This window comes from Pseudomonas sp. P1.31, assembly GCF_001269815.1.
Classification (GTDB): Bacteria; Pseudomonadota; Gammaproteobacteria; order Pseudomonadales; family Pseudomonadaceae; genus Aquipseudomonas; species Aquipseudomonas rustica.
In genome coordinates this window covers 1-115,343 of sequence record NZ_LHVN01000027.1, presented here as the reverse complement: position 1 = coordinate 115,343, position 115,343 = coordinate 1, and the positions used below count along the sequence as shown (strand labels likewise).

Here is a 115,343-nt window from a genome sequence, read left to right as displayed (position 1 = left end):
TCCACATTGCGTGACGCTGCTTGGCGACAAGTCGGCGTTGCCGAGTAACGAACAGATGCGTGAGTCGCCACTGAATGAAGGCCTGACCCAGATCGCCTACGCCATGCCGACCGGCGTTGGCGACCCGTGTACGGCGGGCGTCAATCTGCAATGGGCGGCACGTGATTCCGAGCAGCGCATCGTCGCGCGCGTCTTCGAACGTGGCGAAGGGCCGACGGCGTCATCAGGCACCAGCGCCAGTGCGGTGGCGTGTGCGGCATGGCGGGTGGGTTGGGTTGAAGCGGGTGAAGTGCAGGTGGTCATGCCCGGCGGCACGGCACCCATTTTGCTGGAAGCAATCGACGGCGAGCAGGTGCGCGTCAGGTTGTTTGGTACGGCGCGGTTGATCGGCTGAACTCGAAACCGCCATCGCTGGCAAGCCAGGCTTCCACAGGGTTTTGTGCTGAACACAAACACAATGTCCACCGACATAACCCCTGTAGGAGTGAGCCTGCTCGCGATAGCGGACTACCCTTCAAATCATATGTTGCCTGACACACCGCAATCGCGAGCAGGCTCACTCCTACAGTGGCTCAGATGTGAACACAAACACCAGTCCAAATACATAACCCTGTGGGAGCGAGCTTGCTCGCGAAAGCGGTATGTCAGTCACGTTGATGTTGAATGTGCGGGCCTCTTCGCGAGCAAGCTCGCTCCCACATTGGATTTAGGTGCATACAAATAATGTGTTCACCCCAAAACCCTGTGGGAGTTTGGTTTGGTCACCCTTCAGTGGGCCTTGAACAACGTCACCGACACCACCTGCTCACCCTGCACCTCCAACCGCAGCAATGCGCGGGGCGACGGCTCATCCTCGAAACACTCAACAATCACCGCATGCGCCGAACTGGCCTGCAATGCCAGCTGCCGCGCATGTTTCAACAGGCGTTTCACCGCTGCACTGACCGGCATCGGCGCGTGCCCGCCGCGCACTTGCTCACAGAATTCCAACGCGATTTCACGGGGTGTCGGTGCCGGCGGTGATGCCAACCCAGACTCGTCGAACAGCCGATTGAGTTGTTCCGCCGCACTCACCGCCCGCGGAAACCCCGCGAATGCCGAGGCCTGCAACAGCACCTCAGTCATTTCACCGGGGGCCAAACCCGAGGCCAGCCCTGTCTTGAGGTGCACACTCAATGGCGGGCCGACCATGCCCGACGCCACAATGGCTGCAAACGACACCGCTTCCCGCAGGCGCGGATCGAGGCCCGGGCGGGCGTGCAAATGCCCGTAGACCACGCCAACTGCCAATTCACCCAGCGCGGGCACGGTGTGAAACAGCGCATCGAGCCGAGCGCCGCCGTCGGGTACAAGTTCGGTAAACGTCTGTCGGCCTTCGTGGTACAGCGAGGCCATGGGTGAGGGTGTGTGGTTCATTGGGAAATCCTCAAGAAAATGAGGATGGCGGCTGATCAACTACGCACGAACTTCAGCATGAAGGAGCATCCATCGCAGGGGTTGCCGGCGTCATTGCGACGCCGGTTTCTTCACCTTAGACGAACTCCACCACCGGCATCTGCCGTTTCATCAGCACTTTGCCGGCGCGAATCGAATACAGCGGCAAACCCTGACTGCGGATCACTTCATAATCACTGTCCGCCGACAGAATCAGCAGGTTCGCCGGGCGCCCCTGTTCCAGCCCATAACGCTCGCCCAGATGCATCGCTTTGGCGCTATTGTCGGTGACCAGATCCAGCGCACTTTGCAGGTTGCGATAACCGAGCATGTGGCAAATGTGCAGCCCCGCCTCAAGCACCCGCAGGATGTTGCCGTTGCCCAGCGGATACCACGGATCGACGATGGAGTCCTGACCGAAACACACATTCATCCCGGCTTCGAGCAACTCGTTCACCCGGGTGACGCCACGGCGTTTCGGGAAGTTGTCGAAGCGCCCTTGCAGGTGGATGCTTTCGGTTGGGCAGGAGACAAAACTGATCCCGGAATGCCCGAGCAGACGGAACAGTTTCGCGCAGTAAGCGTTGTCGTAAGAACCCATCGCCGTGGTGTGGCTGGCGGTGACGAGGGCGCCCATGTCGCGGCTGCGTGCTTCTTCGGCGAGGACTTCGAGGAAGCGTGAGTGAGGGTCGTCGGTCTCGTCGCAATGCACGTCGACCAGGCAACCGGTGCGCTCGGCCAGATCCATCAGAAACTTCACTGAACTGACGCCTTGATCGCGGGTGTACTCGAAATGCGGAATGCCGCCAACCACGTCAGCACCCATGCGGATCGACTCTTCCATCAACTCGCGGCCATTGCGGAACGACTCGATGCCTTCCTGTGGGAACGCGACGATTTGCAGGTCGATCAGATGACGGCTTTCTTCGCGCACTTCGAGCATGGCTTTCAGTGCGGTGAGTTGTGGATCGGTGACGTCGACGTGGGTGCGCACATGCTGAATACCGTGCGCGGCGAGGGTCTGGATGGTTTTCTTGGCGCGGGTCTTGGTGTCTTCTTCGGTGATGGTGACCTTGCGCTCGCCCCAGCATTCGATGCCTTCAAACAGCGTGCCGCTCATGTTCCAGCGCGGTTCGCCGGCGGTGAGGGTGGCGTCGAGGTGAATGTGTGGCTCGACGAAGGGCGGCACCACCAGATTGCCGCCGGCGTCGAGGTCGTCGGGGCCCAGCGTCGGCGCTTCGGTCTGCCGGGCGATGCTGCGGATCAGGCCGTCTTCGAGGTGCAATTCGTGCAAACCTTCCTGGTTGCGCAAACGGGCGTTGATGATGTGCATCAGGCGAATCCTTTTTTATAAGTCTTGTAGTGGCGCGGCCGCGCTGCGAGCGCCGAGCGCGCCGGTGACGATGACATACGTTAACGCGGCAGCGGCGATGCCTACCAGCGGCGCAACCCATGGTGAGCTGAACGCGGCGACGGTGCCGACCGCGTAAGCCCCGAGGCCCGGCCAGTTGAACGCCGGCAACCGTGCGTCGGCCAGGCGTGGATAGTGCCCGCGCCAGCGGTAGAAAAAGTCGGCCATGATCACCCCGCCAATCGGCGGAATCACCGTGCCGAGCAGAATCAGGTAGGGCACGAGCATGTCGTACATGCCGAGCAACGCGAGCAGGGTGCCGATCACCGCGCCGGCCAGCGTCACGGTCTTGCGCCGTCCGGTGCGCAGCAGGTTGCAACCGGCGACGGCGAAGTTGTAGATGGTGTTGTCCTGCGTGCTCCAGATGTTCAGCAACAGCATGGCCATCGCGGCCATGGCGAAGCCTTGCAACAGCAGCACTTCAACCACGTCCGGCTGTTGATAGACGATGGCGCCGTACGCGCCGATCAACACCATCAAGCCGTTGCCGATGAAGAAACCGATCAGGCTGGCCAGCACCGCGACACGCGCCGAGCGCGAGAAACGCGTCCAGTTGGTCGCTTGCGTCGCGCCGCTGACGAAGGTGCCGAACACCAAAGTGATCGCCGTCGACCAGTCCAGCGAACCACTTGGCACGACGCTGAGCAAACCCTCGAAGCCGCCGACTTTCACTGTCGCGACCCACATCGACAGCATCAGCAGCAACATCATCGCCGGCACCGCGATGTACGACAGAATCTCCAGCCCGCGATAACCGACGTAAGCCGTGGCACAGAACACCAGACCGAACAGCACCATCAAGCCAAGCACCGTGCCCTCATCGAGATCGAAGTATTTGCCGAGCACCACCGCAGCGGTGGCAGTGCCCCAGGCGTACCAGCCGATTTGAGTGAAACCGAGGATAAGGTCGCTGAGTTTGCTGCCGACTTCGCCGAAGCAAAAACGCCCCATCAACACCGAGTTGAGGCCACTCTTGAAGGCGATGTAACCGAGGCCTGCGGCGTACAAACCCAGCAACAGGTTGCCGACGATGATCACCGCCATCATCTCGCCGAAACTGAACGCCACGCCGAGCTTGCCGCCGGCAAACATGGTCGCGGTGAAAAACGTGAAGCCCAGTAACACCATCGCCGTAGAGGCCAGGCCTTTGCGCGCGTGCATCGGGACTTCGCTGAGGGGGTAATCGTTGCCGGGATCGTTCTGCGTCATGGGGCGGTCCTTGCTGGAGAGAGGGAGACGCGGAGAAGGGTTGCAGTGGTCGTGCCATGTTCCGGTTGGCGCGGGTTATGTATAGACGAGACACGTGGATTAGCGCGAAATCGGTGCACCCGAACACACCAAAGCCCAATGTAGGAGCTGCCGAAGGCTGCGATCTTTTGATTTTTTTTTTAGAAGCAAGATCAAAAGATCGCAGCCTTCGGCAGCTCCTACAGGGGATTTGTGGTGGGTTAGAGGAAGCGCATCAGCGCAGCGACGATGGCTTCGGGGGCGTCTTCCTGGACGAGGTGGCCGGCGTTGGGAATCGGGTGGAATTGTGATCCCGGGATCATTTGATGTAACGCTCGGCCACGCTCGATGGGAATCCACTGATCGTCTTCGCCCCAGAGAATCTGTACCGGGCAGCGGATGCTCGGATACAACGGTTCTGCCTCACGGGTATAGCGCTCATCCATCTGCGCAATCTGCCGATAGAACGCCGCTTGCCCGGGATCGCCGAGCCACGGCTCTACGTAAGGCGCGAGTTCGTCGTCGGGAATCGCCCGGTGAATCGCCCCGCGAATGTAGGTCGGCACGACGGCGCGCTGGATGTAATCGGACAGACCGCTGAACGCTGCCTCATGCTGGCGCACGTGTTGTACGAACGGCGAGCCCCATGGCGTCAGCGCCACCGGATCGATCAGCGTCAGGCTGCGGTAATCCTTGCCATTGAGCAGGTGAGTGCGCAGCGCCGTGGCACCGCCAAAGTCATGGGCGACCACGTCGGGATTTTGGATGTTCCAGTGATCGAGCAACTGCGCCAACAACTGGTTTTGCACACCGAGGGAGACATCGGCGTCAGGTTTCGCGGAGCGTCCATAACCGAGCAAATCGAAGTAATACACGCGGTGCGTGGCAAAGAAGTGCAGCGCGATCCGATGCCACACGTAAGACGAGAAAGGTGTGCCATGCACGAACACCAGCGGCGGGCCATCGCCACGTACGGCATGGCGCACTGAGTGACCGTTGAAGTCAAAGACCTGATCCAGGAGCCAGTCTGTCATGGGGCTGTCCTCTTCGCGTGTTCAAGCCAATAGCATAATCAATAATCGGCCAATAGGTTGTGCCGCTTCTATTAAGTGTCTTTCTCAAAGTTTCGATTGTTTGTTGCATGTTTCCGTAATGGCTTGTAGTGCGTTGTTTTTGGTTTTTTTTGGGGCATGGCGTAGTTTTGTTCTCGTATTTAATTTCAGGTCGAATTTTTAACTTCAGTGTTTGTGAAGTTGGGTGAACGGCTGCGTGTCACTTTTATTTTCGAAGTTGTCGCTAAAAAGGATGTTTAAGAATGGCTTCAGAAAGTTTTGTAATCAGTGAATATCAAGAATGGCAAAAGATCGCTGCCCCTTCGGAGGTTGAGAGCATCTTGAACGCCTTCAAAGGCGCCGAACACTACGAAGCCGCGCTCAGGTATCAGGCGGCGGCGTTGTTGCAAGAGACATCGGAGGGCATGCACCAGACCATCAGCCTGTTCCGGGAAACGTTGCTGGCGTTGCAGAGTCAGGAGGAAGTTGCGGGGCTGGCTGATCTTGTGCGTACAGTGGAAAGTTATCGTCAACGTCTGCAAAACACCGTCATGCTGACTGCCCATGAAGTGCCGAAACACCTGCATTTTGTCTGGGTGGGCGGCGCAATGTTTGGCGTCAATCAGCGCGACTACTTCAACATCTGGAAAGCCCGGGCCCCGGCAGACTTTACTTTCAGTCTCTGGTACGACCCGGAGGCGTTGATGGCGTTTGATGTCAATCGCACCCTGGTGCAAGCCGCCAAGGCAGACGCCATGCTTTCAGGGGGCGATCAGCCGATTTCCAGTTTTGCCTTGAGTCAGTTGTACGAAGCGCGGTTGGCGGTCTTGCGGCGACAGGCCTTCGATTTCATCCAGCAAGCACAAGTACGCGGGCTGAGCCCCGATGAAGCGCGCATCGAATTTCTGGTCGAAGCATTTGCTCAGGACAAGTCGCAACTGCGGGCGGCGCGAGAGCGCTACTTGCAAAGTCACTTGGACATGGCCGACGAACGTGTGCAGGTACGCAATGCCCGGCAGGCGTTCAGGGAACACTTTCTGTGGTCTGCCTATGACCGTGAAATATCCTTGCGTGGCAACTTTGCGGCGGCTTCCGATGTGGTGCGGCTGCAAGCTGTGCATGGGGAGGGGGGTGTTTACAGTGACCTTGATTACTTGCCGCCGCTCGCTGATGAGATCGGTGGTATCAATATCGCGAAGATGGACTCGTCGGCGCGAGCCGGTGTCTTGCAGTTGCTGCTCAATCACAACCCGCAATTAATGCCTGGGCGCGATGGCAGTCGATATCAGGACGTGTTGGTTAATATTCCTCAAGCACAGTTTGCTGAACTTGAGGCGTTGGCGAAAAGTTTACCAACACTTGATCAGATTTTTGCACCGGTGAATTCGCAGTCCACCGCCACTGATATGTTTGGCATGGGATCACCGACCGATCCCGGTTCGCCCAATCCAAAGTTGATGAATGCTTACATCGTTGCGCATTCGCAAGCTGACATGACGCTTTTTACGATGAAACTGGTTCGGTATTACTACGACGTCATCGAAGCGGTTGAGCGCGAACTGGATAAAAAGGGCCTTGCCTGGGAGGAAGCGCAGGTACTGAGCGAGACGCAAACCAGGTTGGGTGAAATTGATTCGCCATTCGCCGGAAATGAAACGCTGCTACGTCTCTGGAAAGCGTATGAGTTTCGAATTATCAGCGCGATTGTCACGTATCACCGGGACGGTGTCGTACCGGGAGCCGGTGCAACGATCGATCTCACGGGCCCCGGTGCGTTACTGGCGGGGACGGAGCTCTTTGCCGAGCATCGATACACGTCGCGTGGGGCATTGCAGGTCAAAGCGTTACAGCACGTAAAATACGGCTACAACACGGCCACTGAAGAGGAGTTGATCAGCGGCTGGAAGGAGCGCGACGACAGCGAATCTTCCTGGGTGGCGAACGAACAACAAGCCTGGCGCGACGGCAAATTCAAGGCACGTTACACCGCCAATCTGCAGGAGCTGCTCAAACCGGCGAATACCCTGACCTTCAAGCGTGGCTGGCCAGTGGTTGAGGGCAAACCGGTACTGATCACCGCTATCGTGCAACGGCTGATCGATGAGCTGGGCGAACCCTTTATTCGGGCCATGACCGACAAGCTCAGTGGCGATGTGGTGTTTGCGGGCAACGCCAGCCTGAGTTTCGATGAGCGTCGTCAAATACGAAGCCAACGGATCGACGATATCCCGACGTCCGTCGGCGCACAGCACCCGGAAAATCTCAATGAACTGCTGGTGCATCTCGGGCGTGGTTCGCTACCCCTTGAGCAACTGAGCCCGTTGCATCGCGTGGTACTTGGCGGGCTGTTTGCTGCTGAAAGTCTTGATAGCGCAGGATTTGAACCCGCGTGGCAAGCCGCGCAAGCACTCGCCAGAGACAGCGCTGATGGCGGGTTATCCGCGCGTTTTGCCGCCATCGAGAAAACCTTGTCTGAGCGTCAGGCCCCGGCCTTCGTAGCGGCGCTGGCGCGTAACGTCAAACGGGGCGAGCAGTCGGCCCGTGAACTCAAGGTACTGGCGCTGTCGCGGTCGTTGACGCTAAGTCATTGGGGCCAATCCATTGCGCAAATCAATGCCACCGCGCAGTGGGAATATCGCACCCGGATCCTCAAGCAGGCAGCGCCCGTGCGCGAGCAGTTTTTCAAGGCGGGCGCGGTCTCTGCGCGGCAGATGCCCCAGGCCTTTCTGGTGCACGCGGCGGGTGATCCCGGCCGCCGTTGTTATCCGCTGGCGTTGCTGATGGCGGCGGCATTCAGCCGTGGTGAGAGCGCCGAACGCGCGCTGATCGGCAGGGTCGCCAACGCCAGTCTGGCGCCAGCTGACGCTGACTCCCGGGCGTTACTGTTGTCGCTCGATGAGCTGCGTGAGGTGCGCATGAACCTCGTCGGCACGTCACTGGGTAGTCACGATTTGCAGGGAGTGATGGCGGCGCTGGAGGCGAAAGCGGCGTCCAGTGTGCTGCTGCTCGACACTGGTAATCATGTGTTGCTGGCGGCCCGAGTGGTGAACGCTGGCAGCACGGCCTATCGCTTCTTTGAGCCGAATTTCGCGGTGTATGGTTTCGAGCATGGATCGGCGATGCAACAAGGCATCAAAGAACACCTGCTTCGCGATGGTGGTGAGTTGGCAAGGTTGTATGGTTTGGCGGATGCCGGCGATCTGCGCTTCAACGTGGTTGAGCTGAACACTGCCGCCATTGCCGAGACCGTGTTGCCCTCGAGTCTGCAGGTTGGCAGCTTGCTGGAGAACACTGCGCTCCCGGGGGTTGAGTCGATCAGTGTGTGGGAGAAGCAATCAGCGCTGAGGGCACGCTCGCTGTCGGAAAATGCCCGACTGGGCGAAAGCCTCGCGCAAGTGGATGCACGCTATCTGACGCAAGAGTTCGGTCTGGCGACGCGCCAATTGCGCAACGAACATGGGCTGCGCAGCGAATACATGCCGCTACTGGAAAGCGTCAAAAGCACCGCCGACGGGCGCTTTTCGCTCACCATGATCGACGCGCGACATCCGGCCGACAGCGTCCACATCAACACCGCCGATGCGCGCTTCTTGAAAGTACAAAAAGGCGTTCAGCAGTTGGTCGATGCGGTCTCCGGCAATACCGGCGGCCCTGGCGCGGAGGAGGGTGGCAGTCGGCTGAGTTTCGCTTTTGCCATCCAGACCCTGGTGACGGAAATGCGCGACCGCGAACGTCAGCTCGATGCCGGTTCGCTGCCAACGCTGTCCATCGCCCTGCAGGTTCAGGTCTATGTGAGCTATGCGCAACTGGCCTACGGCGTGGTGACAGACACGGTGCAGATGATCAATCTGGTGCGTCAGGTGGCACTCAGCGAACAGGCGTTTATCAAGCAGCAAACCTCGGTGTCGGGTCGGCTGTTGGGGCGTGTTTCGGCGGGTATCGGTATCGGTTTTTCACTGATCAATATCGGCTTCGACATCCATGGCCTGACGGTGGCAAGCAATGACGAAGAACGTTCGCGGCTGACCACGCAACTGGCGTTCAATCTGGCAGCGCTGGGCCTTGATGTGACCGCGTTGGCCGTGGGCGGAACCGTGGGTGCGGCAGCTTCGTTTTTGGCGGTGCCGCTGTTGGGGCTGGGCATCGGTTTCACGGCCATCGCCAGCAACCTTGGACAAATCAGTGACAAGGCACGAAACGTCGGCAGACATCTGTTGATGATTCACGACGCCTACGGGCTTGAAGGGGTAGAGCGTAAGGACGGTGTGCTGAAGTTTGCCGTGGAAGCGGTGATCACCGAACTTGATCTGCAGGCACGTCAGGTCAAGTTCGATAGCCAGCGGTTTTTCCCGTTGGAGCCGCACACCTTGGGTTTGCCTGGCTACAACTCGTCCCCTGAGCATCTGCATCGGGCCATCAATATTCGCGAGGCGATGTCTCGCGCAGGCACGCTCAAATTCGGCAAGACGGATGATCGGGGTATAGAAAGCGTCGTTCTGCCCTGTACGCCCCAGTGTTACTACGGGTATGAGTACCAGCTGGGTTCTTCAGGATTCAAGCCGGACGATGATCTTTACCCGCGCGTAAAGGCTTTGCATGAGGCTTACGATGGCGACCTCGAAGGCTACTTCGAAAGTTCTTCAATGACCCTGTATCCGAACATTCTGGACAGTTGGAAAAAACGCCTGGAATTTGCCAGTGACAATGACGAGCAGCGCTTCCAGTTTTTCTCCACCGCACCGTTTGCACACATTCTTTACAAGCTCCTGCCCGTCAACAAACCAACGACCATCACAGTGACACTGGATGATCAGGCGCGTTACCTGGTCGTCCCTGAATTGCCGAAGGAATGGCACAACCTGCTGAGTTACGAGATCACCGGTCAATCCGGGCTCTATCAACTGACACTGACGCCCGGTGTCATCACGGTTCGATTGAGCAAACCCGGCGGCTTGCATGAAGTCAATTGGTTGATCAGAGCCCCCTGGGCGAGCGAGAAACAGGTCGGTTTTGGCGGTGGGGATCTGATCGTCGGCGGCGTACGGGTCGCCGGCTTCAACGGTTTTCTGCTGCTCAGGGATGGCGAGCTGTTTCAGTTTGATCAAGAGAAAGACACGTGGATGTTGGTGTCGATCACGCTGAGCAAAAGTACCCCCGAGTTGCCAGATGCCAAGCCTGCTGACATGCCCACGGTGTTGGCGCGCCTGCGCACGCTGGCCAAAGCCAATCGACTGGCTGGCCGCTATGTGCCGCTGTATCACTTCGTCGTGCCGTTTAATCACGACGCCGATGTGCAATACACCACCGCTTACTACGACGTGGCACTGGATCGAGTGCTGTATGTGCGCGACATGCCGGCCGCATTGCGCGAAGGCGTGGCATTGGGCGGCGTTTCCGGGCAACAGGCGTGGTTCTACCACCCGGATTACGCAACGGTATGGCACGTCGATGCCGCCATGGGCCGCGTCAATCATGCTTATCGCCTGCTGAGTCCGCGCGAGGGCTCGAAGATCATTGGCTGCGAGCAAACCGCTGACGGCAAGCTGCGTGTTCTTCAGGAAATGACCCACGATGAAGACGCGCGCTGCACGCTGGAGTACTTGATCGCCGACAACACCGTCACCTTCGTCCACATCAGCGCTGACTACGCATTCAGGAGCGATACTGCGTGGTTAGGGAGTACGTGGGCGGGGCGGCTCAGTCGGTTGAGGAAGTCTGACCAGCAGTCCGCAGCGTTGGCCGGGGTCGAGGTGCCGCTGAGCACTTGGACATCCGCTCCATTCGTGGGCGTGCGTGGATCCTTGTTGGGCGATCCCGTGATGTCGGGCTGGATACGTCTGAGTGATGACCGCTTTTACGCCAATGACGGTGCGGATGATAAGGCGCCGGTGCAAAAAATCATGCTGATGTGGGATCAGTCGGACAATGATTCAATGCTCTTTTACGACGTGGCGAAAAGCGCGCTGATACGTGGTTCTTCCAATCCCGCAGGTCCGGATAGCGCGCTTGATCAAACCTTGATAAGCGATGTGGCTGAAGTGACGCAATCGCATGGTCGCTACATGTTGACCAGGGCCGATGGGCAGATGTTCGAGATCGATAAGGACGCTGCGCCGACGTTCATCGGTGTCGGCAAGCGTTGGCTCGACCATCACCCCGACTGGATTTCCGCGCTGCCTGCGCTGGTCATCGAGCACGGCAAACGACCATTCCCGGTGATTGGCCTGTCGCAGTTCAGCGAACACACCCTGCTGGCGGCCTGGTGTGTCGACGGCAAGCTGTGTGTGAGTCAGGTCAATCCTGGCAAAGAGCTGGCGTTGCTCAGTCTGACCCCGGATGGCCAGGCCGTATGGTTTTTCGATACCGAAGCCGGTCAGCTCTATCGTCAGGAATTCAGCAGCGCCGAAACGCTTCGCCAGGCATTTGCCGGGGGTTTGCGGCTGCTGCATCCGGAGCGGTTACCGGCGGCGCAAAAAGTATGGGCCGAGTGGTGTTTTGCCGACGTCGTCAGCGAAGGACAGCGGTTGTGCGGTCGCACCCGCGAAGGCGTCAATCTTGAACTGGTGGATGAGCAGCCAGCGCGGATAGTCAGCGTGGAAAATGCATGGGCTCGTGCCGATCAGAGCGGCTTGTCACTTCAGGCGCGTCTGCACAATCTGCTGGCGGGACACGCCCACGCACCGGTGCTCGCGGTTGAGCACAGTGGCGATCAGTATGCTTACTACCTGGTGGAGCAAGAGCAACTGTTTGTCCTCAAGGGGCGTCCCGACGGTCAGTGGGCGCAGTTCCTGGGGGTGAAAAACGTGTGGCAGACGCTGTTGTTCGATGCGCTGAACAAAGTGTTTTATCGCCGCGATTCGGATAACCGTTTCAACCTTGCGGCCAGTCACGCGGCGCGGGACGGTGAGGTGCTCACGCTGGAAAGCACAATCGATGTCGACGACTTGCAACCGTTGTTGCTTGATGGGGTCGAGACGTTGGTTCTGGCATTCGGTTTGAATGCGCAGACGTTCCGGGTATCGGACGAGGTCTGGCGACGGCTGGACTGTATTGTTGTCGATCGCCGGCATGTCTCCGAAGACGCTGCGCCGGGCGAGCATACGCTGCTACTGGAACGGTTCGGCAGTGCGCACTGGCTGGTGTCGGAGGCGCGGGGCAGCCTGTTGCTGGTCGATCCGGACACTGCGCAAACGTTGATTATCCGCGACGTCGAGCCACAGGATGGACAATTGCGGGTGCCGATCTACTTGAGCGTCGCCATTGAGGGGCGCGATCACCGGCTGAATGTCGAGCAACTGCTGAGCACGTTGCAGCAAGTGCAGAGAGCGGGGGAGGTGATCGAGTTGAAGACGCTGATCGACTCACTCAGCGACTAAGTCCGCTGAGCGAATAAAAAAAGGGTCGTGAGCAGTAATGCTCACGACCCTTTTTTGCGTTTATTCGCCGCGATAGATGCAGCCGCTGGTGCACGTCTCGTGAATACGGATCGCGCTGAGTTCTGGCAGCAACGGCTTCATTTCATTCCAGATGAATTTGGCCAGTACTTCGCTGGTCGGGTTTTCCAGGCCAGGAATGTCATTCAGGTAGTTGTGATCCAGACGCTCGTACAACGGCTTGAAGATCGCTTTGATTTCCGAGAAATCACGGATCCAGCCAGTGTGCGGATCGAGGTCGCCGCTCAGGTGAAGCGCCACTTTGAACGAGTGACCGTGCAGACGTCCGCACTTGTGGCCGTCCGGGACGTGCGGCAGGCGGTGGGCGGATTCGAAAGTAAATTCCTTGAAGATTTCCACGGTATTTTCGGCTCTGTTCAGATGGTGTTCGCCGCAGCGATTCGGGCAGGCGGCGAGTTTACCAGCTTGTGTTTGGCCGTGCTGACTAAAGGGTCAGCAAGCGCTCGGCGAGGCGACCGTTGGCAGTCAGTTCGAGGAACTCGTCGCCCAGACGGCGGCTCTCGTCCATCGCCGCGTGCCAGTATTTCTGCCGGCTCGGTGCGTCACCCATGAAGCGTTTGAAGTCGTTACGATCGGGCAGTTTGCCGTAGGGCAGACGCGCCAGATATTCCTTCGACGGCGCGAGCAGCAGCACGTCCTGCAAGCGCTGCACCGAGGCTTTGCGCCACGGCAGGGTCTTGTCGAACCAGCCCGGAATCACCCGGTCGGTGAAGTGCGGATAGAGCACGATGCCGTCACCGCTGTAGGGCAGATCGAGGTGATAGTCGAGCAGACCGCCGTCGCGGAAGGTGCCAGCCCCGGCGCCCGGCAGATCGCGCACGCCTTCCATGACCATCGGGATCGACCCCGAGGCCAGCAGCGCCTGACGTAAGTTGCCGGCATTCAGTGCGACGAAGCGCGACGGGAAATCGTCGAGCGCATTCACCGGCGGGGCGAGGCGCGGATCGTGGATGATCAGCCGTTCGAAGTGCCGCGACAGTCGCGCACGACCACGCAGGTTATCGGCGATCACCGAACCCAGCGCCAGACCGAGGCGACCGCGATGGTCATCAGCGAGACGGCCCTGGCTTTTCACCACCATGATGTTCAAGCGGTAATGCGCGTTGTCGAGGATGCTCGCGTCGCGGCCATCAAGCAGGTCATTGAGCATGCGCTGCGAGCTCTGACTGATCTCGGCCATGGTCACGCCTTTGTTGAAATTCTGCTCGGCGTAGAGCTCGCCGAGGCGGCGGATGCCTTCGGCGGCGTCCGGCAGGCAAGCGCTGGCGAAGCGCCAGGAACCGACCGAGGCGCCAATCAGCGAACGCTCACGCGGCGCACTCGGCAGCCATTCACCGAACAGCGCCAGATCCAGCCCCTGAATCCCTAACGCCTTCGGCCCACCGGCCGCACCGGGCAGGGTGCCGACGTCAGCGGCGTTCAGGCCCTGCGCGCGAATCCGCGCCATGGCCCGTGGGCCGGCCTTGAGGGTGAGGGCGGGGAACTTGATGTGGATGGCGGTCATACCGGTCTCGATCGTTAGCAAGCGAACAATTATAAGCACATGTTACAGAATCCTGTAGGAGCTGCCGAAGGCTGCGATCTTTTGATCCTGGCTTTTTAAAAACAAGATCAAGAGATCGCAGCCTTCGGCAGCTCCTACAGGAGATATTTCAGGGAGGGAGAATGATGGCAATTCAGTTTCAGTTAAGTTCATCTGGTTAAGGTGCCGACCGTGAGCAATACATAAAAAATACGGAGACCCCCTTTTGAAAACCCTGACTGCCCTGTCCATTTGCGCGATCATCGGCTTCACTGCCAGCATCGCCCACGCCCGCGATCTGGGCCCGGATGAAGCCCTGCGCCTGCGCGACGCTGGTACTATCGTTTCCTTCGAGAAGCTCAACGCAACCGCGCTGGCCAAACATCCGGGCTCGACGATCACCGAAACCGAGCTGGAAGAAGAGTACGGCAAGTACATCTACCAGGTCGAAATGCGTGATCCGCAGGGTCTCAATTGGGATCTGGAATTAGACGCGGTGACCGGGCAGGTTCTCAAGGATCATCAGGATACGTAATGAAGCTTAATGTTCGCGCCACCAGCCGCACGGCGCTGGCGCTGGTAGTTTTTTGCTCGGCGGCGATGGCCCGCGACCTCGATCAGGACGAAGCGCTGAACCTGCGTCGCCAGGGTGTCATCCTGCCGCTGGAGCAAGTGCTGCAGCAGGCAATGGATCGTTATCCGGGCGCCAAACTGCTGGAAGTCGAGCTGGAAGAGAAACACGACGTCTACATTTATGAGGTCGAGTTGCTTACCGTCGAGGGTGTCGCCCGTGAGTTGCACCTTAAGGCCGAAACCGGTGAATTAGTGAAAGACAAGGAAGATTGATCGATGCGTTTGCTTTTGGTGGAAGACCACGTACCGCTGGCGGACGAATTGCTCGCCGGTCTGCAACGCCAAGGCTACGCAGTCGATTGGCTGGCGGACGGCCGTGATGCGCTGTATCAGGGCAGCAGTGAGCCGTACGACCTGATCATTCTCGACCTCGGTCTGCCCGGTGTGCCGGGGCTTGAGGTGCTGGCGCAGTGGCGCGCGGGCGGGCTGGCGATTCCGGTGCTGATCCTCACCGCGCGTGATTCCTGGGCCGAGCGTATCGAAGGCCTGAAAGCCGGCGCCGACGATTACCTGACCAAACCGTTTCACCCCGAAGAGCTGTTTCTGCGCATACAGTCGCTGCTGCGCCGCTCCAAGGGCCAGTCCAATCAGGCGACGTTGCAAGCCGCCGGCCTGCATCTGGACGAGGGCCGTCAGTGCGTGGTGCGCGACGGCACCGACATTCAACTGACCGCCGCCGAGTTTCGTCTGCTGCGCTATTTCATGCTGCACCCCGAACAAATCCTTTCCAAAAGCCACCTCGCCGAACACCTCTACGACGGTGAAACCGAGCGCGATTCCAACGTCCTCGAAGTCCACGTCAATCACCTGCGCCGCAAGCTCGGCAAAAGCGTGATCGAAACCCGTCGCGGTCAGGGTTACCTGTTCGGCGGGCAGGCTTCATGAGGTCAATCCAGCGCCGCTTGAGCCTGGGGTTGATCAGCGTGATGGTGATCGTCGGTCTGGTGCTGGCGCAAACCAGTTTGTGGTTGTTCGAAGTGGGTTTGCAGCGCTACCTCGAAGCCGGCCTGCGCGACGACAGCGAAACCCTGTTGGTGGCGCTGGTGCGCGGCCCCATGGGGTTGCAACTGGATGAGCGGCACTTGTCGCCGGCGTATCAGCGACCGTTTTCCGGGCATTACTTCCGTATCGATTTTGCCGACAGCCACTGGCGTTCGCGCTCGCTGTGGGATCAGGATCTGCCGCTGCTGGATCAGCCCGGTCTGCACAGCAACTTGCAACTGGGGCCGGACGGTCAACGCTTGTTGGTGCTGCGTTCGGACTATCGGCGTCTGGGCCAGTCGATTTCGATCAGCGTTGCGCAGGATTACACGCCGGTCAGCGACAGCTTTCAGCGCATGCGCCAGATCGGTCTAGGTCTGGGGTTGGCGGCGTTGCTGCTGATTCTGTTTTTGCAACGGCTGACCGTGCGCCGCGCACTGAAGCCGTTGGAAAAGGCTCGCGAGCAGATCGCGCAATTGCAGCAGGGCCAGCGTTCGCAACTCGACGATCAAGTGCCCGTTGAATTGGAACCGCTGGTGGCGCAGATCAACCATTTGCTTGCGCACACCGAGGACAGTCTCAAACGTTCGCGTAATGCCTTGGGCAACCTCGGGCATGCGTTGAAAACGCCGTTGGCGGTGCTGTTGAGCCTGGCGTCGAGCGAGAAACTCGATGCCCATCCCGAGTTGCGCAGGATCCTTCAGGAGCAACTGGAGCAGGTGCAGCAACGGCTCAATCGCGAGCTGAACCGCGCACGATTATCTGGCGATGCGTTACCGGGGGCGTTGTTTGATTGCGATGCCGAACTGCCGGGGTTGCTGGCGACACTGAACATGATTCATGGCGAGCATCTGGCGTTGAGTTATGTCGCGCCGGCGGGATTGCAGTTGCCGTGGGATCGTGAGGATTTGCTGGAGCTGCTGGGCAATCTGCTCGACAACGCCTGCAAGTGGGCGGATGCCGAGGTGCGTTTGAGCGTGGTCGAAACGGCTGAGGGATTTGCCCTGAGCGTGGAAGATGACGGGCCGGGGATTCCTGAGGAGCAGCGCGCGCAGGTATTCAGTCGGGGAGCGCGGCTGGATGAGCAGACGCACGGGCATGGGTTGGGTTTGGGGATTGTGCGCGATATTGTTGATACGTGGGGTGGGACGCTGATGTTGATGGAAAGCGAGTGGGGCGGGCTGAAAGTGTTGATTGAACTGCCTCGGCGGTGAGGCTTTTAGAAGCCCCTCACCCTAGCCCTCTCCCGGAGGGAGAGGGGACTGACCGAGTTGGATGGCCGAGATACGCCGACTTGGGATATCGAGTCGAACTCAGGTTTTGAAAAGCACATAGATCGGCTCCCTTTCCCCTCTACCCCTTGGGGGAGAGGGCTGGGGTGAGGGGGAAAGGATTTACCTGACACCCCCCAAAATCCCGGGTCACACCCGAAACTGATCCATCAAACTCTGCTGCTGATTCGCCAGGCTGTTCAGCGACTGACTCACCCGCGCCGACTCATTCGCCTGCCCCGACAACGATTCCGTCACATCGCGAATCGTCGCCACGTTGTTGTTGATCTCCTCCGCAACCGCGCTCTGCTCTTCCGCCGCGCTGGCGATCTGCAGGTTCATGTCGCTGATCACCGTCACCGCGTCGCCGATCTGACGCAGCGCAGTCACCGCTTGGCCAACCTGTTCAACACTGCCCTGCGCCTGACGATGGCTGTTGCCCATCGAACCGACCACTTCCTGCGTCCCGGTCTGCAGTTGTTCAATCACCTGACGGGTTTCTTCCACCGATTCCTGTGTGCGGCGCGCGAGGTTACGCACTTCATCGGCGACCACGGCAAAACCACGTCCGGCTTCACCGGCACGCGCCGCTTCAATCGCGGCGTTGAGGGCCAGCAGGTTGGTCTGCTCGGCAATGGCGCGGATGGTTTCCAGCACGGCGCCGATCTTCTCGCTGTTCGCGGCCAGGCCTTCGACCTGCACCATCGCCGCGCTCATGTCGGCGGCGAGGGTGTCGATGCTCGCGGTGGTGCGGTCGATCACGGTCAGGCCTTGACGGGTGGCGCGATCGGCGTCCTTGGCGGCTTCGGCAGCCTGCGCGGCACTGCGCGCGACGTCTTGTGCGGTGGCGCTCATTTCGTGGGACGCGGTGGCGACCTGATCGACCTGACGGTATTGCTGCTCCATGCCGGCGCTGGTTTGCGTAGCGATGGCCGAAGACTGATCGGCCGTGTCGCGCGCGTCCTGCACCGAGCGTTTGACGTCGGCAATGATCGGCTGCAATTTATCAAGGAAGCGGTTAAACCAACCGGCCAATTGACCGAGTTCATCCTTCTTGTCGTAGGCCAGACGGCGGGTCAGATCACCTTCACCGCTGGCGATGTCTTCGAGCATGTGCGCCACACCGAGGATCGGTTTGGTCACGCTGCGCGCCATCAGCCACACCAGCAGCAGGCCGATCAGCGCGGCGAGCACGCCGAGGCTCAGCTCAATCAACGTGCCTGAGGTGTTGCTCGCGTCCAGTTGTTGCTTGAGCGCTTCGGCGCGGCTGACCAGGACTTTTTCCGGCACATCCAGCAGCACGCCCCACGACGGGCCACCGGGAATCGGTTGGAATGGCGAGAGCACTTTCAACTGGCCGTTGCTGTGCAGGCTGGTGACGTTGCTGTTCGAGGCCAACAGACGCAGCAGCTCAGTGCCGCTGGTTTTGTCCACCGCATCCAGACGCTGGCTGAGTTTGCCGGCATCCGGGCTGTAACCGGCGAGCAGGCCGGCGGGGCTGATGATGCTCACGGCGGTCTGGCCGTCATAGAGCTTCTTGCTCGCGCTCTGGCTGGTGGCTTGCAGGCTGTTGAGGTTGATGTCGACCGACAGCGAGGCGATGACTTTGCCGTCGACTGTCAGCGGGAACACAATGCTGGTCATCAGCACGTTGTGGCCGTCGATCACGTAGAAGTATGGTTCGATCACGCAGGGTTTGAGTGTGGTGCGCGGGCAGGTAAACCAGGCATTGGCCGCCTGACCGGACGGGCCGGTGCTGGTGTCGGCCATGTCGCTTTCCGGCAGCGCCATCGAGGTCACCTTGCCGGGCGTCGGTTGCGACCAGTACAGGGCGAAACGGCCCTTGTCGTTGCTGCCCAGTTCGGCCTGGTTGGCGAACAGTTCGTCCTTGCCATCCAGCGCATTGGCTTCGAACACCAGCGACAGGCCGAGCAGATCCGGGTTGGCTTGCAGCGCGGATTTGACCTGACGGGTCATGTCTTCGCGCAGGTCGAAGGCGTCGAGGAAGCGTTTTTCGGCTTGCTCGCGGAGGAACAACACCTGGCGCGAGAACCCGTGGCCGTATTGATAGGCGTCCATGAATTGCTGGCGAATACTCGCCGATTGCACTTCGCCCTGGGACTCGATGCGCGCCTGCGCCGACTCGGTGAGCATTTCCATGCTCGAAGCTTTCACCAGTGCGGAACTGTGCTCCATGCGATACAGCGAAAGACCCACCAACAGGGTCACGATACCGGCCAGGCAAAGGCCGGCGAGCAGGGTGATTTTCCATTGGATGGAAAGTTGTCTGAGCGACATGGAGATGTCCTTATTCGATAAATATCTGCGACTTTGCACTGTAACGGCCGCGAATCGGCTTTCTTTATCCCTGAAACACAATATGACTAATTGCCACAGGCCATGGCTGAAACACCTTTTTGGGGCAAACACAAAATCTGTGGTGAGGGGATTTATCCCCGACCGGCTGCGCAGCAGTCGCAAAACCTGCAAATGCGCTGTGTCTGTAAGAATGCAGGGGGCGGCTTCGCCACCCATCGGGGATAAATCCCCTCGCCATAGGAAATACATTCATCACAGGAGGATTGATCGTTCCCACGCTCCGCGTGGGAATGCAGCCCGGGACGCTCCGCGTCCCAAAGCGGACGCAGAGCGTCCATTGAGGCGTTCCCACGCGGAGCGTGGGGACGATCAAGGGTTGTGAGTAACCTTCGATGTTTTGACACCGCCGCCACTCTGCGGCACAGTGCGCGCCCTTCTAATAAGACCCTCTTTGCAAATCCGCCGGTTTAGCGTTGGCGGACTCATTCTGTCTGGCGGTCGGTTGTCCACCGCAGTGTTTTTTGAGGTAGTGAAATGAATGCAGTCATAGCGGCGGTCGGCGTCATGCTGATTCTCAGCCTGTCGCGCGTGCACGTGGTGATCGCTTTGATCGTCGGCGCGCTGGTCGGCGGCCTGACCGGTGGTTTGGGTATCGACGCCACGCTCAAGGCGTTCAACAGCGGCCTGGGCGGCGGCGCGACCGTGGCGTTGTCCTACGCGTTGCTCGGTGCTTTCGCCGTCGCGATTGCCAAATCGGGCCTGGCCCACGCATTGGCCGACAAGGCGCTGGCGATGGTTGATCGTCAGCATTCGAACGGTGGCGGCAGTGTCAAATGGCTGTTGATCGGTCTGTTGTGGGTGGTCGCGATTGCTTCGCAGAACATCCTGCCAATCCACATCGCCTTCATTCCACTGCTGGTGCCGCCACTTCTATATGTACTGACCAAGCTGCAACTCGACCGCCGCTTGATCGCCTGCGTCATGACCTTCGGTCTGATCACGCCGTACATGGTGTTCCCGGTCGGCTTCGGCAACATCTTCCTCAACCAGATCCTGCTGGCCAACGTCAGCAAGGCTGGCGTCGACATCAGCCAGATCAATGTCATGCACGCCATGGCCATTCCGGCGCTGGGCATGGTCTTCGGTCTGTTGGTGGCGGTGTTCTTCAGCTACCGCAAAAAGCGCGTTTACGATCTGGAAAAGATCGAGCGGGTCGAGCAGGTCAGCGTTGCCTACAACCCGAAAACCATTGGCATTGCCGGTCTGGCGATTGCTGCGGCGTTCATCATTCAGTTGCTGCTCGACTCGATGATTATCGGCGCGCTCGCCGGTTTTCTGATCTTCTCGGCGTCGGGCATTGTGAAGTGGCGTGAAACCGACGACCTGTTCACCGAAGGCATGAAGATGATGGCGATGATCGGCTTCATCATGATCTCTGCCTCGGGTTTTGCCGAAGTACTGAAAGCCACCGGCGAAGTGCGCACGCTGGTCGAAAGCGCAGCGGCGTGGATCAATCACAGTCGGGCGATTGGCGCGTTGTTGATGTTGCTGGTGGGCCTGATGGTGACCATCGGGATCGGTTCGTCGTTCTCGACGGTGCCGATTCTGGCGGCGATTTTCGTGCCGTTGTGCGTGCAGCTCGGCTTCAGCCCGATGGCGATCGTGTGCATCGTCGGCACCGCCGGGGCACTGGGCGATACCGGCTCGCCAGCGTCGGATTCGACATTGGGGCCGACCTCCGGTTTGAACGTTGACGGCCAGCATCACCATATCTGGGACACCGTGGTGCCGACGTTCCTGCACTACAACCTGCCGCTGCTGGCGTTCGGCTGGGTGGCCGCGATGGTTCTCTGAACCCTACAAATCCCCTGTGGGAGCGAGCTTGCTCGCGAAAGCGGTGTATCAGCGACTTAATGGTTGACTGACACGACGCCTTCGCGAGCAAGCTCGCTCCCACAGGGGGGATGGGTGATTCCTGCGCTCAACTTTTGTGATGGCATGCCGTTAAAGCCTTTAACCACGCCAATAAAACCAAAAGAGTGAGCCCCCAATGCGCCTGAGCCTCAAGGCCAAAGTCCTGTCCCTCGCCGTCCTCCCGGTGCTGCTCTTTGCGCTGGTCATCAGCCTGACCACGCTGTTCATCCTCCAGCAACAGGCGCACAACGAGGTCGAGCAGACCCGCGAGCGCCTGCTCGGCGACGCGAAAGCCACCCTGCAAAGTTACGTCGCCGTGGCCATGACCACGATCAAACCGCTGTACGACGCTGCCGCCCCCGGCGATGACGCGGCGCGCGCGCAGGCGATCAAGCTGCTCTCGGGCATTCGCTACGGCAAGGACGGCTACTTCTTCGGCTACGACTCCGAGACCGTGCGCCTGTTCAAGGCCAACGATCCGGAAGGCGTGGGCAAAAGCTTCAAGGACAACCGCGACCCGAACGGCGTTTACGTCAACCAGGGCCTGGTGAAAGTGGCGAAGGACGGCACGCACTATCTGCAATACAGTTCGCCGCTGCCGGGCAATGCGCAGGTGCTGGTGCCGAAACTCGGTTACACCGAATACCTGGCGAAGTGGGACATGGCGGTCGGTACCTCGGTCAACCTCGACGGCATCGAGGCGCAAGTGGCGCTGGTGCAAACGCAAGTGCAGGAACGCATGCAAGGCGTGGTGCTGAGCATCGTTGGCGTCGCGGTGGTGGTGCTGTTGGTGATCGCGGCGGCGGGCATGCTGCTGGCCAATACCATTTTGCGTCCGCTGACGCTGATGAAGGCGAATCTCGATGACATCGCGGCGGGCGAGGGCGATCTGACCCGTCGTCTGAACATCACCAGTCAGGACGAACTCGGCGAACTGGCCGGCTCGTTTAACCGCTTCGTCGACAAGATTCACGGACTGGTGCGGCAGATCACCGAGATGACCACGCAACTCACCGGGCTGGTGACGCAAGTCTCGGATCAGGCGCAGCGCTCGGATCAGGCGATGGAGCGCCAGCGTCACGAGACCGATCAGGTGGCAACGGCGATCAACGAAATGTCCGCCGCCGCGCAGGAAGTGGCGAAGAGTGCGCAGAATGCCGCTGTCGCTGCGCAACAGACTGACGAAGAAGGGCAGAGCGCCAAGCGTGTGGTGGCCGGCAGCATCAAGCAGATTCATGCGTTGGTTGATGACATCCGCAGCAGTGGCGTGTCGCTGGATAGCTTGCAGCAGGACGTGAGCTCGATTGTCGGCGTGCTCGGGGTGATTCGTTCGATTGCCGAGCAGACCAATCTGTTGGCACTGAACGCAGCAATTGAAGCGGCGCGGGCCGGTGAGGCCGGGCGTGGGTTTGCGGTGGTGGCGGATGAAGTGCGGGCGCTGGCCAGTCGGACGCAGATCAGCACCCAGGAAATTCAGGGGATGATTGATCGCCTGCAGGCGGGGACGCAGTCGGCGGTGGAAGCGATGCGCCGATCCAGTGAAGCGGGCGACGGCACGTCGGCGCAGGCCAATCAGGCCGGGGCTTCGCTGGACACGATGGCGTCGTTGATTGCGACGATCAACTCGATGAACGCGCAGATCGCCAGTGCGGCGGAAGAGCAGACGGCGGTGGCGGAAGAGATCAATCGCAGCGTGCACCAGATTGCGGTGGCGGTGGACAGCGTGGCGGATGAGACGCAGTTGGGGGCGCAGACTTCGCGTAGTTTGGCGGATCTTGGTCAGCGCCTGGGCAAACTTGTCGGCCAGTTCCGTATCTGACTTTGAAAAGCCCCTCACCCTAGCCCTCTCCCGGAGGGAGAGGGGACTGATTGGGGGATATTGCAGAAATGCGCCGACCTGAAAGCTCTGCTGTGAATCCATAATCGACTCGATATTTCAGGTCGATGTAAGGCGCGAGACATCTCGGTCAGTCCCCTCTCCCTCGGGGAGAGGGCTAGGGTGAGGGGCTCTTGATCTTCAACCCTTCAAGCCCGATCCCAATAAGGCACTTCGCCGAAGCATTCGATGAAGAAGTCGATGACGGTGCGCACCTTCACCGACAAGCGCCGACTCCCCGGCCACAGCACCGCAATCTGCTGCGGCTCCAGACTGTTCGACACCTGATACTCGCCCAACACCGGCACCAACGTGCCTTCGCGCACCGCCTCGCCAATCAGCCACGACGGAAACATCACCAGCCCCAAGCCCTGTTCAGCGGCTTGGGTGAGGGTGTCGGCGTGGTTGCCGGTGATCGGGCCTTTGACCGAGTACGGCGTCCAGTCCTGCCCGTCGCGGCGGAAAAACCAGCGCTGCAATCCGGCCGCGCCTTTGTACGCCAGGCACTGGTGTTGCGCGAGATCGTCAGGGTGTCGCGGGATACCATGTTTTTGCAGATACGCCGGGCTGGCCGCGACCTGAAAGCGGTGCGGCGCCAGAATCCGCGCTTGCATGCTGGAGTCGTGCAGCGGGCCGATGCGGAACAGCAGATCCGCGCCTTCTTGCAGCGGGTCGACGTAATGGTCGGTCTGCTGAATATCCAGTTGCAACTTCGGATAGCGCGCGCACAACTTGCCCAGCCACGGCGTCAGATGGCGCTGGCCGAACACCACCGGGGCGTTGATTCGCACCAGGCCGGTGGGTTCGCTTTGCTGTTCCTGCAACGCCTGTTCGGCTTCTTCCAATTGCACCAACACCAGCCGCGCGTGATGGCCGAGCATGCGCCCAGCCTCGGTCGACGTGACGGCGCGGGTATGGCGGTAGAGCAATTGCTGATTCAGCGCTTGCTCCATCAACTGGATCTGCCGCGAAATCGAGGAGGGCGCCACGCCTTCGCGACGGGCGACTTCGGAAAAACTGCCGTGATCGAGCACGGCCACAAACAGTCGCAGCGCTTTGAATCCGAGTTCGTTAAGGCCGTGCATGGTCTGTCCTGCTGTGCGTGTTGCGCAAAAGTGTTGTCCGGATGCTCCCATTTATCGCACAGCGACGCCAGCCGATAATCCGCGCCATTGTTGACTGGGCTGGATTGTATTTATGCAAACGTTGGATGAAGTGAGTGTTGCGCCGCCGGTGGCCAAACCGGGGTTGCGCTTGTTGTTGCTGCCGCTGGTGATTCTGGCGGGGATGGGTTTGTCGGTGGAGGCGGGTTTGCTCGGGCCGTTGGGTGCGCAGGTCGGGCATTTGTGGGCGACGTTGAGCATCTTTGGGGTGGGCTCGGCGATTCTGTTTTTGCTGCTGTTGTTTGCGGGGCCACAGAAAGGGCCGGCGCTGAACACGCTGCCGCGCTGGCAGTTGATCGGTGGTTTGCTCGGGCCGATTTATGTGGTGGTGCTGACCTTGGCCACGCCGCACATTGGTATCGCCATGACGATGATCGCGATTCTTTCCGGGCAGGTCGGCAAGAGTGTGTTGATCGATCATTTTGGCTGGTTCGGGGCGACGCGCAAGAAGGTCAACGGTGAGCGTTGGCTGGCGCTGCTGTTGATTGTCGCGGCACTTGTTTTGATTGCTCGGGGTTGATGATGAATCTGATTATTTTGTTGGCTGTGGTGGTGGCGGCAGGGGCGGTATTGAGTGTTCAGGCGGCGATCAATGGGCGCTTGGGGGAAACCGTTGGTGTCTTGCGCAGTAGTTTGTTGACGTTTGCTGTGGGTGCGTTGGTGACCGGGTTGTTGATTTTGTTTTTTGAACCGGCGCATGCAGTGGGGTTGTTGGATGTGCCGAAGTGGCAGTTGAGCGGGGCGCTGTTTGGGGTGGTTTATATGATTGTCATGGTGGGCGCGGTGCCTCGTGTGGGGACGGCGGTGGCGACGGTGGCGGTGATTGTCGGGCAGTTGGGGATGGGGATGTTGATTGATAATTTTGGCTGGTTCGGGAATCCGGCGATTGAGTTGTCGGGGAGTCGGGTGTTGGCGATGGTGCTTTTGGCGGGGGCTTTGGTGTTTATGTATCGGAGTAGTGTGCGTAGCGCTGATTGATTTTGTTTTGGGGGGGTGGGCATATCCGTTGCTGCGGTGATGGCTGATTATGGTTCCGCCCTTACGGCGGGTCACTTTTGGCAAACGCCCCAAAAGTAACCAAAAGGTCTGTGCCCTGACGTTCGGCCCTCGCTGTGGCTCGGGTTCCTTCGCTGCGGGATCGATCCGGGGGGCAGCGCCTACGGTTTGCTTCGCTGCACCTCCTCTCGCTGTGTTTGGCTACGCCAAACGGTCGCTGCGCTCCCACCCCCGGATCGATCCCTCCACTCAGCCTGCCGACGGGCTCTAAGATCAAAAGCAGGCGAGCTGAGAATCGGCCTATTGAGTGGTGAAGAGCGGGGCGCGCACGGCTTTTTGATTTGCGTTGGATTCGCCCCTCACCCCAGCCCTCTCCCGAGGGAGAGGGGGCCGATTGGTGGGTTTTTCAGAATATGCATTCAACTCGGTATCCCAAGTCGGCGTACCTCTCCCAGTCCACGCAATCAGTCCCCTCTCCCTCCGGGAGAGGGCTAGGGTGAGGGGCTCTTGATCTGGCTCTTGCTGTGGCTTTTGATCTGGCTCTTGATTTTGGCCCCCATCGGCAGGCCGAGCGTAGGTGTTCATCCGGGGGTAGGCGCGCAGCGCCGTGCGGCGTAGCCGCATACATCGAGAGGAGGTGCAGCGAAGCAAACCGTAGGCGATGTCCCCGGATGGACACCGTAGCGAGGGAACACTGAGCCTAGGCGAAGTGCCGTACGCCGGGGGCCAAGCCTTTTGCTTACTTTTCGGCGTCTGGAAAAGTGAGTCGCTGTAAGAGCGAAACCGCCAGAAGCCCCAACCGCAGCAACGGATATGCCCCCAAAACCCCAAAGCCCCAAAATCCCAAAATCCCAAAACCCCCAAAAACCCAAACAAGCAAAATCAAAAGATCGCAGCCTTCGGCAGCTCCTACACTGGTAATCACGGCTTACCTAAAAGCCCCAGACAACCACCACCCCAAGGAGTCTGCCCCCATGCCCGATAGAAAATGCGATTGCCCAAACTGCAAATGCACCATCAAAGAAGGCGATCACGCCTACGCCGTACACGGCAAACACTACTGCTGCGAAGCCTGCGCCCACCACCACAAAGGTGGCGAAGAATGCTCAAGCAAAGGCTGCCACTGCGCACATCCCAAATAAACACAGGCAAAAAAAAGTGGAGCCTAATCAGGCTCCACTTCCAGTTTCAGACTTTCATCATCCAGCCGCTCGGTATGCCGCACCGTGCCTTGCAATCGCCGCCCCTCAACCCGAACCACCACGGTTTTCGCCTGGTCGAGGTCTTCCGGTAAAGGCGCTGGCACTCTCAGGGCGAAGCAATACGGATCATCGTCGACCGCTTCCAGACCCACGCGGCAATCCACGCTTTTGGTGATACGCCCAAACAATGTGTCGAGGCCGTAGTCCAGATGCGCCGGGCTGCTGCTGAAATCGATCATGGTTGCATTCCCCCGAATGTTCGCGTGCAGGCTGAGCTTAGCTGGTCGGTCGCCAGACGACGTTTTCCACGCCGAATTTTTCCGCCATCGGTTTGCTGGTCTTCTGTACTTTTTCACGACCAAAGCGCGGAATGCGACCCACGCCGGCATCGCAACTCGCCCAGTGCCACGCCTCGGTGTTGTCCATTTTGTCCGAGCGGATAATGAACGACTTGGCTGTGCCGTGAAGGGTGTACTCGATGACGTAGAGTTTTGCGTTGTTCATAAAGCCGGTATTCCTCCCTGTGGTAATAGAGGGATCGTTGAGCACCGGGAAAATTCATTCGGATTGTCCGACGGTATCTATCGTTGGCGGGGTTTCGGGCGACTGGTTACCATGGCGCCTTCACCAACCCCAATGAATGCTCGCCATGGCCCTCGCCACGCCCCCCGATTTCACTGACATCGATGTGCCCGTGCAACCGCTGGCGCGTACGTATCCGCGCGGGTTGTTTATCGAGCCGCATCAGCATGACTGGGGGCAGCTGTTGTATGCGATGAGCGGGGTGATGTGGGTCGAGACGCCGCATGAAGCGCTGGTGGTGCCGCCGCAGCGCGCGGTGTGGTTGCCGCCCGGGGTGCCGCACGGGATTCGCGTGGTGTCGGATTTGCAGATGCGCAATATCTACCTGCGCCCGGCGCTGGCGGCGACGCTGGATCAGACGGTGCAGGTGATCGAGGTCGGTGGTTTGCTGCGCGAGTTGATCGTCGGGCTGGTGGAGCAGGGCGACAGCGGTGAGCCAGCGTATTACGAGGCGCTGGTTGGCTTGGCGCTGCTGGAGTTGCAGCGCGCAAGGCGTTCGCAGCTGAAAATCCCGATGCCGGATGATTCCGATCGGCGCCTGATGAATCTTTGCCAGGCGGTGATGGCCGCGCCGTCGCTGGAGATCCCGTTCGAACAGCACGCGGAAAACGCCGGGGCCAGCGTGCGCACGTTGGCGCGGTTGTTCAAGGACAGTCTGGGCATGGGCTTCGCCGAGTGGCGGCGGCAGGTGCAACTGGCGACGGCGGTGGCGGAGTTGATTCAGGGTGTGGCGGTGAGTGTGATTGCCCGCGAACTCGGCTATTCACCGAGCAGCTTCAGCGACATGTTCCGCCGCGAACTGGGCGTCGCCCCGTCTCAGTTCACGGTGTAACGACGCTATTTCCTGAACCTGCACAAAGCCTGTAGGAGCATGGCTTGCCAGCGAAAGCGGAGTGTCAGCAATATCAATGTTGGCTGAATGGAAGCCTTCGCTGGCAAGCCATGCTCCTACAAGGTTTTGTGGTGATTTCGGCAGGTTTGTCCGAAATTCAGAAGTCCTTGGCCGACGCCATCCATCCCGCCTCCCTACACTCTGCCCATTCCTTTCAAACGGCAGAGTTCTCCCCATGAACTACCTGATTTCGCTGGCCATCGGCCTCGGCGTTGGCCTGTTGTACGGCGCGCTCGACTTCCGTTCTCCCGCGCCGCCGGCCATCGCGCTGGTCGGTCTGCTCGGCATGCTTGCGGGTGAGCAGCTGTGGCCGATGGGCCGGCAATGGGTCGCCGCTTGGTTGTCCTGAATCTTCTTTTCTCCTTCGGTGAATCACTCCATGAAAGCACTGCAATTCGATAAAACCGGCGACCTGTCCTCCCTGCGCTTCGTCGACGTGCCGACCCCGGTGGCCGGCGCCGATGAAGTCCTGGTGCAGATCAAAGCGGCCGGGCTCAATCCCAGCGATGTGAAAAATGTGCTCGGACGTTTCCCCTACACCACGTTGCCACGGATTCCCGGGCGCGAATTCGCCGGTGTCGTGGTCGAAGGCCCGCAAGCGTTGATCGGTCAGGAAGTCTGGGGCACGGGCCGTGAGCTGGGCTTTTTCGCCGACGGTTCCCACGCGCAATTCGTCAAACTGCCGGCCAACGGAGTCGCCCTCAAGCCGTCGCGCCTGAGCTTCACCCAAGCCGCCAGCCTCGGCGTGCCGTACACCACGGCGTGGGATGCGTTGGAGCGCAGCCTCGTCAAAGCCGACACGCGTTTGCTGGTGATTGGCGGCGGTGCGGTCGCCACAGCGGCATTAGCGCTGGCCAAAGTGCGCGGCGCAAAAACTCTGGCAGCGGCGCGGCGTCCGGAGCAGGTGGCGGAGTTGCAAGCGCAGGGCTACCCGACGATTCAACTGGATAAACCCGAAGACCTCGGTGCGCAGGTCAACGCGGTGTATCAGGGCGGCGCCGAAGTGATCTTCGACACCACCGGTTTCTGGCTGCCCGCTTCGGTGGCGGCGCTAGCAATCTTCGGCCGAATCGCAATCATCGCCGCACCGGTGGACGGCCAAGTGCAATTGCCGGCACTGGCGTTGTATCGCAAGGGCGGTTCGGTGGTCGGCGTCAACACATTGCTCTACGGCGTCGAAGCCTGCGCAGCGATGTTGAACCAGTTCGGCCAACTCTTCGACGAAGGCTCGCTGCCGTTGCCGCAAGGCCTGTTCGAATCACCACTGGCCGAAGGCCTGGCGCGCTACACCGAACTCAACGAGGGCGGCGGCGACAAAATCATCCTGATTCCCTGAGCCACCCAAATTCCCCTGACAACGCAAAACCTGTAGGAGCCGAGCTTGCTCGCGAAAACGGTGGATCAGCCAACCTCTCAGTCGACTGACCCACCGCTTTCGCGAGCAAGCTCAACTCCTACAAGGGACTGTGTCGTCTGGGGTTACGCGGGCACTTCCAGATTATCCAGCGCCCGATTCACCGCCAGTTCCCCGAGCATCACCACCTGCTGAATCCCCAGCAACGTGTGGCGATACGGCGTGTCGAGCGTCCCGGCAAAATCACTGAGCATCACACTCGCCGAAGCCATCGACTCACAAGCGTGGGCCAGCAGATCTTCGGTTTTGATGTTCGGCGCGATGACGAACATCAGGCTCGGCAGACGCGGATCATCGTGAGTCGCGCCGGGGCAAAGGTAGTGATCGAGCGCGCGTTCAGCGGCGTCGTGGAGTTTGCGTGAATGGGGGGATTCGTAGGGGGAAGTGGTGTCGATGTCGGGTGGGTTGGGTGTTGGTTTGAACATGGTGAAGCTCCTTGATGCATGGAGCCGCCACCGTTCGCGGTCAATCGAAACAGGGTGGCAGCTGTACGCGGGTTGACCGACCGGACATCAAGGAATCCGGCACACCCGAAGGTGTCCCACGCACAGCTACCGCGACATGAAGTTTCAGAAAATCTGAAATCTGTCCTGGACGCTGGCGCGCCTTGATTTTGGGCGGACGGTCAAATCCGATCGCTGATTCGTCAGCGACCTACAAACGATAAGATCCGTCCCCAAGGCGCACAAGCCGGCGGATTCTGGCGTAGCTGTAGGCAATGGCGCAAGGTTGTGTAGCCTGGGAGAGTTTCTGCAGGTGTCTGTTAAACATCAGTGTTTAAAAAACGGTTCTCTGCAAGAGACTCATCTCCTGAGGTACGTCTTTTCATAGTGAAGGAAATGGCGTTAGAGCATGAATGTAAAATAATCAAAATATAAATGATCGGAGGTTTCAGTTTGGAATCGCGAAATAGACTCACCGGCTGGTGCTGAGAATTCGATCCATTTGTTGTGTGGGGTGTAATAATCCGGACTTCCTGGAAGTCGAAGTGTTTCTATTGGTTTGTCTCTGGAGTCATAAAAAGTGATCAGCGCTAAGTGGCTTTGAAAGGTACATGAGAATTTTATTTTTGTGCATGGAATGTCCAACAAAAAATTCACGGTATCAATTTCGGTATGAGACGGATGACTTTTTCCTCTTGAGACATTGATTCCTGGGCCATCCAGCATTCCAGGTAATTGATGTTGCTCTCTAATTCCGCACGTTCCACTACCGTTAATGCAGCTGATGGTCATTCTTGGGATCTTGAGAGATTCTCCTGATGAAATTTCGATTGTTGGATGGTTGTTGAAGTTTTCAGTGATGATGGGGCGAAGTAGGGTTGTTGTAAGTGTTGGGAGGCCTACAAGATTTTCTTCCTCGGTTTCTTCATTGAATGAGATTTTTAGATTTGATGTTATTGCTGTATTTGATTTCAGGCTCTGGAGAATTTTCCGTGGGAAGTTGATATAGACACCGTTCGTTGGTTCGAGAGAATCAATCGCACGTCCTTCCTCCAAAATGATGACATCGGGCTGTCCGCTCTCGAGCACTGCATGAACAAAGAGGTAGATTTTTTGCCCTTCAGCAATCATTGGCCAAGGTGCGACAAACACTGTTGCATCTCCAGGAAATGTTTGAAGGTCGAGAACTGTCTGCCCAACTGATCCCGTCGCTTCCTTGATTTCAGGTGTCGGAAATCGCGGATCTCCGTCAATCATTTTGATAACCCTCAATTCAAGTGCCGGTGATTCTCCAATCGGTTCGTCACCCTGATGCAAGCTCCACTTGAATTTCAGATCCTTGCCATGACGTGCAGCTAAAAACTCCGGTTTCAGCTGGACATTGGCCTGTTTATTACTGTCGAACGCCACCAGTGGAAACAGCGGTGAGCCTGCGGGTGCGTCAATCTCAATCAAGCGCGCATGGTCTCCTACTTGAGCATCAGGATATTGAACCTGTAAGGTCACACCCTGCGAGTACGCCAATGCGTCAATAGGATTCACTGCGGGTTGTAGCAACTTCGGTGGCTGCAAATTGCTTGTGTCTCGTCCTATGACTTGCGCATTGGCCGGTGTTGACGATCCGATAATTGCGCCATGGCGAATCAACTGATAAAGCACGTTTACCGAACTATCCCTCACGACTTTGGCATGAGGAATATCCCACGCCAAATGAGTCGGTACTTGTGTAATAGGCAGTGTTTCCTCATGCCGCGCAATCACAACACCATTCAGTTCGGCGCTGAATAACAGGTAAATTGAGTCGCCCACTTTCCAGAGTGAATCCGGTAAATGCACCAAGGCCCAGAGCGGCCCGCCTTTCATTTTTTCCAAATCGACAACCGTAGGGTCGTCGTTGTTTTCGGTCGGTATCTCCCTGAGCACTGCCATTGGCAGCGTCAATCGGTTCAAGTGCACATCCGCCGTCACCACATCCGACCAAGTCGGTGGTCCTGATGGGTTCGTCACGTAATCGAGTACTCGGAATTTGAACTCAAAGTCCGAGTCATCCCCGCCCTGTTCCAGAACAGCTCTCGGGATCAGTATCACAAAATGTTGTGGGATCGGAGGAGGGGGAGAGACACTCTCGGGTAACACTCGATGTTCAACACGTACACCGTTGCAGTCGACGAGAATGCGGTCGTACCACTGGGTGTCTTTATAGGTGATGCTAACGCTCACGGCGTCCGCCTCATCGGGGCCGATGCTGTCGTGACTGACGCTGATAGTTAGTACTGGCGGCGTGTCGCCCGGGGGAGACGTACGGTGCAGCAATATCAGGTCTGGGGTGAACTCCTCTTCCTGGGAAGTGCGTTTAATGCCGAATTTGATTCGGTTGTAGCCTTTTTGAAAGACACCGGTAGGTATCCGCAATGGCGTGTCATCGTTTTCCGCGCCCTTGGCGATTGTTGTACTGCTCACTACATCATCGTTCAGGTAAAGCTTGAGTAAGTCGTTTTCTGCCTGAAGCAGATAGGCCCGCATGATCACCAGAAATCCGTCAGCCACGTTAGTGTCCGCAAGGGTTGCGCCGCCATGGGCTTGAACATCGGCGGGCACGAGGTCGACCATTTTTGGTGCCTTGGGCAGGGTCAGTTCTACAGCTTTGACTGCGCGGATATTCATCGCCATCTCCAGATTTCAGGGGGGATTGCCTTGGCGATATCTAATGCGATGTGGGTGATGGCGTCACCTGTCAGATCTGACAGGGTAGGGTGGGTTTCGGATGGGCGGTTCTAGTTGTTGGCAAGCGTTTTTAACATCAAAAGATCGCGGCCTTCGGCAGCTCCTACAGGGGGACCGCGAATTCTGTGTAGGAGCTGCCGAAGGCTGCGATCTTTTGATCGGTGTTCCTTAAAACTGGTAGCCCACGCCCGCGTAATACCCCCAGCCATTCGAGCGCGCACGGAAGTTGCCGTCGCCGAAATTCAGCTCGCTGCCGTCTTCCCAATTGCCGCCATTGTGGAAATACCGGCCCACCAGCGTGAAGCGCAAATGCGTGAACGAGTACAGCAACACGTTGGTCGCTACCGTCGCATTCGCGGTGCGGGCCGGGTTGTCTTTGTGGATGTCGGAGCCGAAGTCGAAGTTGGTGAAGCCGATGTAGGTCAGCGAGGCGCCGTTGCTGAATTTGTCGATGGGCACGATGTATTTGAGTTGGGCGCGGTAGCCGTCCCAGGAATATTCGTTGCTCGCGCCGTAGTTTTCCCACTGATAACGGCCGTAGAGGTTGGCCGACAGGTTGACCCGCGAGTGCGTGTCGATGTCGGTGCCGAAACCGCTGTAGAGGGTGTTGGCGCGGTTTTCCTTGCGGCTGCCGTGATCGTAGATCCAGTCGAACGCGACGTACCATTCCTTGAAAGGGCCGATGGCCAGGCTGCGGCCGGCGAGGTAGTCGATGGAGATGCGCGGTTCGTGTTCCATGAACAGCGGCGAGCCGTGATCCCACACGCCTTTGTCGTGGCTGTTGCCGATGTTGAAGATCTTCGGGACGTCGACGTAGCCGTACAGTTCAAACGGGCCTTTGCGGCCGAAGTACTCGTATTCCAGATAAATGTCGTCAGCGGGTTGCGGGCCGAAGCTGATGTCTTTGCTGCCGATCAGCATCAAGTCCTGGTTGTACCAGTCCGACAGGTACGCGCCTTTTTTTGGTGGACTGGCTTCGGGACTGAGGGCTTCGCCTTGGGCGGATTCTTCTGGCAGAACGGGCGGAGCGGGTTGCGCGAAAGCGCTGTGGCTGAGAAGTCCGGTAACGCCGGTCAGTAGCAAGGAAACAGTCAGCGTGCGCGCAAACGGAGCGCGAGGGGGGAGTGCGGCGTGCATTCAAAGTCCTTTTTTGCAGATCAAGGCCCGGCGTTCTGCGGGTCTGTAGGGTTTTGTTACGAAAATGCCGTGATTGACGCTGCGCAAACGTTTGCACAAGGCGTACCAATTATTTCAACGGGCTGAAATGTTGGGGGTTTTGCGGGTTTTTCTGATGGATCGGTCAACTGAGGGGCGGGCCACAAATTCATGCTTGGAAAGAACCCTGTGGTGAGGGGATTTATCCCCGACGGGGCGCGCAGCGGCCCCAAAAAGCCAAGGCCTGCTGCGCAGTCCATCGGGGATGAATCCCCTCACCACAAAGGCCATCCCACAGGTTTCATATCAGCCTCAAGAGCCGTGAGTACGGGTCAAAAGGCTTATTCCAGACTGCTCTAGCACCAAAGTATTAATGCCATTTAACCAAGGCCCCATTGCAGGGCATCAACTAGCGTGTGTCAGGAATAGAACGGTTTTGTAATGACCGTCGCAGTCTTGATTCGCGTGTCGAATAAGCCGCTGCTTGTGCACGCCGTCAAGGAAGAATCTGGCCATACAAGGAGTAGCCCGTGGAAGCAAGGTTTGGTGTCGCCCTCGTCTCGCGTTTTTCCCCTCTTTCCCTTGCTGTGCATTTGAGCGTCGCCGGACTGTTGTTCGGCGGGGTGAGCACACCTGCGTTGGCTACGTGCTCCACATCCGGTTCGACCGTAACCTGTACCGGTGTGCCGTCACTGCCGCTGTTTCTGAATAACTTCGCTAGCGCCACCAGCGGTTTGACGGTTAACGTCAACAGCGGGGCGCAGATGAACGCGACCCTCGGCGGCCACGTGATGGACCTGACCGGGGTGAACATTTCCCTGAACAACTCCGGCACGATCGACCCGGCGCTGCTGGGTCTGGTCTCAGTGTTGAGCGGCGGTGCGTTTATCGGCACGGGCGCGACGAGTACGGTCAGTGTGCTCAACAATGCCAGCGGCATCATGCGGGGCACGGGGGCGCTGCTCGGGCTCAACCTGACCAGCATCGACGGCTTGGCGATTGGTGTGAACAACGCCGCAGCCGGCACCACCAGCATCACCAACAACGGCACCATCACCTCGACCGGACTCTCGATCGGCGGCATCACGTTGGCGGATACCCCGGTGATCGGCGTCTATGGCGGCTCGCAGGTCAACATGACCAACAGCAGCACCGGCGTCATCAACGGCCGGATCGCGTTCGAGACGTCGGCGGCGGGCAACACTTTCACCAACGCCGGTGCGATTACCGGTGGTGTGTCGATGGGGGCGGCGAGCACCAACACCTTCACGGCGGTAACCGGTTCTTCGGTGCAGGTGGGTGACGGTGTGCAGATCAGCGTCGGCCTCGGCGGTTTGATCGGCATCAACCTTACCTTCGCGCCAACCGGCACGGTCGATGGCGGTGCGGGCGGCACCAACAGCCTGATCCTGCAAAACCCGGTCGGCGTCGGCGGCGGTATCACCGGGACTGGCACGGCATCGAGCGCCACCTACGTCAACTTCAACAATCTGACGATCAACAGCGGCACCTGGACGTTGCAGGGGCCATTAGTCAGCGGCGCAACCACGCTCAATGGCGGTATCGCGAACTTCAATAACAACGCCACCTTCGGCAGCGGTGTGCTCACCTCCAATGGCGGGATTCTGCAGGCCAGCAATGCCGGGTTGAATATCAGCAATCTGATTTCCCTCGGTGCTGGCGGCGTCACGGTACAAGGCGGCAATGCCACCACCCTGAGCGGGGTGATTTCCGGCAGCGGTGGTTTCACCAAGGCCGGTACCGGCCAACTTAACCTCGGCGCCGCCAACACCTATCTGGGCAACACCACGCTCAATGGCGGCACGGTGCAAGTCAGCAATAATCTGGCATTCAGTGCCGGCACCCTCAACGTCACCGGCGCGACAACCCTGAGCGCACCGGGCACGATCAGCCTGGCCAACGCCATCAGCCTCGGCGGCACACTGACCGCTGGCGGTACCGGCGCACTGACCCTCGGCGGTTTGATCAGCGGCAGCAGCGGCTTGACCAAAACCGGCACCGGCAGCCTGACCCTCAGCGGCGCCAACGCTGGTTTCACCGGCACCACCACCCTCAGCGCCGGCAGCCTGCTGGTGACCAACAACAACTCGCTGGGCAGCGGTGTATTGAACACCGCCGCCGGCACCAGCCTCGACAGCACCGCCAACGTCACGCTGGCCAATAACATCGGCATGACCGGCGCGCTCAACGTGCTCGGCAGCAATGCGCTGACCCTCGGTGGCGTGTTGAGCGGAACCGGCGGCATCACCAAATCCGGGACTGCCAGCCTGACCCTGACTGGCAACAACACCAACAGCGGCAACACGCTGCTCAATGCCGGCAGCCTGCTGGTGGGCAGCAATACCGCGCTGGGCACGGGTGCGCTGAATACAGCCGCCGGGACCACGCTGGATGCGACGGCGGCGGTGACCCTGGCCAACGCCGTCGCGGTGACCGGGGCGCTGACCGTTGGCGGCACGCAGGCACTGGGCCTGAGCGGTATCGTCAGCGGCGCCGGCAACTTGATCAAGAACGGCACCGCCAACCTGAGCCTCAGCGGCAACAACACCTTCTCCGGCGGCACCGCGCTCAACGCCGGCACATTGATTGTCGGCTCCAACACCGCGCTGGGCACCGGCGCGTTGACCACCGCAGCGGGCACCACTCTCGATGCCAGCACGGCGGTCGCACTGACCAACGCAGTTTCGCTGGGCGGCAATTTGAACGTCGGCGGCAGCGCCAATCTGACCCTCGGCGGCATCGTCAGCGGCAGTGGCGGGCTGACCAAAAACGGCGCGGCCAACCTGATTCTCAACGGTGCCAACACCTTCCTCGGTGCCATTGCGCTGAACGCCGGCACGATCACCGCAGGCGCCAACGCGGCGCTGGGCAGCGGCAATATCACCGTGGGCGGTGTGGCTACGCTCGACAGCAATGCAGCGGTAACGCTGAACAATGCGATCACTCTCAACAACAGCCTGGGGATCGGTGGCAGCAACGCGTTGACCCTCGGCGGCGTGATCAGCGGCGCCAGCCAACTGGTGAAAAACGGCGCCGCGAATCTCACGCTTAACGGCAGCAACACCTACAGCGGCGGCACCACGCTGAATGCTGGCAGCCTCACCGTCGGCAACGGTGCAGCACTGGGCACGGGCGCCTTGTCGGTGGAAGGTGCGGGCACGCTCAACAGCAGCTCGGCCGCGACCCTGAACAACAACGTGATTCTCAACGCCAACCTCACCGCTGGTGGCGCTAATGCGCTGACCCTCGGCGGGGTGATCAGTGGCAGCAACGGTCTGATCAAAACCGGCGCTTCGAGCCTGACCCTCAACGGCAGCAACACCTACACCGGCACCACGGCACTGAACGCCGGCTCGCTGATCGTCGGCTCCAGCACCGCACTCGGCACGGGCACACTCAACGCCTCGAACGGCACCACCCTTGATGCAAGCACCGCCGCGACGCTTGCCAACAACGTCAACCTCTCCGGCACTTTGACTGTAGGCGGCACTAATGCGCTGACTCTTGGCGGTGTCGTCGCCGGTATCGGTGGATTGACCAAGAACGGCGCTGCCGACCTGACCCTCAACGGCGCCAACACTTATTTTGGCAACACGGCGCTGAACACCGGCAAACTGACCGTCGGCAGTAACACCGCGCTGGGCTCCGGCACATTAAACGCGGCGGCCAACACTTCGCTGGACGCCAACACCGCCGTCAGCCTCAACAACGCCGTGGCGCTCGCCGGTGCCTTGAACATCGGCGGCACGGCGAATATGACGCTGACCGGCCTGGTCAGCGGCGCCGGCAGTCTGGTGAAAGACGGTGCGGCCAATCTGATTCTCAACGCCGCCAACAACTACCTCGGCGGCACCACGCTGAATGCCGGCACCCTGACCGTCGGCAACAGCTCGGCGCTCGGCTCCGGAGCATTGACTGTCGCTGGCGCGGCAACGCTGGACAGCAACTCGCCGCTGGTCAGCCTCAACAACGCGGTTGCTTTGAATGCTGCGCTGACGGTTGGCGGCACGCAGAACCTGACCCTCGGCGGCGTCACCAGCGGTACCGGCCAATTGATCAAAAACGGCACTGCCAATTTGACCGTCAACGGCAACAACACCTTCAGCGGCGGCACCACACTGAATGGCGGCACGCTGACCCTGGGCAATGCCAACGGTCTGGGCAGTGGCGCGTTGATTGTCGGCGGCGCGGCAACGCTGGATAACAGCGCTTCGTTCGGCATCGGCAATGCCATTACCCTGAATGCCGGACTGACCGTCGCCGGCAACAACGATTTGAGTTTGAACGGCATCATCGACGGCGCTGGCAGCCTGACCAAAAACGGTCTGTCGGATCTGACCCTCGCTGGAAGCAATACCTTTACTGGTGCGCTGAATATCGTCTCCGGCAGCGTCACCACGCTCAATACCAATGCGCTGGGCAACACTTCCGGGGTCAACATCAGCGCCGGCGCCGGGCTGAATCTGGGCAGCGATGCCAGCCTCGGCGCGCTGACCGGCAGCGGCAGTGTGCAACTGACCGGCAGTAACACCCTGACCGTCGGCGCCGGCAACGTCACCAGCACGTTCGACGGTGACCTCAGCGGCAGCGGCGGTCTGGTCAAAGTCGGCACCGGCACCCTGAACCTCACCGGTATCAATGGGATTACCGGCAACACCGCGATCAACGGCGGCATCGTCGATCTCAGTGGTTCGCTGGGCAGTGCACAGGTCAACGTCAACACCGGCGGTACCCTCACCGGTACCGGTTCGGCGCTTGGTAGCGTTAACGTCAATAGCGGCGGCCATCTGGCGTTGTCGTCGGGCAACCAACTATCCGCCGGGGCGCTGACCCTCGCGGCTGGCAGCAATGTCGATGTGGCGCTAGGCACACCGTCGACCACGTCGCTGATGAACGTCGGCGGCAACCTCACCCTCGACGGCAATCTCAACGTCAATGACGCGGGTGGTTTCGGCGTCGGCGTTTATCGCCTGTTCAACTACACCGGCGCCCTGACCAATCTCGGTCTGGATGTCGCCAGCGTGCCGGTCGGTTACGGCCTCGGCGATCTGCTGGTGCAGACCGGCGTACCCAATCAGATCAATATTCAGGTGTCGGCGCCGAATTCCAATATCCGCTACTGGGACGGCAGTCAGACCATCGCCAACGGTGTGGTCGACGGTGGCAGCGGCACGTGGAATGCGGTCGGCACCAACTGGACCGACGCCAATGGCTTGGTCAACCAGCCGTGGGCCGGCGACTTCGCGGTGTTCCAGGGCACCGCCGGCACCGTGACGGTCAACGGCACGCAAGCGTTCACCGGCATGCAATTCCTCACCGATGGCTACAACGTGGTCAACGGTGCGGCGGGGCAACTGACCGCAGTCAACGGCACCGGAGGCACCACTTCGTTGCGCGTTGATCCGGGTGTGACCGCGACCATCAATGCCAATATCGACGGCAGCGGCATCCTCAATAAACTCGACAGCGGCACGCTGGTTCTGGGCGGTGCCAACACTTATACCGGCGGCACTCAACTGGACGGCGGCAAAATTATCGTCGGCAGCAACACCGCGCTGGGCACCGGTACATTGACGGCGAATGCCGGCACGCAACTGGACAGCAACGCAGCCGTGACGCTGGCCAACGCTGCGACACTGAATGGCAACCTCACCGTGGTTGGCAGCAATGCGTTGACCCTCAATGGCGTGATTGGCGGTACTGGCGGTCTGATCAAAACCGGCGCGGCGAACCTGACCCTTGGCGGCAATAACGCCTTCCTCGGGCCGGTAGCGCTGAACGCTGGCGGGCTGATTCTGGCGTCGAACTCGGCGCTCGGTTCCGGCACTTTGAATGCGGCGGGCGGTACCACGCTGGATGCGAGCACCGCAGTGTCGCTGAACAACGCGGTCAACCTGGCCGGCAATCTCGGCATCGTCGGCACGGCGGATCTGACGCTGGCCGGCACGGTCAACGGCGCGGGCAGCCTGAGTAAAAATGGCGCGTCGAACCTGACCCTCAGCGGCAACAACAACTTCCTCGGCGGCACCACTCTCAATGCCGGCACCCTGACCGCCGGCAGCAACTCGGCGCTGGGTCTGGGCAACCTCACCGTCGCCGGTGCCTCGGCGCTGGACAGCAACAGCGCGCTGAGCCTGGGCAATAACGTCGTGCTCAACGCCAATCTGAGCAACACCGGCAGCAACAACCTGACGCTGGCGGGTGTAGTCAGCGGCGCGGGCGGACTGATCAAGGACGGCGCGTCGAACCTGACTCTCAACGGCATCAACACCTTCACCGGCGGCACCACGCTGAACGCCGGTACGCTGACCCTTGGTACCGGCGGATCTCTGGGCAGCGGCGTGCTGACCGTGGCCGGTGCTTCGACCCTCGACAACTCGGCGCCGCTGGTGCTGGCCAACAACCTCAACGTCAACGCGAATCTGGCGCTGGCCGGTAACAACAACCTGACCCTCGGCGGCGTGATTGCCGGCGCCGGCACGCTGACCAAAAACGGTCTGGCCGACGTGACTTTGAGCGGCAACAACACCTTCAGCGGCACCTTCGATGTGGCATCCGGCAGCCTGACCACGCTGAGTGGTGCGGCGCTGGGCAACAACGCCACGGTCAATCTCGCGGGTGGCGCGGCGCTGAATCTCGGTGCTTCGGGCAGCCTTGCCAGCCTCACCGGCAGCGGCACTGCGTTGATCGGCACGGGCAACACATTGAGCCTTGGCGGCAACAATATCAGCAGCACCTTCGCCGGCATCCTCAGCGGCGACGGCGGCCTGACCAAGCTCGGCACCGGCACGCTGACCCTCAGCGGCATCAGCGACCTGACCGGCGACACCAGCGTCAACGCCGGCACCTTGCAGGTCAACGGTTCGCTGGCCAGCGGCAATGTGCTGGTCAACAACGGCGGCACCCTCGGCGGCAGCGGCACCTTGACCGGAGCCTTGACGGTGGCCGATGGCGGTCATCTGGCGGGCGTCACCGGCAGTACGCTGAACGTGAGTTCACTGGTGCTCAACGGCAACTCCAACTTCGACGTCGGCCTCGGTACACCGGTCTCCGGCGGCGGCAATGCGCTGGTCAATGTCGGCGGCAACCTGACCCTCGACGGCACCCTCAACGTCAGCGACATCGGTGGTTTCGGCAGCGGCGTGTATCGCCTGATCAACTACACCGGCGGCCTGACCGATAACGGCATGTTGATCGGCACCGTGCCGGGCAGCGTCACCCCCGGCGATTTGACCCTGCAAACTGCTCTGGCCAATCAGATCAATCTGCTGGTGACCGCGCCGGGCGTCACCGTGCAGTTCTGGGACGGCAATCAATTGATTGCCAACGGTTCGGTCGAAGGAGGCAACGGTACTTGGGGCACAGGCACCACTAACTGGACGGACGTCAACGGCACGACCAATCAGGCCTGGACCAGCAACTTCGCAGTATTCCAGGGCGCGGCGGGCACAGTTACGGTCAACGGCGCGCAAACCGTCACCGGGCTGCAATTTGTCACCGACGGCTACAGCCTGCAAAACGGCACGGCTGGTTCGCTGAATCTGGTCAACGGCTCCTTGGGCAACGCCACTGTGCGTGTTGACCCGAACGCCACCGCGACCATCGGCGTAGCGCTCAACGGCGCCGGCACGCTGGGTAAATACGACACCGGTACGCTGGTGCTCAACGCGGCCAACGGTTACACCGGCGGCACGGCGCTTAACGGCGGCAAGATTGTCGTGGGCAACGACGCAGCGCTCGGCACGGGCGTCTTGACCGCCGCCGACGGCACCGCGCTGGACAGCAACGCGGACATCAGCCTCGCCAACGATGTGCTGCTCAACGGTGGCTTGAATATCGCCGGCAGCAACGCCTTGACCCTCGACGGTGATGTCAGCGGCAGCGGCAGTCTGATCAAGTCTGGCACTTCGAGCCTGACCCTCAACGGCAACAACACTTACAGCGGTGGCACGCAACTCGCCGACGGTTCGCTGGTGCTGGGCAATAACAGCGCCATCAGCAGCGGTGCCTTGAGTGTGACCGGCAACGGCACTCTCGACAGCACCTCGGCGCTGCAACTGGCCAACGCGATCAACCTCGGTGCGCAACTGACCCTGGCCGGTAACCAGGACACCACACTGCTCGGCGCGATCACCGGCACCGGCAGTCTGCTGAAAAACGGCACGGCTGATCTGACGCTCAGCGGCGCCAACACTTACAGCGGTGGCACCACGTTGAATGGCGGCAACACCTTCGGCGACACCAGCAGCCTGCAAGGCGCGATCGTCAACAACGCGACGCTGACCTTCGAGCAAAACGCCGATGGCAGCTACACCGGCAACCTCACCGGCACCGGCACGCTGAACAAAACCGGCACCGGCCAATTGCTGCTGACCGGCAACAACGGCTTCACCGGCAACACCTCGGTGCAGGCGGGCAACCTGAGCGTCAACGGCGTGCTCAACAGCGCCAACGTCGCGGTGGCCAGCGGTGCCAGTGTTGGCGGCAGCGGCACGCTCGCTGGCAACGTGCAACTGGCCGACGGCGCGACATTGCTTGGTGGCGGCGCAGCGGCGCCATTGTCGGTTGGTGCGCTGAGCTTGTCCTCGGGCACTAACCTGGACTTCAGCCTGGGTTCGGCGGCGAGTTCCACCACCGTGGTCAACGTCGCCGGCAATCTGACCCTCGACGGTACGCTGAACATCAGCAACGCCGGCGGCTTCGGCACTGGCGTCTATCAACTGTTCAGCTACGGCGGCAGCCTGACCGACAACGGTCTGGTCTATGGCAGCCTGCCGGTGCCGGTCGACAACCTGACGCTGCAAACCGCGATTGCCAACCAGATCAACCTGCTGGTGCAAAACGCCCCGGGTGAAGTGCAGTTCTGGAACGGCGGCAAAACCAATCCGGACGGCACCATCGATGGCGGTAGCGGCGTGTGGGGCCCGGACACCAACTGGACTGACCCGACCGGTACTCAGGCGCAAGGTTCGACCGGTCAATTCGCGGTGTTTGGCGGCACGGGTGGCACGGTCACCGTGGTCGGCAATCAGCAATTCACCGGCATTCAGTTCCTTGCCAACGGCTACAACCTGACACCGGGTGCGGGCGGCACGCTGACCCCGGTCAACGGTGCCGACGGCAGCCTCGCACCGGTGCGGGTCAATGCCGGGGCCAGTACCGAAATCGCCGTGCCGCTGGTGGGCACCGGGGGTATCGAGAAACTGGATTCCGGCACGTTGATTCTCAGTGGCGCGAATACTTACAGCGGTGGCACCACCATCAGCGGCGGTACGCTGATCGGTAACACCACCAGCCTGCAAGGCAACATCCTCGACAACGCTGCCCTGGTGTTCCAACAGAATGTTGACGGTCGTTTCAATGGGACGCTCAGTGGTAGCGGATCGATCGCCAAACGGGGCGACGGCACGCTGTTGTTGACCGGTAATCAACCATTCAGCGGCACGGTGTCGGTGGATCAAGGTGTGCTGCAAGTGGGCAGCCGCGCTGCGACGGCTTCGCTCGGTGGCCAGGTGACCGTGGCCAACGGTGCAGGTCTGAGCGGCAACGGCAGCGTCGGCTCGGTCGTCAACCACGGTGTGGTGGCGTCGGGCGGCGAGGCGGGCAATCTGAGCGTCGCCGGCAACCTGACCAACGCCGCTGATGGTGTGCTGGCCCTGACGGTCAACTCGCCAACCGCCACGCCGTTGGCTGTCGGCGGCACGGCGGCACTGGACGGTGGTCTGCAAGTGACAGCACTGGCGCCGTTCACGGGCGCCACCACTTACATGCTGATCACGGCGGGCGGTGGTGTCACTGGCACCTTCAGCGCAGCGGATCTGCCGCAATACGCCTTCCTCAGCACCGCGCTGGTGTATGACGCCAATGCGGTGAACCTGGCGGTCAGCCGCAACGGCAACTCGTTTGCCGATGTCGCCGCCACCGGCAACCAGAGTCGTACCGCCACCGCGCTGGACAACAATGGCCCGGCAGGTGCGGAGTTGCAGAACCAGATCATCAACCTCAGCGTGGCCGGTGCGCGCAATGCCTTCGACAGTCTGTCCGGGGAGATTCATGCCAGCACCGCCAGCGCGATGCTTGAGGATTCACGTTACGTGCGCGAGGCGGTCAACGATCGCATGCGCCAACCGTCGTGCAGCGCTGCGGATGATCCACGCCGCGCGCTGGCGCCAAGTGACAACCAACTGAGCAGCAACGGTTGCCACGGCGAAATGGTCGGCTGGGCGCGCGCACTCGGCGCCTGGGGTGAATCGGATGGCGACAGCAACAGCGCCAGCCTCGATCGCAACCTCAGCGGCTTCATGCTCGGCACCGACAAGCAACTCGACGATTCGTGGCGCGTGGGCATGGCGGCCGGTTACACCCGCAGCGACCTCGATGCCCATGATCGTCGCTCGGATGCCACCGTCGAAAGCTACCACCTGGCGGCGTACCTCAACTCGCAGTTCGATGCACTGGCGGTGCGCCTCGGCGCGGCGTACAGCTGGCACGACATCGAGACCAAACGCGACGTCAGCGTCGGCAGCTACAACGATCGTCTGGAAGCCAATTACGACGCACGCACTGCGCAGGTGTTCGGTGAAGTCGGTTACACCGTCGAAGCGGCCGGCATCGCGCTGGAGCCGTTCGCCGGTCTGGCGTACGTCAACTACGACAGCGACAAGGCCAAGGAAAAAGGCGGGGTAGGGCGTCTGAAGGCGGAAGCCGATCAGGACATCACCTTCTCCACCCTCGGCCTGCGCGCCGGCAAAGTCATCACCCTGGCCAACGGCGGGCAATTCACCCCGCGCGCGGCCATCGGCTGGCGCCATGCCTTCGGCGACACCAAACCCGACGCTGACCTGACCTTCATCGACGGCGGCGCCTCGTTCAGCACCCAAGGCGTGCCGATCGCCAAGGACAGCGCGATCGTCGAAGCGGGCGTCGACTTCCAGATCAGCCCGACCGGCAAACTGGGCATTGGTTATTCGGGGCAACTGTCGAATGACAACAATGACCATGCGATGACGGTGAGCTTTAGTCTGGGTTTCTGATTAGGGTTGAAGCACCTGTTTAATCGCCCGCAAGGGCGGTTTTTTTTCAAGATCAAAAGATCGCAGCCTTCGGCAGCTCCTACACAAATCACAATGTAGGAACTGCCGCAGGCTGTGATCTTTTGATCTTGAGCGTCTCGGATATGTCCTACACGATTAACCGATTCGCCTGACTGCGCCTATTCTCAAATCCACGCAAAGTCCCGAGCCCAAAAAAGGCATAGGGACATGTGTATGTCTGGCGTCAGTGAACCTGTTGTTTTCAAGCTCGAAATCGAAGGTTTTTCGCACGACTTCCAGGTATTCGAATTTCGAGCCAGTGAGGCGCTCAATAAAACCTTCGAAGTTGCACTCGAGCTGGTCAGCGAACGCCGCGATCTCGATCTCGAATCCCTTTTGCATCGTCCGGCCTTTCTGTCGTTCTGTCCGGACGGCTCCGGTATTCATGGCCAGATTTATCGAGTTGCCCAAGGTGACTCCGGCACACGTCTGACCCGCTACCAGATCGTTCTGGTGCCGCATCTGGCCTATCTCGCTCATCGTCACAATCAACGGATTTTTCAGCACCAGAGCGTGCCGCAAATCATCGCCCAGGTATTGAGTGACCACGGCATGCAGCCGGATGCCTGGCGCTTTGGGCTCAGCGGCGATTACCAGCCCCGCCTGTATTGCGTGCAGTTCGACGAGACAGACTTGTTCTTCATCCAGCGTTTGTGTGAGGAGGAGGGACTGCACTTCCATTTTCAGCACAGTCGCGATGGGCATTTACTGGTGTTCGGCGACGATCAGAGCGCGTTCCCCTGTCCGGCAGCACCGACGCCTTATACACAAGGCAGCGGCATGGTTGCCGAGGCCGCAGTCATAGACCGCTTCAATGTCCGACTGGAAACCCGCACCACGCAAGTCAGTCGCCGTGATTACCACTTCCAGAAGCCCATGGTGCAACTGGAAGCCGAAGCCAAAGAGACGCGCCTTCCAGCGCTTGAGGATTACAGCTTTCCTGGGCAATTCACCCATCGTGATCAGGGTAAACATTTAAGTCAGCGCGCGCTTGAGCGGCATCGCGCCGATTATCGACAGGGACATGGGCGCAGCGATCAAAGCTTGATGTGCAGTGGCAGCTTCGTCGACATGAGCGAACACCCTCGCGCCGACTGCAATGGCTTGTGGCTGCTGACGCGTATCGAACACATTGGCCGACAGCCGCAAGTGCTGGAAGAGTCGGCGTCTGACCCGGGCGCTGACGACGGCTTCAGTCAGGGCTATCGCAACCACTTCGTCGCGACGCCTTGGGACGTCAGTTTTCGTCCCGCGCTCGAACACCGAAAACCCCGAATCAACGGTAATCAGCATGCGGTAGTGACCGGTCCGCCCGGCGAAGAGATTTACTGCGATGCCTACGGCCGAGTGAAAGTCCAACTGCTGTGGGATCGCGAAGGCCAACTCAATGAGCAATCCAGCTGTTGGCTACGTGTCGCCACTGGCTGGGCTCAGGACCAATACGGCAGCGTGCAGATTCCGCGCGTTGGCATGGAAGTGCTGGTCGGATTCACTGAGGGCGATCCGGACAAGCCGTTCGTGTTGGGATGCTTGCCCAATGCGGTGACGCCGGTGCCGCTGGATCTGCCAGCAGAGCAGACCCGTAGTATTTGGCGCAGCCAGAGCACCCCCGGTGGTGGCGGTTACAACGAGTTGCGCATCGAGGACAAACAAGGCGCCGAAGAGATCGCCATCCGCGCACAGCGTGATTTTGTTCAGCTTGTGCTCAATGACCAACGGATTCAGGTCGACCATCAGCGCACCGTCGTCGTTGGCGGCATTGCCAGTCATGAACTGCACAGCGATGAGCACCATCTGACCCACGGCAATCGCCTGACCGAACTGAAACAGGACGATCACCTGTGGGTGCAAGGCGACCGGCATATTCGGGTCGCCAGTCAGCGGCTCAGTGCCGGCCAGCAAATCCATCTTGGCGCCGGGCAGCAGGTGGTTATCGATGGCGGCACCCATGTGACGATCAAGGCCGGGGGGCATTGGTTGACGCTCGGCCCGGAAGGCATTTACAGCAGCGTGGCGATTGTTCAGGGCGGCGCTCCTGCCTTGGGAATGGCGGCGGAACCGTTGGTGCCTGGAGCGTTGCCATTGCTGAAGGTGGCGTTTGATCCGGTTCAGCAGCGCCATGCCTTGGTGTCCACGCGCGCCTCGCGTTGCCTGATTTGCGAGGCGGCCCGCGCATGAGCCGTTTGACTTCTTTGCCTGACGACTTGCCATGGGCCGAACAGCAGGCCTTTTTGCTGCTGGACGGGGCGACGATCAGTGATCTGCCTTCGCGGTTAAAGCAGATTAGCCCTGCGGTCAGCACATTCGCCCTTTATGACCAGCCACCTTTCGCGGCGCTGCGCGATATTTCACCTCTGCTCGTGGCCATCCAGCGGGCGGACGAACCATTGGCACAGTTCTTCTTGCAACACGCGGAGCAGGAGTGGGGCGTGCTGCTGTTCAGCGCCGCGCCGATGCACAGTGTCGTCGAGCACCTGTGCAAACTGCTGACAGTCGAATTGCCGGCCGGGCAATCAGCGTTGTTGCGGCTGGCCGATGCGGCAGTTGTCCATGCGCTGTTTGCCAACGCCGATAAGTGTTTGTTTGGACCTTTGACCTGTGTGTTGACCGCGGACTGCGTCAACGAGGTCTGGCACATTCATCGGCCTCGGCGGGCTGAGTGCCCGGTGCTTCCTGTCCCTTATTGCCTGAGCCCTGAACAGAACGCGGCGCTGGATCAGGTTGATGGGCGCCGAGCGTTGCTGGATCTGGATGCGCACCTGTTGAAGCACTTTTGCGCCTTTCATGTCGGGCAAACCCTGCGCCAGCGCTGGCCAACGCTGCAGCAAATGGAAGCCCAGGCCAGCGCGCTTGGCCTGAGCAGCCGATCCGAATTGTTCAATTACGCCAACCTGCTGGCGTTGCTCGGCAGCCGCGATATCGCCCAACACCCGCAAATTCACCACTTGCTCCACACGCCCTCTCTGCAATCACCGGGCGAGCGCATCACGCTGGCCGTTGATCTGGCGCAGCGTTCGGCCAGTCAGAGGGAACGACCATGACCCATCCCGCTATCCTCGACGCTGCCGCCGCCTCGAAAGCTCCCATCGTTGCGCCCGCGGCTTGCTCGCTGCAACAAACCCATGTGCAACTGCTGCCGCTGAGCTACGGCCTGGTGGAAAGAGCGTTCGATCCGAGCAGCGAACTGAAATTGTCGTACACCTTGACCGCGCGCGCACTGGGCATCCGTCGGCTGCGCGATGGCTGGCTGTACATCATCGACAACCTCAGTGGCGAGCTTTACGAGTATCAGGTGCTCGACGGCATCGTCACTGCATTGTTGCACCAGGGCAAGACGGTCAGCGAGGATCAGCGCGGGGCCATCGAAGAGCGTCCGGCGCTGATCTTCTCCCGCAAAAGCACGCTGCACGTGACCTTCGCCGAGGTGCAGTGGACAGCGGGCAAATGCGCTCAGGTGCTCGACAGTCGCGAAGACCGTGAGCATTTCATGCAAGCGGTCGATCTGGCCGCCGTGAATTGTCTGGTCGGTGGCGAACATTTGCTGACCGTGGCGCAGACCAGACAGTGGCTGGCAGAGGTGGCTACCGTTGCCGGGGCTGTCGCAGAGGAGGGCGCGAGCCGGTTGCCAACTGTGCAGGTCAGCGACGCCCCCGAGCACGAACGTGAACCTTATCTGTGGGAACAGCCCCGGCGTTTTCGCGAGGCGCATATCGGCGAGTTTCTCGGTCGGGTGCGCGGTCCTTATCAGGACGACACGCTTTTTCTGCTGGTCAATGATGATTTGGGCGTGATGCGCGATCTGGCCGAGTATCAGGACACCGTGGTCGGCTGGGTCGAAGCGTGGAGCAACACGGCCGACAACGAACGTGATTATCTGCTGGCCAGTTACATCGAATCACTGAGCCAACTGAGCACTACCGATTTCGACGCATTGGCCAAGGCTAGTGAGCAGCCGCAGGCCAAGGCCCTGTTTGCCGATATTGAGCAGTTGCCTGAACCGGATCGGGAGAACACGCGCAAGGCGTTGCTCGATTACTTGAACAAGGGCGGGGATGTCCAACCCGATGCACCGGCGCCGCCAGACCTGCAGAAGCTGCGTGCCAAGGGGCCGGACGACGAAATGCAGGCAAACCGCTCTGCGCCCACGGCCGAAGTGGATCGGCGTTTTTACACGCGCCAGTACTTTGAAGCGGTCGCTCCTGAGGACTTTGTGGAGCAGCATCTGGCGACCCTGATCAAGCTCGGCAAGGATCAGGATCGTCGCATGCGCGATGTACTCGACGGCCCGATACTCAGCGGCAAACGCGGGGTCAACGACCTGATCGACCGTCCGGCGATGGACGAAAGACTGAACCTGCTGCGCGACGACCTCGGCCGCTGGAACCGCTTGCTCGAGCGTATCACCGCCGACCGCACGCAACTGTTGGTCGCCGGCCGCTTTCACCGCGCAGCCTGGTACTACGACGCGCAACTCGCGGCCCAACTCCATCAAGCCCTCAGCGCCGAATACGCCTGCCTCAAGGATCTCTGCCGCAGCGACGAAGCAAGCGAACAAATGCTCAGCTATCTGGAGGAACACCCGGAACTGACCCGACCCGTCTTCTACACCTTGCCGCTGCGCCTGCAAGCGGAGCAGAGCGGGCAGTACTCAACGCTGTTCAATGCGCTCATGGCCACGTTCAACAACCTGCCGGACTGGCTGGCCAAACTGAAAAAGATCGAACAACCGCAACTGCCGGCCCTCGACGATATGCCCGAGCACACCCGCACCGTCGCGGCTGCCGTACAGGACACCTACAGCCCGGCACTGAACCTGGGCCTGAACCGTGTGCTGGAAGGCTTCGACCTGTCGAGCGAGAAAATCCCCGACCTCGATGAACTCTTCCAGCGCCTGCCCAAAGCACTGCGCCTGCGCCTCTTCGACGCGGCAAAAACCAGCGGCGTGACCTTCACCGTCGCCAGCCCCGCAGAGCAAACCGCGCTGCAAACCGCAATCAAGGAATTGCTGCGTGAGCGCGACTACCTGAAAACCCTCAACCGCGAACGCAACCAGATCACCCACAACAAGAATCACCAAGGCCATAAAACGCCGAGGGCGGTGCAATTGCAGGAAGAGATCGTGCGGGTACGGGCGCAGTTGACGCAGATCGAAGGACGATTGGCGACGGCATTGAGCCCGATTGCCGAAGTGCCGGATAACTCGGCCCGACTGTACGGCGCCACGCCTGCGCGAGCGGGAGTGACGGTGCTGTTTCCGCCGGCGCAGCAGGGGGAGTTGAGGAGTCTGTTGGGGAATATTCGGATGGGAGTGAGTGGGGTGTCGGCGGGGAGTTTGGTGAAGACGGAGGGGATGGGGTTGGTGGTGGTTTTGGTGCAGGTGGTGAATTTGGTGGGGGCTATTAAAGAACTGACCAAACAGGCCAAAAACAAGCGGGTGTGGGCTCCACTTTACGGTGCATTGGCGAGCGCTGGGGCTGCGGGGTTTACAGCGGCTCAGAGTCTCGCTGATACAGCATTGAAAGCTAGGAGCTCGGCGCTTGTTGCTGCGCTTCAACCTCATGCTTTGCAACACGTACATGTGCAGATGGGGAAGTTGCATATTGGGTTGGGTATGTTCACCTATGGCTTCGGATTGGTTTCTTCAGCGATTAGCCTTAGAAACCAATATCAAAATTTTCAACAGGCGATCCGCAGCGGTAATCACTCGGCTCAAGCTGCAGCCGCATTGGCGACACTAGGTGCTGGTGGAATGACGGCCGCTAATGCTTACGGCTTAAGCAACACCTTACGCGCGGGCTACACCGTATTTTCCGCACCAAATAGTGCTGCACGAACAGCTGCATGGGCCGCAGCCGGCACACGTCTTTCTATCGTATTTTTTCGCTTCAATCTGGCGGGGGCCTTGTTCACAGTGCTGGAACTCAGTGGCACCTGGCTGTTCAACCGCTACAACCTTAGCGCCCACGACAAGTGGCTGAAAATCACGCCTTGGAGCCGGGACACGGAGATGCGCGGCAACCACTCCCTAGAGGACTATCAAAGCTATCTGGCCTTTCTGATCCACGCGCCTTATGCGCAACTTGGCCTAAATCCGTACGACTCCTGGCTGAAAAACTTGCTGTTCAAAGCCAAATCCAGCGATATCCATCTGGTGCTGCCAAGTCTGACTTTGAGTGATCTCCTACCTCCTCTTGGGGGCAAATCGAAATATCGATTAGGCATCGGCGCGCACCGTATTTCCATTCCCCTGCACAGTCGAGGAACCCCAAGAGAACGAAAGGACGTGATCAGTGAAGAGGTCGTCAGTAGCTTACGCATCGTAGATTCCACGCCTGAAAGACTGGTGCTTTGTCTTCAGTATCCAGTGGATCCTGATTCTGAATTCATTCCCGCGAAGGAAACGTTGGAACTGGCTGTTTGCATTCAACAAATGGGTGACGAAGGTGAATGGGCATCACGGACTCGCGTCATACATCTAAACCCAAAGGGTGAAGGACATTTCGCTGTTGTCGCGCCTCAACTGGTCAAGGGGAACCCGCCCATGTTACTGGTTGAAGCTCAATTCCTGGAGCAGGCCGACCATGCGGAGTAATCACGATGAACCAAAAGGTACGCCGCATCTCGAACAGCCACGAAAAGCCGGAGACATCGAACCGTTTCCGAGCGGAAAAATCACGTATCTCGCTCCGCTACCCTTGCCAACTCCAATGCCGGCTTATGGACCACATATTGGCGAGCTGAATGACGTGTTCATGGACTTTGGCTTGGGATCTCCCCAGATTTTTATGTGGCAAATGACGTTGGGCGGACCATTCAGCGTCGCCTTCTCGACGGCGTTTTTGTTGCCAATAATCGGTGGCTTCATGTTCTTTCTGTTCGGGGGTGGTTGGGATGATGTTTCTCATGCCATCAAAGGGCTTTTTAATGAAGGCAAGGGGGTTTCATTGTTTGTAGGATGTCTCATGCTCGTTATTGGTCTAGGTGTCTGGCACCACGTCCACAAAAAACGCGCCTCAATCATCCCAACTCGCTTCAACCGCCAACGCCGCGAAGTCTGCTTCATGCCTGCAGGCGAAACCGAACCGGTCTTCGTCCCATGGGAATCTCTTTCCGCCTGGATCATCGAAGCCCAAGGCGCAACCCAATACGGCATCCACCGCCAATACGGCATGGGTATCGGTTTCTACCAAGGCGAAACCCTTACCAGCCTCGAATTCCAATGCGCCGGCCTGCCCCTCGCGATCAGCCACTGGGAAGCGATCCGCGGCTACATGGAATACGAGGTTAACGACCTCAAATCGATTCAAGACTTGCAAGACCTGCAAGGCCCAGACGACCCGCCTCACGAAGGTCTGCACACTTTTCGCAACGCCCGCGCCCGCATGCATCAGCAGATTCGCGACGGTTCACGCACGCGGCTGTCCGGGTTCTTCTGGTACCTGTATCACTTCATGACGTTGTGGACGATTCCCAACCACCTCGTCGAATGGGAAGTGCGCCGCCTTGAAAGGATCGGCAAGCAAACGCTGCCCGATGTCATGCGCGAATGGTCGGAGCCAATACCAGAAGAGCAGTGGGCCAAACCGAGTGCAGAGTTGTTGCACTTGAGTGAGTTGGTACGCCAGATGCAAAAGCGCCAGCCGCATCGACCGATTACCGAGATTTTTGCTGAGGTACAGCGCACGGCACCAACCGGTAAGCGTCGCGCATGAACGCGCCGGCCTTGAGCGATATCAAGCCTGATGCCGAGCTGACCTTCATCGATGGCAGCGCCTCGTTCAGCACCCATGGCGTCGACTTCCAGATCAGCCCGACCGGCAAACTGGGCACTGGTTATTCGGGGCAATTGTCGAATGACAACAATGATCATGCGATGACGGTGAGCTTCAGTCTGGGTTTCTGATTAGGGTTGAAGCACCTGTTTAACCGCCCGCAAGGGCGGTTTTTATTGGTCTGCTACAAGGGTCAGGTCGTACCCCTGTGGCGAGGGGATTTATCCCCGTTGGGTTGCGAAGCAGCCCCAAAACCATTCAACTCGGTGTGTCAGAAAAATTTGGTGTCTGGATTTGGGCCTGCTGCGCAGGCCAGCGGGGATAAATCCCCTCGCCACAGGGGCCCTCACAGACACCGCAAAAATCCACGGCCCCGCGCTCTGCTAGAATCCGCCCCATTCACTGCCAGAGATTCCCACATGAGCGAGCCGATTCGTCTGACCCAATACAGCCACGGTGCCGGTTGCGGCTGCAAGATTTCCCCGCAGGTGCTGGAGGTGATTCTCGCCGGCAGCGGTACGCAGAACCTTGATCCGAAACTGTGGGTCGGCAATGCCTCGCGCGATGACGCGGCGGTGTACGAGATCGATGCCGAGCGCGGTGTGGTCTCGACCACCGACTTTTTCATGCCGATCGTCGACGACCCGTTCGATTTCGGCCGCATTGCCGCGACCAACGCGATCAGCGACATCTACGCGATGGGCGGCGATCCGTTGATGGCGATTGCGATCCTCGGCTGGCCGGTCAATGTGCTGGCGCCGGAAGTGGCGCGCGAAGTGATTCGTGGCGGCCGCTCGGTGTGCGACGCGGCGGGGATTCCGTTGGCGGGCGGGCATTCGATCGATGCGCCAGAGCCGATCTTCGGCCTCGCCGTCACCGGTCTGGTGGAAAAACGCCACATGAAGCGCAACGACACCGCCACCGCCGGTTGCCTGTTGTACCTGACCAAACCGCTGGGCATCGGCATCCTTACCACCGCCGAGAAGAAGGGCAAATTGCGCGCTGCTGATGTCGGCGTGGCCCGTGACTGGATGTGCACCTTGAACAAACCCGGCAGCCGCTTCGGCAAACTCGCCGGCGTTACGGCGATGACCGACGTCACCGGTTTCGGCCTGCTCGGCCACCTGGTTGAAATGGCTGACGGCAGTCAACTGACCGCGCGCATCGCCTACGATAAAGTGCCGCGTCTGGACAGCGTCGAGTACTACCTCGATCAGGGCTGCGTACCCGGTGGCACATTGCGCAATTTCGACAGCTATTCAAGCAAGGTTGGCCGCGTGCAGGAGCTGCACAAACGCGTGCTGTGCGATCCGCAAACCAGCGGCGGTCTGCTGATTGCCGTGACGCCTGAAGGCAATGACGAGTTCCTCGCCGTCGCCGCCGAACTGGGTCTGAACCTGGCGCCGATCGGCGAACTGGTTGAGCGACAGACGAACGCAGTCGAGGTGATTTGATGCTCCGCGACTGCACCGACTACCACGATATTTTCCTCAACGACCGGCCGCTGATGGATGCCCGCGCGCCGGTCGAGTTTCACAAAGGCGCGTTTCCCGGCGTGATCAACCTGCCGCTGATGAACGACCTCGAACGGCAGAAGATCGGCACCTGCTACAAGCAATACGGCCAGCAGGCGGCCATCGAGTTGGGCCATCAATTGGTGTCCGGAGCGGTGAAGGCCGAGCGCATCCAGGCCTGGGCCGATTTCGCCCGAGCCCATCCTGAAGGATTTATTTATTGTTTTCGCGGTGGCCTGCGTTCGCAGATCACTCAGCAGTGGCTGCGTGATGAGGCGGGCATCGACTATCCGCGCGTCGGCGGTGGTTACAAGGCGATGCGCAACTTCCTCATCGACACCACTGAGCACGCTATCGCGCAGTGCGATTTCGTCTTGCTGGGCGGCATGACCGGCACCGGTAAAACCGAAGTGTTGCTGCAGTTGCGCAATGGTCTCGATCTGGAGGGCCACGCCAATCATCGCGGTTCGAGTTTCGGCAAACGCGCCACCGGGCAGCCATCGAACATCGATTTTGAAAACCGTCTGGCCATCGACATCCTCAAGAAGCGTGCTGCCGGGATCGAGCAGTTCGTGCTCGAGGATGAGAGCCGGGTGGTCGGCAGTTGTGCTTTGCCGCTGCCGCTGTATCAGGGTATGCAGCAGTACCCGATGGTCTGGCTGGAAGACAGTTTCGAAGATCGCGTCGAGCGGATCCTGCGCGATTACGTGGTGGATCTGTCGGCGGAGTTTGTGGCGCTGCACGGGGAGGAGGGTTTTACCTTGTTCTCGGAGCGGCTGCTGGAAAGCCTGAACAATGTGCAGAAGCGTCTCGGTGGCGAGCGGCATCGGCGCTTGCTGGTGTTGATGGAGGAGGCGCTGATCGAGCAGGGGCGTAGCGGGTCGGTGGATCTGCATCGCGGCTGGATCGAGGGGATGCTGCGCGAGTATTACGACCCGATGTATGTGTTTCAGCGCGAGAAGAAGGGCGGGCGGATTGAGTTTGCCGGGGAGAGCGGGGCGGTGATTGAGTATTTGCGGGGGCGGGTGAGTCAGAAGGATTGATGTTGAATTGACTGGCCTCATCGCGAGCAGGCTCACTCCTACAGGGGGGACGCATTTCAACTGTAGGAGTGAGCCTGCTCGCGATGGGGCCGGGTCAGACAACAAATGACTCAGGTCGGACATGTTTCCTTGCCATGATCCAGCCCCTGCTTGTAGCTGTGGCTCTGCAAACTGGCCTTGCCGTTGTGCCAGGTCAACGTCAGTACATACAACGAATCGAAATCGTCGCCCGACCAGTCATCGGTGATGCTTTGCTTACCGCCCACCGCATTGCCCGCGACTTTATTGATCAGTTCCGGCAAATAACCGTGTGACCAAGCCGTGTAGATCGTCGAGTTGTGATACTTGTCGGCCGTCAGTTCGCGGGCCAGATCGCTGGTGTCATTGGCGGAGAACTCGATGTTCACCGGCAGACCGAGTTTGATCGCCGCCGGGCTGATGGTCATCAGCGGGCGAATGTAGCTGTAGGAGTTATCCAGCTCGCCTTCCTCGACATTGCGCGTCGGATTGGCGGCGAATACGTAATCAGCCTTGCCGAATTTTTCCGGGAGCAGGGTCGACAGATCGATGGCGCGGTTCAGGCCCTGGCAATTAAGCTGGCCGAGACCACCCTCGGGTTTTTCCGCGTGGCGCAGGAACACCAGGGTCTGCGTACCGTCCGCCGGTTGCGCGCGACTTTCACTGGATTCAAGCGACAGGAACAGCGCACTGACCGCCATCAACGACGGCAGGATCATGTACGCGCGATGTTTGAAATGTTTGGCGAAACGCATAAGGTTCGTCATCAAATAAAAGGTTCTTCAGCATGTCGGGTTAAGGCTGACAAACCTTTACACCGGGCTTCCAGCGCCGGGTGTGTTCCCTGTCGTAGTGCGCTTCCATTGCGAAAGGCTTAGCTCAGAGTCCTCTGAACCCGATTTGGTTCGATTTTCTCGAGTGCGCAGCACTCTAACGGCAACCACGAATGGCTAGGTGGAAGGTTAACGACAGAATGTTACGGTTCATGCAGAAGCTGCCGCAGGCTGCGATCTTTAGATCCTGTTTGAAGGCTCAAGATCAAAAGATCGCAGCCTGCGGCAGCTCCTACATTATGATCAGGCTTTCATTTGTGACTGGATGCTTCCCATGACCGATCTGTCCGCGTTCCCGATTACCCAGAAATGGCCGGCGCAGTACCCTGACTGGATTCAGCTCTATTCCCTGCCGACCCCCAACGGCGTAAAAGTCTCGATCATGCTCGAAGAGATCGGCCTGCCTTACGAGCCGCACCGCGTGGGCTTCGACACGCAGGATCAAATGTCCCCCGAGTTCCTGTCGCTGAGCCCGAACAACAAGATTCCGGCGATTCTCGACCCTCACGGCCCGCAAGGCGAGCCACTGCCATTGTTCGAATCCGGCGCGATCCTGATCTATCTCGCCGACAAGAGTGGCCAGCTGTTGGCTCAGGAAGGCGCGTTGCGCTACGAGACCATTCAGTGGCTGATGTTCCAGATGGGTGGTATCGGGCCGATGTTCGGTCAGCTGGGTTTCTTCAACAAATTCGCCGGCAAGGATTACGAGGACAAGCGTCCGCGCGATCGTTACGTCGAGGAAAGCAAGCGTCTGCTTAACGTGCTCAACGGCCGGCTCGAAGGCCGCGACTGGATCATGGGCGAGCGCTACACCATCGCTGATATCGCCACGTTCCCGTGGGTGCGTAACTTGATCGGGTTTTATGAAGCCGGAGATTTGGTGGGCATTGAGAACTTCCCGAACGTCACGCGCGTGCTGGAGAAATTCCTCGCCCGCCCGGCCGTCGTCCGCGGCCTGACCATCCCCTCCTGACACCCCTATCCCCTGTAGGAGCTGCCGAAGGCTGCGATCTTTTGATCTTGTTAACAATCAACATCAAAAGATCGCAGCCTTCGGCAGCTCCTACAGGATCCGGGATTATTGCGTACCCGGTAACGCTCTCTTGATTGATCCAGGTTTGTACCTCCCCCCCCACAAGGCATAAGCTTCGCCCCCTACGACTTTCGTCTCATCTGCCGTTTTTTCAGGAAAGGCCCCATGTCCAGTCAGTTCCCCGAAGCACGTCCCCGCCGTCTGCGCCGCAATGCGAGCCTGCGCAGCCTGTTCCAGGAAACCGAATTCAGCCTGAACGACCTGGTGCTGCCGATCTTCGTCGAAGAAGAAATCGACGACTTCGTGCCGATCAAAAGCATGCCCGGCGTGATGCGCATTCCCGAGCGCAAACTGGCCAGCGAGATCGAGCGCTATGCGCGCGCGGGCATCAAATCGGTGATGACCTTTGGTGTGTCGCATCATCTGGACGGCAACGGCAGCGACACCTGGCGCGAAGACGGTCTGGTTTCGCGCATGTCGCGCATCGCCAAAGACGCTGTGCCGGACATGATCGTGATGTCCGACACTTGCTTCTGCGAATACACCGATCACGGCCACTGCGGCGTGATGCACAACCATGAAGTCGACAACGACCAGACCCTGATCAACCTCGGCAAGCAAGCCGTTGCCGCGGCCAGCGCTGGCGCTGATGTGATCGCGCCATCGGCAGCGATGGACGGTCAGGTGCGGGCGATTCGTCAAGCGCTGGACGCGGCCGGTTTCACCCAGATTCCGATCATGGCCTATTCGACCAAATTCGCTTCGGCGCTGTACGGCCCGTTCCGCGAGGCCGGTGGCAGCGCGCTGAAGGGCGACCGCAAAAGCTATCAGATGAACCCGATGAACCGCCGCGAAGCACTGCGTGAGTCGTTGCTCGATGAGCAGGAAGGTGCCGACGCACTGATGGTCAAACCGGCCGGTGCGTACCTGGACATCATCCGCGACATCCGCGAAGCCTCGAACCTGCCGTTGTCGGCGTATCAGGTCAGCGGCGAGTACGCGATGATCAAGTTCGGCGCGCAGGCGGGTGCGATTGATGAGGATCGTGTGGTGCGCGAAAGCCTGGGCGCGATCAAGCGTGCGGGTGCGGATCTGATCTTTACCTACTTCGCGATGGACCTGGCCCTGGCCGGAATTTAACTACGATCTCTGTAGGAGCAAGGCTTGCCCGCGAAGGCGTTGTGTCAGTCAACATCGCCTTCGCGGGCAAGCCTTGCTCCTACAAGAGTTGAGTGAGCGTCAGGAGCAATTGAAGAACGGGCGGATGCCGTGATCGCGGAAGTAGCGCTCAATCACTTTCGGATCCGCGCTGTTATCGGCAATCGCCACATAGGTATCCGGGCGCAGCAGGTAAAAGCCGTTGCGCCCCAGTCCCGCCGTTTCAAACGCCGGGCGCCAGTCGAACACATGCAGCGGCAGATGATGTTGATTGCACCAGGCGATCATCTCGTCGCTGGTGTCGCCGTACACGTGCACCTGCCAGCACGGCTGGCGCAACGGTTCGTAATTATCCCCCTCACCATCATGCGCCCACGGCAAGCGGTCACCGCCGTGCACATGGCCGGCCACGCCTTGGCTCAGCGGCATGCCGCGATAGTTGAGAGTGACTTGTGAAACCGTGCGAAAGAGGAATTCGCGACTGGCCTCGAATGAGGCCATTTTCGGGATCACAAATGGTGCCAGCCGCGTGCGCAGCAGGTCGGCGAGACGTCCCTCGGCTGTGACGAAGCTGAAAACTTTATCGGTCGTCGACACCAGTTTGCGGGCGAAGGCGATGCGTTCGGTTTCGTAAGTGTCGAGCAACTCCTGCGTGGCCGCGCCGCTGAGTACGGCCGCCAGCTTCCACGCCAGATTGATCGCATCGCCGATGCCGGTGTTCATGCCTTGCCCGCCAGCCGGGCTGTGCACGTGCGCGGCATCGCCGAGCAAAAACGCCCGACCACCGCGAAAGTGCTCGGCGACGCGGTGATGCACGCGATACGTGGAGAACCAGTGGACGTCTTCAACATGGACGTTCAGGTGTTCGATGGCGCGGCTGCTGACGTCGGAAAACTCCAGCGTCTCCGCGCGCTGCGCCCGCTCATCACGTACGGTGCCGATCAACCGCGCGCGGCCTTCGCCGGCCAGTGGGAAGACCGCGAGAAAATCTGCCTCGTCGAGATCGATGTGCAACTCGCCATTCATCGCCGGGCCGCTGGCCTGCACATCCGCGACGTAGAAAATCTGCTGATAGGTGCCGCCGGGGAAACCGGCGTCGAGGGCTTTGCGCACCACCGAACGGGCGCCATCGCAGCCGGCCAGATAACAGGCCTGGCAGATCTCCTGCTCGCCATCGGGCAGGCGCAAATGCGCGGTAAGGCCGTCGCCATTCTCGGTGAAACTCTCCAGCGTGGTGTTGCGCTCGACGGTGACGCCGTAGTCTTCGAGGCGTTCGATCAGCAGTTTTTCGTGTTGATCCTGCGGGAAGATTTCGACGAACGCATAGGGCGTCAGGCCTTCGCCGATACGGTTCAGCGGCAGCTTCGCGACCGGTTTGCCACTGACCCAGAAATTCGCCGCCGCGACCCGATGGCCGTTGCGCACGATGGTGTCGGAGAGATCCAGTTGCCGGTACAACTCAAGTGTTCGCGCCTGCACCGCCAGTGCCCGTGAAGTGGTACCGGGGGCGGAGGTCTTGTCGATGATGCGCACGCGTACGCCGAGTTTGCTCAGCCACAGGGCCAGCACCAGACCGGTGGGGCCAGCGCCGGTGATCAATACGTCGCTGCGGTGCATGGGTCTTACCTCCGTTTGCTGTGGAACAAGTATGGCTCAGCTGTAAAAGGTAGCCAGTTCCGGCCCCTTCGCGAGCAGGCTCGCTCCCACAGGGGAACGCATTTCAATGTGGGAGCGAGCCTGCTCGCGAAGAGGCCAAATCAATCGCCATAGAAACAAAAAAAGCCCCGCAACCATGAAGCTGCGGGGCCTTTTTACGAGGGGCTGACGCTTAGAAATCAATCGTCCCCGACAACTTCGCCACCCGCGGTTCACCCTGCGTCAGGTAACCACCCTGAGCCGATTCCCAGTACTTCTTGTTCGCCAGGTTCTCCACGCCCAGACGCAACGTCACGTCCTTCTCCGACACCTTGAACGCATACCGCGCACCCGCATCGAAACGGTTCCACGTCGGCAGGCTCAGGTTGTTCGCCGCATCCGCATACTGCCCACCGGTACGCAGCATCCGCGCATTCAGCGCAACACCTTGCAGACCCGGCACATCCCAATCCGCGCCAGCGTTGAACTGGAACGTCGGCACGCCAATCGCCCGGTTGCCGTCGTTGGCGCCGTTCTGGGTGTTTTTCAGTTCGGTGTCCATCAAGGTCAGGCCGCTGATCAAACGCAGACCGCTGATCGGCTCGCCGAAGACGTTCATTTCCACGCCTTTGTTGACCTGCTCGCCCTCACGCACGTAGGTGCAAGTGGTCGCACTGTCGATCTCGCAGTAACCGTCGCTCGGTTGCTCGATACGGTAAACACCCAGGCTCGCGCCGTAGGTGCCCATGTCGACTTTCACCCCGGCCTCGGTCTGCTTGGAACGCGCCGGTGCGTAAACCTCGTTGCCGTTGGTCACGCGGAAGCCGCCGCTGCTGGTTGGCGACGTCGGGCCCTGCGCCAGACCTTCGATGTGGTTGGCGTAGAACGACACGTGATCCCACGGTTTGAACACGATGCCGTAAACCGGCGTGGTGATCGATTCGTCGTAGCTCGAAGAGCGCGGGCCGCTGCCGTAGCTGGCGTAACTGTAACCCTGCACGACCAATTGCTGACGACGCAGGCCAGCGGTGATCAGCAGGCGATCATCGAAGAAACCGAGGGTGTCGGACAGCGCGATACTGCGGTTGAAGGTCTTGCCGGTGATGCCCGGATCGCTGTTGTCGCCACCAGAGAAGTTGCCGACCGGCGATGGTGTTTGCACCGGGTGATAGATGTTGTTGGCGTATTTGGTCAGGTCGAAATCGTAGGCGCTGCGTTGTTCAGTCCAGATGCCGGTCAGGCCGAAATTGAGTTTGTGGCTGACCGCGCCAGTGTCGAATTTGCCGTTGAGGCCGGCCATGACGCTGGTGTTGTCTTCGTCGTGGGGGATGAACGAACCGGTGGTGAACGAAGCACCGTTGTTGCCAACCAGCGTGGTCGAGTTGTAGCGGCCGACTTCGCGGGTGTGCTTGGCGCCGCCGGCAGCGTAGGCAGTCCAGTTATCGTTCAGATCGTATTCGGCGCGGAGCATGCCGAAAGTGTCTTCGATGTCGGTGTAGCCCCACTTCGGCGCGTAGTTGGTATCAGCCGATGGCGCGTCCGGAATGTGCGTGGCAGTGCCGAGGTTGACCGAGTTGCGACCACCGTTGACGCGTTCTTTCTGATAGGCGAAATCGCCGGACAGGCGGAGGGCATCGCCGCGATAATCGAGGCCGATGGCGAACAGTTTCGAGCGCTGGTTTTCGTGATCAATGCCGGTATCGCCTTCACGCTGCGACAGGTTGATCCGCGCGCCGAAGCGGTTGTCTTCACCGAAACGCTGGCCGATGTCGAAGTGCTGGCCGACGCGACCTTCGCTGTTGATGTCGGTGGTGAAGCGACGCAGCGGCTCGTCGCCGGCGCGTTTTGGTTGCAGGTTTACGCCACCGCCGATGCCAGAACCGGTCGGGGTCACGCCGTTGATAAAGGCGTTCGGGCCTTTGAACACTTCCACACGTTCCAGGGCGTCGGTGGAAATGATCTGCCGTGGCAGCACGCCGTAGAGGCCGTTATAGGAAATGTCGTCGCCATTCAGCGGCAGGCCACGAATCATGAACACCTGCGACTGGTTGGAAAAACCCGACGCCTGACGTACCGACGAATCGTTGAGCAGCACGTCGGCGACGTCTTCGGCTTGCTGATCCTGAATCAGTTGTTCGGTGTAGGACGCAGCGCTGAACGGCACGTCCATCATGTCCTGATTACCCAACACGCCGAGCTGACCGCCACGCGCGACCTGACCACCGCTGTAAACCGGGGGCAGGGCGTTTGGCGTTGGGGCTTGGGCATTGATGTTGACGTTGTCGAGTACCAGCTCTTTATTGTCAGCTTCGGCGGCGTGAGCGGTAACGGTCAGGGAGCACAGCAGGGCGAGAAGCGTCGGGCGGAACGGGACGGCGAGTCGGGCTGGAGCGGGCATTGTTGTACCTGGAGGCGCACGGCCGGTGAGAAAAGTTAGGGCGGCGCGGGAACTCCTTGCGCAAATGCGACTCCAGGTGCAAATGATAGGTTTTCTCAGTAACGTTTTGCAATCAGTTTGTCAGTACTCCCCATAACACCCGTAGGAGCTGCCGAAGGCTGCGATCTTTTGATCTGGTTTTTTAAAATCAAAGTCAAAAGATCGCAGCCTGCGGCAGCTCCTACACGGATTGTGTATGGTGATCGCGGCTCAACGGACTGGAAGGAGCGCCATGCACACCCCTCGATTACTGATCACCCTCGCCGCCATGCTCGTGCTGGCCGGTTGCGCCAGTCAGCGCAGCGACGAACCTGCACCGCGTGCGCCGAATGAAGTGAAGGCCGAAATTGTTCGGCTGATGCCCGCTAAAATCGCCGATCGCCAAGGCTGGGCCACCGATATCTATGCCGCTTTCGCCGCGCAGAACATCAGCCCGACCACGCAGAATCTCTGTTCAGTGCTGGCTGTGGCCGAGCAGGAATCAACCTTTCAGGCCGACCCCACCGTACCCGGTCTGGGCAAAATCGCCCGCGACGAAATCGATCGTCGCGCCGGCAAAGTGCACATCCCCAGCCTGCTGGTCAGTGGCGCGTTGCAGGTGAATTCAACCAATGGCAAGACCTACAGCGAACGCCTCAACGCCGCGCGCAGCGAGAAGGAGTTGAGCGCAATCTTCGACGACTTCATCGGCAGGGTACCCATGGGCCGCACGTTGTTTGGCGGCTTTAACCCGGTGCACACCGGCGGGCCGATGCAGGTCAGCATCGAATTTGCCGAGCAACACGCCAAGGATTATCCGTACCCGGTAGACGGCACGATTCGCCGCGAGGTGTTCAGCCGTCGCGGCGGCATGTATTTCGGCATCGCGCATTTGCTCGGTTACCCGGTGAGTTACCGCGAGCCGCTGTATCGCTTCGCCGATTTCAATGCCGGTTGGTACGCGAGTCGCAATGCCGCGTTTCAAAATGCGGTGAGCCGCGCTTCGGGCATTCCGCTGGCGCTGGACGGCGACCTGATTCGTTACGACTCGATCATGCCCGGCAGCACAGAACTGGCGGTGCGCACCCTCGGCAAATCGCTGGGTATGCGTAACCCAACCATTCGCGATCAACTGGAGAAGGGCAAAACACTGGAGTTCGAAGAGACCAAACTCTATCAACGGGTGTTTGAACTGGCGGAAAAAGCCGAAGGCAAAACCCTGCCGCGTGCGGTGTTGCCGGGGATCGTCCTGCAAAGCCCGAAAATCACCCGCAAACTCACCACCGCATGGTTCGCCAAACGCGTGGATGAGCGCTACAAGCGCTGCATGGCCAAGGCCAACTAAATCAAGCGGACATAAAAAACCCGGCTGCGGGAGCCGGGTTTCTCTGGGTTGTTGCGATGACGCGAGTCATTCAGACCGCGCGGCGTTCAAGCAGACGATCAGAACCACCTTCAGCGACAGTGTTGCCCTGCAGTCGATCCGAACCATCAGCGGCGACAGTGTTGCCTTGCAAACGATCCGAACCATCAGCGGCGACGGTGTTGCCTTGCAGACGATCCGAGCCATCAGCAGCGACGGTGTTGCCTTGCAGGCGATCCGAACCATCAGCGGCGACGGTGTTGCCTTTCAGACGATCCGAACCATCAGCGGCGACAGTGTTGCCTTGCAGACGATCCGAACCATCAGCGGCGATGGTGTTGCCTTGCAGGCGATCAGAGCCATCTGCCGCAACAGCGTTCTGGTACAGACGATCCGAGCCGTCGGCGGCGATCATCGTGTGGGCCGGGGTAGCGGCGAAAGCGTTAACGGCGAAGACCGAGAAAGCGATGCTGAGAAGAGTTTGGCGTTTCATGATGGTGTGCTCCGGGGTGTTGTTGGTTGGTATGGAGCTGATGTTACGCCGCGGATTTTTTATGAGAACTTCATTGACGTGATGGTGAACATCGACAGCAATGATGGTTGAAACACACCCGTGTAGGAGCTGCCGAAGGCTGCGATCTTTTGATCTTGATTTGAAAAGGCAAAAGCAAAAGATCGCAGCCTTCGGCAGCTCCTACCGGGGATTTCAGAGGACTTTTACTGCGCGGCCAATCGCCTGAATCGGCCCGGTCGGTTTGCCGATCGGCGAGCCATTGGCGCCTTCCAGCGTCAACTCGAACAACTGATTCGGCTGCAGCGGCGGCAGTTTATCCAGCGGTACCCGCAACGCCTCGCCCGGTTTGACCAAACCCAGCGACACCGGGCCTTGCCAGCCATCAGCCTTGGTCCAGAACTCCAGCGCCTTGTCCGCCGGCACTTCGACCACGCCCAGCGGAATCAACTGTATCTCCCGCGAGTCGCTCGCCTGAATCACCCAGCCCGGCGCTTTGTCCTGCGGCGCCACCAGCACCACCAGATAACTCGGCTTCGGCGTGGTCTGGGTCAACAGCATCGCGCCCAGCACCAATGTCGCCGCCAACCCGGCAGCGCTCAACCCACGCCACAATGGCAACAGATTCCACCAGGACGATGCCGGCGCTGTCTGCGTCAGCCGATCCACACTGCGTTCGATCCGCCGCCACAACTGCGCCGAGGGTTGCTGCGGCTCAGCAAGATCCGTCAGCTCCAGCAAACGCCGCTCCCAGGCGTCCACGGCGGCGCGCAAATCGGCGTCATGCTGCAGACGCTGTTGCACCTCGATGCGCTGCTCGCCCGACAGGGTGCCGAGCACATATTCGCCGGCCAGTTCATCGCGATCCTGCGCCGATTCAGTGGTCATCCCATGCACTCCCGCAGCGCAGTGAGGCTGCGTTTGATCCAGGCTTTGACGGTGCCCAGCGGCGTGTCGAGGCGCGCGGCAATCTGCGCGTGGCTGTAACCGTCGACGTAGGCGTGAAGGATGCAGTGGCGGCGCTGCGGCTCCAGTTGTTCGAGGCAACGGTGAATGCGCGCCGAATGCGCGTGGGCGTCAAACGCATCCTCGTCGTGCGCAGGCATTTCATGCGCTTCGTTGAACGGCGTTTCCCGCGCCTGATTGCGCAACTGATTCAACGCCAGATGGCGGGTCACGCTGAACATCCAGCCGCGCGCCGAACCGCGCGCCGGATCAAAACCCGCCGCACCGTTCCAGATTTTGATAAAGGCTTCATGGACGATGTCCTCCGCCAGCGCCGTGTCACGCACCAGCCGCTTGGCCACACCGAGCAGACGCGGGCCTTCCTGCACATACAAATCGCGCAGGGCCGCACGCTCGCCCCGGGCACAGGCGGCGAGGCGGGCTTGGTAATCGAACTCGGATTCGGCTAAAGGCATGTCGTGCAATCTAGCTCACATTCCCCAAAACAACACAGAACCTTGTAGGAGCCGAGCTTGCTCGCGAAGGCGGTATGTCAGTTGACCCGTGCGTCACAGACCTACCGCTTTCGCGAGCAAGCTCGGCTCCTACAAAAGCATGGATCAGTTCGCCGCCCAGAAAATGTAATCGGCCTGATACTTCACCACTTCCTGCTTGCCCTTGTTCGCCGCCGTGCATTCACTGCCCGGCGCCACGCCGCCCTTGAGCGCAACGCGCTGGATGTAACTCACACCACTCATCGCGCCTTTACCTTCAGCCGGATTGGCCTTGACCAGTTGATAAGGCAGGTTCCCCGGTGTCGACGGTGCTACGGCCAGTTGCGTGCCGGTGACTTTCGAACCGTCCTTGGCCTGCCACGTAGCCGGCGGGCCGAAATAAGTGCCGACCTGCTTGCCGCTGCGATCATTGAGCACCGCTTTCGGGCCAACGAACGTCCACTCGGTCTGCCCGGCGGCGTTGGGTTTGTCGCGGCATTCATAAGTAATCTCGCCAACCCCGGTGGTTTCCATGGCGATCTTGTGGCCGTCCGGGACTTTGATCGCGTCGGGATAACTGCTTTGGGCGAAGGTCGTCGAGGTGACGGCGAGCAAACCGGTGAAGCCAATCAGTTGGGTGATGTTCATCAGGTGTTCTCCGAAAAGGGTAAACCGCTGGCAGCCGAGGAGGGCTGTTACAGGGACTACCCGTGGCGGAGCGGTTTGGATGCAGGGCCTGAAAAATAAATTTCAAACACCCTGAAGCCCCACTGGGCAGGGAGGTAGACCCAAAGGCTGCAAATGCACTACAACTGAAGTGGGCGGATAACCAATCGAAAGGGGGGAGCTATGTATCAACTCTACGGACATCGAAATTCCGGCGCAGCCGCCATCGAAGCGGCGCTGGAGCTGTGCCAGATCGCCTATCGCTTCATCGATATCGAAGCCAGCAGCGAGGCCGCCGAGGCGCTGGCCAAACTCAATCCGCTGAAACAGATCCCGACCCTGCAATTGCCCGACGGCAGTGCGCTGACCGAAAGCGCGGCGATTCTGATTCACCTCGGGCTGACCTTTCCCAAGTCCGGTTTGCTGCCAGTCGAGGCCGCCGAGCGTGACCAGGCGATTCGCGGCATGGTTTATATCGTCAGCAATTGTTACGCAGCAATTGGCGTGATCGACTACCCCGAACGCTGGCTATTGATGCCCGACGAAGCGTCGCGACAGAACCTGATGGCCGGTGCCCGTGAGCGATTGCACTGGAGTTGGGAAGTGTTTGCCGACCAGTTCTCCGCCGAACTGTACCTGGACGACGAAACGCCGGGCGCGCTGGATGTATTGGCGGCGGTTGTAACCCGTTGGGCGGGGAGCCGCGAGCATTTGCGCCAGACGCGGCCGGGGTTTTACGCGTGGCTGCAACGCATTGACCGGCATCCGGTACTGGCCCCGGTGTTTGCCCGGCATTGGCCGTCCTGAGCCCGACGCAAAGTCAAATGTGGGAATGAACCCTGTGCCTGTGGAATTTATCTGTGGTGAGGGGATTGATCTGTGGTCAGGGGATTTATCTGTGGCGAGGGGATTTATCCCCGATGGGGCGCGAAGCGGCCCCGCTTTTGACTTACAAGCGGGACTGCTTGGCAGTCCGTCGGGGATAAATCCCCTCGCCACAGATAAATCCCCTCAGGATTCGGCCTTACAAGGGGGGGCGGATTACTCCCCGCGAATGTACTGCTCCAGCTGTTTGATCAGCTCAGCCTGCTCGGCAATGGCTTCCTTGACCAGGTCACCAATCGACAGCAGCCCGATCAACTTGCCATCCTGCACCACCGGCAAATGGCGCAGACGCTTGTCGGACATGATGCCCAGGCACGTGTCGACGGTCTGGTGCGTATCGACGGTGATCACCGGCGAGACCATGATGTCGCGCACCGGCGTACCCACCGACGAACGGCCATGCAGCACCAGCTTACGGGCGTAATCGCGCTCACTGATGATGCCCAGCACTTCATCGTTCTCCACCACCAGCAAGGCGCCGACGTTTTTTTCGGCCATCTTCATCAGCGCTTCGAGCACCATGTGATCAGGTTTGATCTGGTGCACTTCCTGATTTTTCTGATCTTTGAGCTTGAGCAGTTGGGCGACGGTCTTCATGGCGGTTACTCAGGTGTTGTCGTTGTTATCCAAGCATCGTAGACCCTGAGGCGCAGGGCAAGGTGACAAAGCGGCAGATAGCACGCAAAAAACGTCATTTCCCGAAAAAAAGCCCGAACACACAACCATTCTTGGAGGGAACCTCCTTGGTGAGTGGATTTATCTGTGGCAAGGAGGTTTATCAGTGATGAGGGGATTTATTTGAGGTGGGGGAATTTATCTGTGGAGAGGGGATTTATCTGAGGTGAGGGGATTTATCTGTGGCGAGGGGATTTATCCCCGATGGGGCGCGAAGCGGCCCCGCTTTTGACCTACAAGCGGGCCCGCTGCGCAGGCCATCGGGGATAAATCCCCTCACCACAAATAAGTGGCTCACCACAAAGTATCCAAACTCAAACCGCGGTCGCTGGAAGGGCAGCGTAGAATGCCCCTCTGTTTCAATACCCGAGGTTGCAGTGGTGGATTTACCGCAGGGCTTCGTCCTGACCCGGCATTGGCGTGATACGCCGGCCGGCACCGAAGTCGAGTTCTGGTTGGCGACCGACGCCGGGCCGCGTCGTGTGCGTTTGCCGCATCAACCGTCGGTGGCGTTTATCCCCGCTGAACAGCGCGAGGCGGCCGAACGCCTGTTGCACGACGAAAAGAACGTCGAACTGCGCCCATTGGCCCTGCAGGATTTCGAACATCGTCCGGTGCTCGGCTTGTATTGCCAGCAACACGGCCAGTTGATGCGCCTCGAAACCGCGCTCACCCGCGCCGGCGTCGACGTTTACGAAGCCGACGTGCGCCCACCGGAACGCTACCTGATGGAGCGCTTCATCACCGCGCCGGTATTCTTCAGCGGCACAGCGGACGCCGACGGCACCTTGCTCAACGCCCACCTCAAACCCGCACCGGATTACCGACCGAAACTGCGCCTGGTCTCCCTCGACATCGAAACCACCGAAAATGGCGAGTTGTATTCCATCGCCCTCGAAGGCTGTGGCGAGCGTCAGGTGTACATGCTCGGCACCCCGAATGGCGACGCCAGCATCGTCGACTTTGATCTCGAATACTGCGACTCGCGCACTGTCATCCTGAAAAAACTCAACGACTGGTTTGCACTGCACGATCCCGACGCGATCATCGGCTGGAACGTCGTGCAGTTCGACCTGCGCATCCTTCACGAGCACGCGCGACGCCTCGGTGTACCACTGAAGATCGGCCGTGGCGGCGAAGAAATGCAATGGCGTGAGCACGGCAGCCGCAATCACTATTTCGCTTCGGCAGCGGGGCGGTTGATCATCGACGGTATCGAATCCCTGCGTTCGGCGACCTGGAGTTTCCCCTCGTTCAGTCTGGAGAACGTCGCGCAAACCCTGCTTGGCGAAGGCAAGGCCATCGACAACCCGTACCAGCGCATGGACGAAATCAACCGCATGTTCGCCGAAGACAAACCGGCGCTGGCCAAATACAACCTCAAGGACTGCGAACTGGTCACGCGGATCTTTGCCAAAACCGAGTTGCTGACTTTTCTGCTGGAGCGCGCCAGCGTCACCGGATTGCCGGCGGATCGCAGCGGCGGCTCGGTCGCCGCGTTCACGCATTTGTATATGCCGCTGATGCACCGACAGGGTTTCGTCGCGCCGAATCTCGGTACCAACCCGCCGCAGGCCAGTCCCGGCGGTTTTGTCATGGACTCGCAACCGGGCCTGTACGAGTCGGTATTGGTGCTCGATTACAAGAGTCTGTACCCGTCGATCATCCGCACTTTTCTGATCGATCCGGTGGGCCTGATCGAAGGCTTGCAACACCCGGACGACGCTGACTCTGTACCGGGTTTCCGTGGCGCGCGCTTCTCTCGCACCCGTCATTGCCTGCCCTCGATCGTCTCGCGGGTGGCCGAGGGGCGCGAGACCGCTAAACGCGAGCACAACGCGCCGCTGTCGCAAGCGCTGAAAATCATCATGAACGCCTTTTACGGCGTGCTCGGTTCCAGCGGTTGCCGGTTTTTCGATACGCGGCTGGCTTCGTCGATCACCCTGCGCGGTCACGAAATCATGCTGCGCACGCGCAAGTTGATCGAAGAACAGGGCCACGCGGTGATCTATGGTGACACCGATTCCACCTTCGTCTGGCTGCGTCGCCAGCATGGTCAGGAAGAGGCGGCGAAGATCGGCCAGGCGCTGGTCCAGCACGTCAATGACTGGTGGCGCGAGCATGTGCGCGATGAATACGGCTTGGAAAGCGCCCTCGAATTGCAGTTCGAAATTCACTACAAACGCTTTCTGATGCCGACCATCCGTGGCGCGGAGGAGGGCAGCAAGAAGCGCTACGCCGGCCTCGTCACCCGCGCCGACGGCAGCGATGAAATGGTCTACAAAGGCCTGGAAACCGTGCGCACCGACTGGTCGCTGCTGGCCCGGCAATTTCAGCAAGAACTGTACGAGCGGATTTTCCAGCGCAAGCCGTATCAGGATTACGTGCGCGACTACGTGCGCAAAACCCTCGCCGGTGAATTCGATGATCGGCTGATCTACCGCAAACGCCTGCGCCGCACCCTCGACGACTACGAACGCAACGTGCCGCCCCACGTGCGCGCGGCGCGGCTGGCTGACGACTACAACACGCAGCACGGTCGGCCACGGCAATATCAGAATGGTGGCTGGATCAGTTACGTCATCACCTTGGCCGGCCCCGAGCCGCTGGAAGTGCGCCGCGCGGCCATCGATTACGACCACTACATCACCCGGCAACTGCAACCGGTGGCAGACGCGATTCTGCCGTTTGTCGACGACGATTTCTCAACCCTGATCGGTGGGCAACTGGGCCTGTTTTGAGTCGAGCAGTTGCAGCGTCCATTCATCGAGAATGCCGTGGAAGTAGCGCTCCAGCGCCTGCGCGAACAGGCTGTCGTCGGCGCTGAACTGAGCGAACAGCGTCATCGAAGAGTGAAATTTCAGGTCGTCAGGATGACCGAAAATCTCCGCGATTGAACGCTGGCGCACGTTCAGCACCAACTGCGTGCAGGTGCGCAAGCGGGCGCCGAGCAGTTCATGGTCGAGGTAGGCCTGCGCTTCTTCGGCCGAACCGATGGCGTAGCGTCGGGACATTTCACTGCCGCCCAAACCGGCGAACTGCGGGAAGACGAACCACATCCAGTGGCTGCGTTTGCGGCCGTCTTCGAGTTCGCGCTGCACCCGCTCGAACACCGAGTCTTGGGCCAGCACAAAACGTTGCAGGTTGAACGGGTCGTTCTGATCCGTGCTTCTCATCGCGAAGCCCTCGCCAGTCGGCGGCTCAGACCATGGCCAGCCGCTGCTTGCGTTGTGGCGCTTGAAACACCTGATCCAGCGCCGCCAGATCCCCGGCCTCCAGTTGCAGCTGCGCCGCTTGTGCATTGAGTTGCACGTGTTCGGGTCGCACAGCCTTGGGAATCGCAATGACACCATCCTGACGCAGAATCCACGCCAGCGAAACCTGCGCGGGGGTGACGCCGTGACGAGCGGCAATCTGTTTCAGCACCGGTTCCGCCAGCATCGCGCCGCCCTGGCCGATCGGGCAGTAAGCCATCAGCGGCATCCGCAGGTGCTGGCACCACGGCAACAGATCGAATTCGATGCCGCGCTCTTCGAGGTTGTAGAGCACTTGATTGGTGGCGCAGGCGGAACTGGAGAGTTCCTCGAGGTCATCGACGTCGAAATTGGAGACGCCCCAACGGCCGATCTTGCCTTCTTCGCGCAGACGTTCGAAGGCTTCGACGGTTTCTTCCAGCGGATACTGGCCGCGCCAATGCAGCAGATAGAGGTCAATGTAATCAGTGTCGAGGCGGCGCAGACTACGCTCGCAGGCTTGCGGAATGCCTTTGCGGCTGGCGTTATGCGGGTAGACCTTGCTCACCAGAAACACTTGATCGCGCAGACCGGCAATCGCTTCGCCGACCACCGATTCGGCACCGCCCTCGGCGTACATTTCGGCGCTGTCGATCAGGGTCATGCCCAGCTCGATCCCCATGCGCAACGCCGCCACTTCACGCTTGTGCGCCGAACGGTCTTCGCCCATGCGCCAGGTGCCCTGGCCAATGACGGGAACCTGCACACCGGCCAATTCGAGGGTACGCATTCAAACCTCCTATCTGAAAGAGTCGATACCTTTAAGTGGGCAGCAGGATAGCCCAGGGGTTCCGAAAGCTTGCAGATCAGGCGCTTTTTACGAAGGTCGCTTGGATGGCGAGGGAATTTATTGTTGTGAAGGGATTTATTGTGGCGAGGGGATTTATTGTGGCGAGGGGATTTATCCCCGCTGGGCTGCGAAGCAGCCCCAAAACCATTCAGCGCGGAGTATCAGGCAAACCCGGTTGTCTGGTTTTGGGGCTGCTGCGCAACCCAACGGGGATAAATCCCCTCGCCACAGGGGACTCAACTCATCACAGATGTTGTGTTGACAGTTATTTCGCGGAGAACTTCAACACCACGCTGTGGTTGTAAGTCTGCCCCGGATCCAGCCGCGTACTCGGGAAGTTCGGCTGATTAGGCGAGTCTGGATAGTGCTGCGTTTCCAACGTAAACGCGCCCCAGTGCGGATACACCTTGCCGCCCTTACCCTTGACCGTGCCATCCAGGAAGTTGCTGGTATAAAACTGCACACCCGGCTCGGTAGTGAACAACTGCAAATGCCGCCCCGACTGTGGATCGCTGACTTCAGTGGCGACTTTGCTCACATCGCCCTTGGTATCCAGCGCCCAGTTGAAATCAAATCCACCCTGTTTCGGCTCAGCAAATTTCAGTTGCTCATGATCAGCCTTGATGTGCGTGCCGATGGCCGTCGGTTTAGTGAAATCCATCGGCGTGCCCGCAACGGGCGCGAGTTCCCCGGTCGGGATCAGTTTGGCCGTCACCGGCGTGTAATGGCTGGCGTACAGGGTCGCGACCTGCTTGAGAATGTCGCCATTACCGGCGCCGGCGAGGTTGAAGTAACTGTGGTTGGTCAGGTTAAGCACCGTCGGTTTGTCGGTGTTGGCCTTGTAGTCGATGCGCAGCTCGTTGTTGTCGGTGAGGCGATAGGTGACCTCGGTGGTGAGGTTGCCGGGAAAGCCCATTTCGCCGTCCGCCGACAGATACGTCAGGGTTACGCCGACCGAATCCTTGTCCTTGGTTTCCTGGGCTTTCCAGACCTTCTTGTCGAAACCCAGCGTGCCGCCATGCAGCGCGTTGCTCTTGTCGTTCTGCGGCACTTGATAGCGTTTGCCATCGAGTTCGAACGCACCTTCGGCGAGGCGATTGCCGAAACGGCCGATGGTCGCGCCGAAGTACGCGGTGCCTTTCTGATAACCCTGCACATCGTCGAAGCCGAGCACGACGTCGTCGAACTTGCCGTGTTTGTCCGCCACCAAGAGCGATTGCAGGGTCGCGCCGTAGGTGATGACGGTGGCTTGCATGCCGTGGCTGTTGCGCAGGATGTATTGCTCGACGGGCGTGCCGTCATTGGTTTTGCCGAACGCTTTGTGCTCGGCGCTGAGGCCGGCGGCATTGGCGGAAAGGGTGGCGATCATCAGGGACAGTCCGAGGCCGGAGAGCAGGTGTCGGGATTGAAGCATGGTTGACCTTCCTTTTTGTTGTTGTTTTCAAAGCAGCGCGGATTCCCCTGTAGGAGCTGCCGAAGGCTGCGATCTTTTGATCTTTATAAAAGCAAAAGATCGCAGCCTTCGGCAGCTCCTACAGGGTGGTTAATAGTCATGCTATCTGTGAGTAGGAAGAATATTTATAGCGGATGAATCGTTTATTGCCAAAATAAAGTCTGACTAATTGGTGTGGGGATCAGCGCCGAAGGTCGGATCAACGCTCGCACACTGCACTTTTTCGAATTTCCCGGCTCTATCCATGGCCAGGATGCGGTGACCCCCGCCGCACAGGAATGTGCCTGTTCGAGACTACATGCCGAGAGTTTTTCAGCTGATTGCCGACCTTTTTCGCCGACCGTGCCTGCCGCTCGCCTGTCTGTCATTGCTGTTGTTCAGCGGTTGCAGCCATCAGGACGGCAACGGCTTTTTCGCGCAGATGCGTGACGGCCAGCCGCAGGAATTCATGCAGACCAGCGTCGACCGTATGGCCACGCTGGCAATGCGCGACAACCTCAACAGCCTCTACCGCCTGATGGGCAAGCTGTACCTGCGTAATCCAGAAGAACTGAAAAAATCGGGGTTCCTCAGTATCAGTGTGGCGGTGAAACAGGTGCGTCTCGCTGTTGAACAGCAGCAGCCATTACCGGTGCTCGGCGGAAGAAAGGATCTCGCGGCGCTGAGCTACGCGATGAGCCCGGAGTTTCGCGGTGACCGCGTCGGCGCGTTCATCTATGCGATCGGCAGCATGCTGGTGACCGCCCACGGCAATCGCACCGAGTTTTATATGACCGATGCGATCAACCCGACCTTCGTCCACAACGCCGCGCGCAACATCGAAAAAGCCACGTGGATTCTGTCGCAACGGCAGAACAAGGACGGCCAGCCATTGCTGTTTTCCAATGAGATTTCCGAGGAGGGCAGCAACCTCAGCTTTGCCACCGAGTTCGGCAAGATCGTCGCGCGGCTGGATCTGATCACACAGATGCTCGACGAACGCTACCGGCGGATCGGCCTGAATTACGCGCAGAGCCTTCTATTCCTGAATTTCCTCCCCGTTCAATAACCGCTCTCACCCCTGTAGGAGCTGCCGAAGGCTGCGATCTTTTGATCTGTTTTTGAAGGTCAACGTCAAAAGATCGCAGCCTTCGGCAGCTCCTACAGGGTAGAGTGGCGGTCGGATTGTTTGTATACAATCCATCGTCAACTTTGACTCAAAGGGAGCTGCACCCGTCATGACCGACCCCGCAAGCGCCGATTTCACTCGCGTTGACCGCGCCGTCCGCTCGGACAAATTGCCTTATGCCGCGTTGCTGGCGTTCGCCATGACCGGTTTCATCGCCATCCTCACCGAAACTCTGCCAGCCGGCCTGCTGCCGCAAATCGGCGCCGGGCTCAATGTCAGCGAGGTGCTCGCCGGGCAACTGGTGACGCTGTACGCGCTGGGCTCGATTGTCGCGGCGATTCCGCTGACCGTCGCCACGCGCGGCTGGCCTCGGCGGCGGGTGCTGTTGATGACCGTCGGCGGTTTTCTGGTGTTTAACACCGTCACCACGTTTTCCAGCCATTACGGCCTGACCCTCGCGTCGCGGTTTCTCGCCGGCATGGCGGCGGGGCTGTCGTGGGGGATCATGGCCGGCTATGCGCGCGGCATCGTGCCGGTGCATCAACAGGGCCGAGCGCTGGCGATTGCCATGCTCGGTACGCCGGTGGCGCTGTCGCTGGGTACGCCAGCGGGAACATGGCTGGGTAATCTGATTGGCTGGCGTGCTTCGTTCGGCATCATGTCGGCGCTGGCCCTGGTGCTGGCCGCGTGGATTGTGATCGCGGTGCCGGATCGCCCGGGGCAAACCAGCGAAGAACGCCTGCCGTTGCTTGAATCGTTGCGCCTGCCGGGGGTGCGACCGGTGCTGTTCGTGGTGCTGACGTGGATGCTCGGCCACAACATTCTTTACACCTACATCGCGCCGTTTCTGATGCAGGCCGGGCTGGCCGAACGGGTTGATCTGGTGTTGCTGGTGTTTGGCCTGTGCTCGCTGGTGGGCATCTGGATCATCGGCATGCTGGTCGATCGCTGGCTGCGTTGGTTGACGTTGATCAGCCTTGCGGTGTTTGCCGTGACCGCGCTGGTGTTGGCGCTGCTGGCGCCGTCACCGTGGCTGATTTACACGTGCATGGCGGTGTGGGGCTTGTCGTTCGGCGGCTCGGCGACGTTGCTGCTGACCGCGGCGGCGGACTCGGCGGGCGATCACGTCGACGTGGTGCAGGCGATGCTCACCACGTCGTGGAACGTGGCGATTGCCGGCGGCGGCTTGTTCGGTGGCTTGCTGCTGGATCGGGCGGGGGCGATGTCGTTTCCGTGGGCGCTGCTGATCCTCTCGCTGATTGCGCTCGCTACCGTGTGGATCAACAGCAACCACAGCTTCAAACCGGGCCGCCGCCAGCACTGACAACGCAGTCTCTCTGTAGGAGCTGCCGCAGGCTGCGATCTTTTGATGTGCGGTATTGAAAAACAAGATCAAAAGATCGCAGCCTGCGGCAGCTCCTACAGGGGGAATGGTGTGTTGGGGCATAACGATAGACCGCATTGATATATGTGGTTATAAGAAAAATCGCTATGCTGCGGGCCAGATTTTTCCTGTCGTTTTTGTGGACGGTTTAATGGAATTGGCAAATTTCGGCCTGGTGATTGCCGGGCTGGTGGTGGGGTTTATCGTCGGCATGACCGGTGTCGGCGGCGGTTCTTTGATGACGCCGATTCTGCTGTGGTTCGGCATCAACCCGGCAACAGCGGTGGGCACTGACCTGTTGTACGCCGCCATTACCAAATCCAGCGGCGTGCTGGTGCACAAAAAGAACAAGAACATCGATTGGGCCATCACCGGCTGGCTGACCCTCGGCAGCGTGCCGGCGGTGGCGATGACTTTGTGGTTCCTCAGCACCCTGCACACCGCGCCGGATGCGATGAACGCCATCATCAAACAAGCCCTAGGCTTTGTGTTGTTCGCCACTGCGCTGGCGATCTTCTTCAAAAAACGCCTGCTCGCATTCGCCCACAAACGCGCCGGCGGCAACTACAACCCGAGCGGTTCGCGCCTGAACGTGTTGACGGTGATCACTGGTCTGATCCTCGGCACCATGGTTGCGCTGACCTCGATTGGCGCGGGTGCGCTCGGCACCGTGGCGCTGTTCATTCTTTACCCGCTGCTGCCAACCCGTCGTCTGGTCGGCACCGAAATCGCCCACGCCGTACCGCTGACACTGGTTGCAGGCCTCGGTCACGCGAGCATGGGCAATATGGATTGGGGTGTGTTGGGCTTTCTGCTGATCGGCTCGTTGCCGGGCATCTGGCTCGGCAGCCACCTGACCGGACGCATTTCCGACGAAGTCCTGCGCCCGTGCCTGGCGACGATGCTGGTGTTGATCGGCTACAAGCTGGCGTTCTGATCAACCCGGGTTTTGCATTGGAACAACCTTGTGGGACTTACTCACCACAAGTTTTGCGCTGCTGAATATCCCCTGTAGGAGCTGCCGAAGGCTGCGATCTTTTGATCTTTTTTAGGATCAAGATCAAAAGATCGCAGCCTTCGGCAGCTCCTACAGGTTTTTATGACGGGTTTTGAATTGTGTATTTCATCACCGTCACCGGCAATTCCTCGTACACCATTTCCTCAATCACCTCCCATCCCAACCGTGCATACAGCGATTGCGCGGCATCGGTGTACAGATACAACTCCTTCACGCCCAGCGCCGCCGCTTCTGCAACCACACGGTTAACCAGTTGCGAAGCAACCCCGCGTCCGCGTTCTTCAGCTTTCACATAAACCCCGGCCAGCCAGGGCGTCAGGTTCGGGCGTAGCTTCAGATCGTTTTCAATCAGCAACGCGCCGCCGAGCAAGCGCGAACCTTCAAGCGCCACCACCACGCTGGGGATCGCGCCTTTGCCGCAGGATTCACGCATATGCTCGATACGGTCCTGGACAGTCTGGCCCGGGCGAAACTCGCCCCACTCCTGGAAGTTGAGCGTGGCCAGTTCTTCAATCAATTCGGGGTGATCGCACAGGTAATCAATGTGCATGCGGGTGAACTCCATTTCGGTGGTTGATCCACCACCCTAATGCGGTCATAAAAGGTAATCAAATCTGCCTTGCGATCGTGTCTGTGATGTTGCGCAATGTCGGCCCTGACCTAAGCTTCTGACAAGGCGACACCTATTTGCCAGATAGCCCCGGAACAATCGCCACGATGCGCAATCATTAGAGCGTGGATATTAAAAGGAGATGCGCATGCTCATCAGGTCACTGACCCTGACACTCTTGCTGGCGATTGCCGGCCCTCTGTTCGCCGCTGACAACGATTCGCCGATTGCCGGCGACATGGGCCGCGCCCGACCGCTGATCGTGATCGCACAAAGCACCGTTGACCCCGTGTGGGTCGGCCTGAAAAAGTCGCTGGAAGATCCCGCCAACAAAAAAGGCGTCGCCGATCGCAACATCAAGGTTTACACGATTCTCAACATGTCCGGCCAACTCGACGGCAAAGACCTCGGCCAGCAAGACACCATGGCGCTGCTGCGCTCGCTGAAGCTGGGCGCCGGGGCGTATCCGAAAGTGTTCCTGGTGGGCAAGGACGGCGAGACCAAACTGTCGGCGTCGGGGGATGAAGCGAAAGCGGTGGATTTGAAGAAAATCTTCGACACCATTGATGCCTTGCCGGCGACCGAGAAAGACATCGCGCCACCGTCCGTTGCAACCACACCGGCAGCCGCAGAACCGGCCGCAAAAGGCGCAAAAGGCACCAAACCAACCAAGCCTGCAAAACCCACCAAGCCACCGGAAATGCCGGATGACTAACTGAAGTTGAATGAGATCCCCTGTGGGAGCGAGCTTGCTCGCGAAGGCGTCCGGTCAGTCACATTGATGCTGACTGACCGGGCCTATTCGCGAGCAAGCTCGCTCCCACAGTTTGTTTCAGGGTTCTTCAGTCTGCATGTTCTTGCAATGCTGTCTGCAGTCGCCTCATCTCCTGCACAAATCCTTCATACAAACGATGCGCCTCCTGCTGCGTAGGGTCGGATTTGCACAGCGTTTCCAATAGCTCACACGCCGCAATCAACGGCGTCGCATGAATAATCCGCGCACTCCCGAGAATCTTGTGGCAACGCCGCGCCATGCCTTCAAAATCCCCCGTTGCAAACAGCGTTTCCATCGCCTCGAAATCCTGCTGATTGGTGCGTAACACCGTCTCCAGCAATTGCCGGGTCAGCCCCGGATCGCCAGCGGTAATGTCGCTGACCTTGGACGGATCAAAACACGCCGCACTGGCCTGACGTTCACGTTCCGATTCACGCAGATAACGCTCCAGCGCACTGCGTGTCAGCGGTTTGAACAGGCAGGCGTTCATGCCCGCGTCGAGACAGCGGCGGGTTTCCTCAGGCTGCGCATTGGCGGTCAGCCCCAGCACATGAGTCGGCGTGCGCCCCTCGGCGGCTTCGATGGCGCGCAACTGGCGGGTCATTTTGTCGCCATTGAGCAGCGGCATATTGCAGTCAGTGATCAAGTAATCGAAGGATTCTTCGCTCCACAGGCGCAACCCTTCGAGACCGTTTTCGGCGCAGGCCACGCGCATCCCCAGCGATTCCAGTTGCCGCTGCAGCACCACCCGATTGAATTCGTGATCCTCGACAATCAGCACATGCCGCGACGGCAGCGGTGGCAGATCTTCAGTCGCCATTGTCGGCAGGGTTTGTGTCTCGGTGTGCAATCGGGTGCTCAGGTTGAGGGTAAAGCACGAGCCGAGCCCCGGCTCGCTTTCGCAGGTCAGTTGCCCACCCATCAACTCGGTCAATTGCTGACAGATCGACAACCCCAGCCCCGTGCCAATCTGTGTTTCGCTCTGGCCGTCAGCGAATTGGGTGTACGGCTGAAACAGGCGCTGGCGCTGTGGCTCGTCCATGCCGATGCCACTGTCGCGCACCGCCAGGCGCAATTGCACCAGATCGCCGTGAGTCAGCAGGCTCAACTCAACGCTGACCGTGCCTTGGGCGGTAAACTTGATCGCGTTGCTCAGCAGGTTGGAAAGAATCTGCCGAAAGCGCAGCGAATCGAGTTCCACCGCTTGATCGGCATCGTCGGTGATCAAGGTCAGGTCGATGTTTTTCTGCTGCGCGAGGCTGGCGAACGCCTGCACCACGGTGCGCGCCAGACGCTCGGGATAGCAGCGGCTGCTGCGCAATTCGAACTGGCCGGCTTCAAGTTTGGTCAGGTCGAGAATCTCGCCGATCAGCTCCATCATGCCGCCGGCCGACTTCTGCGCAATGTCGATCAACTCGCCGTCGCCGGTGCGCTCGGGATGACGATTGCGCAGCAGTTCGAGCACGCCGATCAACGCGCTCATCGGCGTGCGGATCTCGTGGCTCATCACCGCCAGAAAATGGCTTTTGCCACGGTTCGCCGCCTCGGCCTGGTGCTTGGCGGCCAACAGTGCGTGTTGCAGATGCTGTTGTTCGGTCAGGTCGATCCAGCCGCCGATCACGCCGGTCATTTTGCCGTCGGAGTCGCGGTAGGGCAGGGCCCAGTGGTAGATGTGGAAGGTGTGGCCCTTGACCGAGAGCGGGAAATTGTCGAACGATGGCTCGCCGCTTTCCAGGGTGGCGCGGTGGATGCGTTTGTAGTTGTGGGCGTTATCCAGCGGCAGCACGTTGGCCTCGATCAGGCCTTTGTGCAGCACCTGCTCAAGCTCCACGCCCATCACCTGCAAATAAGCGCGGTTGCAAGTGAGCAGCAGGCCTTTGCGGTCGCGCACGTAAATCGGGTGCGGCGTGCCATCGACCAACGCCTTCATAAACAGCAACTGATCGCTCAAGGCTTTTTGCGCTTTGAGACGCTCGGCGATTTGCCGGCGCAGGCCGAGGTTCCACGCGATAAAACCGAGCAACACGGCCACCAAAACCATCGCCGCACGCAGAATCCAGCGCTTGTAAGTGCTCCAGCCGTCCTCGCCGTTCTGCGGGTTTTGCCAGCGGTTGGCCAGGTCGCTGAACTCGCCGGGAGCGATGTCGAGCATGGCTTTGTCGAGGATCGAAATCAGCGTGGCGTTGTGTTTGCCGGTGGCGAAGGTGATCAACGCCGGTTGTGTGCCGAGCACTGAGTCGATTTGCAGGCGTCCACGAAAGTAGCGATCAATCAGATAAGCCGCGCCCATCTGCGGCTGAATCACACCCTCGACCTGGCCCTCGGCGAGCAGTTCGTAAGTCTCGATTGACGTATCGACTTCGACTGCGCGCAACTCCGGCCATTCCCGCGCCAGCCAATGCGCGGCTTCCGAGCCCTTGATGATTGCCACCGGCCGGCCTTTCAGACCGCTCATGCCCTCACGGTTGGGCTTGACCCGTGTAACCAGTACAAACGGATTGACCACGTAGGCGCGGGAGAACTTCAGATCCTTGTGCCGGCGCTCGCTGTAAGTCAGCGCCGCGATCAGGCTGGGTGGATCGCGTTGCGCACGACGGGTCATGGCGTCCATCGAGGTGATTTTCTTTGGCTGAAACGCGAGGCCCGTGCGGTCGTTGATCAGCTCGAGCAAATCGGCGGACATGCCGCGCATTTCGCCTTCGGTATCGAAGAAGCTGAACGGCGAATACATGTCGTTGGCCAGCACCTCGACAATCGGATGATCCTTGATCCACTGCTGTTCGACCGGCGTCAGTTGCAGGCGGCCGTAACCGAGTTTCGGATTGGAACCGATGCCCCAGCGCCGGGCGATTTGCGCACGTTCCGCCGGGGAGATTTTTGCCAGAACGTTGTTGAACAGGTTGAGCAACTGCGCGTCTTCGCGCTGCATGGCGAAGCTGAAACCCAGGCCTTCGGAGTCGCGCTGAATGGTTTGTTTGAGGCTCTGCTGGTAACTGCGTTCGAGCAGGTATTGCGCGGAGATCGCATCGGTCAGCAGCACCTTGTTTTCGCCGTAGGCCACTAGACCCAGGCCGTAGGGTGTCGACTCGACCGCCTCACGGGGATGATCGGGAAACAGTGCGGCAACGCGACCCGGAATCATCCAGTCTGAGTCGAAGAGAACGGTGGTGTCCTTGGGCAGCTGATTGTTCGCCCAGTGGGTGCCGAAACGACTGACCAGCACCGCTTGATCGTACGCATAGGCCGCACTCATGCGCAGTTCGCTGTACTGGTTTTCCAGATGATTGATGCGTGGCACCACATCGATGTCGCCACGTTGCAGGGCGGCAAGTGCTTCGGCCTGATTGGCGAACCGTTCGATCTGTACCCGCAGGCCCAAGGTGCGAGCGATGATGTCGAGGTAATCGGCGGACAGGCCTTGGTATTCACCACCGTCGGCGGTGATGTCGAGGGGCGGCCGATCCGGCAGATAGACCCCGGCGCGCAACACGGCTTTTTGCGTCAAAAAATGCCGTTGCGTGCTGCTCAGGGGCAGGGTTTGTTGATTGCTGGTCGCGCGGCTGAGCAGGCTCAGCGTGTCGGCCTGGACGCTCAATGCCAGCCAGCCGAGGCAGAAAACAGCGAGCAGTTGTCTGAACCGGTTCATCGCTCAGACCAGATGATTGCGTTTGGCGAACTCGACCAGATCAAGCAGCGTGTGGGTGTCGAGTTTTTGCATCAGGCGGGTCTTGTAGGTGCTGATGGTTTTGTTGCTCAGCAGCATGTCGTTGGCGATCTGCATGTTGGTCTTACCCTGCGCCAGACCGTGCAAGACTTTGAGCTCGCGGCGGGTGATGGTGTCGATGCGCTTGGCATCGTCCTGCTTGTATTCACTGTGATTGACCGAGTCGAGCGTCCCCGGCGGAAACCAGCGTTCGCCGTTGGCCACGGCTTTCAGTGCGGTGAGAATCTCCCTCGGATCATCGCCCTTCGACAGATAACCCGCCGCCCCGGCGCGCAGGCATTGCGTGGCGTAGGCCAGACTTTTCAAACCGGTGTGTACCAGCACGTGCGCCGTACTGCCGCCGATGCGCAAACGGTCGATCACCGCCATGCCGTCGAGTTGCGGAATGTCCAGATCCAGCACAATCGCATCGGGCTGCAGCTCGAATGCCTTGCTCAAGGCATCGACGCCGTTGTCGCATTCAGCCACCACGACATGGCCCTCGCGCGCGAGAATCATCGCGATTGCCATGCGCACCACAGCGTGATCATCGACCAGCAGCACTTTCATCGATCAGTCCTCAAGCCCGGTTTCAGCATAGCCCGCACGCCGGGAAGAGCACGGCACGGGCGCGACCGCGAAAAAAGAGCGCGATGCTACTTGGTTTGAGGGGGGATGCAAGAAAAGAGGGCTGCACGAATAACAATGGCTACCCCAGCCTTTGTGGTGAGGGGATTCATCCCCGATGGAGTGCGAAGCACTCCCAAAACCGGACGCCCCGGTGAATCAGAAAAAACAGGGTTCTCTTTTGGGGCCGCTGCGCAGCCCATCGGGGATAAATCCCCTCACCACAGGGATTAGTTTCACAGGGGATCAGTGTCACCAGGGATCAGTGTCACTAGGGATTAGTGTCACTAAAGGGAGTACCACAGGTTTGGTGCCTGCCTTTATCGAGTAATTGCACTCAGGATCGTGTGCGCAATCTTCACCCGTTCCGCATTCGGGTAGTTTTTGTTCGCGAGGATCACAATGCCGACATCCTTCGATGGCACGAACGCCACGTACGCGCCGAAGCCTCCGGTTGCGCCGGTTTTGTTGTACAGCACGTTCTGCGGCTCGGGTTGCGCCGGGGTCAGCCATTGCACTTTGTGCGCTTGCAGCGCCATCGGGTTCGAATTGCCGTTTTGCAGTTTTTCCAGACTGATCGGATAGGCGTAACGCTCCCAACCCAGACCCTGGGTCATGTCACCGACGGTGTAGTAACCGGTGTGCGTGGCGGCGACGGCTTGTTGCAGGGGCTGTTTCAGGCTGGCCGGTTTCAGGTTCGCTTCGACGTACCGCAGCAGGTCGGCGGCGCTGGTTTTGATGCCGTAGGCTTCAGCGTCCAAGGCGCCGGGGCCAACACGCACCGGTTGGTTTGCGCTGTTGTAGCCTTGGGCGTAGAGGTTGGCTTCGGACTCGGGCACGCTGAGGAATGTGTGCTGCAAACCCAGTGCTGGCAGCAGGGTTTGGGTCATCGCCTGATCAAACGACTGACCGAGGCTCTTCGCCGTCAGATAACCAAACAGTCCTAGACTTGGATTGGAATACAGGCGATGGCTGCCCGGTGGATACAGCGGTTTCCACTGCTGGTAATAGCCGAGCATTTTGTCCGCCGAATCGGCTTCAGTGGGGAACTGCAACGGCAGACCACCCGCGCTGTAAGTGCCCAGTTGCAGCACGCTGATGTTGTCGAATGCGCTGCCGTGCAGCTCAGGCCACAGCGAGCTGGCCTTGCTCGACAGATCCAGTTTGCCCGTCGCCTGCGCATAACCGGCCAGCGTCGCGGTGAAGGTTTTGCTCACCGAGCCGATCTCAAACAGGGTGTTTTCGCTGACCTTCAACCCGCTGTCCTTGTTAGCGACGCCGTAGTTAAAGTAATGCGGTTGGCCATTAACAGTCAGGGCGATGGCCAGGCCTGGAATGTTCTGCTGCTGCATCACCGGCGTAACGGCAGCGCTGACCAAGGCTTGCAATTGTGCATCGGTTGGCTCAGCAGCCGAACAGGCAGCCGCGCCGAAGCAAAGTCCAAAAGCGCTGTAGGAAAAGAGTTTGCTCGGCATGATTGAACGCATAAATGAACCACTCTCCATGAGTGTTGATTATTCTATCCCGCTACACTGCGGACGATTTCCCGTTCGGGCGGCTGATCAGCGCGGCCAATTTAGGCAGTCCGGCGCCAATCGACAAACGATGAAATCTCGCATGAGCCATTAGAAAAATTTGGGACTGGGCATGATTCGACCGCAATTGCCGCTGAACGCACTGCGCGCATTCGAAGCTTCAGCGCGTCATCTGAGCTTCACTCGCGCGGCGGTGGAGTTGTGCGTGACCCAGGCTGCCGTCAGCCATCAGGTCAAAAGCCTTGAGGCGCAACTCAACGTAACCCTGTTCAAACGCCTGCCCCGTGGGCTGATGCTGACCGGCGAGGGCGAAACGCTGTTGCCGGTCTTGAGCACGTCGTTTGATCACATCGCGCAAATTCTTGAACGCCTCGCCGACGGCCAGTACCGCGAAATGTTGACCGTGGGCGCGGTCGGCACGTTCGCCGTGGGCTGGTTGTTGCCGAGGCTGGCGGACTTCCGGGCGAAACATCCGCTTATAGATTTACGGCTGTCGACTAACAACAACCGTGTCGATGTCGCGGCGGAAGGGCTGGATTATGCGATCCGCTTCGGCGCGGGAGCGTGGCATGGCATTGAGGCGACACGCTTGCTCGACGCGCCGCTGTCGGTGTTGTGCGTGCCGGAAATCGCCCGGCAATTGCACGCACCTGCGGATTTGTTGCAGCAGACGTTGTTGCGTTCCTATCGCACCGATGAATGGCCGGAATGGTTTCACGCGGCCGGCATGGCGACCCACGCAGCACCGCCGCAGAGCATCGTGTTCGACTCGTCGCTGGCGATGATGGAAGCGGCGTTGCAGGGCAGTGGAGTGGCATTGGCGCCACCACTGATGTTCGCCCGGCAACTGGCGGCGGAGGCGATCTGCCAGCCGTTCGCGATTGAAATCACCACCGGCAGTTATTGGCTGACACGTTTGCAATCACGCCCGGAAACGGCGGCGATGGAAGCCTTCAAATCATGGCTGCAGAACGCTTCCTTGTAGGAGCAAAGCTTGCTCGCGAAGACGGCAGCGGATTCAACCATGATGTCGTCTGCCAGGACGCTTTCGCGAGCAAGCTTTGCTCCTACAGGTCATGGTTTGCGCCGTTGGTCTGTTCGATAGCACCCGCCGTGCGCCACCGTTTCCAACGTGTACGACCCGGGCTTTCCGGGCCTCCTTGGTGAGGTGTGTCATGGCTAACGATCTGCTGTTTCAGGGTGGTGTACTTCCAACCGATCCAACCCAACCGGTGCCCGGTACCGATGAGCCGACACTGGGAGATCATGATTCACCGATGGGCATGCCACCAGGGCGCGATCCGCTGAGCGATGGCGACCGGCCTGACGACTGGAAGGATCCGGCTGCCGACGACGATGTGCCGCCAGCGGATGAGCCAACGCCGTTGTCGGATGATCGACGTTAACTGATGGGCTGTTTGTCCCGGCCTCTTCGCGAGCAAGCTTTGCTCCCACAATGAACAGTGGCATCACCACTGACTTGTAGGAGCCGAGCTTGCTCGCGAAGGCGGCATCAGCCCCAACATCCATCAACGATCAAACCCAGCAGTCCGCTCCATCACTCCTGCCGCTCACCTAACCCCACCCACGCCAGATACGTGAGCAGTACACCCGGCGCGAGAGGCGTTTGTGGCGATGTTGCGGGAGGAATTCACTTAGGCTTTTGATCTCCGTAGGAGCTGCCGAAGGCTGCGATCTTTTGACGTTGCCTGTAAAAAAGATCAAAAGATCGCAGCCTTCGGCAGCTCCTACAAGAGGGCGTTTGCAGGGCTTTCAGGCCACCGCCAAATCCCGCATCAACAAGCCAAAGCGCAAATCCACCGCATCCGGAATCGGCAAATACACCGTATGCCCATCCCCCGGCGCCACCTCGATCGCGCCGCCCTGAGCGTTGTGCAACTCATGCAGATCAAAGTGAAAGTTGCCCTTGGGCGTCATCAATTCCAGATGATCACCGACCGCAAAACGGTTCTTCACCTTGACCTCAGCCAGCCGATCACGCCGCTCCCCGGTTAGTTCACCGACAAACTGCTGACGCTCCGACACCGAGCTGCCGTGCAGATAATTCTGATACTCGTCATGCACATGCCGGCGCAGAAAACCTTCGGTATAACCGCGCTGGGCCAGTGACTCCAGATCCGTCATCAAGCTGCGATCGAACTCGCGCCCGGCCACCGCATCATCAATTGCCCGTCGGTACACCTGCGTGGTGCGCGCGCAATAGAAGTGCGATTTCGTCCGACCCTCGATCTTCAGCGAATGCACGCCCATGCGCGTCAACCGCTCGACATGCTGCACCGCGCGCAGATCCTTGGCGTTCATGATGTACGTGCCGTGCTCATCCTCGAACGCCGGCATCAACTCATCCGGGCGATTGGCCTCCTGCAATAGAAATACCTGATCGGTAGGCGCGCCCATACCGAGGGTGGGCTCGGGCTCAAAGGTCTGCACGATCTCGCCGAGCTGATTTTCCGTGGCTTGCTGCGCCGAGTATTTCCAGCGGCAGGCGTTGGTGCAGGAACCCTGATTGGCGTCGCGCTTATTCATATAGCCCGACAACAGACAGCGTCCGGAATAAGCCATGCACAACGCACCGTGGACGAAAACCTCCAGCTCCATGTCCGGCACCTGCTCGCGAATCTCGCCGATCTCTTCCAGCGACAATTCCCGCGACAGAATGATCCGGCTCAGCCCCTGCTGCTGCCAGAACTCCACGCTCGCCCAGTTCACCGTGTTGGCCTGCACCGACAGGTGAATCGGCATCTGTGGGAAGTGCCGACGCACCAACATGATCAGCCCCGGGTCGGACATGATCAGCGCATCCGGCGCCATCTCGATCACCGGCGCCAGATCCTTGAGGAAGGTTTTCAGTTTGGCGTTGTGCGGCGCGATGTTGACCACCACATAGAAGCGCTTGCCCTGCGCCTGCGCCTCTTGAATGCCCAGCGCCAGATTGGCGCGATCGAATTCGTTGTTGCGCACCCGCAGGCTGTAACGCGGCTGGCCGGCATACACCGCATCGGCACCGTAGGCGAAGGCGTAACGCATGTTTTTCAGGGTGCCGGCGGGAGCCAGCAGCTCGGGCGTGGCGAGGGGCAGGGTAGGCGTCATGGTGGAGTCGGTCGCAAAAGCCCGGCAGGTTAGTGCAGACGTCGGTGCGGGTTATTGATCTGCGTCTACGTTTGCGCGGCAGGTGGCGCACGCCAATCCCCAACTATGCTCAATAAATAAAGATGGCACTCGCGCGCGCGCCGGCTGACTAAGCATCGGGGCGTGCATGGCGCCTGACTGACATGGATCGGACATGAACGCAAAAAGTCTTCAATTCAAATCGCTGACAGTGCTGCTGCTGTTGGTCACCGTGGCCTTTATCTGGATTCTGTTGCCGTTCTACGGCGCGGTGTTCTGGGCGGTGATTCTCGGGATTCTGTTTGCGCCGATGCAGCGCCGCATACAGGCGAAATTCGGCTGGCAGCGCAACTTCACGTCGCTGTGTACGCTGAGTATCTGTCTGGTGATCGCAATTTTGCCGGTGATCATTCTCAGCGTGTTGCTGGTGCAGGAAGGCGCGACGGTCTACAAAAACATCGAAAGTGGCGAGTTGGACATCGCGGCGTATCTGGCGCAGTTCAAGCACAGTCTGCCGCCGTACTTTCAACATTTGCTTGATCGCTTCGGCATGGGCGAGCTCAACGGTTTGCGCGAGAAAATCGTCAAAGCGGCGATGCAGGGCAGCCAGGTACTGGCCAGTCAGGCCTTCAGTTTTGGCCAGGGCACGTTCGAGTTTGTGGTGAGTTTTTTCATCATGCTGTACTTGCTGTTCTTTTTCCTGCGCGACGGTGCCGAACTGGTGCGTAAAGTGCGCATCGCTGTGCCGCTGGAGGAAAACCACAAACGTCGCTTGCAGCTGAAATTCAACCGCGTGGTGCGGGCGACGGTGAAGGGCAACCTGGTCGTGGCAATCACGCAGGGCGCGTTGGGCGGGGCGATTTTCTGGTTTCTCGATATCCCCAGCGCGTTGCTATGGGCGGTGTTGATGGCGTTTCTGTCGCTATTGCCGGCGGTGGGCGCGGGGATTGTCTGGGCGCCAGTGGCGGTGTACTTCCTGCTCAGCGGGATGATCTGGCAGGGCGTGGTGCTGGGGTTGTTCGGAGTGTTTGTGATCGGTCTGGTGGATAACGTGTTGCGACCGATTCTGGTCGGCAAGGACACACGCATGCCCGATTACATGATTCTGATCTCGACCCTGGGCGGTCTGGCCGTGTTTGGCCTCAATGGTTTCGTGATCGGTCCGTTGATCGCTGCGCTGTTTTTGTCGAGCTGGGCGCTGTTCATTGAGACCAAGCCGAAGGTTCAGCTGCCTTAAGCGTGGAACGGCGCGCTGGCGAGTTTCTCAGCCTGCGCCTGAGCGGCTGGCAATGAAGCGAGCGGGCCGCTGATCGGTTCGCCGTTGCGCATCAGGTACCAGCAGGCGAGCAAACCCGACGCTCTGAGCGAGGCGGGAACGGCGCTGCCGATAACGGACATGATTTGAACCTGAGTCATGACAAGTACCTCCAGTGATCTATGGAGCTACCTTAGGGACTCGACGGTTTAACGGACAATCAACGTTTTCGATAGTGGTCATTGACGCCAATGAGGTTTGGCGTCAGTCCACCACTTGATCGAGCATGTGCATGACTTCGCGCTCATTGAGCAGGCCCTTGTGCACCAGATTCTCTGCCAGTAACGAGAGAAACTTGGCGCAGCGGTGACCTTCCAGGTGCTTGAGTTCGGTGAGGGTGTTGTACACCTTGCCCGAGGTGCATAAACCGACAATGCGGTGGGGGTTCTGTGTTGGCATGGCTCGTCCTTGTTTTTATCAACCTGTTGTTTACGGACGGATTCAGCTTGCGGTTCCGTCATGACAAAAAGATGACCGTTGTGTGTTCAGCCTCAACGATTCCTGATTGATCATGACGACTTTAGCCTTTGAAACTGTCCTCACAGCGACCTTGACGAGATTTTTTCAGACGATGGCCGACAAACGGTCAAAAAAAAGCCCCGCTTGAATAGCGGGGCTCTGGTTTACCAGCGACCGTAATGCGGAGGATACGGACGACCGTAATAGCCGCGTGGTGGCCCGTAATACACCGGGGCCGGCACGTAAACCGGTTGTTGCACATAAACCGGCGCCGGTTGGTAGTAAACCGGTGGTGGCGGTTGTTGCACATACACCGGAGGCGGTGCGGCATACACCGGCGCTTGCTGCACGTACACCGGACGGTTCTGGTTGATAAGCGCCGAGCCAATGATGGCCGAGCCAACGATTGCGCCAAACACCGCAGGGCCTTGCCAGTAATTGCCACCGTGGGCTTGCGCTTGCCCCGTAACAGCAAAAGCACCGATCAACAGGGCCACTATGGGGAGTTTACGAATCATGATAATTCCTCGGTTCTTCAACCCGTCGTCCAGGCCTGCAATAGGCTCATGAACGTCACGGGGATACTTCTAAGACAGCGAAATTCTGAAATTCAGCACAGCCGCCAGGTAAATTTTGTGTAAGGTCTGTACCGGTTTCTTTACCGGGCATTCGACCCTTGTGGCGAAGCCTGTGCAGACACATCGATATGATCGAACAGACCCGATGGAATGGCTAATCCCGTCCATCCGAAAGTGCGTTTAGAAGGAGAAGTTTCATGCAGATGAACCCGAACAAAGACACCCAATTGTGCATGTCCCTGTCCGGGCGCCCCGGCAACTTCGGTCTGCGGTTTCACAACCATTTGTATGAGCAGTTAGGCCTGAATTTCTATTACAAGGCGTTCAGCAGCCAGGATCTGACCGGCGCTGTCGGCGGCATTCGTGCGTTGGGCATTCGTGGTTGCGGCGTGTCAATGCCGTTCAAGGAAGCCTGCATTGCGCTGGTCGATGAGCTGGATGCGTCGGCGGCGGCGATCCAGTCGATCAACACCATCGTCAACACCGCCGGGCATCTCAAGGCTTACAACACCGATTACATCGCCGTGGCGCAGTTGCTGGAAACCCACGCCGTGCCGAAAGAATCGACATTCGCCCTGCGCGGCAGCGGCGGCATGGCCAAAGCGGTGGCCAGTGCCCTGCGCGATGGTGGATACAAAAACGGTCTGATCGTGGCCCGCAATGAACGTGCCGGACGTGCGCTGGCGGACTCGCTCGGTTATCGCTGGCAGGCAGAATTGGGCGATGAACGGCCACAGATGCTGATCAATGTGACGCCGGTGGGCATGGACGGCGGGCCGGAGGCGGGGCAACTGGCGTTTGAGCCTGAGGTGATCAAAGCGGCCCAGACGGTGTTTGATGTGGTGGCGATTCCGTCGGAGACGCCGTTGATCGTGCGTGGTCGCGCGGAGGGTAAGCGGGTGATTACCGGGTTGGAAGTGATCGCGATTCAGGCGCTGGAGCAGTTTGTGCTGTACACCGGGGTGCGGCCGAATGAAGAGCAGTTTGCGGCGGCGGTGGCGTTTGCGCGTAGCTGATTGCACGGTTTTGTAGCGGCCTCACCGGCCTCATCGCGAGCAGGCTCACTCCTACAGGGGAACGCATTCCAATTGTAGGAGTGAGCCTGCTCGCGATGGCCGCGAGACGGTTCCAGATCAGACTTTTGCCTATACTGCTCATCCAGCAAGCACAGACTTGCCCCCAATAAAAACCATGACCGAGGCCCCCATGCATCCGCCCATCCTCAACCTGCATCAGGTCGTACTCGAACCCTTGCCCGAAGCTCTCGCCCCTGAAGGCGAAACCGCGGGCCGCTATCAGCAACGCATGGCGCGGGTCGGTCAGCAGCTTGGCTCACAGAAACTCGGCTATCGCCTCTACGCCTTGCCACCCGGCATGCGCGGCAGTCCGTTTCACAGCCATCGGGTCAACGAGGAAATGTTCTACGTGGTGGCCGGGGAGGGCGAGGTGCGTCTTGGTGCCGAACGCTTTCCGATTCGCGAGGGTGATGTGATTGCCTGTCCACCGGGTGGACCGGAGAAGGCGCATCAGATCATCAATACCAGTCAGGCTGAATTGCGTTATCTGGCGGTGAGCACCCAGCAACAGCCGGAGATCTGTGAGTATCCGGATTCGAATAAATACGCGGTGATGGATAACTTCACGGTCGATGCCGAGGGCAATGCCTCAGGTTTCGTCGCCGTGGCGCGGCAGGCGGATGGCGTGGATTACTGGGACGGCGAATAATCCCAGGATCTGAAACCTGATGAATAACCCCTGTGGGAGCGAGCTTGCTCGCGAATGCGGTGTGTCATTCAAAAATGATGTAGCTGACACAACCTCTTCGCGAGCAAGCTCGCTCCCACAATAAAATGGTGGTGATTATTCGAGGCGCGCCAGGCGCTCTTCCAGCGCGGCAATGCGTGCTTCCAGCTCTTCAATACGCTCAAGCGAAACACCGCCACTCGCACCACGTTCCTGCGGATTACTGCGCGCCGCCAGAATCGCCTCGATATCCGCCGGATCGCCCAGCGCATGGGTATAGCGATCCTCGCGCTGCCCGGCCTGACGTGGAATCAACACCGCCAACCCGCGCGCGATCAGGCGCTCAAGTTGATGCACCACCTGCTCGGCATCTTCGAAATCGTGCATGCGGCCGCTGCGGGTCAGCAGTTCGTTGACGGTTTGCGGGCCGCGCAGAAACATCAAACCACTGAGAATCACCTGCGCCGGCACCAGTTCCAGCGCCTTGTCGATCTTGTGCTCCCAGCGGTCGGCGCGGCTGCCCATGACCAGTTTGGCAAAACCGCGACCTTCGAGGGCGCGCAGGCTCTGTCCGACCTGGCCCTGGGTCAGGTTCATCACCGGTTCGCGGCTGGTTTTCTGGTTACACGCCGTGACCAATGCGTTGAGGGTCAGCGGATAGGTTTCCGGGCTGGTCGCCTGTTTCTCGATCAACGAGCCGAGGATGCGGATTTCCGTGGCGTTGAGCCGTGGCTCGTCGAAGGTGGATTCTGGTTCTGTGGTCATCGCGCGTTCCCTCTGCAGTCGAAGCCGCCTAGCCTAATCCTTGCCAAACAAAAGGCAAGCCGTGCGGTCATCAAAGCATGGCTATAATCGCCTCCTTGTTCCACCCAGCCACCACACGAGACTGCCATGACCATTTCCCTGTACGCCGCATCCGTCCCGGTTTTTCAACAAATGCTCAACGCCCTGAGCGATGTGCTGAAAAAGGCTGAAGCCCACGCCACCGAGAAAAACATCGACCCGAACGCGTTCCTGCAAGCGCGTCTGTTCCCGGACATGTTCCCGCTGACCCGTCAGGTACAGATCGCCGTCGATTTCGCCAAAGGCGTTTCCGCGCGTCTGGCTGAAGTCGAACTGCCGAAATATGACGACACTGAAACCTCCTTCGCCGAGCTGCAAGCCTTGATCGCCAAGGTCTTGGCCTTCATCGGCGAGATCAAGCCAGAGCAGATCGATGGCAAGGAAGGCATCGAAATCGTCACCCGTCCGGGCACGCCGAAAGAGAAGCGCTTCAGCGGTCAGTCGTACTTGCTGACTTACGGCCTGCCGCAGTTCTTCTTCCACGTCACCACCACGTATGCGCTGCTGCGTCATAACGGTGTGGAAGTCGGTAAGCGCGATTACATGGGCGCGTTCTAAGCGGCCAGAAGCCCCTCACCCTAACCCGCTCCTGGAGGGAGAGGGGACTGACGGAGTTGTGTGTTCGAGCTGCACCGACCTGAAATATCAAGTCGAACACTCGTTTTGAACAGCGCACAGATCAGCTCCCTTTCCCCTCGCCCCCTTGGGGGAGAGGGTTGGGGTGAGGGGGAAAAGATCTCCGCCACAAAAAAGCCCGCCAAGGTTCACACCATGGCGGGCTTTGTTTTTTGTAGGAGTGAGCCTGCTCGCGATAGCAGTGTGTCATTTAACGATGATGTTACTGACACAACGCCATCGCGAGCAGGCTCACTCCTACAGGGGTTATGCGGTGCGTTGGGCTTTCTCTTCTTCACCCAGGCAAGCCGCTGCGGTAAACAGCACGTCCGTCGACGAATTCAACGCCGTCTCCGCCGAATCCTGCAACACGCCAATAATGAAACCGACCGCCACCACCTGCATGGCAATCTCGCTCGGAATCCCAAACAGGCTGCACGCTAGCGGAATCAACAGCAGCGAACCACCCGCGACACCCGAAGCGCCGCACGCACAAATCGCCGCGACCACGCTCAGCAGAATCGCTGTCGGAATGTCCACGGCAATGCCCAGTGTGTGCACCGCCGCCAGCGTCAGCACGGTAATGGTGATCGCCGCGCCGGCCATGTTGATGGTCGCGCCGAGCGGGATCGACACCGAATAGGTGTCTTCATGCAGGCCCAGACGCTTGCTCAATTCCAGATTGACCGGAATGTTCGCCGCCGAGCTGCGGGTGAAGAATGCGGTGATACCGCTTTCGCGCAGGCACATCAGGGTCAGCGGATACGGGTTGCGACGCAGTTTCCAGAACACGATCAGCGGGTTCATCACCAGCGCCACAAACAGCATGCAACCGAGCAGCACGGCCAGCAGGTGCGCATAACCGATCAGCGCGCCGAAACCCGAGGTCGCCAGCGTCGACGCCACCAGACCGAAAATACCCAGCGGTGCGAAGCGAATCACCACGCGCACGATCAAGGTCACGCCGTTGGACAGGTCTCCGAGTACTACGCGGGTGGTGTCGCCGGCATGCCGAATCGCCACGCCCATGCCGATCGCCCAGGCCAGAATGCCGATGAAGTTGGCTTCGATCAGCGCCTTCACCGGGTTTTCCACCACGCTCAACAACAAGCTCTGCAGCACTTCACCAATACCGCCCGGCGCCGTCACCGCGACGTTTTCGGTGGACAGCACCAGATGCGATGGAAACGCCATGCTCGCGACCACGGCCACTACGGCGGCGGCGAAGGTGCCCAGCAAGTACAGGAACAGAATCGGGCGAATATGGGTTTCCTGACCGTGTTTGTGGTTGGCAATCGAGGCCATCACCAGCACGAACACCAGAATCGGTGCGACGGCTTTCAACGCCGAGACAAACACTTTGCCGATGAACGCTGTGTCTTTCGCGACTTCCGGGGCGAACAGCGCCAAAGCGATACCGGCGATCAGGCCGATGAGGATCTGCGCGACGAGGCTCAGGTTCTTCAGGCGTTGCAATAGAGAAGGGGAGGAAGCAGTCATAACGGCATCTCTGATTTTTTATAGGCGCAAGGTTGAGTGACCGCGCTGGCAAATTCGGGGGCAGACCAGCGTCACGAACCGAAAGGGTGAGGCGATATCAACGCCGTTAAACGGGCGGTTGATCAGGGGTGTACGTTTTTCAGGGCGCGGACTTTATCACAGCGTAGGCGTTATCCTTCAGGCGTGTGACGATCTGCCACCCGATTGGCGGGCAAAGTCGGCAGGTTTGTGCAAGTCACTGCGGACACACTCTGTTAAGATTGCGCATCCTAATTTTAAAGTTCTGCCAGCGGGCCCTCGGGTCAACGCTGGTGTCGTCGTTTTGCTGGAGTTACCCATGCTGTTACCCATCCTTCTGTTGTCCGCCGCCGGTTTTACGGTGCTGACCACGGAATTCGTCATCGTCGGTTTGCTGCCGGCGATCGCTCGCGACCTTGAGGTCAGCATTCCGCAGGCCGGGCTGCTGGTCACACTGTTCGCGTTCACGGTGGCGCTGTTCGGGCCATTCCTCACCGCGTATTTCGCCCGATTTGAACGGCGCAAGTTGTTCATCAGCATCCTGATCATGTTCGGCATCGCCAACACCGTTGCAGCATTGGCGCCGAATATCTGGGTGATGGCGTTTGCCCGATTGATCCCGGCCCTTGGTTTGCCGGTGTTCTGGGCTTTGGCCAGTGAAACAGCGGTGGACATCGTCGGCCCGGATTTCGCCGGTCGCGCGATTGCCAAGATCGGTTTCGGCATCGTCTGCGCCACGGTATTCGGCATTCCGGTCGGCACGCTGATTTCCGATGCGTTCGGCTGGCGCAGTGCCTTCGGCATTCTCGCGGTGATCGCGTTTGCCAAGGCTTTGCTGCTGTTTGTGTACCTGCCGAAAACCAGCCTGCACCAGCATCAGGTCAGCTTCGCGTCGCAATTCAAGATCCTGCGCAGCCCGCTGATGATCGGCCACATCGTCCTGTCGATTCTGGTGTTCAGCGGCATGTTTACCGCTTACACCTATCTGGCCGACATCCTTGAGCGCCTCGCCGGTTTCAACGGCACCGTGGTCGGCTGGTGCTTGATGGGCTTCGGTGCGGTCGGGCTGATCGGCAACTCGCTGGGCGGTCGCGCAGTGGATAAGCACCCGCTGGGCGCGTCGGTGTTGTTCTGCGCATTCATGATTGCCGGCATGGTCTCGCTGGTGCCGAACATTCATTCGCCAGTGGGCCTGGCGGTGGCGATGGGTATTTGGGGTATTACCCAGGCAGCGTTGTTCCTGGTCAGCCATGTGCGCCTGATGAAAGCCGCACCAAAAGCACCAGCCTTTGCTGCCTCGTTGAATATTGCCGGGGCCAATCTGGGGATTGGCCTGGGCGCCATGGTCGGTGGTCGGGTTATCGACGGTGCAGGTCTGGGCTTTCTCGGTTTTGCCGCCGCCGGTTTCATTTTGTTGTCGGTGTTTCTGGCCATGGTGTTGATGACGCTGAAGCCGCGCGAAGTCTGCGCCGAAGCGTCATAACGCGGTAAACAACTCGCGTCGGGCACCTTCGGTAATCGCAACGATGCCGGGGTGCTTGACCTTGCGCTCCACCGAAATGGCGTAGAACGACTCGGTCACCGCGTCGGTCTGGCCAATCAACTCGACGCCGTATTGGCGCTTCACTTCATCGGCAATCACGCTCGGGCCAATAAAAATCCCGCTGCCGGATTGGCCGAATGCCTGCATCAAGGCACTGTCATCAAACTCCCCAACGATTTGCGGCTGAATCTGCTGCTCGGCAAACCAGCGTTGCAAACGGCTGCGCACCACGGTTTCGGCGCCGGGAATCAATAGCGGCGCACCGTGCAGGCTGCGTGGGAAATCCTGACCGTACTTCGCCGCCAGTTCGGCGGTGGCGAAGAAACTGATCCCGCATTCCCCCAGCTTCTGGCTGTAGCCCTTGATGTCGAGGTGCGAGGGCATCGGGCTGTCGGAAATCACCAGATCCAGACGCTGGATCGCCAGGTCGGCGAGCAAACGTTCGAGTTTGTCCTCACGGCAGGTGATGCGCAGCGGTTCGCCGAGCTCCATGGTCGGCGCGATCAGGCGATAAACGATGGATTTCGGCACCACGTCCGCCACGCCAACGCGGAACAGAATCTGCTGTTCGTTGGGCTGCGCGCGCAGCATCAGCTCCAGTTCGCCGCCGAGTTGAAACATCTGCTCGGCGTAGGGCAGGGCCTGGCGCCCGGCTTCGGTCAACTCCAGTTGACGACCCACGCGCCGAAACAACTCTATGCCGTAAGTTTGTTCGAGCAGGGAAATCTGCCCGCTGATGGTCTGCGGCGTCAGGTTCAGCTGCTCGCACGCACGCACGATGCTGCCGGTTTTGGCCACGACCCAGAAGTAATGCAGTTGTCGGTAATTGAGCATCCGCCGCGCCCCCGTGTAGGCGCTGCCGAAGGCTGCGATCTTTTGACTTTTTTTTAAAAAGCCAACATCAAAGGATCGCAGCCTGCGGCAGCTCCTACATTGAATAGTGTGTGAGTTCGTAAAAACCGAAGTATAGCCGCTAAAAATACGAATTTTCCTGAAGTGTTCACCTCCCTAGAATGCCCAGCCATCGACGGCCGGTCTGTGAGCCTGTCTGTTTATTCGAAGGAAGCCTCATGAAATTCAAAAGCACTGCACTGTTGATTGCGTCTTTACTGGTTCTGGCCGGTTGCGATCAAGCCGAAAAAAGCGCCCAGCAACTGATGGGCAAAGCCGCCGAAAGCGCGAAACAGGCGATCGACGACACCCATAAAGCTGCCGAGCAAGCGCTCAGCGACGCCACCGGCGGGCTGATCGAGAAAAAACCAACCCCGGAAAAAGACTCGGACGAATCCGAATCTTCCTCCAAGACCATCTAATTTAGTCACACGAAGAGTCAGGACTGACCCATGGAATATTTGTTAGAACTCGCCGCCAGCCCGACCGCCTGGGTTGCTTTGGCCACACTGGTGGTGATGGAAATCGTGCTCGGCATCGATAACCTGATCTTTATTTCGATCCTGACCAACAAGCTGCCTAAGCAGTACCAGCAGAAGGCCCGCCGCATCGGTATCGGCATGGCGTTGATCCTGCGTCTGGCGCTGTTGAGCACCATCGCGTTTATCGTGCAGTTGACGGAACCTGTGATCGACATCCTCGGCCAGGCCTTCTCCTGGAAGGACATGATCCTGATTGCCGGTGGTCTGTTCCTGGTCTGGAAAGCCACGACCGAGATCCATCACAGCATGGATCCGGCACCGGAAGATCCAAAGTCGGCCACGTCGACCGTGACGCTGGGCTTCGCGGCTGCGATTGGTCAGATCCTGTTGCTTGATATGGTGTTCTCGATCGACAGCATCATTACTGCGGTCGGCATGACCGAACATTTGCCGATCATGATCATCGCAGTGGTGGTGTCGGTGCTGGTGATGTTGCTGGCGGCTGATCCGCTGGCCAAGTTCATCAACGACAACCCGACTGTGGTGATGTTGGCCCTGGGCTTCCTGATCATGATCGGTATGACCCTGATCGCCGAAGGCTTCGGCGCCCACGTACCGAAAGGTTATGTGTACGCGGCCATGGCGTTCTCGGCGGGTATTGAGGTGCTGAACATGTTGTCGCGTCGTGCCAAGCAGAAGAAACTTGCTGCGCAGGCTTAACCGCTGACCATGCAAAAGGCCGCCTGAACTTCATAAGTTCAGGCGGCCTTTTTGCATCCTGTAGGAGCTGCCGAAGGCTGCGATCTTTTGATCTTCAACGTCAAAGGATCGCAGCCTTCGGCAGCTCCTACAAAGTCCAATTGCGTTTTCTTTCCGAAAAATCCCTTGGGTCAGTGCGCGGTCGCGTGACGGGTGGGGTGTTTCTCGACTTTCTCAACCTTCGCAGGCTCAACCGGATGATGGTGCCGCCGCGAAATCCGCAACACCCCCCACAGCATGGCCGCGGCCACGGCCAGCCAACCGGCAATCAACATCACAATGGTCATGGTCAGGCTCATCAGTGCCTCCTCTTTGCCCTGCGTCGGGCTCACTCTTTTTCAATTCGCTCTGTTTCACTGACAGTCTAGTTGCCCGGGTGTTACACGCTATTGACCAAAGGTCGGTGATGACCAATCAGTTTGCTCTATGCAATCGCCGCCCCTGCGGTTTAAGGCTATACCGCAGCGGTTTGCCGCCCTATGATCGGTGACCTTGCCGGAACACGATGACCGGCGTTTGAACAGAGAGCGACGATGGTGCAGGTATTTTCTCGAGTGTGTGCGGCGCTGTTGGTGGCTGGCTGCGTGGCTGCATTGACGGGGTGTGCGGGCAGTGTGGCGCCGGAGGTCAAGCGTTTGCCGGAGCGTGTCGAACTCAGTGGCAGGTTCTATCGGGGGCAGGCCTTCCAGAGCGGGCCGCAGGTATTGGCCAGTCTGCTGTCGCAGCAGGGCGTGGTGATTACGCCAGGTCTGCTGGAAAAACCGCTGCATGTGCCGGGCGCTGAAGACAAGTTGCAGCAGAACATTCAGAACCTTGCCCGTGAATACGGCATGGTGGTCTATCCGCTGGACAGCAATCTGCCCGCGCTGCTGACTCAAGTGGCGGCCGGTTACCCGGTAATGGTGCGTTTTAGCGAAGGCTCGGCGTTCTGGGCGGAACCGCGTTACGCGATCCTTTCCGGCTACGACCGCAATAAACAGAAAGTCCTGCTGCGTGCCGGCATGAACCGTCGCGAGTTGATGGACTTTGCCTCCTTTGAATCAGCTTTCGAAAAATCCGGCGGCTGGGCAATTCTGATTCAAAAACCGACGCAGATTCCCGCTGCGGTGGATCGTGCGCGTTGGCTCAAAGCGGCCGATGAACTGGCGCAAGCCGGTCAGGAAAACGAAGCGACGCAGGCGAAAAAGGCCTTGGCGGCACACTAGTTCTCCGTTCGTCATCTGCCGGGCACGTCTGTGTCCGGCAAGCCTCTTACCTCTATAACCCGATTTCGCGGGTGAATCAGGAGGCAAGCATGGCAGAGTCCACATCCCCAAAAGGCCCGCATTCATCTGAGCATTCCTCGGGTGATGACCTGGGTTTCGATCCCGATTCGCCGGATCTTGACGACCCGCAAGTCGATCCCGTTGGCCCGGCCAAAGCGCCGAAAGACGTGAAGCCCGGCGACGACGACAAAAAACCGGCCAAACCCTACGACCCGTTAGCCAATCTGAAACCTTGATGCGAGGTGCGTATGAGTACCGATTCAAGCTTCGATGATCAAAAACCTGACAGCGTACCGACGACGCCTGAGCCTGAAGTTGATCCGGTGCTGGATCCGGACAGCCCGCTGCGCGATCCGCTGGCCCGGCCGAATGTGCTGACGCCGGATCTGGAACGGGATCCGAGCAAGGGAGATGGCATACCTGATGATGAACAGATGCCGTTGCCGAATGATTGAGGTCTCTCAGATTTAGTGAGATCTAAATGTGGCGAGGGGATTTATCTGTGGTGAGAGGTTTATCTGTGGCGAGGGGATTTATCCCCGATGGGTCGCGAAGCGGCCCCCGCTTTTGATTTAAAAGAAGGGCCTGCTGCGCAGTCCATCGGGGATAAATCCCCTCGCCACAGATAAATCCCCTCACCACACGTAGCGTAAATCCAGTGTCCTACTTCGAAGCCTCAACCACGCCACTCTGGCGATTCTTCAGGTTCTTGTCGGCCTTGTACTGCTGTGCCACCGCCGGAACACTGGCACTGCGCCCAGTCTCAACCCAGCTACGAATCCGGCTCGCATCGGCAAAATGCGTGTACTTGCCGAACGCGTCCAAAATCACCAGCGCCACCGGGCGATTGCCCATGCGCGTCACCAATACCAGGCAGTGACCAGCAGGATTGGTGAAGCCGGTTTTAGTGATCTTGATGTCCCAGTCAGCCTTGTTGACCAAATGATCGGTGTTACGGAAACCCAAGGTGTAATTAGGTTTACGGAACGACACGGTCTTTTCCTTGGTGGTCGTCAGTTCAGTGAGGATCGGGTGCTTGCTCGCTGCGACCAACAACTTGCTCAAATCGCGCGCCGTGGAAACGTTACGCTCGGACAAACCGGTCGGCTCGACGTAGTGAGTGTTGGTCATGCCCAGCGCCTTGGCCTTGGCGTTCATCGCCGCGATAAAGGCTGCATAACCGCCCGGATAATGATGCGCGAGGCTGGCGGCGGCACGGTTTTCCGAAGACATCAAAGCGATCAGCAGCATCTCGCGGCGCGGCAGTTCACTTTTCAGTTTGACTCGGGAGAACACGCCTTTCATCTCTGGCGTGTTTTTGATGTCGACATCGATCCATTCGTCCATGTTCTGTTTGGCTTCAACCACCACCAGGCCAGTCATCAGCTTGCTGACGGAAGCGATCGGCACGATCACGTCAGGGTTGCTGGAATAAATGACTTTGTTGGTCTGCATATCCATGAGCAGGGCGCTGCCGGAAGCGATCTTCAGGGTCGAAGCGTCACGCGGGGCAGCGGTGGTTTCCGCAGCGTTGATCGTTGGCGTGATGAATGTGCCTGTGAAAGCAAAAAACAGGCTCAGAATCGAAAGACGAATTTTCACGCGGGCGAACTCATAAAGGTTGGATATTCCGTTAGTTTGTAACGGGTTATTTCTTCAAAGCGTCGCATTCTAGGAGTATGGCTGAAGATCTGTCGATGGTTGTTTGAGTGACCTGAAAATCTCGTGAAAAGGCCTGTAAAAAGAGGGGTTTCCGGCGAACGGTTATAGTTTTTTCTCGAATACGAAAAACCCCGCACGGGGCGGGGTTTTGATGCTGCGAAAAAACCGTCTTAAGCGTGCAGGGTTTCTGCTGCGTAGAGGGTGTTTTCCAGCAGGCAAGCACGGGTCATCGGGCCAACACCGCCCGGGACTGGCGTGATCCAGCCAGCGCGGGGCAGGGCGGTTTCGTAAACAACATCGCCGACCAGTTTGCCGTCGTCCTGACGGTTGATGCCGACGTCAACGACGATCGCGCCTTCCTTGATCCATTCGCCCTTGACCAGGCCCGGCTTGCCGGCGGCCACGACCACCAGATCAGCACGGCCGACGTGGCCGGCAAGATCCTTGGTGAAGCGGTGGGTCACGGTCACGGTGCAACCGGCCAGCAACAGTTCCATCGCCATCGGGCGGCCGACGATGTTGGAAGCGCCAACGACCACGGCGTCCAGACCATAAAGATCAACACCGGTGCTTTCCAGCAGGGTCATGATGCCTTTAGGCGTGCACGGGCGCAGCAGCGGGATGCGCTGGGCCAGACGGCCGACGTTATAAGGATGGAAACCGTCGACGTCTTTGTCCGGGCGGATGCGCTCCAGCAATTTGGAGGCGTCTAGGTGCTCAGGCAGCGGCAGTTGCAGGAGGATGCCGTCGATCGCAGGGTCGTCGTTGAGGCGATCGATCAGATCGGTCAACGCTTGTTGCGTGGTTTCGGAGGGCAGGTCGTAGGCTTGAGAGAGGAAGCCGACCTCTTCACAGTCTTTACGCTTGTGCGAGACATAAACCTGAGAGGCAGGATCGCTGCCGACCAGGATCACCGCGAGGCCGGGAGTGCGCAGGCCTTGCTGGCGACGCTCGGCAACTCGTTTGGCGATCTGCTGGCGCAGGCTGGCGGCGATCGATTTGCCGTCGATTAGTTGTGCAGTCATTGCGCGTGATTAACCATCGAGAGGGGAAAAAAAGAGAACGCATTCTCTCATGTCGGGCGGTGAGGGCAAAGGCGCTTGGTCAGCAAATTCCCCTAACTCCTTTAATTAAATGAATTTTTTTCAAAAAGGATTTGACGACCTTCGGAGCGCTCTATACTATTCGTCGCACTTGTCGGGCACAGCCTAGCACTGGTTAAGAAGGTCGAGCAGGATTACGGTTTTGCGAAGACTGGAAAGCACTTAGTTTGTAGTTCTTTTAGAGTACAGATTAATAAGGCGCCCGTAGCTCAGCTGGATAGAGCATCCGCCTTCTAAGCGGATGGTCGCAGGTTCGAGTCCTGCCGGGTGCGCCATTAGGCAGCTTTGGCACAAGTAACGCGATATGGTGGGCGTAGCTCAGTTGGTAGAGCACGGGATTGTGACTCCCGTTGTCGTGGGTTCGATCCCCATCGTCCACCCCATATTTCGAAAGGCGCCAGATGTAACAGTCTGGCGCCTTTGCTTTAAAAGCTTCATCCGCGGATGTGGTGGAATTGGTAGACACACTGGATTTAGGTTCCAGCGCCGCGAGGCGTAAGAGTTCGAGTCTCTTCATCCGCACCAAACAAGCTTCATTCATGCCGTTGGCTTGATGAGGTTCAACAAAGAAGTTAAATGGCTTTTTTGTTACGCAATATGGTGGGCGTAGCTCAGTTGGTAGAGCACGGGATTGTGACTCCCGTTGTCGTGGGTTCGATCCCCATCGTCCACCCCATATTTCGAAAGGCGCCAGATTTAACAGTCTGGCGCCTTTTTTGTTTTAGCGGTTTGAGAAATCGGCGACCGCGGTTTTCGGGTCGCAGGGCAGGGCGTTTCGTCGTATTGATGTTTCTGGATGATGCCGCGCTGCCCGCCGGTCTTGCTTGCAGGGTCGGCCGTCAGGGAATGATCGGCATCCCTTCTATATATAGAAGAGGTTGTCGCAGAGCCTTGGCGTGATTGGTTGTATTCGCCTGTGGTGCGCGATGCATTCGTGTATTCGCACCGATAAATTGCCTGCTGTTTTTTTACCCGTTTTCAGTAGGGTGACTTCTTGAGTTTGACCCACTAGAATGCATGCCCTTGATTCTGGGGTCGGAAACGGCCGGCTAACGTCTGTGCAACGAGGAATATCCATGCAAGTTTCTGTTGAAAATACTACTGCTCTTGAGCGCCGCATGAGCGTCACCGTGCCGGCTGAGCGCATTGAGAGCCAGGTCAACAAGCGTCTGCAGCAGACTGCCCAAAAGGCCAAGATTGCTGGCTTCCGTCCAGGCAAAGTGCCAATGAGCGAAATCAAGCGCCGTTTCGGTGCTGATGCTCGTCAGGAAGCTGTCGGCGACGTGATCCAGTCCTCCTTCTACGAAGCTGTGGTTGAGCAGAAGCTGAACCCGGCTGGTTCGCCATCGATCGAGCCTAAGTCGCTCGAAGCTGGCAAGGACCTGGAATACGTTGCAGTGTTCGAAGTGTTCCCGGAGTTCACCGTTGCTGGCTTCGACGGCATCACCGTTGAGCGCCTGAGCGCTGACGTGGCTGACGCTGACCTGGACAAAATGCTCGACATCCTGCGCAAGCAGAACACCCGTTTTGAAGTGGCCGATCGCGCTGCCCAGAACGAAGACCAACTGAACATCGATTTCGTTGGCAAGGTTGACGGCGAAGTATTCGCAGGCGGTTCCGCCAAAGGCACCCAACTGGTACTGGGTTCCGGCCGCATGATCCCGGGCTTCGAAGAAGGTCTGGTTGGCGCTAAGGCTGGCGAAGAACGCGTTCTGAACCTGACCTTCCCAGAGGACTATCAGAACCTGGACCTGGCTGGCAAAACCGCCGAGTTCACCGTGACCGTCAACACTGTGTCCGAGCCTAAGCTGCCTGAGCTGAACGAAGAGTTCTTCGCTCAATTCGGCATCAAGGAAAGCGGCATCGACGGTTTCCGCACCGAAGTTCGCAAGAACATGGAGCGTGAACTGCGTCAGGCGATCAAATCCAAGGTCAAGAATCAGGTAATGGACGGTCTGCTGGCCACCAACCCGATCGAAGTGCCTAAGGCTCTGCTGGCCAACGAAGTTGACCGTCTGCGCGTGCAGGCTGTTCAGCAGTTCGGCGGCAACATCAAGCCCGATCAACTGCCGGCCGAGCTGTTCGAAGAGCAAGCCAAGCGCCGCGTTGTGCTGGGTCTGATCGTTGCTGAAGTGGTCAAGCAATTCGACCTGAAGCCTGACGAAGCTCGCGTTCGCGAAATGATTCAGGAAATGGCTTCCGCTTACCAGGAGCCTGAGCAGGTTGTGTCGTGGTACTACAAGAACGAGCAGCAACTGAACGAAGTGCGTTCGGTTGTGCTGGAAGAACAAGTTGTGGATACTGTTCTGCAGAAAGCTAGTGTGACCGACAAGTCGGTCTCTTACGAAGAAGCAGTCAAGCCGGTAGAAGCTCCACAAGCCGACTGATTGTTTTTGCGTTAAGAAATACACACATAAGCCAGCTTTCGAGCTGGCTTATGCGTATTCAAGACATAACTATTTGGGAGTGACTGCAGAGCATGTTCCGTAATTCGTATATTCAGCAGAACTCTGATATCCAGGCCGCAGGCGGACTGGTCCCGATGGTTGTCGAGCAGTCCGCTCGTGGCGAACGCGCCTACGACATCTATTCGCGCCTTCTCAAGGAGCGAGTGATCTTTCTGGTTGGGCCGGTAGAGGACTACATGGCCAACCTGATCTGTGCGCAACTGCTGTTCCTTGAAGCGGAAAACCCGGACAAGGACATCCATCTCTATATCAACTCCCCGGGCGGTTCGGTAACGGCTGGCATGTCGATCTACGACACCATGCAGTTCATCAAACCCAATGTGTCGACCACCTGCATCGGTCAGGCCTGCAGCATGGGCGCGTTCTTGTTGACCGCCGGTGCACCTGGCAAGCGTTTCTGCCTGCCGAACTCGCGTGTGATGATTCACCAGCCACTGGGCGGTTTCCAGGGCCAGGCATCGGATATCGAAATCCATGCCAAGGAAATCCTCTTCATCCGCGAGCGCCTGAACACGCTGATGGCCAAGCACAGTGGGCGTACCCTTGAAGAAATCGAGCGTGATACCAACCGCGATAACTTCATGAGTGCAGAAGCTGCGAAGGAATACGGCTTGATCGATGAAGTGATCAACCAGCGCCCAGCTTAAAATAAGCAACTCAAAATAGGCTTGGTCGGCGAGTCTGTTCGCCAGCGGGCTTGAAAAAGCCCGCAATAGCCTTCATCTTGTGTTGCAAGCCTATCGGATTTGGATCGAACGAATGACTGACACCCGCAACGGCGAGGACAACGGCAAGCTGCTCTATTGCTCCTTCTGTGGCAAAAGCCAGCATGAAGTGCGCAAATTGATTGCCGGCCCCTCGGTCTTTATCTGCGACGAGTGCGTCGACCTGTGCAATGACATCATCCGCGAGGAGGTGCAGGAAGCACAGGCCGAGAGCAGCGCGCATAAATTGCCTTCGCCTAAAGAAATCAGCGGCATCCTTGATCAATACGTCATTGGTCAGGAGCGTGCGAAAAAGGTTCTGGCCGTAGCGGTGTACAACCACTACAAACGCCTTAACCAGCGTGACAAAAAGGCTGACGACGTCGAACTCGGCAAGAGCAACATCCTGCTGATCGGCCCGACAGGCTCCGGTAAAACCCTGCTGGCCGAAACACTGGCCCGCTTGCTGAACGTTCCGTTCACCATCGCCGACGCAACCACCCTCACCGAGGCGGGTTATGTAGGTGAAGACGTCGAGAACATCATTCAGAAGCTGTTGCAGAAGTGCGATTACGACGTAGAGAAAGCCCAGATGGGTATTGTCTACATCGATGAAATCGACAAGATTTCGCGCAAGTCCGACAACCCGTCGATCACCCGGGACGTTTCCGGTGAAGGCGTGCAGCAGGCCTTGCTCAAGTTGATCGAAGGCACGGTCGCTTCCGTACCGCCGCAAGGTGGCCGCAAGCATCCGCAGCAGGAATTCCTGCAGGTCGACACCCGTAACATCCTGTTCATCTGCGGTGGTGCGTTCTCGGGTCTGGAAAAGGTTATTCAAAACCGTTCCACCAAAGGCGGCATCGGTTTCAACGCAGAAGTGCGCAGCAAGGAAGAAGGCAAGAAAGTCGGTGAATCCCTGCGTGAAGTCGAGCCTGACGATCTGGTCAAGTTCGGTCTGATCCCGGAATTCGTCGGTCGTCTGCCGGTACTTGCGACGCTGGACGAGCTCGACGAGGCTGCGCTGATGCAGATCCTCACCGAGCCGAAAAATGCTCTGACCAAACAGTATGCCAAGCTGTTCGAGATGGAAGGCGTCGATCTGGAATTCCGTGCTGACGCGCTGAAATCCGTCGCCAAACGTGCCCTGGAACGCAAGACCGGTGCTCGTGGCCTGCGCTCGATTCTCGAAGGTGTATTGCTCGACACGATGTATGAAATCCCCTCGCAGTCTGAGGTGAGCAAAGTCGTGATCGATGAAAGCGTGATCGAAGGCAAGTCCAAGCCACTGTATATCTACGAAAACAGTGAGCCGGCAGCCAAGGCAGCACCGGACGCGTAAGCGTCCACCCTGCCGCAACAAAGAAGGGGCCTTCGGGCCTCTTTTTTTTTATGGCATTTTTTACATCCGCTTTGCGCTTGTTTTTTTTCAAGGCAGCCCCCATCTTGGTTTCAAGCTCAATTCCATCTGATTACGGCCATATGGCCGCCGTAGAGGCGAAATCATGAAGACAACCATCGAATTGCCTCTCCTGCCATTGCGTGATGTCGTGGTTTATCCGCACATGGTTATCCCACTGTTCGTGGGGCGCGAGAAATCCATCGAAGCCCTCGAGGCCGCGATGACGGGCGACAAGCAGATCCTGCTGCTGGCCCAGAGAAACCCGGCTGACGACGATCCCGGTGAAGACGCTCTCTATCGCGTAGGTACCATCGCTACCGTTCTGCAACTGCTCAAGCTGCCTGACGGCACTGTCAAAGTGCTGGTCGAAGGTGAACAGCGCGGTACTGTCGAGCGTTTCAGCGAAGTTGACGGCCACTGCCGCGCTGAAGTCTCGCTGATTGAAGAAGTCGACGCTGCCGAGCGCGAATCCGAAGTGTTCGTGCGCACGCTGCTGTCGCAGTTCGAACAATATGTGCAGTTGGGCAAAAAAGTCCCGGCTGAAGTCCTGTCGTCGCTCAACAGCATCGATGAGCCGGGTCGTCTGGTCGACACCATGGCCGCGCACATGGCGCTGAAAATCGAGCAGAAGCAGGAAATCCTCGAAATCATCGATTTGTCGGCCCGGGTCGAGCACGTTCTGGCGCTGCTGGATGCCGAGATCGATCTGCTGCAAGTCGAAAAACGCATTCGTGGCCGCGTCAAAAAGCAAATGGAGCGCAGTCAGCGCGAGTACTACCTGAATGAGCAGATGAAGGCCATTCAGAAAGAACTCGGCGACAGCGACGAAGGCCACAACGAAATCGAAGACCTGAAAAAGCGTATCGACGCTGCCGGTCTGCCAAAAGACGCGTTGGCCAAAGCCACGGCCGAGCTGAACAAGCTCAAGCAAATGTCGCCGATGTCCGCTGAGGCCACCGTGGTGCGCTCGTACATCGACTGGCTGGTGCAGGTGCCGTGGAAGGCACAGAGCAAGGTACGCCTTGATCTGGCGCGCGCTGAAGACATTCTCGACGCCGACCACTACGGCCTCGAAGAGGTCAAGGAACGCATCCTTGAATACCTCGCCGTGCAAAAACGCGTGAAAAAAATTCGTGGCCCGGTGTTGTGCCTGGTCGGTCCTCCGGGCGTGGGTAAAACCTCGCTGGCCGAGTCGATCGCTCACGCCACCAACCGTAAATTCGTACGCATGGCCCTCGGTGGTGTGCGGGATGAAGCGGAAATTCGTGGTCACCGCCGGACTTACATCGGTTCGATGCCGGGAAGATTGATTCAAAAGATGACAAAAGTGGGCGTTCGCAACCCGCTGTTCCTGCTCGATGAAATCGACAAAATGGGCAGCGACATGCGTGGCGATCCGGCGTCGGCGTTGCTGGAAGTGCTCGATCCAGAGCAAAACCACAACTTCAACGATCACTATCTGGAAGTCGATTACGACCTCTCGGATGTGATGTTCCTGTGCACCTCGAACTCGATGAACATCCCGCCGGCGCTGCTTGACCGCATGGAAGTCATCCGTCTGCCGGGCTACACCGAAGACGAGAAGATCAACATTGCCGTCAAATATCTCTCGCCAAAACAGATCACCGCTAACGGTCTGAAGAAGGGCGAGATTGAATTTGATGAAGAAGCGATCCGCGACATCATCCGTTACTACACCCGTGAAGCCGGTGTGCGTGGCCTCGAACGTCAGATCGCCAAGGTCTGCCGCAAGGCTGTGAAAGAGCACGCGCTGGAAAAACGCTTCTCGGTAAAAGTGACAGCTGACTTGCTGGAACACTTCCTCGGCGTACGTAAATTCCGTTACGGTCTGGCCGAGCAACAGGATCAGATCGGTCAAGTGACCGGCCTTGCCTGGACTCAGGTTGGCGGCGAGTTGCTGACCATCGAAGCCGCTGTTGTGCCGGGTAAAGGTCAACTGATCAAGACCGGTTCGCTCGGTGATGTGATGGTCGAATCGATCACCGCAGCCCTGACCGTCGTGCGCAGCCGCGCCAAGAGCCTGGGCATTCCTGTGGACTTCCACGAGAAGCGCGACACGCACATTCACATGCCGGAAGGCGCGACCCCGAAAGACGGTCCTAGCGCCGGTGTAGGCATGTGCACGGCCCTGGTGTCGGCATTGACCGGCATTCCGGTGCGCGCTGATGTCGCCATGACCGGTGAAATCACCTTGCGCGGTCAAGTGCTGGCAATTGGTGGTCTGAAGGAAAAACTGCTCGCGGCACACCGCGGCGGAATCAAGGTTGTGATTATTCCTGAAGAAAACGTACGTGATCTCAAGGAGATTCCGGACAACATCAAGCAGGATCTGCAGATTAAACCGGTTAAATGGATTGACGAGGTCCTGCAAATTGCGCTGCAATACGCGCCGGAGCCCTTGCCGGATGTGGCTCCGGAGATAGTTGCCAAGGATGAAAAACGTGAGTCTGATGCTAAGGAAAGAATTAGCACGCATTAGTATGCTTTTGCCTGGGTGGCTTCCTTGACAGCTTTTTAGAGCCCTTGTTATAAAGCGGCTCTTAAGTGTCTGTAGGCCATTCAGCACTCGTTTTTGCTTTCACCAAAAAACTTAGAATCATCTCAAAATAGATATAAGGGGACTTAGAGTGAACAAGTCGGAACTGATTGATGCTATCGCTGCATCCGCTGATATCCCGAAAGCTGCTGCTGGCCGTGCGCTGGACGCTGTAATCGAATCCGTCACTGGCGCTCTCAAGGCTGGCGACTCCGTTGTTCTGGTTGGTTTCGGTACGTTCTCCGTGACTGATCGTCCAGCTCGCGTTGGTCGTAACCCACAGACTGGCAAGACGCTGCAAATCGCTGCTGCTAAAAAACCAGGCTTTAAAGCCGGTAAAGCACTGAAAGAAGCGGTTAACTAAGTTCGTTACAAGTTTTTACCCATCCGGGTCGGGGTCATCCCTGACTTGGCAGCGGAGCGGTAGAGCAGGTCGCTGAAACAGGCGCCTGTAACGCCGGGATCGAGGGTTCGAGCCCTGTCCGCTCCGCCAGTTACGAGAAGGCGCATCCTCGGATGCGCCTTTCTTCTATCCGGATTCTACCCACGCTCCACGGTTGCCTAATTTGAAGTTCAACCGTTTCTGGGGGACGCATGCTGCAGAATATCAGGGACAATTCACAAGGCTGGATTGCCAAGACCATTATCGGGGCCATCATTTTGCTGATGGCTTTGACCGGTTTCGATGCCATTTTTCAGGCCACGACTCACAAGAACGAGGCGGCCCAGGTCAATGGTGAAGAGATCAGCCAGAACGAGCTAAGCCAGGCGGTTGATATGCAACGCCGTCAGCTGATGCAACAGCTGGGCAAAGATTTCGACGCTTCGCTGCTCGATGAAAAAATGCTTCGCGAATCGGCCCTCAAGGGTTTGATTGATCGCAAGCTGCTGCTGCAAGGCGCAGAACAATCGAAGTTCGCTTTCTCCGAAGGCGCTCTGGATCAGGTGATCCTGCAAACCCCTGAATTCCAGGTGGACGGCAAGTTCAGCTCCGATCGTTTCGACCAGGTGATCCGTCAACTGGGCTATAGCCGTATGCAATTCCGCCAGATGCTGGCTCAGGAAATGCTGATCGGCCAACTGCGTGCCGGTATCGGCGGCAGCGGTTTCGTCACCGACGCTGAAGTGTTGGCCTTTGCCCGTCTGGAAAAACAGACCCGCGATTTCGCCACCCTGAGCGTCAAAGCCGACCCAGCCTCGGTCAAGCTGACTGACGATGAGGTCAAGGCTTACTACGACGAACACGCCAAAGAGTTCATGACTCCGGATCAGGTGATCGTCGATTACGTTGAGCTGAAGAAGGCTTCGTTCTTCGACCAGGTCACCGTGAAAGACGAAGACCTGCAGGCGGCGTATCAGAAAGATATCGCCAACCTGTCGGAACAGCGTCGTGCCGCGCACATCCTGATCGAAGTGAACGACAAGACTACTGAAGCTCAGGCTAAAGCGAAGATCGAAGACGTCCAGGCGCGTTTGGCCAAGGGCGAGAAATTCGAAGCGCTGGCCAAGGAGTTCTCGCAGGATCCGGGTTCGGCCAACAATGGCGGTGACCTCGGTTTCGCAGGCCCTGGCGTCTACGACCCAGCCTTCGAAAAAGCCCTGTACTCGCTGAACAAGGATCAAGTGTCCGAGCCGGTTCGTACCGATTTCGGTTACCACCTGATCAAGCTGCTGGGTGTTGAAGCGCCAGAAGTGCCAACCCTGGCCAGCCTGAAAGACAAACTGACCCGCGATCTGAAAGCCGCGCAGGTTGAGCAGCGTTTCGTCGAGGCGACCAAGCAACTGGAAGACTCCGCGTTCGAAGCTTCCGACCTGGCCCAGCCAGCGGCGGATCTGAAACTGACCGTGCACACCTCCAAGCCGTTTGGCCGTGAAGGTGGCGAAGGTCTGGCGGCCAACCGTGCCGTGGTGACTGCTGCATTCAGCACTGAAGTGATTGATGAAGGCGCCAACAGCACCGCCATCGAACTGGATCCGGATACCGTGGTTGTATTGCGTGCCAAGGAACACCTGAAGCCTGCGCAATTGCCTCTGGAAAGCGTGAACGTGGCGATCCGCGCTCAGTTGACCAAAGAGCACGCCAGCGCGGCTGCCAAGACTCAGGCCGAGAAGCTGATTGCTGATCTGCGTGAAGGCAAGGCAGTTGATGCGCAGAACTGGAAAGTCACCCAAGCGGCCACTCGTGCGCAGGAAGGTGTTGATCCGGCGGTTCTGCAGGCGTTGTTCCGTATGCCGAAGCCGGCTGCCAAGGACAAGCCTACGTTTAGCAGCGTGACGCTGCCGGACGGTAGTTTGATGATTGTGCGTCTGAATGGCGTGAATGAAGCGGCTGCACCGACTGAGGAAGAGAAGGTGCAGTACCGTCGCTTCCTGGCGTCGCGTGAAGGTCAGCAGGACTTTGCGGCGTATCGTAAACAGTTGGAAGCTCAGGCTGAGATCAAGCGGTTTTGATCGTTGACTGAGTTTTAGAGAAAGCCCTGACGTACGTCGGGGCTTTTTTTTGGGTTTGGGTTTTTGGGGGGATATCCGTTTTTTGGGTGATGGCTGATTAGGGTTCCGCCCTTACGGCGGGTCACTTTTGGCAAACGCCCCAAAAGTAACCAAAAGGTCTGTGCCCTGACGTCCGGCCCTCGCTAAGGCTCGGGTTCCTTCGCTCCGGGTTCATCCGGGGGCATCGCCTACGGTTTGCTTCGCTGCACCTCCTCTCGATGCTTTCCCCGTATGAATCCCTCCACTCAGCCTCCCGACGGGCTCTAAGATCAAAAGCAGGCGAGCTGACACTCGGCCTAATGGTTGGCTTGGGTTCGCCGCGATTTCATGTAGGAGCTGCCGAAGGCTGCGATCTTTTGATCTTGATTTTGTAGGAGCAGAGCTTGCTCGCGAAGGCGGCCGACCAGACACTATTATCTAACGGCATTACCCCAGTCCCACTGTGGGAGCTAGCCTGCTAGCGAAAGCGACCTGTCAGCCAACCAGAATGCCTGTGTTCATCCTTATCTGGTTCGCGGAAACCCATGGGTTCTCGCTGTCACCGTCGCACACAGACTCATCAGCAACAACGCGATCACAATCCATGGAAACACCCCAACCCCTAAATTATCCAGCAACAAACCCCCAGCCAATCCACCGCCCGCAATTCCGACATTCCACAATGTCACCAACATCGATTGCGCAGTATCCGCAGCATCCTTCGCCGTTTTCGCCGAGGCTGTTTGCAGCAGCGAAGGCATCGCACCAAATGCGAGGCCCCAAACTGCCGTAGCGATGTAGATCACGCCAGCAGACTCGCGCCACAAACCCAACGCAATCGCCGACAGCATGAACAGTGCTGCGCTGATCAGTACCAATTCGCGTAGCCAGCGATCAATCAGGCTGCCGACGATCCACAAGCTCAGCACCGACGCCAGGCCGAACACCAGCAGCACGCGGTCAACTGAGGCATCGAGTCCGGACGGTTGCAGGAACGGGGCGATGTAGGTGTAGAGCAGGTTGTGTGCGACGACGTAGGTCAAGGTCACGAACAGCACCGGTCGTACGCCCGGGAGGGTAAATACCTTACGCAGTGGCAGACGTTTTCCTTCGGGTTCTCCGGCGAAGTCGGGGACTTGCCAGCGTACCCAGATCACTAGCAGCACGGTCAGGGCGGTCATGATGGCGAAGCTCAGGCGCCAGCCGATCAAGGTGCCGAGCAGGGTGCCGGCCGGGATGCCCAGGGACAGCGCGATGGGGGCGCCGAGCATAGCGACGGTGATGGCGCGGCCTTGCAGGTGGGGGGCGACCATGCGGCTGGCGTAGCCGGCGAGTAGTGCCCAGAGCAGGCCGGCGAATATGCCGGCAATCAGGCGTGCGATCAGGGTTAGCCAGTACAGCTCCGAAAGGGCGGTGATGCTGTTGGCGATGGCGAAGCCGCCGATGGCGGACAGTAGAAGAGGGCGTCGGCGCCAGCTACGGGTGGCGAGGGTTAGTGGAATGGCGGCGAGTATTGAGCCGATGGCGTACATCGTCACCAGTTGTCCGATCAGTGCCTGGGAGACGTTCAAGCCGCTGCTCATTTGTGGCAGCAGGCCGGCGGGCAGGGCTTCGGTCATGACGGTGATGAACCCGGCGGTGGCCAGGGCCAGCAGGGCGCCGAGGGGTAAGCGTTCGCGTTGTTGGAGCGAAGCTTCAAGTGGGCGGCAGGTGAGTTGTGCGTCGTTCATGAGCATTCATCCGTGGGCAAAGGTCAACGAGTGCACAGGGTAGGGCGCTGCGCCTTGGCGAAAAACAGGTTAAGGTTCCGAACATATCGGACACGGATGTCTTGAATCGGGAGGGTGTATGGATCGCCTTGGCAGTATTTCGGTATTCATTCAGGTCGCCGAGACGCGCAGTTTTACTGAGGCGGGTCGGCTGACCGGGGTGTCTTCATCGGCAGTTGGCAAGAGCATTGCGCGTCTGGAGGCGCGGCTGGGGGTGCGCTTGTTTCATCGCACTACGCGTAGTATCACGCTGACCAGCGAGGGGGCATTGTTCCTACAGCGTTGCCGTAAAATTCTGGCGGATGTTGAGGCTGCAGAGTTCGAACTGTGTGATGCCGCTGCGCAACCGCAGGGAAAATTGCGTATCAGTGTGCCGCAGGTGTTGGGTCTGGTGATGCCGGTGATGACTGAGTTCATGACGCTGTACCCGCAGATTGAACTGGATCTGGATTTGACCGATCGCATGGTCGACGTGGTTGAAGAGGGTTTCGACGCGGTGATTCGCACCGGCAAACCGCGTGACTCGCGGTTGATGGCGCGGTCGTTGGGCGAATTTCGGATGGTACTAGTTGCCAGTCCCGCTTATCTGCAGCAGCGGGGTACGCCGCAACGGCCTGCCGATCTGGCCGATCACGCCTGTTTGCGTCACATCTTTCACGCCACTGGCAAACTCGAGCCGTGGCCGCTACGGCGTGAGGAGGGTGCGGATGAGCCGAAATTGCCGACCCGGCTGGTGAGTACGTCCATTGAAGCGGTGAACCACGCGGCGCTGGCGGGGATGGGCATTGCCTGCCTGCCGGATTTCATGAGCCGCGACGCGGAATCACAAGGATTGCTGCATCGGGTGCTGGATACGCATCTGCAACATGTCGGGCAGTTCTGGGTGTTGTGGCCGTCGAGTCGCCACGCCACCGCGAAGTTACGGGTTTTCATCGATCATTTGGCGTTGCGACTTTTTCCGGTAAATGAAGGTCGGATAGAGTTGTAACTGTTTCAAGACACTAATCCATACGGCGCGGGTCAGCGATCTGTTGCACAATACGCCCCGGACTGTTTTCCCCCAGGATGTTTAATGTTGATTTCCACTCCCTTGCGTGTTGTCGGTTTGGCGTTGTTGGTGGCTGCTGTCGCCGGCTGTTCGAAAGACAAGCCGATGTATGAGCATGAGAATTTCGACGATTCCGGCATGTTTTCGCGTAATTACCCGGTCGCCGACACCGCCAGTTGCGAAGCCGCACGGCGTGCGTTGCTCAGCCAGGGTTACATCATCACCAGCAGCGACCCGAAACTGGTCAGTGGCCACAAGAGCTTCCAGCAGACCGGCGATACGCACTTGGAGATCAGCTTCAACGTGGTCTGCGCCGAAGACAGCAGCGGCAAGCATCACGCGACAATGTTCGCCAACGCCCTGCAGGATCGCTATGCACTGAAGAAGACCAACAACTCGGCCAGCCTCGGTGTTGGCGTGTTGGGCTCGGTGTCGATGCCGATCGGCTCGTCGGACGACTCGATGGTGAAAGTCGCCAGCGAGACAGTGATTTCGCAGAAGTTCTACGAGCGTTTCTTCACCTTGGTCGAGCAGTTCCTGCCGGCGGATGCGAAGAAAGCGGCGCACATCGAAGAGAAGCCGAAGGCTGATCTCGGCGTACCTGAGCCGAAACCTGTAGCTGCGCCATTGGCACCGGTGCCGGCGGCAGAAACCGCTCCAGCCCCGACTCCTGCTCCGGTTGCGACGCCTGCACCTGCTGCAGAACCGGCCCCGGCACCAGCCGAAGTTGCCCCGGTCAGCTCTGAACCTGTTGCCCCACCTGCGGAGTCCGCGCCAATCACCCCGGCTCCAGTCGCAGAACCCGCGCCGACACCGGAAGTGATCACGCCACCGGCCAATCCAACAGACATCCCGCCACCGTCCGAGCCAATCCCGGCGATGCCAGCCTCCAGCCAGTAATCCAGCCCGAACTTCTGTAGGAGCAAGGCTTGCCCGCGAAGGCGTCAGACTAGTCAACATAAAAAGTGTTGGCTGGTCTGACGCCTTC

At 59.1% G+C, this 115,343-nt stretch carries 88 protein-coding genes, 4 tRNA genes and 4 pseudogenes (1 of these 96 running past the window's edge); 56 read left to right on the top strand and 40 right to left on the bottom strand.

What is annotated here, in order from left to right; genetic code table 11:
• A protein-coding gene (locus AD669_RS17325; protein WP_053121946.1) for a DeoR family transcriptional regulator crosses the window boundary here: on the top strand, positions 1-394 show its 3' portion. The gene continues 587 nt to the left of window position 1, outside the view; 394 of the gene's 981 nt are visible here — the last part of the coding sequence; its start codon lies off the left edge, out of view; its stop codon occupies positions 392-394.
• Positions 395-768: 374 nt separating this feature from the next.
• Here AD669_RS17325 and AD669_RS17320 read toward each other — a convergent pair whose 3' ends face one another.
• From AD669_RS17320 to AD669_RS17305, 4 genes are all read right to left on the bottom strand, one after another.
• A complete protein-coding gene (locus AD669_RS17320) occupies positions 769-1,416 on the bottom strand; it encodes a carboxymuconolactone decarboxylase family protein (RefSeq protein WP_053121944.1) in 648 nt (215 codons plus the stop codon).
• Between the two features lie 115 nt (positions 1,417-1,531).
• A complete protein-coding gene (gene codA / locus AD669_RS17315; protein WP_053121942.1) occupies positions 1,532-2,767 on the bottom strand; it encodes a cytosine deaminase in 1,236 nt (411 codons plus the stop codon).
• A gap of 15 nt (positions 2,768-2,782) precedes the next feature.
• A complete protein-coding gene (gene codB, locus AD669_RS17310; protein ID WP_053121940.1) occupies positions 2,783-4,054 on the bottom strand; it encodes a cytosine permease in 1,272 nt (423 codons plus the stop codon).
• Between the two features lie 239 nt (positions 4,055-4,293).
• Complete coding sequence (locus AD669_RS17305; protein WP_053121938.1) at positions 4,294-5,106, bottom strand: alpha/beta fold hydrolase; 813 nt, start codon at positions 5,104-5,106, stop codon at positions 4,294-4,296.
• A 359-nt stretch (positions 5,107-5,465) separates the two neighbouring features.
• On the opposite strand from AD669_RS17305, the gene AD669_RS17300 reads away from it, so the two are divergent.
• Positions 5,466-12,500 carry a TcdA/TcdB pore-forming domain-containing protein gene (locus AD669_RS17300; protein WP_172680128.1) on the top strand — a complete coding sequence of 2,345 codons (7,035 nt, stop codon included), beginning with the start codon at positions 5,466-5,468 and terminating at the stop codon, positions 12,498-12,500.
• Between the two features lie 60 nt (positions 12,501-12,560).
• Here the strand turns inward: AD669_RS17300 and queD are convergent, their stop codons facing one another.
• Both queD and AD669_RS17290 read right to left on the bottom strand, forming a co-directional pair.
• Positions 12,561-12,917 carry a 6-carboxytetrahydropterin synthase QueD gene (queD, locus tag AD669_RS17295; RefSeq protein ID WP_007915588.1) on the bottom strand — a complete coding sequence of 119 codons (357 nt, stop codon included), beginning with the start codon at positions 12,915-12,917 and terminating at the stop codon, positions 12,561-12,563.
• Between the two features lie 85 nt (positions 12,918-13,002).
• Positions 13,003-14,082 carry a hypothetical protein gene (locus tag AD669_RS17290; RefSeq protein ID WP_053121934.1) on the bottom strand — a complete coding sequence of 360 codons (1,080 nt, stop codon included), beginning with the start codon at positions 14,080-14,082 and terminating at the stop codon, positions 13,003-13,005.
• A 244-nt stretch (positions 14,083-14,326) separates the two neighbouring features.
• On the opposite strand from AD669_RS17290, the gene AD669_RS17285 reads away from it, so the two are divergent.
• The 4 genes from AD669_RS17285 to AD669_RS17270 are packed head-to-tail and all read left to right on the top strand — an operon-like array spanning position 14,327 to position 16,928.
• Positions 14,327-14,635, top strand: a complete 309-nt coding sequence (locus AD669_RS17285) for a PepSY domain-containing protein (RefSeq protein ID WP_053121932.1) — start codon at positions 14,327-14,329, stop codon at positions 14,633-14,635.
• On the top strand, positions 14,635-14,946 hold the full coding sequence (locus tag AD669_RS17280) for a PepSY domain-containing protein (protein WP_053121930.1): 312 nt from the start codon (positions 14,635-14,637) through the stop codon (positions 14,944-14,946). The genes AD669_RS17285 and AD669_RS17280 overlap by 1 nt, the downstream gene beginning before the upstream one ends.
• A gap of 3 nt (positions 14,947-14,949) precedes the next feature.
• Entirely contained in the window at positions 14,950-15,618 is a 669-nt protein-coding gene (locus tag AD669_RS17275; protein ID WP_053121928.1) for a response regulator transcription factor, read from the top strand.
• Positions 15,615-16,928, top strand: a complete 1,314-nt coding sequence (locus AD669_RS17270) for a sensor histidine kinase (RefSeq protein ID WP_053121926.1) — start codon at positions 15,615-15,617, stop codon at positions 16,926-16,928. The genes AD669_RS17275 and AD669_RS17270 overlap by 4 nt, the downstream gene beginning before the upstream one ends.
• 207 nt (positions 16,929-17,135) lie before the next feature.
• Here the strand turns inward: AD669_RS17270 and AD669_RS29040 are convergent.
• Positions 17,136-17,729: pseudogene (locus tag AD669_RS29040) on the bottom strand (methyl-accepting chemotaxis protein); the annotation flags it as partial.
• Between the two features lie 264 nt (positions 17,730-17,993).
• Positions 17,994-18,962, bottom strand: a pseudogene (locus tag AD669_RS29035) (HAMP domain-containing protein); the annotation flags it as partial.
• Positions 18,963-19,838: 876 nt separating this feature from the next.
• Between AD669_RS29035 and AD669_RS17260 the strand changes: the two are divergent.
• From AD669_RS17260 to AD669_RS29025, 3 genes and pseudogenes are all read left to right on the top strand, one after another.
• Complete coding sequence (locus tag AD669_RS17260; protein WP_053121921.1) at positions 19,839-21,158, top strand: Na+/H+ antiporter family protein; 1,320 nt, start codon at positions 19,839-19,841, stop codon at positions 21,156-21,158.
• 196 nt (positions 21,159-21,354) lie between these two features.
• Positions 21,355-22,131 (top strand): annotated as a pseudogene (locus AD669_RS29030) (cache domain-containing protein); the annotation flags it as partial.
• An 84-nt stretch (positions 22,132-22,215) separates the two neighbouring features.
• The gene (locus AD669_RS29025; protein ID WP_371262381.1) at positions 22,216-23,037 is read left to right on the top strand and encodes a methyl-accepting chemotaxis protein; all 822 of its coding nucleotides are present in this window, start codon (positions 22,216-22,218) and stop codon (positions 23,035-23,037) included.
• A 206-nt stretch (positions 23,038-23,243) separates the two neighbouring features.
• On the opposite strand, the gene AD669_RS17250 is transcribed toward AD669_RS29025, so the two are convergent.
• Positions 23,244-24,179 carry a LysR family transcriptional regulator gene (locus tag AD669_RS17250; protein WP_053121918.1) on the bottom strand — a complete coding sequence of 312 codons (936 nt, stop codon included), beginning with the start codon at positions 24,177-24,179 and terminating at the stop codon, positions 23,244-23,246.
• A 112-nt stretch (positions 24,180-24,291) separates the two neighbouring features.
• On the opposite strand from AD669_RS17250, the gene AD669_RS17245 reads away from it, so the two are divergent.
• From AD669_RS17245 to AD669_RS28160, 3 genes are all read left to right on the top strand, one after another.
• Positions 24,292-24,777: a DMT family transporter gene (locus AD669_RS17245; protein ID WP_053121916.1), complete on the top strand. Its 486-nt coding sequence runs from the start codon at positions 24,292-24,294 to the stop codon at positions 24,775-24,777.
• On the top strand, positions 24,777-25,235 hold the full coding sequence (locus AD669_RS17240; RefSeq protein ID WP_053121914.1) for a DMT family transporter: 459 nt from the start codon (positions 24,777-24,779) through the stop codon (positions 25,233-25,235). Before AD669_RS17245 ends, AD669_RS17240 begins: the two co-directional genes overlap by 1 nt.
• A gap of 992 nt (positions 25,236-26,227) precedes the next feature.
• The gene (locus tag AD669_RS28160) at positions 26,228-26,395 is read left to right on the top strand and encodes a metallothionein (RefSeq protein WP_081730276.1); all 168 of its coding nucleotides are present in this window, start codon (positions 26,228-26,230) and stop codon (positions 26,393-26,395) included.
• A gap of 23 nt (positions 26,396-26,418) precedes the next feature.
• On the opposite strand, the gene AD669_RS17235 is transcribed toward AD669_RS28160, so the two are convergent.
• Positions 26,419-26,694 (bottom strand): hypothetical protein, encoded by a 276-nt coding sequence (locus tag AD669_RS17235; RefSeq protein ID WP_053121912.1) that lies wholly within the window; start codon positions 26,692-26,694, stop codon positions 26,419-26,421.
• A 37-nt stretch (positions 26,695-26,731) separates the two neighbouring features.
• Complete coding sequence (locus AD669_RS17230; protein ID WP_053121910.1) at positions 26,732-26,959, bottom strand: DUF6555 family protein; 228 nt, start codon at positions 26,957-26,959, stop codon at positions 26,732-26,734.
• A gap of 136 nt (positions 26,960-27,095) precedes the next feature.
• On the opposite strand from AD669_RS17230, the gene AD669_RS17225 reads away from it, so the two are divergent.
• The 3 genes from AD669_RS17225 to AD669_RS17220 all read left to right on the top strand — a co-directional run bounded on the left by AD669_RS17225 (position 27,096) and on the right by AD669_RS17220 (position 29,265).
• Positions 27,096-27,869, top strand: a complete 774-nt coding sequence (locus AD669_RS17225; protein WP_053121908.1) for a helix-turn-helix domain-containing protein — start codon at positions 27,096-27,098, stop codon at positions 27,867-27,869.
• Positions 27,870-28,104: 235 nt separating this feature from the next.
• Complete coding sequence (locus AD669_RS28155) at positions 28,105-28,278, top strand: DUF1427 family protein (protein ID WP_082341460.1); 174 nt, start codon at positions 28,105-28,107, stop codon at positions 28,276-28,278.
• 30 nt (positions 28,279-28,308) lie between these two features.
• Entirely contained in the window at positions 28,309-29,265 is a 957-nt protein-coding gene (locus tag AD669_RS17220; RefSeq protein WP_053121906.1) for a zinc-binding alcohol dehydrogenase family protein, read from the top strand.
• Positions 29,266-29,408: 143 nt separating this feature from the next.
• On the opposite strand, the gene AD669_RS17215 is transcribed toward AD669_RS17220, so the two are convergent.
• The 3 genes from AD669_RS17215 to AD669_RS17205 all read right to left on the bottom strand — a co-directional run bounded on the left by AD669_RS17215 (position 29,409) and on the right by AD669_RS17205 (position 33,647).
• Positions 29,409-29,768, bottom strand: coding sequence for a DUF6124 family protein (locus tag AD669_RS17215; protein ID WP_053121904.1), 360 nt, complete (start codon positions 29,766-29,768; stop codon positions 29,409-29,411).
• 420 nt (positions 29,769-30,188) lie between these two features.
• Entirely contained in the window at positions 30,189-32,450 is a 2,262-nt protein-coding gene (locus AD669_RS17210) for a hypothetical protein (protein ID WP_053121901.1), read from the bottom strand.
• Positions 32,451-32,678: 228 nt separating this feature from the next.
• Positions 32,679-33,647, bottom strand: coding sequence for a nucleoside-specific channel-forming protein Tsx (locus AD669_RS17205; RefSeq protein WP_053121899.1), 969 nt, complete (start codon positions 33,645-33,647; stop codon positions 32,679-32,681).
• Between the two features lie 548 nt (positions 33,648-34,195).
• Between AD669_RS17205 and AD669_RS17200 the strand changes: the two genes are divergently transcribed.
• The 8 genes and pseudogenes from AD669_RS17200 (at position 34,196) to mnmH (ending at position 55,108) form a co-directional block, all read left to right on the top strand.
• Positions 34,196-44,719, top strand: coding sequence for an autotransporter-associated beta strand repeat-containing protein (locus tag AD669_RS17200; protein WP_053121897.1), 10,524 nt, complete (start codon positions 34,196-34,198; stop codon positions 44,717-44,719).
• A gap of 234 nt (positions 44,720-44,953) precedes the next feature.
• A complete protein-coding gene (locus AD669_RS17195) occupies positions 44,954-46,957 on the top strand; it encodes a type VI secretion system tip protein VgrG (protein WP_053121896.1) in 2,004 nt (667 codons plus the stop codon).
• Positions 46,954-47,820 carry a DUF4123 domain-containing protein gene (locus AD669_RS17190; RefSeq protein WP_053121893.1) on the top strand — a complete coding sequence of 289 codons (867 nt, stop codon included), beginning with the start codon at positions 46,954-46,956 and terminating at the stop codon, positions 47,818-47,820. Before AD669_RS17195 ends, AD669_RS17190 begins: the two co-directional genes overlap by 4 nt.
• 83 nt (positions 47,821-47,903) lie before the next feature.
• Positions 47,904-51,371, top strand: coding sequence for a toxin VasX (locus AD669_RS17185; RefSeq protein ID WP_256218875.1), 3,468 nt, complete (start codon positions 47,904-47,906; stop codon positions 51,369-51,371).
• Positions 51,361-52,491 (top strand): hypothetical protein, encoded by a 1,131-nt coding sequence (locus AD669_RS17180; RefSeq protein WP_082341459.1) that lies wholly within the window; start codon positions 51,361-51,363, stop codon positions 52,489-52,491. Before AD669_RS17185 ends, AD669_RS17180 begins: the two co-directional genes overlap by 11 nt.
• An 8-nt stretch (positions 52,492-52,499) precedes the next feature.
• Positions 52,500-52,682: pseudogene (locus AD669_RS17175) on the top strand (hypothetical protein); the annotation flags it as partial.
• A gap of 288 nt (positions 52,683-52,970) precedes the next feature.
• The gene (gene selD / locus AD669_RS17170) at positions 52,971-54,005 is read left to right on the top strand and encodes a selenide, water dikinase SelD (RefSeq protein ID WP_053121887.1); all 1,035 of its coding nucleotides are present in this window, start codon (positions 52,971-52,973) and stop codon (positions 54,003-54,005) included.
• On the top strand, positions 54,005-55,108 hold the full coding sequence (mnmH, locus tag AD669_RS17165) for a tRNA 2-selenouridine(34) synthase MnmH (RefSeq protein ID WP_053121885.1): 1,104 nt from the start codon (positions 54,005-54,007) through the stop codon (positions 55,106-55,108). The genes selD and mnmH overlap by 1 nt, the downstream gene beginning before the upstream one ends.
• Positions 55,109-55,218: 110 nt before the next feature.
• Here mnmH and AD669_RS17160 read toward each other — a convergent pair whose 3' ends face one another.
• A complete protein-coding gene (locus tag AD669_RS17160; protein WP_053121884.1) occupies positions 55,219-55,893 on the bottom strand; it encodes a hypothetical protein in 675 nt (224 codons plus the stop codon).
• A gap of 340 nt (positions 55,894-56,233) precedes the next feature.
• On the opposite strand from AD669_RS17160, the gene AD669_RS17155 reads away from it, so the two are divergent.
• Entirely contained in the window at positions 56,234-56,932 is a 699-nt protein-coding gene (locus AD669_RS17155) for a glutathione S-transferase family protein (RefSeq protein WP_053121882.1), read from the top strand.
• Positions 56,933-57,157: 225 nt separating this feature from the next.
• Positions 57,158-58,132, top strand: coding sequence for a porphobilinogen synthase (hemB, locus tag AD669_RS17150; RefSeq protein WP_053121880.1), 975 nt, complete (start codon positions 57,158-57,160; stop codon positions 58,130-58,132).
• A 99-nt stretch (positions 58,133-58,231) separates the two neighbouring features.
• Here the strand turns inward: hemB and AD669_RS17145 are convergent, their stop codons facing one another.
• Together AD669_RS17145 and AD669_RS17140 are read right to left on the bottom strand one after the other, a co-directional pair.
• Positions 58,232-59,767: an FAD-dependent monooxygenase gene (locus AD669_RS17145; RefSeq protein WP_053121878.1), complete on the bottom strand. Its 1,536-nt coding sequence runs from the start codon at positions 59,765-59,767 to the stop codon at positions 58,232-58,234.
• Positions 59,768-59,978: 211 nt separating this feature from the next.
• Positions 59,979-62,183 carry a TonB-dependent siderophore receptor gene (locus AD669_RS17140; RefSeq protein ID WP_053121876.1) on the bottom strand — a complete coding sequence of 735 codons (2,205 nt, stop codon included), beginning with the start codon at positions 62,181-62,183 and terminating at the stop codon, positions 59,979-59,981.
• 271 nt (positions 62,184-62,454) lie between these two features.
• Here AD669_RS17140 and AD669_RS17135 point away from each other — a divergent pair, with 271 nt between their 5' ends.
• Positions 62,455-63,546, top strand: coding sequence for a DUF1615 domain-containing protein (locus AD669_RS17135; RefSeq protein WP_053121874.1), 1,092 nt, complete (start codon positions 62,455-62,457; stop codon positions 63,544-63,546).
• 70 nt (positions 63,547-63,616) lie between these two features.
• Here the strand turns inward: AD669_RS17135 and AD669_RS17130 are convergent, their stop codons facing one another.
• The 4 genes from AD669_RS17130 to AD669_RS17115 form a co-directional block, all read right to left on the bottom strand.
• On the bottom strand, positions 63,617-64,057 hold the full coding sequence (locus tag AD669_RS17130) for a hypothetical protein (RefSeq protein ID WP_053121872.1): 441 nt from the start codon (positions 64,055-64,057) through the stop codon (positions 63,617-63,619).
• Between the two features lie 213 nt (positions 64,058-64,270).
• A complete protein-coding gene (locus AD669_RS17125; RefSeq protein ID WP_053121870.1) occupies positions 64,271-64,963 on the bottom strand; it encodes an anti-sigma factor domain-containing protein in 693 nt (230 codons plus the stop codon).
• Positions 64,960-65,496: a sigma-70 family RNA polymerase sigma factor gene (locus AD669_RS17120; RefSeq protein ID WP_053121868.1), complete on the bottom strand. Its 537-nt coding sequence runs from the start codon at positions 65,494-65,496 to the stop codon at positions 64,960-64,962. The genes AD669_RS17125 and AD669_RS17120 overlap by 4 nt, the downstream gene beginning before the upstream one ends.
• Before the next feature lie 144 nt (positions 65,497-65,640).
• Positions 65,641-66,162: a DUF3455 domain-containing protein gene (locus tag AD669_RS17115; RefSeq protein ID WP_053121866.1), complete on the bottom strand. Its 522-nt coding sequence runs from the start codon at positions 66,160-66,162 to the stop codon at positions 65,641-65,643.
• A 201-nt stretch (positions 66,163-66,363) separates the two neighbouring features.
• On the opposite strand from AD669_RS17115, the gene AD669_RS17110 reads away from it, so the two are divergent.
• Positions 66,364-66,987: a glutathione S-transferase N-terminal domain-containing protein gene (locus tag AD669_RS17110; RefSeq protein ID WP_053121865.1), complete on the top strand. Its 624-nt coding sequence runs from the start codon at positions 66,364-66,366 to the stop codon at positions 66,985-66,987.
• 234 nt (positions 66,988-67,221) lie between these two features.
• On the opposite strand, the gene AD669_RS17105 is transcribed toward AD669_RS17110, so the two are convergent.
• Positions 67,222-67,662 (bottom strand): CBS domain-containing protein, encoded by a 441-nt coding sequence (locus AD669_RS17105; protein WP_053121863.1) that lies wholly within the window; start codon positions 67,660-67,662, stop codon positions 67,222-67,224.
• 458 nt (positions 67,663-68,120) lie between these two features.
• On the opposite strand from AD669_RS17105, the gene AD669_RS17100 reads away from it, so the two are divergent.
• The gene (locus tag AD669_RS17100; RefSeq protein WP_172680127.1) at positions 68,121-70,481 is read left to right on the top strand and encodes a DNA polymerase II; all 2,361 of its coding nucleotides are present in this window, start codon (positions 68,121-68,123) and stop codon (positions 70,479-70,481) included.
• Here AD669_RS17100 and AD669_RS17095 read toward each other — a convergent pair.
• The 3 genes from AD669_RS17095 to AD669_RS17085 form a co-directional block, all read right to left on the bottom strand.
• Positions 70,446-70,916 carry a DUF1810 domain-containing protein gene (locus tag AD669_RS17095; protein ID WP_053121859.1) on the bottom strand — a complete coding sequence of 157 codons (471 nt, stop codon included), beginning with the start codon at positions 70,914-70,916 and terminating at the stop codon, positions 70,446-70,448. The two genes, AD669_RS17100 and AD669_RS17095, sit on opposite strands and share 36 nt — an antisense overlap.
• Before the next feature lie 25 nt (positions 70,917-70,941).
• Entirely contained in the window at positions 70,942-71,763 is an 822-nt protein-coding gene (locus tag AD669_RS17090) for an aldo/keto reductase (RefSeq protein ID WP_053121856.1), read from the bottom strand.
• A 325-nt stretch (positions 71,764-72,088) separates the two neighbouring features.
• Positions 72,089-73,237: an aldose epimerase family protein gene (locus tag AD669_RS17085; RefSeq protein ID WP_053121854.1), complete on the bottom strand. Its 1,149-nt coding sequence runs from the start codon at positions 73,235-73,237 to the stop codon at positions 72,089-72,091.
• 337 nt (positions 73,238-73,574) lie between these two features.
• Between AD669_RS17085 and AD669_RS17080 the strand changes: the two genes are divergently transcribed.
• The 3 genes from AD669_RS17080 (at position 73,575) to AD669_RS17070 (ending at position 76,705) form a co-directional block, all read left to right on the top strand.
• Positions 73,575-74,324, top strand: a complete 750-nt coding sequence (locus AD669_RS17080; protein ID WP_053121852.1) for a hypothetical protein — start codon at positions 73,575-73,577, stop codon at positions 74,322-74,324.
• Between the two features lie 169 nt (positions 74,325-74,493).
• Complete coding sequence (locus tag AD669_RS17075; protein WP_053121850.1) at positions 74,494-75,708, top strand: MFS transporter; 1,215 nt, start codon at positions 74,494-74,496, stop codon at positions 75,706-75,708.
• A gap of 211 nt (positions 75,709-75,919) precedes the next feature.
• Positions 75,920-76,705 carry a sulfite exporter TauE/SafE family protein gene (locus tag AD669_RS17070; protein WP_053121848.1) on the top strand — a complete coding sequence of 262 codons (786 nt, stop codon included), beginning with the start codon at positions 75,920-75,922 and terminating at the stop codon, positions 76,703-76,705.
• A 160-nt stretch (positions 76,706-76,865) separates the two neighbouring features.
• On the opposite strand, the gene AD669_RS17065 is transcribed toward AD669_RS17070, so the two are convergent.
• Positions 76,866-77,336 (bottom strand): GNAT family N-acetyltransferase, encoded by a 471-nt coding sequence (locus AD669_RS17065; protein ID WP_053122141.1) that lies wholly within the window; start codon positions 77,334-77,336, stop codon positions 76,866-76,868.
• A 208-nt stretch (positions 77,337-77,544) separates the two neighbouring features.
• Between AD669_RS17065 and AD669_RS17060 the strand changes: the two genes are divergently transcribed.
• Entirely contained in the window at positions 77,545-78,111 is a 567-nt protein-coding gene (locus AD669_RS17060) for a DUF4174 domain-containing protein (RefSeq protein ID WP_053121846.1), read from the top strand.
• A gap of 127 nt (positions 78,112-78,238) precedes the next feature.
• Here AD669_RS17060 and AD669_RS17055 read toward each other — a convergent pair whose 3' ends face one another.
• From AD669_RS17055 to ampC, 3 genes are all read right to left on the bottom strand, one after another.
• Positions 78,239-81,817 carry an ATP-binding protein gene (locus AD669_RS17055; protein WP_053121844.1) on the bottom strand — a complete coding sequence of 1,193 codons (3,579 nt, stop codon included), beginning with the start codon at positions 81,815-81,817 and terminating at the stop codon, positions 78,239-78,241.
• A 3-nt stretch (positions 81,818-81,820) separates the two neighbouring features.
• Complete coding sequence (locus AD669_RS17050) at positions 81,821-82,444, bottom strand: response regulator transcription factor (protein ID WP_053121842.1); 624 nt, start codon at positions 82,442-82,444, stop codon at positions 81,821-81,823.
• A gap of 377 nt (positions 82,445-82,821) precedes the next feature.
• Entirely contained in the window at positions 82,822-83,988 is a 1,167-nt protein-coding gene (gene ampC / locus AD669_RS17045; RefSeq protein ID WP_053121840.1) for a class C beta-lactamase, read from the bottom strand.
• A gap of 160 nt (positions 83,989-84,148) precedes the next feature.
• On the opposite strand from ampC, the gene AD669_RS17040 reads away from it, so the two are divergent.
• Together AD669_RS17040 and AD669_RS17035 are read left to right on the top strand one after the other, a co-directional pair.
• Positions 84,149-85,021, top strand: a complete 873-nt coding sequence (locus AD669_RS17040) for a LysR family transcriptional regulator (RefSeq protein WP_053121838.1) — start codon at positions 84,149-84,151, stop codon at positions 85,019-85,021.
• Between the two features lie 190 nt (positions 85,022-85,211).
• A complete protein-coding gene (locus AD669_RS17035; RefSeq protein ID WP_053121836.1) occupies positions 85,212-85,442 on the top strand; it encodes a hypothetical protein in 231 nt (76 codons plus the stop codon).
• Between the two features lie 367 nt (positions 85,443-85,809).
• Here the strand turns inward: AD669_RS17035 and yegQ are convergent, their stop codons facing one another.
• Positions 85,810-87,147 (bottom strand): tRNA 5-hydroxyuridine modification protein YegQ, encoded by a 1,338-nt coding sequence (gene yegQ, locus AD669_RS17030; RefSeq protein WP_053121834.1) that lies wholly within the window; start codon positions 87,145-87,147, stop codon positions 85,810-85,812.
• Positions 87,148-87,340: 193 nt separating this feature from the next.
• On the opposite strand from yegQ, the gene AD669_RS17025 reads away from it, so the two are divergent.
• Positions 87,341-88,402: an AI-2E family transporter gene (locus AD669_RS17025; RefSeq protein WP_053121833.1), complete on the top strand. Its 1,062-nt coding sequence runs from the start codon at positions 87,341-87,343 to the stop codon at positions 88,400-88,402.
• Here the strand turns inward: AD669_RS17025 and AD669_RS17020 are convergent.
• The 3 genes from AD669_RS17020 to AD669_RS17010 all read right to left on the bottom strand — a co-directional run bounded on the left by AD669_RS17020 (position 88,399) and on the right by AD669_RS17010 (position 89,457).
• The gene (locus AD669_RS17020; RefSeq protein ID WP_053121830.1) at positions 88,399-88,581 is read right to left on the bottom strand and encodes a hypothetical protein; all 183 of its coding nucleotides are present in this window, start codon (positions 88,579-88,581) and stop codon (positions 88,399-88,401) included. The two genes, AD669_RS17025 and AD669_RS17020, sit on opposite strands and share 4 nt — an antisense overlap.
• A gap of 103 nt (positions 88,582-88,684) precedes the next feature.
• Entirely contained in the window at positions 88,685-88,879 is a 195-nt protein-coding gene (locus AD669_RS17015) for a hypothetical protein (RefSeq protein WP_053121828.1), read from the bottom strand.
• A gap of 224 nt (positions 88,880-89,103) precedes the next feature.
• Positions 89,104-89,457, bottom strand: coding sequence for a hypothetical protein (locus AD669_RS17010; protein ID WP_053121826.1), 354 nt, complete (start codon positions 89,455-89,457; stop codon positions 89,104-89,106).
• A 257-nt stretch (positions 89,458-89,714) separates the two neighbouring features.
• Here AD669_RS17010 and AD669_RS17005 point away from each other — a divergent pair, with 257 nt between their 5' ends.
• The gene (locus AD669_RS17005; protein WP_053121824.1) at positions 89,715-90,533 is read left to right on the top strand and encodes a shikimate 5-dehydrogenase; all 819 of its coding nucleotides are present in this window, start codon (positions 89,715-89,717) and stop codon (positions 90,531-90,533) included.
• Between the two features lie 190 nt (positions 90,534-90,723).
• Entirely contained in the window at positions 90,724-91,242 is a 519-nt protein-coding gene (locus AD669_RS17000) for a cupin domain-containing protein (RefSeq protein ID WP_053121822.1), read from the top strand.
• A 135-nt stretch (positions 91,243-91,377) separates the two neighbouring features.
• Here AD669_RS17000 and AD669_RS16995 read toward each other — a convergent pair whose 3' ends face one another.
• Complete coding sequence (locus tag AD669_RS16995) at positions 91,378-92,025, bottom strand: YceH family protein (RefSeq protein WP_053121820.1); 648 nt, start codon at positions 92,023-92,025, stop codon at positions 91,378-91,380.
• Positions 92,026-92,151: 126 nt separating this feature from the next.
• Here AD669_RS16995 and AD669_RS16990 point away from each other — a divergent pair, with 126 nt between their 5' ends.
• A complete protein-coding gene (locus tag AD669_RS16990; RefSeq protein ID WP_053121818.1) occupies positions 92,152-92,661 on the top strand; it encodes a DUF1993 family protein in 510 nt (169 codons plus the stop codon).
• 324 nt (positions 92,662-92,985) lie between these two features.
• Here the strand turns inward: AD669_RS16990 and sstT are convergent, their stop codons facing one another.
• The gene (sstT, locus tag AD669_RS16985; RefSeq protein WP_053121816.1) at positions 92,986-94,218 is read right to left on the bottom strand and encodes a serine/threonine transporter SstT; all 1,233 of its coding nucleotides are present in this window, start codon (positions 94,216-94,218) and stop codon (positions 92,986-92,988) included.
• A 337-nt stretch (positions 94,219-94,555) separates the two neighbouring features.
• Between sstT and AD669_RS16980 the strand changes: the two genes are divergently transcribed.
• Positions 94,556-95,719 (top strand): MFS transporter, encoded by a 1,164-nt coding sequence (locus tag AD669_RS16980; RefSeq protein WP_053121814.1) that lies wholly within the window; start codon positions 94,556-94,558, stop codon positions 95,717-95,719.
• Here the strand turns inward: AD669_RS16980 and nhaR are convergent.
• Positions 95,714-96,613, bottom strand: a complete 900-nt coding sequence (gene nhaR, locus AD669_RS16975) for a transcriptional activator NhaR (protein ID WP_053121812.1) — start codon at positions 96,611-96,613, stop codon at positions 95,714-95,716. The genes AD669_RS16980 and nhaR overlap by 6 nt on opposite strands.
• Before the next feature lie 236 nt (positions 96,614-96,849).
• Here nhaR and AD669_RS16970 point away from each other — a divergent pair, with 236 nt between their 5' ends.
• Together AD669_RS16970 and AD669_RS16965 are read left to right on the top strand one after the other, a co-directional pair.
• On the top strand, positions 96,850-97,092 hold the full coding sequence (locus AD669_RS16970) for a hypothetical protein (RefSeq protein WP_053121810.1): 243 nt from the start codon (positions 96,850-96,852) through the stop codon (positions 97,090-97,092).
• 30 nt (positions 97,093-97,122) lie between these two features.
• Positions 97,123-97,872, top strand: coding sequence for a TerC family protein (locus AD669_RS16965; RefSeq protein WP_053121808.1), 750 nt, complete (start codon positions 97,123-97,125; stop codon positions 97,870-97,872).
• A 170-nt stretch (positions 97,873-98,042) separates the two neighbouring features.
• Here AD669_RS16965 and AD669_RS28620 read toward each other — a convergent pair whose 3' ends face one another.
• On the bottom strand, positions 98,043-98,210 hold the full coding sequence (locus AD669_RS28620) for a hypothetical protein (RefSeq protein WP_172680126.1): 168 nt from the start codon (positions 98,208-98,210) through the stop codon (positions 98,043-98,045).
• A 234-nt stretch (positions 98,211-98,444) separates the two neighbouring features.
• On the opposite strand from AD669_RS28620, the gene AD669_RS16960 reads away from it, so the two are divergent.
• The 3 genes from AD669_RS16960 to AD669_RS16950 all read left to right on the top strand — a co-directional run bounded on the left by AD669_RS16960 (position 98,445) and on the right by AD669_RS16950 (position 99,631).
• Positions 98,445-99,116, top strand: a complete 672-nt coding sequence (locus tag AD669_RS16960; RefSeq protein WP_053121806.1) for a peptidase C39 family protein — start codon at positions 98,445-98,447, stop codon at positions 99,114-99,116.
• A gap of 89 nt (positions 99,117-99,205) precedes the next feature.
• A complete protein-coding gene (locus AD669_RS16955) occupies positions 99,206-99,412 on the top strand; it encodes a DUF6021 family protein (protein ID WP_053121804.1) in 207 nt (68 codons plus the stop codon).
• Between the two features lie 12 nt (positions 99,413-99,424).
• On the top strand, positions 99,425-99,631 hold the full coding sequence (locus AD669_RS16950; protein WP_053121802.1) for a hypothetical protein: 207 nt from the start codon (positions 99,425-99,427) through the stop codon (positions 99,629-99,631).
• 208 nt (positions 99,632-99,839) lie between these two features.
• Here the strand turns inward: AD669_RS16950 and pbpG are convergent, their stop codons facing one another.
• Both pbpG and folD read right to left on the bottom strand, forming a co-directional pair.
• Positions 99,840-100,778, bottom strand: coding sequence for a D-alanyl-D-alanine endopeptidase (gene pbpG / locus AD669_RS16945; protein ID WP_053121800.1), 939 nt, complete (start codon positions 100,776-100,778; stop codon positions 99,840-99,842).
• A 230-nt stretch (positions 100,779-101,008) separates the two neighbouring features.
• Entirely contained in the window at positions 101,009-101,863 is an 855-nt protein-coding gene (folD, locus tag AD669_RS16940; protein ID WP_053121798.1) for a bifunctional methylenetetrahydrofolate dehydrogenase/methenyltetrahydrofolate cyclohydrolase FolD, read from the bottom strand.
• A 276-nt stretch (positions 101,864-102,139) separates the two neighbouring features.
• On the opposite strand from folD, the gene AD669_RS16935 reads away from it, so the two are divergent.
• From AD669_RS16935 to AD669_RS16890, 10 genes are all read left to right on the top strand, one after another.
• Positions 102,140-102,216: transfer RNA gene (locus tag AD669_RS16935), tRNA-Arg, on the top strand.
• Between the two features lie 32 nt (positions 102,217-102,248).
• Positions 102,249-102,324: transfer RNA gene (locus tag AD669_RS16930), tRNA-His, on the top strand.
• Positions 102,325-102,381: 57 nt separating this feature from the next.
• Positions 102,382-102,466, top strand: a tRNA-Leu gene (locus AD669_RS16925).
• A 75-nt stretch (positions 102,467-102,541) separates the two neighbouring features.
• Positions 102,542-102,617: transfer RNA gene (locus AD669_RS16920), tRNA-His, on the top strand.
• A gap of 400 nt (positions 102,618-103,017) precedes the next feature.
• Complete coding sequence (gene tig / locus AD669_RS16915) at positions 103,018-104,328, top strand: trigger factor (RefSeq protein WP_053121796.1); 1,311 nt, start codon at positions 103,018-103,020, stop codon at positions 104,326-104,328.
• Between the two features lie 92 nt (positions 104,329-104,420).
• A complete protein-coding gene (gene clpP / locus AD669_RS16910) occupies positions 104,421-105,056 on the top strand; it encodes an ATP-dependent Clp endopeptidase proteolytic subunit ClpP (RefSeq protein WP_007951559.1) in 636 nt (211 codons plus the stop codon).
• A gap of 112 nt (positions 105,057-105,168) precedes the next feature.
• Entirely contained in the window at positions 105,169-106,452 is a 1,284-nt protein-coding gene (gene clpX, locus AD669_RS16905) for an ATP-dependent Clp protease ATP-binding subunit ClpX (protein WP_053121794.1), read from the top strand.
• Between the two features lie 163 nt (positions 106,453-106,615).
• A complete protein-coding gene (gene lon, locus AD669_RS16900; RefSeq protein ID WP_053121792.1) occupies positions 106,616-109,012 on the top strand; it encodes an endopeptidase La in 2,397 nt (798 codons plus the stop codon).
• Positions 109,013-109,160: 148 nt separating this feature from the next.
• Positions 109,161-109,433, top strand: coding sequence for an HU family DNA-binding protein (locus AD669_RS16895; protein ID WP_008077714.1), 273 nt, complete (start codon positions 109,161-109,163; stop codon positions 109,431-109,433).
• 230 nt (positions 109,434-109,663) lie between these two features.
• Positions 109,664-111,520: a SurA N-terminal domain-containing protein gene (locus tag AD669_RS16890; protein ID WP_053121790.1), complete on the top strand. Its 1,857-nt coding sequence runs from the start codon at positions 109,664-109,666 to the stop codon at positions 111,518-111,520.
• 542 nt (positions 111,521-112,062) lie between these two features.
• Here AD669_RS16890 and AD669_RS16885 read toward each other — a convergent pair.
• Positions 112,063-113,268, bottom strand: a complete 1,206-nt coding sequence (locus tag AD669_RS16885) for an MFS transporter (RefSeq protein ID WP_053121788.1) — start codon at positions 113,266-113,268, stop codon at positions 112,063-112,065.
• A 118-nt stretch (positions 113,269-113,386) separates the two neighbouring features.
• Between AD669_RS16885 and AD669_RS16880 the strand changes: the two genes are divergently transcribed.
• Both AD669_RS16880 and AD669_RS16875 read left to right on the top strand, forming a co-directional pair.
• The gene (locus AD669_RS16880; RefSeq protein ID WP_053121786.1) at positions 113,387-114,295 is read left to right on the top strand and encodes a LysR family transcriptional regulator; all 909 of its coding nucleotides are present in this window, start codon (positions 113,387-113,389) and stop codon (positions 114,293-114,295) included.
• 84 nt (positions 114,296-114,379) lie between these two features.
• On the top strand, positions 114,380-115,255 hold the full coding sequence (locus tag AD669_RS16875; RefSeq protein WP_053121784.1) for a DUF2242 domain-containing protein: 876 nt from the start codon (positions 114,380-114,382) through the stop codon (positions 115,253-115,255).
• Positions 115,256-115,343 lie beyond the last annotated feature (88 nt).

Coding starts and splice junctions, on each gene's coding strand:
- AD669_RS17320 (WP_053121944.1), bottom strand. CDS start 1,416: ATGAACCACACACCCTCACCCATGGCCTCGCTGTACCACGAAGGCCGA.
- codA (WP_053121942.1), bottom strand. CDS start 2,767: ATGCACATCATCAACGCCCGTTTGCGCAACCAGGAAGGTTTGCACGAA.
- codB (WP_053121940.1), bottom strand. CDS start 4,054: ATGACGCAGAACGATCCCGGCAACGATTACCCCCTCAGCGAAGTCCCG.
- AD669_RS17305 (WP_053121938.1), bottom strand. CDS start 5,106: ATGACAGACTGGCTCCTGGATCAGGTCTTTGACTTCAACGGTCACTCA.
- AD669_RS17290 (WP_053121934.1), bottom strand. CDS start 14,082: ATGACCGCCATCCACATCAAGTTCCCCGCCCTCACCCTCAAGGCCGGC.
- AD669_RS17280 (WP_053121930.1), top strand. CDS start 14,635: ATGAAGCTTAATGTTCGCGCCACCAGCCGCACGGCGCTGGCGCTGGTA.
- AD669_RS17275 (WP_053121928.1), top strand. CDS start 14,950: ATGCGTTTGCTTTTGGTGGAAGACCACGTACCGCTGGCGGACGAATTG.
- AD669_RS17270 (WP_053121926.1), top strand. CDS start 15,615: ATGAGGTCAATCCAGCGCCGCTTGAGCCTGGGGTTGATCAGCGTGATG.
- AD669_RS17260 (WP_053121921.1), top strand. CDS start 19,839: ATGAATGCAGTCATAGCGGCGGTCGGCGTCATGCTGATTCTCAGCCTG.
- AD669_RS29025 (WP_371262381.1), top strand. CDS start 22,216: ATGACCACGCAACTCACCGGGCTGGTGACGCAAGTCTCGGATCAGGCG.
- AD669_RS17250 (WP_053121918.1), bottom strand. CDS start 24,179: ATGCACGGCCTTAACGAACTCGGATTCAAAGCGCTGCGACTGTTTGTG.
- AD669_RS17245 (WP_053121916.1), top strand. CDS start 24,292: ATGCAAACGTTGGATGAAGTGAGTGTTGCGCCGCCGGTGGCCAAACCG.
- AD669_RS17240 (WP_053121914.1), top strand. CDS start 24,777: ATGATGAATCTGATTATTTTGTTGGCTGTGGTGGTGGCGGCAGGGGCG.
- AD669_RS28160 (WP_081730276.1), top strand. CDS start 26,228: ATGCCCGATAGAAAATGCGATTGCCCAAACTGCAAATGCACCATCAAA.
- AD669_RS17235 (WP_053121912.1), bottom strand. CDS start 26,694: ATGATCGATTTCAGCAGCAGCCCGGCGCATCTGGACTACGGCCTCGAC.
- AD669_RS17230 (WP_053121910.1), bottom strand. CDS start 26,959: ATGAACAACGCAAAACTCTACGTCATCGAGTACACCCTTCACGGCACA.
- AD669_RS17225 (WP_053121908.1), top strand. CDS start 27,096: ATGCTCGCCATGGCCCTCGCCACGCCCCCCGATTTCACTGACATCGAT.
- AD669_RS28155 (WP_082341460.1), top strand. CDS start 28,105: ATGAACTACCTGATTTCGCTGGCCATCGGCCTCGGCGTTGGCCTGTTG.
- AD669_RS17220 (WP_053121906.1), top strand. CDS start 28,309: ATGAAAGCACTGCAATTCGATAAAACCGGCGACCTGTCCTCCCTGCGC.
- AD669_RS17215 (WP_053121904.1), bottom strand. CDS start 29,768: ATGTTCAAACCAACACCCAACCCACCCGACATCGACACCACTTCCCCC.
- AD669_RS17210 (WP_053121901.1), bottom strand. CDS start 32,450: ATGAATATCCGCGCAGTCAAAGCTGTAGAACTGACCCTGCCCAAGGCA.
- AD669_RS17205 (WP_053121899.1), bottom strand. CDS start 33,647: ATGCACGCCGCACTCCCCCCTCGCGCTCCGTTTGCGCGCACGCTGACT.
- AD669_RS17195 (WP_053121896.1), top strand. CDS start 44,954: ATGTCTGGCGTCAGTGAACCTGTTGTTTTCAAGCTCGAAATCGAAGGT.
- AD669_RS17190 (WP_053121893.1), top strand. CDS start 46,954: ATGAGCCGTTTGACTTCTTTGCCTGACGACTTGCCATGGGCCGAACAG.
- AD669_RS17180 (WP_082341459.1), top strand. CDS start 51,361: ATGCGGAGTAATCACGATGAACCAAAAGGTACGCCGCATCTCGAACAG.
- selD (WP_053121887.1), top strand. CDS start 52,971: ATGAGCGAGCCGATTCGTCTGACCCAATACAGCCACGGTGCCGGTTGC.
- mnmH (WP_053121885.1), top strand. CDS start 54,005: ATGCTCCGCGACTGCACCGACTACCACGATATTTTCCTCAACGACCGG.
- AD669_RS17160 (WP_053121884.1), bottom strand. CDS start 55,893: ATGACGAACCTTATGCGTTTCGCCAAACATTTCAAACATCGCGCGTAC.
- AD669_RS17155 (WP_053121882.1), top strand. CDS start 56,234: ATGACCGATCTGTCCGCGTTCCCGATTACCCAGAAATGGCCGGCGCAG.
- hemB (WP_053121880.1), top strand. CDS start 57,158: ATGTCCAGTCAGTTCCCCGAAGCACGTCCCCGCCGTCTGCGCCGCAAT.
- AD669_RS17145 (WP_053121878.1), bottom strand. CDS start 59,767: ATGCACCGCAGCGACGTATTGATCACCGGCGCTGGCCCCACCGGTCTG.
- AD669_RS17140 (WP_053121876.1), bottom strand. CDS start 62,183: ATGCCCGCTCCAGCCCGACTCGCCGTCCCGTTCCGCCCGACGCTTCTC.
- AD669_RS17135 (WP_053121874.1), top strand. CDS start 62,455: ATGCACACCCCTCGATTACTGATCACCCTCGCCGCCATGCTCGTGCTG.
- AD669_RS17130 (WP_053121872.1), bottom strand. CDS start 64,057: ATGAAACGCCAAACTCTTCTCAGCATCGCTTTCTCGGTCTTCGCCGTT.
- AD669_RS17125 (WP_053121870.1), bottom strand. CDS start 64,963: ATGACCACTGAATCGGCGCAGGATCGCGATGAACTGGCCGGCGAATAT.
- AD669_RS17120 (WP_053121868.1), bottom strand. CDS start 65,496: ATGCCTTTAGCCGAATCCGAGTTCGATTACCAAGCCCGCCTCGCCGCC.
- AD669_RS17115 (WP_053121866.1), bottom strand. CDS start 66,162: ATGAACATCACCCAACTGATTGGCTTCACCGGTTTGCTCGCCGTCACC.
- AD669_RS17110 (WP_053121865.1), top strand. CDS start 66,364: ATGTATCAACTCTACGGACATCGAAATTCCGGCGCAGCCGCCATCGAA.
- AD669_RS17105 (WP_053121863.1), bottom strand. CDS start 67,662: ATGAAGACCGTCGCCCAACTGCTCAAGCTCAAAGATCAGAAAAATCAG.
- AD669_RS17095 (WP_053121859.1), bottom strand. CDS start 70,916: ATGAGAAGCACGGATCAGAACGACCCGTTCAACCTGCAACGTTTTGTG.
- AD669_RS17090 (WP_053121856.1), bottom strand. CDS start 71,763: ATGCGTACCCTCGAATTGGCCGGTGTGCAGGTTCCCGTCATTGGCCAG.
- AD669_RS17085 (WP_053121854.1), bottom strand. CDS start 73,237: ATGCTTCAATCCCGACACCTGCTCTCCGGCCTCGGACTGTCCCTGATG.
- AD669_RS17080 (WP_053121852.1), top strand. CDS start 73,575: ATGCCGAGAGTTTTTCAGCTGATTGCCGACCTTTTTCGCCGACCGTGC.
- AD669_RS17075 (WP_053121850.1), top strand. CDS start 74,494: ATGACCGACCCCGCAAGCGCCGATTTCACTCGCGTTGACCGCGCCGTC.
- AD669_RS17070 (WP_053121848.1), top strand. CDS start 75,920: ATGGAATTGGCAAATTTCGGCCTGGTGATTGCCGGGCTGGTGGTGGGG.
- AD669_RS17065 (WP_053122141.1), bottom strand. CDS start 77,336: ATGCACATTGATTACCTGTGCGATCACCCCGAATTGATTGAAGAACTG.
- AD669_RS17060 (WP_053121846.1), top strand. CDS start 77,545: ATGCTCATCAGGTCACTGACCCTGACACTCTTGCTGGCGATTGCCGGC.
- AD669_RS17055 (WP_053121844.1), bottom strand. CDS start 81,817: ATGAACCGGTTCAGACAACTGCTCGCTGTTTTCTGCCTCGGCTGGCTG.
- AD669_RS17050 (WP_053121842.1), bottom strand. CDS start 82,444: ATGAAAGTGCTGCTGGTCGATGATCACGCTGTGGTGCGCATGGCAATC.
- ampC (WP_053121840.1), bottom strand. CDS start 83,988: ATGCGTTCAATCATGCCGAGCAAACTCTTTTCCTACAGCGCTTTTGGA.
- AD669_RS17040 (WP_053121838.1), top strand. CDS start 84,149: ATGATTCGACCGCAATTGCCGCTGAACGCACTGCGCGCATTCGAAGCT.
- AD669_RS17035 (WP_053121836.1), top strand. CDS start 85,212: ATGGCTAACGATCTGCTGTTTCAGGGTGGTGTACTTCCAACCGATCCA.
- yegQ (WP_053121834.1), bottom strand. CDS start 87,147: ATGACGCCTACCCTGCCCCTCGCCACGCCCGAGCTGCTGGCTCCCGCC.
- AD669_RS17025 (WP_053121833.1), top strand. CDS start 87,341: ATGAACGCAAAAAGTCTTCAATTCAAATCGCTGACAGTGCTGCTGCTG.
- AD669_RS17020 (WP_053121830.1), bottom strand. CDS start 88,581: ATGACTCAGGTTCAAATCATGTCCGTTATCGGCAGCGCCGTTCCCGCC.
- AD669_RS17015 (WP_053121828.1), bottom strand. CDS start 88,879: ATGCCAACACAGAACCCCCACCGCATTGTCGGTTTATGCACCTCGGGC.
- AD669_RS17010 (WP_053121826.1), bottom strand. CDS start 89,457: ATGATTCGTAAACTCCCCATAGTGGCCCTGTTGATCGGTGCTTTTGCT.
- AD669_RS17005 (WP_053121824.1), top strand. CDS start 89,715: ATGCAGATGAACCCGAACAAAGACACCCAATTGTGCATGTCCCTGTCC.
- AD669_RS17000 (WP_053121822.1), top strand. CDS start 90,724: ATGCATCCGCCCATCCTCAACCTGCATCAGGTCGTACTCGAACCCTTG.
- AD669_RS16995 (WP_053121820.1), bottom strand. CDS start 92,025: ATGACCACAGAACCAGAATCCACCTTCGACGAGCCACGGCTCAACGCC.
- AD669_RS16990 (WP_053121818.1), top strand. CDS start 92,152: ATGACCATTTCCCTGTACGCCGCATCCGTCCCGGTTTTTCAACAAATG.
- sstT (WP_053121816.1), bottom strand. CDS start 94,218: ATGACTGCTTCCTCCCCTTCTCTATTGCAACGCCTGAAGAACCTGAGC.
- AD669_RS16980 (WP_053121814.1), top strand. CDS start 94,556: ATGCTGTTACCCATCCTTCTGTTGTCCGCCGCCGGTTTTACGGTGCTG.
- nhaR (WP_053121812.1), bottom strand. CDS start 96,613: ATGCTCAATTACCGACAACTGCATTACTTCTGGGTCGTGGCCAAAACC.
- AD669_RS16970 (WP_053121810.1), top strand. CDS start 96,850: ATGAAATTCAAAAGCACTGCACTGTTGATTGCGTCTTTACTGGTTCTG.
- AD669_RS16965 (WP_053121808.1), top strand. CDS start 97,123: ATGGAATATTTGTTAGAACTCGCCGCCAGCCCGACCGCCTGGGTTGCT.
- AD669_RS28620 (WP_172680126.1), bottom strand. CDS start 98,210: ATGAGCCTGACCATGACCATTGTGATGTTGATTGCCGGTTGGCTGGCC.
- AD669_RS16960 (WP_053121806.1), top strand. CDS start 98,445: ATGGTGCAGGTATTTTCTCGAGTGTGTGCGGCGCTGTTGGTGGCTGGC.
- AD669_RS16955 (WP_053121804.1), top strand. CDS start 99,206: ATGGCAGAGTCCACATCCCCAAAAGGCCCGCATTCATCTGAGCATTCC.
- AD669_RS16950 (WP_053121802.1), top strand. CDS start 99,425: ATGAGTACCGATTCAAGCTTCGATGATCAAAAACCTGACAGCGTACCG.
- folD (WP_053121798.1), bottom strand. CDS start 101,863: ATGACTGCACAACTAATCGACGGCAAATCGATCGCCGCCAGCCTGCGC.
- tig (WP_053121796.1), top strand. CDS start 103,018: ATGCAAGTTTCTGTTGAAAATACTACTGCTCTTGAGCGCCGCATGAGC.
- clpP (WP_007951559.1), top strand. CDS start 104,421: ATGTTCCGTAATTCGTATATTCAGCAGAACTCTGATATCCAGGCCGCA.
- clpX (WP_053121794.1), top strand. CDS start 105,169: ATGACTGACACCCGCAACGGCGAGGACAACGGCAAGCTGCTCTATTGC.
- lon (WP_053121792.1), top strand. CDS start 106,616: ATGAAGACAACCATCGAATTGCCTCTCCTGCCATTGCGTGATGTCGTG.
- AD669_RS16890 (WP_053121790.1), top strand. CDS start 109,664: ATGCTGCAGAATATCAGGGACAATTCACAAGGCTGGATTGCCAAGACC.
- AD669_RS16885 (WP_053121788.1), bottom strand. CDS start 113,268: ATGAACGACGCACAACTCACCTGCCGCCCACTTGAAGCTTCGCTCCAA.
- AD669_RS16880 (WP_053121786.1), top strand. CDS start 113,387: ATGGATCGCCTTGGCAGTATTTCGGTATTCATTCAGGTCGCCGAGACG.
- AD669_RS16875 (WP_053121784.1), top strand. CDS start 114,380: ATGTTGATTTCCACTCCCTTGCGTGTTGTCGGTTTGGCGTTGTTGGTG.